Annotated in this window: 104 protein-coding genes, 8 tRNA genes and 2 pseudogenes (2 of these 114 running past the window's edge); 44 read left to right on the top strand and 70 right to left on the bottom strand. The window is 60.9% G+C overall.

The window, feature by feature from the left end; genetic code table 11:
* Positions 1–721 carry the end of a TonB-dependent siderophore receptor gene (locus tag ACZ445_RS09455; RefSeq protein ID WP_179030352.1) on the top strand. It extends 1,712 nt beyond the left edge of the window, so the window shows 721 of its 2,433 coding nt (coding positions 1,713–2,433); its start codon lies off the left edge, out of view; the stop codon is at positions 719–721.
* Between the two features lie 144 nt (positions 722–865).
* On the opposite strand, the gene ACZ445_RS09450 is transcribed toward ACZ445_RS09455, so the two are convergent.
* Positions 866–942: transfer RNA gene (locus tag ACZ445_RS09450), tRNA-Asp, on the bottom strand.
* A 19-nt stretch (positions 943–961) separates the two neighbouring features.
* Positions 962–1,037, bottom strand: a tRNA-Val gene (locus ACZ445_RS09445).
* A gap of 159 nt (positions 1,038–1,196) precedes the next feature.
* On the opposite strand from ACZ445_RS09445, the gene rdgC reads away from it, so the two are divergent.
* The 3 genes from rdgC (at position 1,197) to sugE (ending at position 3,643) form a co-directional block, all read left to right on the top strand.
* Positions 1,197–2,117, top strand: coding sequence for a recombination-associated protein RdgC (gene rdgC, locus ACZ445_RS09440; RefSeq protein WP_310862803.1), 921 nt, complete (start codon positions 1,197–1,199; stop codon positions 2,115–2,117).
* A 140-nt stretch (positions 2,118–2,257) separates the two neighbouring features.
* Entirely contained in the window at positions 2,258–3,223 is a 966-nt protein-coding gene (locus tag ACZ445_RS09435; protein WP_179029820.1) for a bile acid:sodium symporter family protein, read from the top strand.
* Positions 3,224–3,328: 105 nt separating this feature from the next.
* The gene (sugE, locus tag ACZ445_RS09430) at positions 3,329–3,643 is read left to right on the top strand and encodes a quaternary ammonium compound efflux SMR transporter SugE (protein WP_058427198.1); all 315 of its coding nucleotides are present in this window, start codon (positions 3,329–3,331) and stop codon (positions 3,641–3,643) included.
* 109 nt (positions 3,644–3,752) lie between these two features.
* On the opposite strand, the gene ACZ445_RS09425 is transcribed toward sugE, so the two are convergent.
* The 4 genes from ACZ445_RS09425 to ACZ445_RS09410 form a co-directional block, all read right to left on the bottom strand.
* Positions 3,753–5,621, bottom strand: a complete 1,869-nt coding sequence (locus ACZ445_RS09425; protein WP_179040824.1) for an MFS transporter — start codon at positions 5,619–5,621, stop codon at positions 3,753–3,755.
* 57 nt (positions 5,622–5,678) lie between these two features.
* On the bottom strand, positions 5,679–6,827 hold the full coding sequence (locus ACZ445_RS09420; protein WP_058427200.1) for a TDT family transporter: 1,149 nt from the start codon (positions 6,825–6,827) through the stop codon (positions 5,679–5,681).
* Positions 6,828–6,934: 107 nt separating this feature from the next.
* A complete protein-coding gene (locus ACZ445_RS09415) occupies positions 6,935–7,246 on the bottom strand; it encodes a cupin domain-containing protein (protein ID WP_058427201.1) in 312 nt (103 codons plus the stop codon).
* A 44-nt stretch (positions 7,247–7,290) separates the two neighbouring features.
* A complete protein-coding gene (locus ACZ445_RS09410) occupies positions 7,291–8,484 on the bottom strand; it encodes an MFS transporter (protein WP_179029818.1) in 1,194 nt (397 codons plus the stop codon).
* 91 nt (positions 8,485–8,575) lie between these two features.
* Here ACZ445_RS09410 and ACZ445_RS09405 point away from each other — a divergent pair, with 91 nt between their 5' ends.
* On the top strand, positions 8,576–9,115 hold the full coding sequence (locus tag ACZ445_RS09405) for a TetR/AcrR family transcriptional regulator (RefSeq protein ID WP_179029817.1): 540 nt from the start codon (positions 8,576–8,578) through the stop codon (positions 9,113–9,115).
* A 58-nt stretch (positions 9,116–9,173) separates the two neighbouring features.
* On the opposite strand, the gene ACZ445_RS09400 is transcribed toward ACZ445_RS09405, so the two are convergent.
* From ACZ445_RS09400 to ACZ445_RS09385, 4 genes are all read right to left on the bottom strand, one after another.
* On the bottom strand, positions 9,174–9,953 hold the full coding sequence (locus tag ACZ445_RS09400; RefSeq protein ID WP_025858807.1) for an ABC transporter permease: 780 nt from the start codon (positions 9,951–9,953) through the stop codon (positions 9,174–9,176).
* Complete coding sequence (locus tag ACZ445_RS09395) at positions 9,950–10,882, bottom strand: ABC transporter ATP-binding protein (protein ID WP_058427204.1); 933 nt, start codon at positions 10,880–10,882, stop codon at positions 9,950–9,952. The genes ACZ445_RS09400 and ACZ445_RS09395 overlap by 4 nt, the downstream gene beginning before the upstream one ends.
* A 134-nt stretch (positions 10,883–11,016) precedes the next feature.
* On the bottom strand, positions 11,017–11,634 hold the full coding sequence (locus tag ACZ445_RS09390) for a glutathione S-transferase family protein (protein WP_179029816.1): 618 nt from the start codon (positions 11,632–11,634) through the stop codon (positions 11,017–11,019).
* 57 nt (positions 11,635–11,691) lie between these two features.
* Entirely contained in the window at positions 11,692–12,351 is a 660-nt protein-coding gene (locus ACZ445_RS09385; RefSeq protein ID WP_058427205.1) for a transglutaminase-like domain-containing protein, read from the bottom strand.
* Between the two features lie 158 nt (positions 12,352–12,509).
* Here ACZ445_RS09385 and ACZ445_RS09380 point away from each other — a divergent pair, with 158 nt between their 5' ends.
* A complete protein-coding gene (locus ACZ445_RS09380) occupies positions 12,510–14,957 on the top strand; it encodes an acyl-CoA dehydrogenase (protein ID WP_310862802.1) in 2,448 nt (815 codons plus the stop codon).
* Between the two features lie 233 nt (positions 14,958–15,190).
* On the top strand, positions 15,191–15,598 hold the full coding sequence (locus ACZ445_RS09375; protein ID WP_025858812.1) for a PA2817 family protein: 408 nt from the start codon (positions 15,191–15,193) through the stop codon (positions 15,596–15,598).
* Positions 15,599–15,800: 202 nt separating this feature from the next.
* Here the strand turns inward: ACZ445_RS09375 and ACZ445_RS09370 are convergent, their stop codons facing one another.
* Positions 15,801–16,769 carry a LysR family transcriptional regulator gene (locus ACZ445_RS09370; RefSeq protein ID WP_310862801.1) on the bottom strand — a complete coding sequence of 323 codons (969 nt, stop codon included), beginning with the start codon at positions 16,767–16,769 and terminating at the stop codon, positions 15,801–15,803.
* Positions 16,770–16,858: 89 nt separating this feature from the next.
* On the opposite strand from ACZ445_RS09370, the gene ACZ445_RS09365 reads away from it, so the two are divergent.
* A complete protein-coding gene (locus tag ACZ445_RS09365) occupies positions 16,859–17,485 on the top strand; it encodes an alanyl-tRNA editing protein (protein ID WP_179040961.1) in 627 nt (208 codons plus the stop codon).
* Between the two features lie 221 nt (positions 17,486–17,706).
* Here ACZ445_RS09365 and ACZ445_RS09360 read toward each other — a convergent pair whose 3' ends face one another.
* Complete coding sequence (locus ACZ445_RS09360) at positions 17,707–19,281, bottom strand: alkaline phosphatase D family protein (RefSeq protein ID WP_179040722.1); 1,575 nt, start codon at positions 19,279–19,281, stop codon at positions 17,707–17,709.
* Positions 19,278–19,832, bottom strand: coding sequence for a GNAT family N-acetyltransferase (locus ACZ445_RS09355; RefSeq protein ID WP_179040721.1), 555 nt, complete (start codon positions 19,830–19,832; stop codon positions 19,278–19,280). Before ACZ445_RS09355 ends, ACZ445_RS09360 begins: the two co-directional genes overlap by 4 nt.
* Before the next feature lie 190 nt (positions 19,833–20,022).
* Here ACZ445_RS09355 and ACZ445_RS09350 point away from each other — a divergent pair, with 190 nt between their 5' ends.
* The 6 genes from ACZ445_RS09350 to ACZ445_RS09325 all read left to right on the top strand — a co-directional run bounded on the left by ACZ445_RS09350 (position 20,023) and on the right by ACZ445_RS09325 (position 27,237).
* Positions 20,023–20,430 (top strand): ExbD/TolR family protein, encoded by a 408-nt coding sequence (locus ACZ445_RS09350; protein WP_005786670.1) that lies wholly within the window; start codon positions 20,023–20,025, stop codon positions 20,428–20,430.
* Positions 20,431–20,432: 2 nt separating this feature from the next.
* On the top strand, positions 20,433–21,161 hold the full coding sequence (locus tag ACZ445_RS09345) for an energy transducer TonB family protein (protein ID WP_179029658.1): 729 nt from the start codon (positions 20,433–20,435) through the stop codon (positions 21,159–21,161).
* Between the two features lie 24 nt (positions 21,162–21,185).
* Positions 21,186–23,468: a TonB-dependent receptor gene (locus ACZ445_RS09340; RefSeq protein WP_179029657.1), complete on the top strand. Its 2,283-nt coding sequence runs from the start codon at positions 21,186–21,188 to the stop codon at positions 23,466–23,468.
* A 17-nt stretch (positions 23,469–23,485) separates the two neighbouring features.
* Positions 23,486–24,133: a MotA/TolQ/ExbB proton channel family protein gene (locus ACZ445_RS09335; RefSeq protein ID WP_058427539.1), complete on the top strand. Its 648-nt coding sequence runs from the start codon at positions 23,486–23,488 to the stop codon at positions 24,131–24,133.
* Positions 24,134–24,184: 51 nt separating this feature from the next.
* Positions 24,185–25,402: a phospholipase D-like domain-containing protein gene (locus tag ACZ445_RS09330; RefSeq protein WP_464708231.1), complete on the top strand. Its 1,218-nt coding sequence runs from the start codon at positions 24,185–24,187 to the stop codon at positions 25,400–25,402.
* Between the two features lie 95 nt (positions 25,403–25,497).
* Positions 25,498–27,237: a dipeptidase gene (locus ACZ445_RS09325; protein ID WP_464708230.1), complete on the top strand. Its 1,740-nt coding sequence runs from the start codon at positions 25,498–25,500 to the stop codon at positions 27,235–27,237.
* A 31-nt stretch (positions 27,238–27,268) separates the two neighbouring features.
* On the opposite strand, the gene ACZ445_RS09320 is transcribed toward ACZ445_RS09325, so the two are convergent.
* A complete protein-coding gene (locus ACZ445_RS09320) occupies positions 27,269–28,930 on the bottom strand; it encodes a M24 family metallopeptidase (RefSeq protein ID WP_464708229.1) in 1,662 nt (553 codons plus the stop codon).
* A gap of 77 nt (positions 28,931–29,007) precedes the next feature.
* Here ACZ445_RS09320 and pdxR point away from each other — a divergent pair, with 77 nt between their 5' ends.
* The gene (gene pdxR / locus ACZ445_RS09315) at positions 29,008–30,513 is read left to right on the top strand and encodes a MocR-like pyridoxine biosynthesis transcription factor PdxR (RefSeq protein ID WP_464708227.1); all 1,506 of its coding nucleotides are present in this window, start codon (positions 29,008–29,010) and stop codon (positions 30,511–30,513) included.
* An 11-nt stretch (positions 30,514–30,524) separates the two neighbouring features.
* On the opposite strand, the gene ACZ445_RS09310 is transcribed toward pdxR, so the two are convergent.
* Entirely contained in the window at positions 30,525–30,776 is a 252-nt protein-coding gene (locus tag ACZ445_RS09310) for a hypothetical protein (protein ID WP_058427534.1), read from the bottom strand.
* A gap of 59 nt (positions 30,777–30,835) precedes the next feature.
* A complete protein-coding gene (locus ACZ445_RS09305; protein WP_058427533.1) occupies positions 30,836–31,939 on the bottom strand; it encodes a polyamine ABC transporter substrate-binding protein in 1,104 nt (367 codons plus the stop codon).
* 139 nt (positions 31,940–32,078) lie between these two features.
* Here ACZ445_RS09305 and ACZ445_RS09300 point away from each other — a divergent pair, with 139 nt between their 5' ends.
* Positions 32,079–32,870: a response regulator transcription factor gene (locus ACZ445_RS09300; protein WP_058427532.1), complete on the top strand. Its 792-nt coding sequence runs from the start codon at positions 32,079–32,081 to the stop codon at positions 32,868–32,870.
* An 89-nt stretch (positions 32,871–32,959) separates the two neighbouring features.
* On the opposite strand, the gene ACZ445_RS09295 is transcribed toward ACZ445_RS09300, so the two are convergent.
* The 6 genes from ACZ445_RS09295 to ACZ445_RS09270 form a co-directional block, all read right to left on the bottom strand.
* A tRNA-Gly gene (locus ACZ445_RS09295) sits at positions 32,960–33,035 on the bottom strand.
* A 3-nt stretch (positions 33,036–33,038) separates the two neighbouring features.
* Positions 33,039–33,114: transfer RNA gene (locus tag ACZ445_RS09290), tRNA-Glu, on the bottom strand.
* 103 nt (positions 33,115–33,217) lie between these two features.
* Positions 33,218–33,293, bottom strand: a tRNA-Gly gene (locus ACZ445_RS09285).
* A gap of 4 nt (positions 33,294–33,297) precedes the next feature.
* Positions 33,298–33,373: transfer RNA gene (locus tag ACZ445_RS09280), tRNA-Glu, on the bottom strand.
* 104 nt (positions 33,374–33,477) lie between these two features.
* Positions 33,478–33,553 (bottom strand) — tRNA-Gly (locus ACZ445_RS09275).
* 3 nt (positions 33,554–33,556) lie between these two features.
* Positions 33,557–33,632: transfer RNA gene (locus ACZ445_RS09270), tRNA-Glu, on the bottom strand.
* 360 nt (positions 33,633–33,992) lie between these two features.
* Here ACZ445_RS09270 and ACZ445_RS09265 point away from each other — a divergent pair.
* Positions 33,993–34,763 (top strand): hypothetical protein, encoded by a 771-nt coding sequence (locus tag ACZ445_RS09265; protein ID WP_058427172.1) that lies wholly within the window; start codon positions 33,993–33,995, stop codon positions 34,761–34,763.
* 270 nt (positions 34,764–35,033) lie between these two features.
* Positions 35,034–35,846: an alpha/beta fold hydrolase gene (locus ACZ445_RS09260; RefSeq protein WP_058427173.1), complete on the top strand. Its 813-nt coding sequence runs from the start codon at positions 35,034–35,036 to the stop codon at positions 35,844–35,846.
* Between the two features lie 36 nt (positions 35,847–35,882).
* Here ACZ445_RS09260 and ACZ445_RS09255 read toward each other — a convergent pair whose 3' ends face one another.
* From ACZ445_RS09255 to ACZ445_RS09240, 4 genes and pseudogenes are all read right to left on the bottom strand, one after another.
* Positions 35,883–36,725: a methyl-accepting chemotaxis protein gene (locus ACZ445_RS09255; protein ID WP_464708602.1), complete on the bottom strand. Its 843-nt coding sequence runs from the start codon at positions 36,723–36,725 to the stop codon at positions 35,883–35,885.
* A gap of 15 nt (positions 36,726–36,740) precedes the next feature.
* Positions 36,741–36,941, bottom strand: a pseudogene (locus tag ACZ445_RS09250) (HAMP domain-containing protein); the annotation flags it as partial.
* A gap of 1,023 nt (positions 36,942–37,964) precedes the next feature.
* Entirely contained in the window at positions 37,965–39,377 is a 1,413-nt protein-coding gene (locus ACZ445_RS09245) for an aminotransferase-like domain-containing protein (protein ID WP_464705063.1), read from the bottom strand.
* A gap of 203 nt (positions 39,378–39,580) precedes the next feature.
* The gene (locus ACZ445_RS09240; protein WP_179028803.1) at positions 39,581–40,342 is read right to left on the bottom strand and encodes an SDR family oxidoreductase; all 762 of its coding nucleotides are present in this window, start codon (positions 40,340–40,342) and stop codon (positions 39,581–39,583) included.
* A 227-nt stretch (positions 40,343–40,569) separates the two neighbouring features.
* Here ACZ445_RS09240 and ACZ445_RS09235 point away from each other — a divergent pair, with 227 nt between their 5' ends.
* Complete coding sequence (locus ACZ445_RS09235; protein ID WP_058427177.1) at positions 40,570–41,577, top strand: NADP-dependent oxidoreductase; 1,008 nt, start codon at positions 40,570–40,572, stop codon at positions 41,575–41,577.
* A 129-nt stretch (positions 41,578–41,706) separates the two neighbouring features.
* On the opposite strand, the gene pyrF is transcribed toward ACZ445_RS09235, so the two are convergent.
* Entirely contained in the window at positions 41,707–42,405 is a 699-nt protein-coding gene (gene pyrF, locus ACZ445_RS09230; protein ID WP_010211681.1) for an orotidine-5'-phosphate decarboxylase, read from the bottom strand.
* 256 nt (positions 42,406–42,661) lie between these two features.
* Between pyrF and ACZ445_RS09225 the strand changes: the two genes are divergently transcribed.
* Both ACZ445_RS09225 and ACZ445_RS09220 read left to right on the top strand, forming a co-directional pair.
* On the top strand, positions 42,662–43,429 hold the full coding sequence (locus tag ACZ445_RS09225) for a response regulator (RefSeq protein ID WP_445764755.1): 768 nt from the start codon (positions 42,662–42,664) through the stop codon (positions 43,427–43,429).
* Entirely contained in the window at positions 43,429–44,463 is a 1,035-nt protein-coding gene (locus ACZ445_RS09220; RefSeq protein ID WP_058427178.1) for a sensor histidine kinase, read from the top strand. Before ACZ445_RS09225 ends, ACZ445_RS09220 begins: the two co-directional genes overlap by 1 nt.
* Here ACZ445_RS09220 and ACZ445_RS09215 read toward each other — a convergent pair.
* From ACZ445_RS09215 to ACZ445_RS09175, 9 genes are all read right to left on the bottom strand, one after another.
* The gene (locus tag ACZ445_RS09215) at positions 44,460–45,521 is read right to left on the bottom strand and encodes an AI-2E family transporter (RefSeq protein WP_058427179.1); all 1,062 of its coding nucleotides are present in this window, start codon (positions 45,519–45,521) and stop codon (positions 44,460–44,462) included. The two genes, ACZ445_RS09220 and ACZ445_RS09215, sit on opposite strands and share 4 nt — an antisense overlap.
* Positions 45,522–45,593: 72 nt before the next feature.
* The gene (locus ACZ445_RS09210) at positions 45,594–46,412 is read right to left on the bottom strand and encodes a DUF4892 domain-containing protein (RefSeq protein WP_058427180.1); all 819 of its coding nucleotides are present in this window, start codon (positions 46,410–46,412) and stop codon (positions 45,594–45,596) included.
* A 102-nt stretch (positions 46,413–46,514) separates the two neighbouring features.
* Positions 46,515–47,369 carry an alpha/beta hydrolase gene (locus ACZ445_RS09205; RefSeq protein ID WP_058427181.1) on the bottom strand — a complete coding sequence of 285 codons (855 nt, stop codon included), beginning with the start codon at positions 47,367–47,369 and terminating at the stop codon, positions 46,515–46,517.
* Complete coding sequence (locus ACZ445_RS09200) at positions 47,366–48,169, bottom strand: alpha/beta fold hydrolase (RefSeq protein WP_058427182.1); 804 nt, start codon at positions 48,167–48,169, stop codon at positions 47,366–47,368. The genes ACZ445_RS09205 and ACZ445_RS09200 overlap by 4 nt, the downstream gene beginning before the upstream one ends.
* Before the next feature lie 97 nt (positions 48,170–48,266).
* A complete protein-coding gene (locus tag ACZ445_RS09195) occupies positions 48,267–48,710 on the bottom strand; it encodes a hotdog fold thioesterase (RefSeq protein ID WP_058427183.1) in 444 nt (147 codons plus the stop codon).
* 30 nt (positions 48,711–48,740) lie between these two features.
* Complete coding sequence (locus tag ACZ445_RS09190; RefSeq protein ID WP_058427184.1) at positions 48,741–50,390, bottom strand: AMP-binding protein; 1,650 nt, start codon at positions 50,388–50,390, stop codon at positions 48,741–48,743.
* 85 nt (positions 50,391–50,475) lie between these two features.
* On the bottom strand, positions 50,476–50,925 hold the full coding sequence (gene sixA, locus ACZ445_RS09185; protein WP_464708226.1) for a phosphohistidine phosphatase SixA: 450 nt from the start codon (positions 50,923–50,925) through the stop codon (positions 50,476–50,478).
* On the bottom strand, positions 50,922–51,269 hold the full coding sequence (locus tag ACZ445_RS09180; RefSeq protein ID WP_017846785.1) for a DUF4389 domain-containing protein: 348 nt from the start codon (positions 51,267–51,269) through the stop codon (positions 50,922–50,924). The genes sixA and ACZ445_RS09180 overlap by 4 nt, the downstream gene beginning before the upstream one ends.
* 10 nt (positions 51,270–51,279) lie before the next feature.
* Positions 51,280–52,305, bottom strand: a complete 1,026-nt coding sequence (locus ACZ445_RS09175) for an NAD(P)H-dependent glycerol-3-phosphate dehydrogenase (protein ID WP_058427186.1) — start codon at positions 52,303–52,305, stop codon at positions 51,280–51,282.
* Between the two features lie 195 nt (positions 52,306–52,500).
* On the opposite strand from ACZ445_RS09175, the gene ACZ445_RS09170 reads away from it, so the two are divergent.
* From ACZ445_RS09170 to fabB, 5 genes are all read left to right on the top strand, one after another.
* A complete protein-coding gene (locus tag ACZ445_RS09170) occupies positions 52,501–54,621 on the top strand; it encodes a TonB-dependent receptor plug domain-containing protein (RefSeq protein WP_464708225.1) in 2,121 nt (706 codons plus the stop codon).
* A gap of 1 nt (position 54,622) precedes the next feature.
* A complete protein-coding gene (locus ACZ445_RS09165; RefSeq protein ID WP_179028795.1) occupies positions 54,623–55,552 on the top strand; it encodes an ABC transporter substrate-binding protein in 930 nt (309 codons plus the stop codon).
* Positions 55,549–57,450 (top strand): ATP-binding protein, encoded by a 1,902-nt coding sequence (locus ACZ445_RS09160; RefSeq protein WP_058427189.1) that lies wholly within the window; start codon positions 55,549–55,551, stop codon positions 57,448–57,450. Before ACZ445_RS09165 ends, ACZ445_RS09160 begins: the two co-directional genes overlap by 4 nt.
* A 249-nt stretch (positions 57,451–57,699) precedes the next feature.
* Positions 57,700–58,215, top strand: a complete 516-nt coding sequence (gene fabA / locus ACZ445_RS09155; protein WP_010211704.1) for a 3-hydroxyacyl-[acyl-carrier-protein] dehydratase FabA — start codon at positions 57,700–57,702, stop codon at positions 58,213–58,215.
* An 11-nt stretch (positions 58,216–58,226) separates the two neighbouring features.
* A complete protein-coding gene (gene fabB / locus ACZ445_RS09150) occupies positions 58,227–59,447 on the top strand; it encodes a beta-ketoacyl-ACP synthase I (RefSeq protein WP_017134470.1) in 1,221 nt (406 codons plus the stop codon).
* A 178-nt stretch (positions 59,448–59,625) separates the two neighbouring features.
* Here the strand turns inward: fabB and ACZ445_RS09145 are convergent.
* Together ACZ445_RS09145 and ACZ445_RS09140 are read right to left on the bottom strand one after the other, a co-directional pair.
* A pseudogene (locus ACZ445_RS09145) lies at positions 59,626–59,751 on the bottom strand (hypothetical protein); the annotation flags it as partial.
* A gap of 75 nt (positions 59,752–59,826) precedes the next feature.
* Positions 59,827–60,849, bottom strand: coding sequence for an amidohydrolase family protein (locus tag ACZ445_RS09140; protein WP_058427879.1), 1,023 nt, complete (start codon positions 60,847–60,849; stop codon positions 59,827–59,829).
* 140 nt (positions 60,850–60,989) lie between these two features.
* Between ACZ445_RS09140 and ACZ445_RS09135 the strand changes: the two genes are divergently transcribed.
* Both ACZ445_RS09135 and ACZ445_RS09130 read left to right on the top strand, forming a co-directional pair.
* Complete coding sequence (locus tag ACZ445_RS09135; RefSeq protein ID WP_058427880.1) at positions 60,990–61,406, top strand: OsmC family protein; 417 nt, start codon at positions 60,990–60,992, stop codon at positions 61,404–61,406.
* Between the two features lie 64 nt (positions 61,407–61,470).
* Positions 61,471–62,337 carry a pirin family protein gene (locus ACZ445_RS09130; RefSeq protein ID WP_058427881.1) on the top strand — a complete coding sequence of 289 codons (867 nt, stop codon included), beginning with the start codon at positions 61,471–61,473 and terminating at the stop codon, positions 62,335–62,337.
* Positions 62,338–62,434: 97 nt separating this feature from the next.
* Here the strand turns inward: ACZ445_RS09130 and ACZ445_RS09125 are convergent, their stop codons facing one another.
* The 4 genes from ACZ445_RS09125 to ACZ445_RS09110 form a co-directional block, all read right to left on the bottom strand.
* A complete protein-coding gene (locus ACZ445_RS09125) occupies positions 62,435–63,157 on the bottom strand; it encodes a dienelactone hydrolase family protein (RefSeq protein ID WP_464708223.1) in 723 nt (240 codons plus the stop codon).
* A gap of 66 nt (positions 63,158–63,223) precedes the next feature.
* Positions 63,224–65,128: a molecular chaperone HtpG gene (htpG, locus tag ACZ445_RS09120; protein ID WP_464708222.1), complete on the bottom strand. Its 1,905-nt coding sequence runs from the start codon at positions 65,126–65,128 to the stop codon at positions 63,224–63,226.
* Between the two features lie 89 nt (positions 65,129–65,217).
* A complete protein-coding gene (locus tag ACZ445_RS09115; RefSeq protein WP_058427883.1) occupies positions 65,218–65,670 on the bottom strand; it encodes a PaaI family thioesterase in 453 nt (150 codons plus the stop codon).
* Positions 65,667–66,143, bottom strand: coding sequence for a PaaI family thioesterase (locus ACZ445_RS09110; protein WP_464708221.1), 477 nt, complete (start codon positions 66,141–66,143; stop codon positions 65,667–65,669). The genes ACZ445_RS09115 and ACZ445_RS09110 overlap by 4 nt, the downstream gene beginning before the upstream one ends.
* Positions 66,144–66,299: 156 nt before the next feature.
* Between ACZ445_RS09110 and ACZ445_RS09105 the strand changes: the two genes are divergently transcribed.
* Positions 66,300–66,542 carry a hypothetical protein gene (locus ACZ445_RS09105; protein WP_058427885.1) on the top strand — a complete coding sequence of 81 codons (243 nt, stop codon included), beginning with the start codon at positions 66,300–66,302 and terminating at the stop codon, positions 66,540–66,542.
* Positions 66,543–66,633: 91 nt separating this feature from the next.
* On the opposite strand, the gene ACZ445_RS09100 is transcribed toward ACZ445_RS09105, so the two are convergent.
* From ACZ445_RS09100 to sdhC, 11 genes are all read right to left on the bottom strand, one after another.
* A complete protein-coding gene (locus tag ACZ445_RS09100) occupies positions 66,634–67,371 on the bottom strand; it encodes a DUF599 domain-containing protein (protein WP_071489580.1) in 738 nt (245 codons plus the stop codon).
* Positions 67,372–67,513: 142 nt separating this feature from the next.
* Entirely contained in the window at positions 67,514–68,827 is a 1,314-nt protein-coding gene (brnQ, locus tag ACZ445_RS09095) for a branched-chain amino acid transport system II carrier protein (RefSeq protein WP_058427887.1), read from the bottom strand.
* A gap of 418 nt (positions 68,828–69,245) precedes the next feature.
* Positions 69,246–70,127, bottom strand: a complete 882-nt coding sequence (gene sucD / locus ACZ445_RS09090; protein WP_003172813.1) for a succinate--CoA ligase subunit alpha — start codon at positions 70,125–70,127, stop codon at positions 69,246–69,248.
* Positions 70,127–71,293 carry an ADP-forming succinate--CoA ligase subunit beta gene (gene sucC / locus ACZ445_RS09085; RefSeq protein ID WP_003190011.1) on the bottom strand — a complete coding sequence of 389 codons (1,167 nt, stop codon included), beginning with the start codon at positions 71,291–71,293 and terminating at the stop codon, positions 70,127–70,129. The genes sucD and sucC overlap by 1 nt, the downstream gene beginning before the upstream one ends.
* Positions 71,294–71,497: 204 nt before the next feature.
* Positions 71,498–72,934: a dihydrolipoyl dehydrogenase gene (gene lpdA / locus ACZ445_RS09080; protein WP_058427888.1), complete on the bottom strand. Its 1,437-nt coding sequence runs from the start codon at positions 72,932–72,934 to the stop codon at positions 71,498–71,500.
* 99 nt (positions 72,935–73,033) lie between these two features.
* Positions 73,034–74,254, bottom strand: coding sequence for a 2-oxoglutarate dehydrogenase complex dihydrolipoyllysine-residue succinyltransferase (gene odhB, locus ACZ445_RS09075; RefSeq protein ID WP_058427889.1), 1,221 nt, complete (start codon positions 74,252–74,254; stop codon positions 73,034–73,036).
* 44 nt (positions 74,255–74,298) lie between these two features.
* Entirely contained in the window at positions 74,299–77,130 is a 2,832-nt protein-coding gene (locus ACZ445_RS09070) for a 2-oxoglutarate dehydrogenase E1 component (protein ID WP_071496230.1), read from the bottom strand.
* Positions 77,131–77,392: 262 nt separating this feature from the next.
* Complete coding sequence (locus ACZ445_RS09065; protein ID WP_003172807.1) at positions 77,393–78,097, bottom strand: succinate dehydrogenase iron-sulfur subunit; 705 nt, start codon at positions 78,095–78,097, stop codon at positions 77,393–77,395.
* An 11-nt stretch (positions 78,098–78,108) separates the two neighbouring features.
* A complete protein-coding gene (gene sdhA, locus ACZ445_RS09060; RefSeq protein WP_010211741.1) occupies positions 78,109–79,881 on the bottom strand; it encodes a succinate dehydrogenase flavoprotein subunit in 1,773 nt (590 codons plus the stop codon).
* Positions 79,882–79,884: 3 nt separating this feature from the next.
* A complete protein-coding gene (sdhD, locus tag ACZ445_RS09055) occupies positions 79,885–80,253 on the bottom strand; it encodes a succinate dehydrogenase, hydrophobic membrane anchor protein (protein WP_003172805.1) in 369 nt (122 codons plus the stop codon).
* On the bottom strand, positions 80,247–80,621 hold the full coding sequence (gene sdhC, locus ACZ445_RS09050) for a succinate dehydrogenase, cytochrome b556 subunit (RefSeq protein WP_003172804.1): 375 nt from the start codon (positions 80,619–80,621) through the stop codon (positions 80,247–80,249). The genes sdhD and sdhC overlap by 7 nt, the downstream gene beginning before the upstream one ends.
* 365 nt (positions 80,622–80,986) lie before the next feature.
* On the opposite strand from sdhC, the gene gltA reads away from it, so the two are divergent.
* A complete protein-coding gene (gene gltA, locus ACZ445_RS09045; RefSeq protein WP_016979565.1) occupies positions 80,987–82,276 on the top strand; it encodes a citrate synthase in 1,290 nt (429 codons plus the stop codon).
* A 198-nt stretch (positions 82,277–82,474) separates the two neighbouring features.
* Here the strand turns inward: gltA and ACZ445_RS09040 are convergent, their stop codons facing one another.
* From ACZ445_RS09040 to ACZ445_RS09025, 4 genes are all read right to left on the bottom strand, one after another.
* Positions 82,475–83,575 carry an IS5 family transposase gene (locus ACZ445_RS09040; protein WP_464707263.1) on the bottom strand — a complete coding sequence of 367 codons (1,101 nt, stop codon included), beginning with the start codon at positions 83,573–83,575 and terminating at the stop codon, positions 82,475–82,477.
* A gap of 302 nt (positions 83,576–83,877) precedes the next feature.
* Positions 83,878–85,536 (bottom strand): cation acetate symporter, encoded by a 1,659-nt coding sequence (locus ACZ445_RS09035; RefSeq protein WP_058427891.1) that lies wholly within the window; start codon positions 85,534–85,536, stop codon positions 83,878–83,880.
* Entirely contained in the window at positions 85,533–85,844 is a 312-nt protein-coding gene (locus tag ACZ445_RS09030) for a DUF485 domain-containing protein (protein WP_016972153.1), read from the bottom strand. Before ACZ445_RS09030 ends, ACZ445_RS09035 begins: the two co-directional genes overlap by 4 nt.
* 255 nt (positions 85,845–86,099) lie before the next feature.
* Positions 86,100–86,951: a glycine betaine ABC transporter substrate-binding protein gene (locus ACZ445_RS09025; protein WP_025857941.1), complete on the bottom strand. Its 852-nt coding sequence runs from the start codon at positions 86,949–86,951 to the stop codon at positions 86,100–86,102.
* Positions 86,952–87,283: 332 nt separating this feature from the next.
* On the opposite strand from ACZ445_RS09025, the gene ACZ445_RS09020 reads away from it, so the two are divergent.
* Positions 87,284–88,837 carry a glycoside hydrolase family 17 protein gene (locus ACZ445_RS09020; RefSeq protein ID WP_058427892.1) on the top strand — a complete coding sequence of 518 codons (1,554 nt, stop codon included), beginning with the start codon at positions 87,284–87,286 and terminating at the stop codon, positions 88,835–88,837.
* Between the two features lie 81 nt (positions 88,838–88,918).
* On the opposite strand, the gene ACZ445_RS09015 is transcribed toward ACZ445_RS09020, so the two are convergent.
* A complete protein-coding gene (locus ACZ445_RS09015; RefSeq protein ID WP_464705054.1) occupies positions 88,919–89,287 on the bottom strand; it encodes a hypothetical protein in 369 nt (122 codons plus the stop codon).
* Positions 89,288–89,523: 236 nt separating this feature from the next.
* Here ACZ445_RS09015 and ACZ445_RS09010 point away from each other — a divergent pair, with 236 nt between their 5' ends.
* A complete protein-coding gene (locus ACZ445_RS09010) occupies positions 89,524–90,822 on the top strand; it encodes a serine/threonine protein kinase (protein ID WP_058427894.1) in 1,299 nt (432 codons plus the stop codon).
* Entirely contained in the window at positions 90,815–91,603 is a 789-nt protein-coding gene (locus ACZ445_RS09005; protein WP_464705053.1) for an MlaA family lipoprotein, read from the top strand. Before ACZ445_RS09010 ends, ACZ445_RS09005 begins: the two co-directional genes overlap by 8 nt.
* A 64-nt stretch (positions 91,604–91,667) precedes the next feature.
* On the opposite strand, the gene ACZ445_RS09000 is transcribed toward ACZ445_RS09005, so the two are convergent.
* Positions 91,668–92,039, bottom strand: a complete 372-nt coding sequence (locus ACZ445_RS09000) for a DUF805 domain-containing protein (protein WP_081049371.1) — start codon at positions 92,037–92,039, stop codon at positions 91,668–91,670.
* A 138-nt stretch (positions 92,040–92,177) separates the two neighbouring features.
* Entirely contained in the window at positions 92,178–93,092 is a 915-nt protein-coding gene (locus ACZ445_RS08995) for a DUF808 domain-containing protein (protein WP_179030068.1), read from the bottom strand.
* A 134-nt stretch (positions 93,093–93,226) separates the two neighbouring features.
* Here ACZ445_RS08995 and ACZ445_RS08990 point away from each other — a divergent pair, with 134 nt between their 5' ends.
* Positions 93,227–93,832, top strand: a complete 606-nt coding sequence (locus ACZ445_RS08990; protein WP_058427897.1) for a TetR/AcrR family transcriptional regulator — start codon at positions 93,227–93,229, stop codon at positions 93,830–93,832.
* 131 nt (positions 93,833–93,963) lie between these two features.
* Here ACZ445_RS08990 and ACZ445_RS08985 read toward each other — a convergent pair whose 3' ends face one another.
* Positions 93,964–94,404 carry a GlcG/HbpS family heme-binding protein gene (locus ACZ445_RS08985; RefSeq protein WP_179030483.1) on the bottom strand — a complete coding sequence of 147 codons (441 nt, stop codon included), beginning with the start codon at positions 94,402–94,404 and terminating at the stop codon, positions 93,964–93,966.
* Between the two features lie 256 nt (positions 94,405–94,660).
* Between ACZ445_RS08985 and gcl the strand changes: the two genes are divergently transcribed.
* From gcl to ACZ445_RS08945, 8 genes are all read left to right on the top strand, one after another.
* Positions 94,661–96,436: a glyoxylate carboligase gene (gene gcl / locus ACZ445_RS08980; protein ID WP_464705052.1), complete on the top strand. Its 1,776-nt coding sequence runs from the start codon at positions 94,661–94,663 to the stop codon at positions 96,434–96,436.
* Between the two features lie 10 nt (positions 96,437–96,446).
* Positions 96,447–97,229 carry a hydroxypyruvate isomerase gene (gene hyi, locus ACZ445_RS08975; protein ID WP_058427900.1) on the top strand — a complete coding sequence of 261 codons (783 nt, stop codon included), beginning with the start codon at positions 96,447–96,449 and terminating at the stop codon, positions 97,227–97,229.
* A gap of 143 nt (positions 97,230–97,372) precedes the next feature.
* The gene (locus ACZ445_RS08970; protein WP_058427901.1) at positions 97,373–98,263 is read left to right on the top strand and encodes a 2-hydroxy-3-oxopropionate reductase; all 891 of its coding nucleotides are present in this window, start codon (positions 97,373–97,375) and stop codon (positions 98,261–98,263) included.
* Positions 98,264–98,471: 208 nt separating this feature from the next.
* Complete coding sequence (locus tag ACZ445_RS08965; protein WP_179030476.1) at positions 98,472–99,752, top strand: glycerate kinase type-2 family protein; 1,281 nt, start codon at positions 98,472–98,474, stop codon at positions 99,750–99,752.
* Positions 99,742–101,157: a pyruvate kinase gene (gene pyk / locus ACZ445_RS08960; protein ID WP_464708219.1), complete on the top strand. Its 1,416-nt coding sequence runs from the start codon at positions 99,742–99,744 to the stop codon at positions 101,155–101,157. The genes ACZ445_RS08965 and pyk overlap by 11 nt, the downstream gene beginning before the upstream one ends.
* Positions 101,158–101,276: 119 nt before the next feature.
* Complete coding sequence (locus ACZ445_RS08955; protein WP_464708218.1) at positions 101,277–102,152, top strand: urea transporter; 876 nt, start codon at positions 101,277–101,279, stop codon at positions 102,150–102,152.
* 31 nt (positions 102,153–102,183) lie between these two features.
* Positions 102,184–103,008: an ion transporter gene (locus tag ACZ445_RS08950; protein WP_179029633.1), complete on the top strand. Its 825-nt coding sequence runs from the start codon at positions 102,184–102,186 to the stop codon at positions 103,006–103,008.
* Positions 103,009–103,113: 105 nt separating this feature from the next.
* Positions 103,114–104,118: a sulfate ABC transporter substrate-binding protein gene (locus tag ACZ445_RS08945; protein ID WP_058427906.1), complete on the top strand. Its 1,005-nt coding sequence runs from the start codon at positions 103,114–103,116 to the stop codon at positions 104,116–104,118.
* A 118-nt stretch (positions 104,119–104,236) separates the two neighbouring features.
* Here ACZ445_RS08945 and ACZ445_RS08940 read toward each other — a convergent pair whose 3' ends face one another.
* Positions 104,237–104,851, bottom strand: coding sequence for a DUF5666 domain-containing protein (locus ACZ445_RS08940; protein ID WP_058427907.1), 615 nt, complete (start codon positions 104,849–104,851; stop codon positions 104,237–104,239).
* A 175-nt stretch (positions 104,852–105,026) separates the two neighbouring features.
* Here ACZ445_RS08940 and ACZ445_RS08935 point away from each other — a divergent pair, with 175 nt between their 5' ends.
* Positions 105,027–106,232, top strand: a complete 1,206-nt coding sequence (locus tag ACZ445_RS08935; protein ID WP_058427908.1) for an MFS transporter — start codon at positions 105,027–105,029, stop codon at positions 106,230–106,232.
* Between the two features lie 2 nt (positions 106,233–106,234).
* Here ACZ445_RS08935 and ACZ445_RS08930 read toward each other — a convergent pair whose 3' ends face one another.
* The 3 genes from ACZ445_RS08930 to ACZ445_RS08920 all read right to left on the bottom strand — a co-directional run bounded on the left by ACZ445_RS08930 (position 106,235) and on the right by ACZ445_RS08920 (position 108,750).
* Positions 106,235–107,704 (bottom strand): M10 family metallopeptidase C-terminal domain-containing protein, encoded by a 1,470-nt coding sequence (locus ACZ445_RS08930; RefSeq protein WP_240164137.1) that lies wholly within the window; start codon positions 107,702–107,704, stop codon positions 106,235–106,237.
* 442 nt (positions 107,705–108,146) lie between these two features.
* Positions 108,147–108,551 carry a type II toxin-antitoxin system HicB family antitoxin gene (locus tag ACZ445_RS08925; RefSeq protein WP_058427909.1) on the bottom strand — a complete coding sequence of 135 codons (405 nt, stop codon included), beginning with the start codon at positions 108,549–108,551 and terminating at the stop codon, positions 108,147–108,149.
* The gene (locus ACZ445_RS08920) at positions 108,517–108,750 is read right to left on the bottom strand and encodes a type II toxin-antitoxin system HicA family toxin (RefSeq protein ID WP_464708217.1); all 234 of its coding nucleotides are present in this window, start codon (positions 108,748–108,750) and stop codon (positions 108,517–108,519) included. Before ACZ445_RS08920 ends, ACZ445_RS08925 begins: the two co-directional genes overlap by 35 nt.
* Positions 108,751–108,940: 190 nt before the next feature.
* On the opposite strand from ACZ445_RS08920, the gene ACZ445_RS08915 reads away from it, so the two are divergent.
* Complete coding sequence (locus ACZ445_RS08915; RefSeq protein ID WP_058427910.1) at positions 108,941–109,822, top strand: LysR family transcriptional regulator; 882 nt, start codon at positions 108,941–108,943, stop codon at positions 109,820–109,822.
* Positions 109,823–109,844: 22 nt separating this feature from the next.
* On the opposite strand, the gene phnP is transcribed toward ACZ445_RS08915, so the two are convergent.
* The 5 genes in view from phnP to phnK are tightly spaced (each overlapping or abutting the next) and all read right to left on the bottom strand, a layout consistent with a single transcriptional unit that may run on beyond the window.
* Entirely contained in the window at positions 109,845–110,594 is a 750-nt protein-coding gene (gene phnP / locus ACZ445_RS08910; RefSeq protein WP_058427911.1) for a phosphonate metabolism protein PhnP, read from the bottom strand.
* The gene (phnN, locus tag ACZ445_RS08905; protein WP_179030279.1) at positions 110,585–111,157 is read right to left on the bottom strand and encodes a phosphonate metabolism protein/1,5-bisphosphokinase (PRPP-forming) PhnN; all 573 of its coding nucleotides are present in this window, start codon (positions 111,155–111,157) and stop codon (positions 110,585–110,587) included. Before phnN ends, phnP begins: the two co-directional genes overlap by 10 nt.
* On the bottom strand, positions 111,157–112,302 hold the full coding sequence (locus ACZ445_RS08900; RefSeq protein ID WP_058427913.1) for an alpha-D-ribose 1-methylphosphonate 5-triphosphate diphosphatase: 1,146 nt from the start codon (positions 112,300–112,302) through the stop codon (positions 111,157–111,159). Before ACZ445_RS08900 ends, phnN begins: the two co-directional genes overlap by 1 nt.
* Positions 112,292–113,014 carry a phosphonate C-P lyase system protein PhnL gene (gene phnL / locus ACZ445_RS08895; protein WP_058427914.1) on the bottom strand — a complete coding sequence of 241 codons (723 nt, stop codon included), beginning with the start codon at positions 113,012–113,014 and terminating at the stop codon, positions 112,292–112,294. The genes ACZ445_RS08900 and phnL overlap by 11 nt, the downstream gene beginning before the upstream one ends.
* Positions 113,011–113,417, bottom strand: partial view of a phosphonate C-P lyase system protein PhnK gene (gene phnK, locus ACZ445_RS08890; protein WP_179030281.1) — the 3' portion only. Its footprint extends 403 nt past the window's final position; only the last 407 of its 810 coding nucleotides appear in the window; the start codon falls outside the window, past its right edge; it ends in the stop codon at positions 113,011–113,013. Before phnK ends, phnL begins: the two co-directional genes overlap by 4 nt.

The raw sequence follows: 113,417 nt of genomic DNA, 5'->3' as shown, positions 1-113,417 counted from the left end.
CGTTTACGACCTCAACGACACGTACTCGGTCTACGCCAGCTACACCGATATCTTCATGCCGCAGGAAAACTACAACCGCGACCGCGACAACAAGCTGCTGGAACCGGATGAAGGCCAGAACTGGGAACTGGGCGTGAAGGCCGACTTCCTCGACGGTCGGGTGAACGCCAGCGCGGCGTACTTTGAAATCCACGAATCCAACCGCGCGCTCTCGGATGACGCGTACAACAACCAGACGCCAATCCCCAACAACTATGCCTACAAGAGCAGCAAGGCGGTGACCAAAGGGTATGAGCTGGAGATGTCCGGCGAAATCGCCCCCGGCTGGCAACTCCAGGCCGGCTACACCCACAAAGTGGTGCGCGATGACAAGGACGTGAAGATCTCCACCTTTGAACCTGAAGATCAGGTCAAGCTCTACACCACCTACAAACTCAAGGGCAACCTGGACAAGTTGACCGTGGGCGGTGGCGTACGCTGGCAAAGCGTGGGCTGGCAGGACATCTACAACACCCCCCATGGCGGGTATGAGGAATTTTCCCAGGAGGCCTATTGGCTGGTGGACCTGATGACCAAGTATCAGATCAGCAAAAACCTGTCGGCGACGCTGAACGTCAACAACCTGTTCGACAAGTACTACTACACCAACATCGGCTTTTATAACTCCGCCGCTTACGGCGAGCCGCGCAACTTCATGGTCAGCACCCGCTGGGATTTCTGATCGTCCAATAAAAAACGCCGCCGATCATCGGAAATGATCGGCGGCGTTTTTTTTCGGTTTTACAAACCCCAGACAGCAAAAAGCCCGCTCGATGAGCGGGCTTCCTGTGGTGACCTGGCGTTCAGCGTTCCAGATTACCGAATATGGCGCAGCGGACGGGACTCGAACCCGCGACCCCCGGCGTGACAGGCCGGTATTCTAACCGACTGAACTACCGCTGCGCGTAACACATGAAGCGAATGGTGGGTGATGACGGGATCGAACCGCCGACATTCTGCTTGTAAGGCAGACGCTCTCCCAGCTGAGCTAATCACCCTTCGTTTCGGTGTGGCGCGCATTCTACGGAGCGACCTTAAGTCTGGCAAGCACTTTCTTAAATCTTTTTTTTGATAGCTTCCAATGGCTTAGGCAGGGTTGGCCTGGGACGTTATCAAGAGAATAATGCCCCCCTTTGTATAAAGGAGAGACTCACCCCATGTGGTTCAAGAACCTGCTTATCTATCGCCTGACCCAAGATCTGCCTGTTGATGCCGAGGCGTTGGAAGCGGCCATGGCCACCAAGCTGGCGCGCCCTTGTGCCAGCCAGGAGTTGACCACTTACGGTTTCGTCGCGCCGTTTGGTAAAGGTGAAGACGCTCCCCTGGTTCACGTCAGCGGTGACTTCCTGCTGATCGCCGCGCGCAAGGAAGAACGCATCCTGCCGGGCAGCGTGGTGCGTGACGCACTTAAAGAGAAAGTCGAAGAGATCGAGGCCGAGCAAATGCGCAAGGTCTACAAGAAGGAACGCGACCAGATCAAGGATGAAATCATCCAGGCTTTCCTGCCCCGCGCCTTTATCCGTCGCTCGTCGACCTTCGCCGCCATCGCGCCGAAACAGGGGCTGATCCTGGTCAACTCCGCCAGCCCGAAACGCGCCGAAGACCTGCTGTCGACCCTGCGTGAAGTGATCGGCACCCTGCCGGTGCGTCCGCTGACCGTGAAGACGGCACCGACTGCGATCATGACCGACTGGGTCACCACCCAGAAGCCCGCCGATGACTTCTTCGTCCTCGACGAATGCGAACTGCGCGACACCCACGAAGACGGCGGCATCGTGCGCTGCAAGCGCCAGGACCTGACCGGCGAAGAGATCCAGCTGCACCTGACCACCGGCAAAGTCGTGACCCAACTGGCCCTGGCCTGGCAGGACAAGCTGTCCTTCATGCTCGACGACAAGATGACCGTCAAGCGCCTGAAGTTCGAAGACCTGCTGCAAGACCAGGCGGAACAGGACGGCGGCGAAGAAGCCCTGGGCCAACTGGACGCGAGCTTCACCCTGATGATGCTGACGTTCGGCGATTTCATCCCGGCGCTGGTTGAAGCACTCGGCGGCGAAGAAACCCCGCAGGGCATCTAAGCCATGTGACATTCAAAATGTGGGAGGGGGCTTGCTCCCGATAGCGTTCTGTCAGTTAAAACACCTATGACTGACAGACTGCAATCGGGAGCAAGCCCCCTCCCACATTTGATTCAATCCAACAACAAAGGACACCCCCCATGCGCGCACTCGCCGCCTTGAGCCGCTTCGTCGGCAACACCTTCGCCTACTGGGTGTTGATTTTCGCCGTCGTCGCCTTCCTGGAACCGGGCTGGTTCATCGGCCTGAAAAGCGCCATCGTGCCCCTGCTGGGCCTGGTGATGTTCGGCATGGGGCTGACCCTCAAACTCGATGACTTCGCCGAGGTCGCCCGCCATCCCTGGCGCGTGGCCCTGGGCGTGGTCGCGCACTTTGTGATCATGCCGGGTGTGGCGTGGCTGCTGTGCCAGGCTTTCCACCTGCCGCCGGAAATTGCCGTCGGCGTGATCCTGGTTGGCTGCTGCCCGAGCGGCACGTCGTCCAACGTGATGACCTGGCTGGCCCGTGGTGACCTGGCGTTGTCGGTGGCCATCGCCGCCGTCACCACCCTCCTCGCCCCACTGCTCACCCCGGCGCTGATCTGGCTGCTGGCCTCGGCCTGGCTGCCGGTGTCGTTCATGGAGTTGTTCTGGTCGATCCTGCAGGTGGTGCTGTTGCCGATCGTGCTCGGCGTACTGGCGCAACGTGTGCTCGGTGATCGGGTCCGCCATGCGGTGGATGTGCTGCCACTGGTGTCGGTGGTGAGCATCGTGATCATCGTCGCGGCGGTGGTGGCCGCCAGCCAGGCGAAGATCGCCGAGTCGGGCCTGCTGATCATGGCCGTGGTAATGCTGCACAACAGCTTCGGTTATCTGCTGGGTTACTTCACCGGCCGCGTGTTCAAGTTGCCATTGGCACAACGCAAATCGCTGGCGCTGGAAGTGGGCATGCAGAACTCCGGGCTGGGTGCTGCACTGGCCAGTGCGCACTTTTCGCCGTTGGCGGCGGTGCCGAGCGCACTGTTCAGCGTCTGGCACAATATTTCCGGCGCATTGCTGTCGACCTACTTCCGCCGCATGAGCGAGAAGGAAGACCGCCGCGTGCTGGAGAACACCCCGCAAACTTGATCAGCCGGGCACTTTTCGGCACTCTACCGAGCTTCGCGGGGACGACCTCGCGACGCTTCAAGCGCCTAATCCGGGGACGACCCCACCTATCGTTAGGAGGTCATCATGTCCTGGGTCATTCTGTTTTTTGCGGGTCTGTTTGAAGTCGGCTGGGCCGTCGGCCTGAAGTACACCGACGGTTTCAGCAAGCCACTGCCCACCGCCCTGACAATCGCCGCCATGGCCGTCAGCCTGGGTCTGCTGGGGCTGGCCATGAAGGAACTGCCGCTGGGCACCGCCTATGCCATCTGGACCGGTGTGGGTGCCGTGGGCACCGTGATTGCGGGGATTATCCTGTTTGGCGAGTCCATGGCGCTGTTCCGCTTGGCCAGTGTGGCGTTGATCATCTGCGGGCTTATCGGCCTCAAGCTCAGCACCTGAGCCACTACCGCAATCGGGGGCAAGCCGCCTCCCACATTTTGACTGTGTTCACATATCAAAGGTGGGAGGGGGCTTGCCCCCGATAGGGCCGGTACAGCCAAAACCAAAACTACCTGACACTCCCCCGCAACCCACCGACCACCTCTTGCAACCTCGCAGGCGTCGGTCCCTCCACCGGCTCCCCCGCCACCAACACCACCCGCGACCAGATCCGATGGAAAAACCCCTTGTTCGGATCGCGGCTGAAGAAACTCCCCCACAACCCCTGCAACGCCATCGGAATCACCGGCACCGCCGTCTCTTCCAGAATGCGCGTCACGCCACCGCGGAATTCGTTCATCTCGCCATCGGCGGTCAACTTGCCTTCGGGGAAGATGCACACCAATTCCCCTTCCTTCAGGTACTGCGCAATGCGTGTGAAGGCCTTTTCGTAGATCTGGATATCTTCGTGACGCCCCGCAATCGGAATCGCCCCGGCGGTACGGAAGATAAAGTTGAGCACCGGCAAGCGGTAGATCTTGTAGTACATGACAAAGCGAATCGGCCGACGCACCGCGCCGCCGATCAACAGCGCATCGACGAACGACACATGGTTGCACACCAGCAACGCCGCGCCTTCGTCCGGAATCACCTCCAGGTTGCGATGCTCCACGCGGTACATGGAATGGCTGAGCAGCCAGATCATGAAACGCATGGTGAACTCGGGGACGATCTTGAAGATGTAGGCGTTGACCGCGACGTTGAGCAACGACACCACCAGGAACAGCTCGGGAATCGACAGCTTGGCCACGCTCAGCAGCAGGATCGACACGATCGCCGAGACCACCATGAACAGCGCATTGAGAATGTTGTTGGCCGCGATGACGCGCGCGCGTTCGTTCTCGGCGGTGCGCGACTGGATCAACGCGTACAGCGGCACGATATAGAAGCCGCCGAACACGCCCAGGCCAAGGATATCGAACAGCACCCACCAGGCCTGGCCGTAGCTGAGCACGGCGAGCCAGTCATTGGCCTGCACGTTCTGCGGGAAACCGCCGGAGTGCCACCACAGCAACAGGCCGAACACGGTCAGGCCGAATGAACCGAACGGCACCAGGCCGATTTCCACCTTGCGCCCGGAAAGCTTTTCGCAAAGCATCGAGCCCAGGGCAATACCTACCGAGAACACGGTGAGGATCAGCGTCACCACGGTCTCGTCGCCGTACAACCATTCCTTGGCGTAGGCCGGGATTTGCGTCAGGTAGATCGCACCGACAAACCAGAACCACGAGTTACCGACAATGGATCGCGACACGGCCGGCGTCTGCCCCAGGCCCAGGCGCAGGGTGGCCCAGGATTCGCTGAAGATGTTCCAGTTCAGGCGCAGCCCCGGGGTCGACGCGGCGGCACGGGGAATACTGCGACTGGCCAGGTAACCCAACACCGCCACGCCGACAATCGCCACTGCCACCACCGGCGCGTAATGGGTGGACGACATCATGATTCCGGCGCCAATGGTGCCGGCCAGGATCGCCAGGAACGTGCCCATTTCCACCAGGCCGTTGCCGCCCACCAGCTCATCTTCATGCAGGGCCTGGGGCATGATCGAGTACTTCACCGGGCCGAACAGCGCCGAGTGGGTCCCCATGGCAAACAGCGCCAGCAGCATCAATTCCAGATGGTTGGTCAGGAAGCCAGTGGCGCCCACGGCCATGATCACGATCTCGCCGATCTTGATTGCGCGGATCAACGCGTCCTTGTTGAATTTCTCACCAAACTGCCCGGCCAGCGCCGAGAACAGAAAGAACGGCAGGATAAACAGCAAGGCGCAGAGGTTGACCCAGATGGAACGGTCGCCGTCGATGGTGAGCTTGTAGAGAATGGCGAGGATCAGCGATTGCTTGAAGATGTTGTCGTTGAACGCGCCCAGCAACTGAGTGATGAAAAACGGCAGGAAACGCCGTGTGCGCAGCAAGGTGAATTGCGAGGGGTGGCTCATCGTCCGTGTTCCTGCGTGGCCTAATAGTTATCAGGCCACGACTTTACCTAACTCCGCTTACTTATTCCCTAGTCCCGCAATGCACGGTGAAACAAAAAGCTCACCTTTATAGGCGCCCTGCACCGTGCGCTTGGCAACGATCAGCCACATCAGCGCCAACGCCACCACCAACACACTGCCGAAGACGCTGAAGAAACCCAGGTTCAGCAGACTCGCCAACTTCAACGTGGCCAGCGCGTACACCCCCAACGGAAAGGTAAAGCCCCACCAGCCCAGGTTGAACGGGATACCCGCGCGCAAGTAGCGCAAGGTGATCAACACTGCGATGAGCATCCACCACAGGCCGAAGCCCCACAGCGTGATACCGGCCACCAGCCCCAGGCCGTTGGCCATGTCACCCACGCCCGGCAAGCCATTGGCCGCAAAGATCGCCGGCGCATCGCCGCCCAGCAGCAACATGCCCAGTGCACCGGTGCCGATAGGCCCCAGGGCCAGCCAGCTCGACGCGGCCATATTGGCGTGGGGCAGTTTGTGCAACGCCATGCGCAGCATCAGGATGGTCAGGATGCTGAACGCCACCGGCAGCGAAAACGCCCAGAGCACGTAGCTGGTCACCAGCATCACCAGTTGCGAATGCGCGTCTGCCAGGTGCGGCGCCAGCAGGCCACCGCTGGCGGCGGCGACTTCGGCGGCGACCACGGGCAACAGCCACACGGCGGTCATCTGGTCGATGCTGTGTTCCTGGCGGGTAAACATCATGAACGGGATGAGCACGCCACAGGCCAGGGCCATGGCCACGTCCAGCCACCACAAGGCCTCGGCCAGCGGTATCACGTCGCTGCCCCAACGCGGCAGCCCGAACAGCAGCAAGCCATTGAGAATCGTCGCAAGGCCCATGGGAATCGTGCCGAAGAACATCGACACCGTGGAGTGCCCGAAAATCCGCCGCGCCTCGTGGAAAAACATCACCCAACGCGCCGCATACAGCACGCTGAACAACACAAACAGGCCGATGGTAAAAAACCACAGCGCTTCGGCGATGGCGTGCAAACCTGGCAGGTTGACCGGCAGTTGCGCCAGGGCCAGCGCCAGCACGCCGGTGCCCATGGTCGCGGCAAACCAGTTGGGGGTGAACTGGCGAATCACTTCCCGTGGACGGGCCAGGTGACTGAAGGGTTTGTAGCTGAGGGTATTCGAGCAGGGCATGATGACGCTCCTCTTTCTCGTATGAGGTTGAGGCCATCATAGAACCTGATCGAATATCTATATAACGGGTAATATCTCTAACTGTTATCTGTTTTGCCGATATAGCGTCAAACGCTGCCTTCGCATTCGATCACCAGAATGCGCGCCGGGCCTTGGGGATGGGCCACGTGCTCGGTGCCGACACTGGCGTAGAAGATGTCGCCGACTTCCAGCTCCGCCACCTGTTCGAAACCATTGTCGCGGTAGTGCATCTGCACGCGACCATCCAGCACCACAAATACTTCTTCACCGTCATTGATGTGCCAGCGGTACGGCTGGTCGGTCCAGTGCAGGCGCGTGGTGATGCCATTCATGTTGGCAATATCCAGCGCCTCCCAAGCGCGACTGCCGGTGAAGTCCTTGCTGCGGATGATCTTCATACTTGAATCTCGATCAGGCGAATACGGGCACCGATTATTACCCATCAGCCGCCGGTCGTCGCCCTCACCCGCGCCGAATCCTGCAGCAGCAACGCAACCAACGCACCGAGGGCCAGCAGGATGAGGACTGCGCCGTAGCCGTCGGTGGTGGCGATCAGGCCAAAGCTGCGAATCAGATTGCCCGCCAACAACGAAGGCAAGCAGAACGCCAGGTAGCTCAGCACATAGAACGCCGACATCAGCCCCGCTCGCTCATGGGGCAAGGCCAGTGGCACCACACTGCGCAAGGCGCCGAGAAAGCCCGCACCGAAGCCGCTGCCGGCGATCAGGGTGGCGATGAAGAACAGTGGCAGGCTGGCGCTGTGCACGGCGGTGAGGATCAGCGTCACACCGATGGCGAGCAAGCCGGCGCCCAGACGCAGCACCTTGTTGGCCGCACGATTGCGCAGGGTAAAGATCATCAGCGCGCCGCTCAGGGTCAGCACGGCCACCAGGCCGCCACCGATCAGGTTGGAGGTGGAGCCGGTGGCCGCACGCACCAACGATGGCGCAAGGGATAAATAGAACCCGCCCATTGCCCAGACGGCGATATCCACCGGCAACGACAGCCACAACGCCCGGCGCGCCTGGGGCGGTACGTGCAACGTCGGGCGCAGCGACGCCAGTGCACCGGGGATGCGGCTCACTGTCTCCGGCAAACGCCATACGTAGAGGGCCTGCAACAGCATCAAAGCCAGCAGCGCCCAGTAGATCAACTGGGTCGGCAACGGCGCATACTCCACCAGCAGACTGCTGCCCATCGCCCCGCAGGCCATGCCCAGAAGCGGCGCCACGCTGTTGACCAGCGGGCCCTGCTGGCGGTCGGTGTCGAGCAATGCCGCGCCCAGCACGGCGGTGGCCATGCCGGTGGCAAACCCTTGCAGGGTACGGGCGGCAATCAACCAGGCCACGCTGCCTTCATTGATAAACAGCAACATCGCCAACATATTCAGAAGCAGCGCAGCAAAAATCACCGGCTTGCGCCCCAGATGGTCCGACAATGAGCCGACGGTCAGCAGTGCCGCCAGCAGGCTCAGGGCGTAGACCCCGAAGATCAGCGTGAGCATGCCTGCCGAAAAATGCAGGCCCTCCTGATACAGGTGGTACAACGGCGTCGGCGCACTCGAAGCGGCCAGGAAGGTCAGCAAGGTGATCGCGAGGAACACCAGGCTGGAACGATGAGAAACAGGACTGGACATACGCACGCTCCACTAAAGCTAATATTTTGCTTTTGCAGAGTGTGCTACCGGCCAGCGCTTAAAGCAAATTCTTTGTGTTAAGGTCACCAGCATGGCGATTAAAGAAGGCCTTCGCCCGGGGGGCCGCAGTGCCCGGGTCCAAGAATCAGTGCATAACGCTGTGCGCGAACTGCTGGAAGCCCATGAGCGCTCCAGCGTCACCGTGCCGATGATTGCGGCGCGCGCGGGGGTTACGCCCTCCACCATCTACCGACGCTGGGGCGATCTGTCCGTGCTGTTGGCGGACGTGGCACTGGCACGCATGCGCCCCGACAGCGAGCCGGCCAACACCGGCAGCCTGCGCGGCGACCTGCAGGCCTGGGCCGAGCAGTACCTGGATGAAATGAGTTCGGAACCGGGTCGCAACATGATGCGCGACTTGCAGTGCTTGATCACGCCGGGGTACTGCGTGAGCATTCTGAGCGGGCAGTTCCAGGCGATTATCGAGCGCTATCCGGACGAGATGCCACCGAACGTGGACCATCTGATCAACCTGATCGCAGCGCCGACGGTGTTTCGCATTCTGTTCTCGAACGCGCCGCTGACGGTTGAAGAGCTGCACCGTCTGATCGAGCTGGCACTGAAAGCCTGACATTACTCAAATACAAATGTGGGAGGGGGCAAGCCCCCTCCCACATTTTTGACCGCGTTTACGTACGCATCCCGCGCCCACTCACCAGCAACCGTGCACAACCGATATACAGCACCACGGTGGCAATCAACATGAACGTGATCGCCACGCTGATCTTGATATCCGACACACCCAAAATGCCGTAGCGGAAGGCGTTGACCATGTGCAGCACCGGGTTGGCCAGCGACACGGTCTGCCAGAACGGCGGCAGCAAGGTGATGGAGTAGAACACCCCGCCCAGGTAGGTCAGCGGCGTGAGCACGAAGGTCGGGATGATCGAGATATCATCGAAGTTGCGCGCAAACACCGCGTTGATGAAGCCCAGCAGCGAGAAGATCGTCGCCGTCAGTACCACCACCAGGATGGTGACCCCAAGGTGATGCACCTGCAGGTGGGTGAAGAACAGCGACAGCAAAGTCACGATCACGCCGACCATCAGGCCCCGCAGCACGCCGCCCAGGGTGTAGCCGATCAGGATGGTATGGGGCGACACCGGCGACACCATCAGTTCCTCGATGGAACGCTGGAACTTGCTGCCGAAAAAACTCGAGACCACGTTGCCGTAGGAGTTGGTGATCACCGACATCATGATCAGGCCCGGCACGATGTACTCCATGTAGGTGAAGCCACCCATGTCGCCGATCTGCCGGCCGATCAGGTTCCCGAAGATCACGAAGTAAAGGACCATAGTGATCGCCGGCGGCAGCAGGGTCTGCGGCCAGATCCGGGTAAAGCGCTTCACTTCGCGGTAGACGATGGTTTGCAGTGCGACAAGGTTGGGTTGCAGTTCGGAACTCATACCGCCACCTTCGTCAGATTTTTCTCCACCAGGGACACGAACAGCTCCTCAAGGCGATTGGTTTTATTACGCAGGCTCAGTACTTCGATGTTCTGGGTCGCCAACTGCGTGAACAACGCGGTGATGCCCACGGCCTTGTCCACCTGCACTTCCAGGGTGTGGCTGTCCACCAGGCGGCTCGGGTAGCCGAGCAACTGTGGCGCTACCGACAGGTTGTTCTTCAGGTCGAGCAGGAAGGTCTCCACATGCAGCTGGCCCAGCAGGTTGCGCATGCTGGTGTTCTCGACGATGGTGCCGTGGTCGATGATGCCGATGTTGCGGCACAGTTGCTCAGCCTCTTCCAGGTAATGGGTGGTGAGGATGATGGTGATGCCCTTCTCGTTCAGCTCGGTGAGGAAGGTCCACATTGAACGGCGCAGCTCGATGTCCACGCCCGCGGTGGGCTCATCGAGGATCAGCAAGCGCGGTTCATGCACCAGTGCGCGGGCGATCATCAGGCGACGCTTCATGCCACCGGAGAGTGAACGCGAAGGCACATCGCGCTTGTCCCACAGGCCCAGCTGGGTCAGGTACTGCTCGGCGCGTTCCTTGGCGATTTTCGCCGGGATGCCGTAGTAGCCCGCCTGGGTCACCACGATATCGAAGGTCTTTTCGAACTGGTTGAAGTTGAATTCCTGGGGCACCACGCCGATGGAGCGCTTGAGCGCCGCCGGGGATTTGTCCAGGTCGTGGCCGAAGATATTCACCGTGCCGCTGGTCTTGTTGACCAGGGTGGAGAGGATACCGATGGTGGTGGATTTGCCGGCACCGTTGGGGCCGAGCAAGGCGAAGAAGTCACCTTCGGCAACGTCCAGATCGATACCACTCAGGGCCTGGAAACCGTTGCCGTAGGTTTTGGTTAGCTGCCGGATGGACAGAGCGGAACTCATATCGGAATACGCACCAAAGAAGGGAATAGAAAGAGTAGATGGGGGCGCAGCCCAGGTAGTTCAACGGCGGCGCATGACAAGCATGGTGCTTGCCCGCGCCGCACAAGTACAGTCACCCGTATTAATAGTGGGTATTAAGTCAACGCGGTCATGACCGCTTTGCGGTAGGCCGGGCGCTGCTGCAGGCGCTGGTACCAGGCCTCCAGATGGGGCATCGCAGGCCGTTCGATAGGCATTTCAAACCAGGCGTAGATAAAGCTGCCCAACGGAATATCGCCCATGCCGATCTCGCTGCCCGACAGATACGGCTGTGTGGCCAGGGCTTGATCAACGGTTTGGAGTACATCGATGCAGGCCTGGCGACCGGCGTGGATGTTGTCCCAGTTCTGTTTTTCCGCCGGGGTGCGCAACACGCCCCAGAACACGATCTTGAACGGTTCGGCGAAGGTGGAGGTGGTCCAGTCCATCCACTTTTCCGCATTGGCGCGAGCCTTCAGGTCGCTCGGGTACCAGCTGGAGGCCTGCCTGGCGCAGAGGTAGCGCACGATGGTGTTGGACTCCCACAGCACAAAGTCGCCGTCCTCGATCATCGGCACCCGACCGTTGGGGTTCAGCGCGCGGTACTGCGGCGTGTCGACCACGCCAAAAGCCCCGCCCGCATCAATTGCTTCATAGTCCAGGCCGAGTTCCTCGGCGCACCACAGTGCCTTCCTGACGTTTGATGAATTTTTACGACCCCAGATCTTCAGCATGACCGCGCCTTTATTGTTGATGAACATGGCTTGATGAAGGCAGCAGCATACGCCGGTTCACGCGCGGCTCAAATCGCTCTGCATATCACCCAGCAGGGGCGGCATTTCCTCGGCAAACAGGTGGGGGTAACACTGCTGGATATGCGCGAAGAAAAACGCCTCGGGCACGTCGGGAAATTGCCCATGGTCGACCACATACTCCATCGAGCGCAGGCCCTGACGGTTGAACGCATGGAAGACGCTGTCGTGAATGCCATCGAAGTCCAGCGGCGGCACATCGAAGAGATCGCACAGCTGCTGGTTGAATGCGGGCGTGGCCTTGACCCAGCGATGGTTCAGGTAAAGCTCGGTGTAACCGTGCATGGCGAACACATCACTCTTGAGCAAGGCGATCAGGCGCGGCGTCGACAAATGATTGCGTACATCCGCCAAGCCGATGCGCGCCGGGATGCCGCAGTGCCGGGCGCAGGCCGCGAGCAAGGTGGCCTTGGGCACGCAGTAGCTTTCGCCGGTGCTCAACGCAAAGCTGGCACTCAAGGTGTCTGGATCACGGCTGAAGGTGTAGGGGTTGTAGCGAATCGTCTCACGCACGGCGTAATAAAGGCTGACTGCCTGGTCACTTGGAGCCGCGTGGGTTCCGCGATGTTTTTCGGCGAACTCCACCACCGCAGGGTGGTCACTATCGATGAAGCGGCTGGGACTCAGGTACGTATCCATGAGCTTTATCTCCGAAGGAAGCCTGGAGTTTAACGACAGGTCTGCCACGGCGATAACGACGAATCGGCCAAATCTCGTTACACCCTGATCACCCCGCTTGTTCGGATGCCGACTAAGCTCCCTGGTGGTTTCGCCCCTGGTTTCACGGAGGATTGAATATGCTGTTGTTGTGGATACTGGTGCTGGTGGTCGGCATTGCCTACCTCGCACACCGCCGCGTCGCCCCCCTGCCCGCCCTGGGCGTGGTCGCCGTCTACCTGCTGGCGATGGGCGCCTGGAGCCACGCACCGGGTTGGCTGCTGCTGATCTTCTGGGTGTTGATCGCCGTGGTGGCCGCGCCCCTGCTGTTGCCCGACCTGCGCCGCCAATACTTCACCAAGCCACTGTTCAATTGGTTCCAGAAAGTCCTGCCGCCCATGTCCGAAACCGAGCGCGATGCCATCGACGCCGGCACCGTGTGGTGGGACGGCGAGCTGTTCAGCGGTCGCCCCGACTGGGACAAGTTGCTGGCCTACCCCAAGGCCCAACTGACCGAAGAAGAACAGGCCTTTATCGACGGTCCCACCGAAGAACTGTGCGCCATGGTCAGCGACTGGGAAATCGGCCAGGCCATGGACCTGCCGCCCGCCGCCTGGGAACACATCAAGACCCACAGTTTCTTCGCCCTGATCATTCCCAAGGAATACGGCGGCAAGGGCTTCTCCGCCTATGCCCACTCCCAGGTCGCGATGAAGCTCGCCACCCGCAGTGGCGACCTGGCCTCCACCGTGATGGTGCCCAACTCCCTCGGCCCGGCCGAGCTGCTGCTGCACTACGGCACCGAAGAACAACGCAACCATTACTTGCCGCGCCTGGCGCGTGGCGATGATATCCCGTGCTTCGCGTTGACTGGCCCGCTGGCCGGCTCCGATGCTGGCGCGATGCCCGACACCGGCGTGATCTGCAAAGGTGAATGGGAAGGCAAGGAAACCCTCGGCCTGCGCCTGAACTGGGAAAAACGCTACATCACCCTCGGCCCGGTCGCGACCCTGCTCGGGCTGGCCTTCAAGGCCCATGACCCGGATCACCTGCTGGGTGACGAGGAAGACCTGGGCATCAGCCTGGCGCTGATCCCCACTGACACCCCTGGGGTGGAAATCGGCCGGCGCCACCTGCCCCTGGGCGCCGCGTTCATGAACGGTCCCAACTCCGGCAAGGATGTGTTCATTCCTCTGGAATTCCTGATCGGCGGCCAGGAGATGCTCGGCAAGGGTTGGATGATGTTGATGAACTGCCTCTCCGTGGGCCGTTCGATTTCCCTGCCGGCGGTCGGCACCGGCGCGGCCAAGTTCACCAGCCTGGTCACCGGCCAGTACGCCCAGGTGCGCGAACAATTCAACGTGCCACTGTCGGCCTTCGAAGGCATCCAGGAAGCCCTCGCCCGCATCGGCGGCAACGCCTGGCTGATGGACAGCGCACGCATGCTCACCGCGAATGCCGTGGACCTGGGGGAAAAACCCTCGGTGCTCTCGGCGATCCTCAAGTACCACCTCACCGAGCGCGGCCGCGAGTGCATCAGCCACGCCATGGACGTGCACGGCGGCAAGGGCATCATCATGGGCCCCAACAACTACCTGGGGCGCAACTGGCAAGGCGCGCCGATCTTCATCACCGTGGAAGGCGCGAATATCCTGTCGCGCAACCTGATGATCTTCGGCCAGGGTGCGATCCGCTGCCATCCGTTCGTGCTCAAGGAAATGGCCCTGGCCGGTCGCGAAGACCATGACCAGGCGCTGAAGGAATTCGACGGCCTGCTGATGCAACACATCGGTTTTGCCGTGAGCAACGCCGCCAGCACCCTGGTGCTCAACCTCGGCGTAGGCCATTTCGAAAAAGCGCCAGGCAACCGTTTGAGCCAGGGTTATTTCCGGGCACTCAACCGCCAGGCCGCCGCGTTCGCGCTGCTGGCCGACCTGAGCATGATGCTGCTGGGTGGCGAGTTGAAGCGTCGTGAACGCCTGTCGGCGCGCCTGGGTGATGTGTTGAGTCATATGTACCTGGCGTCGGCCGCACTGAAGCGTTACCACGACCTGGATTCGCCGGACCACCTGCAACCGCTGTTCGCCTGGGCCATGGAAGAAAGCCTGGGCGAATCGGAGCGCGCACTGGATGAGCTGCTGAGCAACTTCCCGAACAAGGTGCTGGGCTGCCTGCTGCGGGTGATCGTGTTCCCGTTCGGGCGTCGCCATACCGGCCCGTCCGATGCGCTGGACGCTGAAGTGGCAGCGGTGATCGGCCGTGCCAAAGGCGACCCGACCCTGGAAGAATTGCTGGCCGGCTGCTACCGCCCGCAATCGGCGGAAGATCCAGTGGGCGCCCTGCAACATGCCTACGACCTGCTCGGCGCCAGCCATCCGCTGCAGAAGAAACTGCACACCGCGCTCAAGAGCGGCCAGGTCAAACCTGCGGCCGGCGAGCATGCGATTGATGCGGCACTGCACGCCGGGGTGCTGCAACCGGCTGAAGCGCAGACCCTGCGTGACGCCGAAGCGGCGCGGCGCAAGGTGATCGACGTGGATGACTTCAGCAAGGAAGAGCTGACCCAGGTTGAGGGTAAAGTCCGCTGAGGCGAGCGGTCATATAAATGCGGGCAAAGTGCCCTGCCTCACAAATACTGATCCATTTTGACGGCGTCTGTTGTCGCCACGCTGCGTTGCCGCTCCTCCCCATAGCCGAGCTATGAGTCGTCGCGGCGCCTTGCCTGACAACAACAGCCACTCGTCAAAATGAATCGTATTTGTGAGGCAGGGCACCGAGCTATATACTCTCGCGCCCGTTTTTGCTTTAGAGGACTTATCTCGTGTCCAACGTCGTTGCCGATCATCTCGTCTTGCTCGACCACTTGCGCAGCATCCTGGTTGCCGTCGGCGAAGCCGAACAGGTGCCCGAGGAAAGCCATACGCTGTTCCTGGAGCGTTTCGACGAATTGCGCGCCCTGCTGCCCATCGACCCGATCGAAAGCCAGTACCTGGGCCAGGACCTGATGAGCCAGGTCATCCTGCGCTACCCGCAGATTGCCCACCTGGTGCCACGCGACCTGCTGTGGTTCTTTGGCGGTGACTGCCTGCACTTCATGCCCGATGAAGAACTGGACCTGTACCAGGCCCTGGAAGAGCGCCGCTTCGAAGCCGAACAAAACGACGAACCGTTCGACTGGAACCAGGAAAAACAGCTGCTGGCCATGCCCGACGACCAAAGCAAGCACTGATCAACAGAACATCGCATGGTTGGCTTACTGTGGTGAACGGGCTTACTGTGGCGAGCGGGCTTGCCCCGCGTTGGGCTGCGAAGCAGCCCCAAAACATAGCCCCGGAGCTGTCTGGCACACTGCAGTGCTCTTATTGGGGCTGCTGCGCAGCCCCCCCCATTGCCAGCATCTTGTTCTTCCAGTCAGATCTGGGTTGCCTGTCTCAGGGCCGCTTCGCAACCCAACGCGGGGCAAGCCCGCTCGCCACGCGCAGTGTCGGTTCGCGCGCCATGCACTCCACCAGATAATCAATAAACACCCGCAACTTCGGCGGCAGATAGCGCGTGGGCGAATGCAGCAACCACGCCTCGCCATGGTAGGACGCGATAAAGTCCCACGCCGGCAACACCTGCACCAAACGCCCCTCCTCCAGCGCATGGCGCGCCGTAAAGTACGGCAGGCTGCCAATCCCCACATGCTGCAACACCGCATCAAGCCGCACCCCGGTGTGGTTCGCCGCATACCGCCCGCGCACCGCCACCGTCACTGCCTTGCCCGCCTGGCGGAATTTCCAGCGCGAGTCCCCTGGCGTTTCCCCCAGGTAGATACAACTGTGCTCCAACAAATCATGGGGATGGCCCGGCGTACCGTGCTCGGCCAGGTACTGCGGGGTCGCGCACAACAAATGCTCGATGGGCAATAACTGCCGGCCAACCAACCCGGGCGGTGGGCTGTCGGTGATGCGGATGCTCAGGTCGACATTGTCATCGATCAGGTCCACCTGCCGATCCTCCAGGATCAACTGCACGTCGACCTTGGGATAACGCCGCAGGAACTCCGGCATATGCGGGTGCACCACAAACCGCCCCACCGCCTTGGGCACGCTGACCCGCACCAGCCCTTCGGCCTCGTGGGTGAACTGGCCGCTGATCTCCATCACCGAACGCGCCGCGTTGACCATCTCCTGGCAACGCTTGAACACCTCTTCACCGCCCTCGCTCAGGCGTAACTTGCGTGTAGTGCGTTGCAACAAGCGCGTGGCCAGGGCCTTTTCCAGGCGCGAGATGCTGCGGCTCACCGAGGACGGTGAAGCGCCCAGTTGCCGGGCGGCTTCGGAGAAGCTGCCGGTTTCCACCACTTTGACGAAAATCGCCATCTCGCCCAGCAGCGGCAACGGTAGATTGATGCTCATGGTGCACAGGTCCATTGATAATTGAGCGGATTATCACCCATCTGCGCACTATTTATACTGCCCGCAGAACCCTGATGCGGATGTAGATCATGACCGAACGCCTGTTTTTCACCCACGACCACCTGACTGCCGAACTGGAGGTGCTGAGTTGCACGCCCCATGAGGACCAGTTCGCGGTCATCCTGCAGTCGACGATTTTTCATCCACAGGGCGGCGGGCAACCTTTCGATACCGGTTGGCTCGGCGAGAGCACTGTACTGCGCGTTATCCAAGAGGCCGATCGCGTGGTGCACTACGTCGACCGCCCGCTGGAGCCGGGCCCCGCCACCGCACGGGTCGACGAACAGCGCCGGGCGTTGCACACCCGTTTGCATTCCGCCGGGCATTTGATCGGCAACGTGGGCGAGACCCTGGGCTGGATGCCCATCAAGGCTCATCACTGGCCAGGCGAAGGCAAGATCACCTTTATCCGTGGTGAAGCCGCGCAGAGCATGGACGCCGAGACGATCCAGCAACAGGTCAACCAATGGATCGCCGCGGACTACCCGCGCCATATGAACCTGGAAGACGGCACCCGCGAAGTCGGCTTTGGCGAACTGCCTGCGTATGCCTGTGGCGGTACCCATGTGCAGACCTTGGGTGAACTGGGCCAGGTCACCATCCTGGCGTTGTCGGAGAAAAAGGGCGCGTTGTCGGTGCGCTACGAGATCACCTGAACCAGCCGCATTTACCCTTGTGGCAAGCGGGCCTGTTGTGGCGAGCGGGCTCGCCCCGCGTTGGGCTGCGCAGCAGCCCTGATCGGAACACCGCGGTATGTCAGATAAACCTCACGGCAGGTTTTGGGGCTGCTACGCAGCCCAACGCGGGGCAAGCCCGCTCACCACAATAAGTCCACTGGCCACAACAGCTCATTCGCCACAAAAAATGCGTCTATCCCTTACACCTCTATCGCCCCCGCCCGCCCCGACTCCACTACAAACGACCTCAGCGTCGACACCCTGGCCGCCGGATCATGCGGGTCGGTAATCACGCGCAAGTGCGTGAGCATCCTGCCCTCCTCCACCTCCACCGACACATATCCTCGCTGACGACTGTCAAAGAATTTCACATGGGCGTTAAGCGGCAGGATCTTGCTGAACGCCTCAAACGGCGGCCCGTCGGACGTCACCGAGGTACCGACGAACTCCGTGGCGACCACAGGCGAATCCGGGTTGTTGCCATCGGCATGCAAGTCCGTCACCCAGAACGAATGGATATCACCGCCCCAGAACACCGGATTGTTCACCCGGTTGCGCTCGATGGAAGCCAGCATCCGTGAACGGTTGGCCATGTAGCCATCCCAACCATCGGTCCAGCGCCCCGGCTTGTGGTTGGTCAGGTCGCGCTGGGTCAACGGCGCCACCAGCAAGTCCTGGGCAATGATGTTCCACTGCGCCTTCGACTGGGCAAAGCCCTGGTCCAGCCAGGCCTCCTGCTGCCAACCGAGCATTGTGCGACCGGGGTCGTGCAAGTCATGACAGAGGTTATCGGCGATATGCCCCTGGTGGCTGCCATTGGCCAGAATGCACGGTTGCTCGGAGCGGTACTGTCGGCCGTCCAGCACATGGAAACGCGCCAATCGACCGTAGTCCATGCGTCGATAAATGCGCATGTCCGGCCCTTTCGGCAAGCTGCTGGCACGCAGCGGCATGTGCTCGTAAAAAGCCTGGTAAGCCGCCGCCCGTTGCTGCAAAAACTGCGCCACAGGGATCTTCGGGTCCTGGGACCAGCGGCTGGCATAGTCATTCTGTACTTCGTGATCGTCCCAGGTCGCCACGCTCGGTGCGGCAGCGTGCAGGGCCTGTAGATCCGCATCGGTTTTGTACAAGGCATAGCGGTTGCGGTAGTCGCTCAGGCTCACCGCGTTGCCGCTGCCATGGGGGCGAATGATCTTGCCCGAGTTCGCTGCGTAGGAACTGTCGTAGATGTAGTCCCCGAGAAAAAACACCAGGTCGGGTTGCTCCTGCGCCAGGTGGCGATACGCACTGAAATAGCCACGCTCCCAATGGGAGCACGAGACAAACCCCAAGCGGGCCGACACCATGGCATGCACCGCCGGTGCCGTGCGCGACTGCCCCACCGGGCTTTGCGCGCCGAGCCCTTCGAACTGGTACCAGTACGGCCTGCCCGGCTCCAGCCCCGCCACCTCCACATGCACCGAATGCCCCCAGCGCTCGCTGGCCATGACCTCGCCCTGGCGCACCACGCGGGTCATCGCCGCATCGCTGGCGACTCGCCACCGCACCGGCACCGGGCGGCTCAAGCCACCCCGGCCATCGGCGGCATTGAACAGCGGCGCCAGGCGCGTCCAGATCACAAACCCGTCGGGCAATGGATCGCCGGAGGCCACGCCCAAGGTGAACGGGTAGTCCACCCCGGCACTGCGCGCAAACGGGCTGAGGATCGAAAAGGTGGTGGCAACGGCCAGCCCGGCGAGCACCCGCCGCCGGCCGTGATCAACGTCACCCCTCACAGCCGAAACTCCCAATCCTCACGCAGGGTGGCGAACACCAGCATGTCTTCATGCACCCCATTCTTGAGGAACGCCCCACGCATGCAGCCTTCGTACTGCAGGCCGATTTTCTCCATGACCCGCGCCGACTCCTTGTTGCGACTGAAACACTGGCTGCCCACACGGTGCAGGCCAAGTTTGCCAAAGCCGTAGTCCATCAGCGCGGTCGCCGCCTCGGTCGCATACCCCAGGTTGCGCGCGTCCGCCGCCGTCCAGCCACCAAGGTGCCCATAGTGATGAAGCGCATTGATGCGCAGGCTGGCGATGCCGATCAATTCGCCGGTGTCACGCAGATGCACGCCCAGGCTCAACAGCCCTGCGGTGCGAAATTTCTCCTGCATGCCGTCGATAAAATCCTGCGCCGTTTGCAGGGTATAGGGCGACGGAATACTCGCCGTGTTATCGGCGATCTTCGGCCCGTTGGCGAGGGTGCACAACGTGTCGGCCTGGTGCTTTTCCAGTGCTCTCAATAGAAGCCGCGGGGTGGAAAGACATGGCAATTCGCTACTCATCTCTGGGGGCCCTCGATGTAAAGTTTTTGAGAATGCCCCTGTCGGGTTTCAATTCTGTTACGTCGCAAAAATGACTCGAGAGTCGCCTGTAATACGCGTCCTAGAGCCCTCAAAACGTCAATTAAAGTTAACCAATCGGTCATTTTTGGTTGTTAGCGTGTCGCCCCTAATTCAATAACGGGGTAGCGGAATGAGAACCTGGGACGAACCGAAAAAACGCAAGGCGCACATCGAACTGATCCCCATGATCGACGTGATGATGTTCCTCCTGGTGTTTTTCGTACTCGTGAGCCTGAACGTGATTCCGGCCCTCGGCATGAAGACCCAACTGCCCAGCGCCAGCAGTTCGCAGCAGCTCAAGCCGCAGAACAAATTCATCCTGACCCTGGGTCTGGAAGGCCAGTTGCAACTGGATGGCAAGGACCTCACGGTCGACGCGCTGGTGCCGGCGTTGAAGGCCGCCGAAAAGCCTGACACCAAGTCGACCATCATCGTTAACAGCGACAAAGGCGTCGAGGTTTCGCGCCTGGTGGAGGTGATGGACACCCTGCGTCTGGGTGGCTTTACCTCCGTGTCCATTGCCACGCGTAAGTCCTGATCATGTACGTATTGTTTCGTGTGCGTCAGCTGCTGGGCAGTGTCCCGGCCCTGATCGCCCTGGTGCTGATTGCACTGGGTATCCAGTCCCAGACCTTGAAGGTCGAACCGGTGTATGACGAGTCCGCCGTCGAGTTGGCGCTGGTCGAGCCGGAGCCGGAAGTGGTCCCGGAACCGGTGGTGGAACAAGAGCCGCCACCGCCGGTGATCGAGGATGAAGAGGCCGAGCCGGCCCCACCACCGCCACCGCCCAAGCCGCAGCCAAAACCCAAGCCTGAGCCCAAGCCAAAACCTGTGCCCAAGCCCGTGGTGGCCAAGCCAACGCCCGCACCGACGCCGCCACCGGTCGCTGCCAAACCGGCACCGGCGCCTGTGGCCCAGACCGCGCCGACACCGGCGCCACCCGCCCCTCCCAAGGTCGACGGCCAGGCACTGGAAGGCGGTTACCTCAAGGGGTTGCGCAACGAGTTGGACACCTACAAGCAGTACCCCACCGGGCGCCAGGCCTCCCTCGAACGCCCGAGCGGCGAAGTGGTGGTCTGGTTGCTGGTCGACCGCCAGGGTCGGGTTCTCGACTCCGGCTTGCAAACCCAGGCCTCGAGCATGTTGCTCAACCGGGCCGCCACCAACAGCTTGCGTCGCATCAAGCAAGTCAAGCCGTTCCCCGAGCAAGCCTTCGGGGGCCGCAATGAGCAGCGCTTCACCGCCACCTTCAACTACAGCGTGCAATAAGCACCCGACACCAGGACGACAGAGATGAGGTTCACACGGATTCATCTGGCACTTGTTGCCGCAAGCATGGGCCATGGCATGGTCATGGCCGACACCCGCGACAGCGACGTCGGGACCATTGGGGTTCAGGGCAAGGCCACGGCAGGTGGCGGCTACATGGTGCAGGAAGAAAGCATCAAGGGCCGCTCCACCGTGACCAAGGAAGCGCTGGATAAACAGACCGCCACCGGCAACGCCGTGGACAAGCTCAAGTACACCCCGGGCTTGAACATTTCCAGCGAAGACGCCACTGGCCTGTCGGGCTTTCGCTTCACCATGCGCGGCCTCAACTCCGACCAGGTGGGGATGTCGGTGGACGGCATGCCGATCAACGACTCCGGCAACTACGCGCTGTACTCCAACCTGCTGGGCGACCCGGAAAACATCGACCAGATCTTCGTCACCCAGGGTTCCTCGGAAGCCGACGGCCCGCACATCGGCTCCAGCGGCGGCAACATCGGCATCGTGACCATCCGACCGACCAAGGAAACCGGTGCGTTCGTCAAACAGATAATGGGCAGCAACGCCACCCGCAAGACCTTCGCCCGCCTCAACACCGGCGAGATCAACGGCCTGAGCAACTGGCTGTCGGCCTCCCACACCGAAGGCCAGATGTGGCGCGGTTCGGGCGCCGTGCGTGCGGACAAAGTCGAGTGGAACAGCTTCTTTGACGCGGGCGACGGCAACACCGCCAACCTGATCCTCAAGTACCACGAGCAGGACAACAACAGTTACAGCCAACTGACCAAGGCGCAGTTTCAGCAGAATGGTCGCAAGTACGACCCCTACCCCGCCACCCCCACCGTGGGCAGCAACGGCAAGTACAACAGCTACTACGCCCTGGCGCAGAACCCGTTCCAGACGTTCACTGCCGTGCTCAACACCCAGTTCAAACTGGCCGACAACCTCGCGCTGTCGGTGATCCCGTATTACTACTGGGGTAACGGCAGCGGCGTCGGCTCGTCCAGCTATGCCCTCAACCGCGGCTCGAACCAGGGCGGCGTGTTCGACCTGGGCAACCTGCCCACCGGCGCCCAATACAACGCCGACGGCACCCCGAACAGCGGCGTGTACTACCGCCCTTCACGTACCCAGACCTGGCGTCCGGGCATCACCACCAAACTGAATTGGGACCTGGGCGATCACAGCGTGCAAGTGGGCTACTGGTACGAGCGCGCACGCCAGAGCCAGACCCAGCCGTTCATTCCGCTCAAGGCCAGCGGCAAGCCGGTCGACACCTGGCCGGATTCCAACGAGGCGGTGGTGGATGCCAATGGCAACACCATCCAGGGCCGCGACCGCTTCACCATCACCCCGGCGCAGAAGGTCTGGGCCCAGGACACTTGGTACATCAACTCGGACTGGACCCTGATCGGCGGCCTGGCGTACATGAACGTCAAGCGTGACGGAACCAACCACGGCAGCCTCACCGAGCAAGCGGAAAAACGTAACCAGAGCTACAACAAACTGCTGCCCAACGCCGGCCTCAAATACCAGGTGGATGAACGCGACCAGGTGTTCTACAGCCTGTCGCGCAACATGCGCATCCCGCAGAACTACGTGCTGTACGACAAGGGCGCAGGCTCCATCGACGCCAAGCCGGAAACCAGCTGGAACCACGAACTGGGCTGGCGCTACACCGATGAAGACATGACCGTGGCCGCCACCTTGTTCTATATGCAGTTCAAGGATCGCCAGGTGTCGTCGCGCGATATCAACGGCGACTTCGCCGACATCAACGCCGGCTCCGTCAACAACAGCGGCCTGGAACTGGAGTGGAGCGGCCTTTTGCCCAACCACTTCAACTACTACACCTCCTACACCTACACCAAGGCCGAGCAGCAAGACGACCTGACCGTGTACAACGCCGGCAAAGCGATCGTATTGCCCACCAGCGGCAAGCAGTTCGCCAACGTGCCGAAAAACATGCTGGCCGCCAACATCGGCTACGACGACGGCCGCTTCTACGGCACTTTCGGCGGCAAGTACACCAGCAAGCTCTACGGCGACCTGACCAACGACGAAGCCATCTCCGGGCGCACCGTATTCAACGCCGGCGCCGGTATCTACCTGCCGGTGGACAAGAAAGTGGTCAAGGACGCGACGCTGCGCCTGAACGTCGACAACCTGTTCGACAAGAAGTACCTGGACGGCGTGTACACCACCAAGACCAACGCGGCCACCTACGGCGGCTTCCGCGACGGCGACCCGGCTTACATCGTGGGCCTGGAACGCACCGTGACGGTTTCCCTGGAAGCCAATTTCTAATTGCGAGGTAAGTGAACATGGACATGAACCTGCTCCACGACATCACCTTCTATGTGATGTATGCCGCGATGGCCATCGCGATCTTCATCACCATCGAGCGCGGGATTTACTTCGCGTATGTACGCCGCCAGGCCCGCGCGCTGACCGAAGTGCTCGGCGCCAACGTGCACAGCGAACGCGACCTGCCGGAAAGCCTGACCCGGCGTGACAGCCTGCCGCTGAGCATGGTCTTGCCGGTGCTGGCACAGAAGGCGTCGAACGGATCGCGCAAGGACCTGGATGACGTCATCGAAACCCAGTACCTGACCACCCGCGCGCCGCTGGCCCGCAGCCTGTGGATCATCGAAACCATCACCACCGCCGCGCCGCTGCTGGGCTTGCTGGGTACCATCCTCGGCATCATCGACACCTTCAAGGCGCTGGCGACGGCGGGCGTGTCCGACCCAGGGCAGATCTCCGGCGGCATCGGCACGGCCCTGTTCGCCACCGGGTTGGGGATCGCCATTGCGCTGTTCTGCGTGGTGTTCCACAACTTCTTCCAGGACAGCCTGGAGCGCATCAACGACCAGCTGAAAATCCTGCTGATCCGCGCCGCCACCGGTGCCCGCGTGCAGAGTGAAGTGCCGCACTTGGTACCGACGCCGCTGCACAGCCGCACGGCATAAACCTGTGGTGAGCAGGCTTGCCCTGCTCACCACATCAGTGAAGAGAGTGTTATGTCCGTGTCCTTGAAATTGCGTATCGCCGGCCTTGCCGGCTTGCTCCTCAGTCCGCTGGCCCAGGCGGACTTTTCGATTCCGGGGTTTGAACTGGTACACACCGTACCGGTGGACACCGCCCTCGGCACCGACGACCTGCGCCAGCCCGGGCCGGTCTGGAGCGAGCTGTTCGACGGCGCCAGAAGCCGCATCGATATCGGCCAGTTCTACGCCGCCGACCACCCCGGCTCGGTGATGGACCGTGTGATCGAGCGCCTGGAAGCCGCCGGCAAACGCGGTGTGAAGATTCGTTTTCTGCTCGAAGAAAAAGGCATCAGGCTATCGGAAGCCGCCACCCTGGAACGCCTGCGCGCGATCCCTAACCTGACCTTTCGCGTCTTGCCCTACGCCCGTGTGAGTGGCGGGATCATCCACGCCAAATACCTGGTGGTGGATAGCAAGCAGGCGTTTGTCGGCAGCCAGAATTTCGATTGGCGCTCGCTGGAGCACATCCACGAAACCGGGCTGCGCATCACCGACGCAACAGTCGTGGGCCAAGTGCAGGCCATCTTCGACCAGGACTGGAACGCCCAGCAGGCCTTGACCGACAACCAGCCGGTGCCGCTGCCCGTCGCGGGTAAGGAACCACCGCGCACCGGCAACTACCTGGTGGCCAGCCCGCAGCGCTACAACCCGCCCGGCGTGGGCGACTCACAGCTGGAGCTGCCGCGCCTGTTGAGCGAAGCCAAGCAGGAAGTGCGCGTGCAATTGCTGGACTACGCGCCGTTGTCCTACGGCCCGGACAGAACCCGCCCCTACTACGCGGTGATCGACAATGCCGTGCGCGCTGCCGCGGCGCGTGGGGTGTCGATCAAGCTGATGGTGTCCAACTGGAACACCGACAAGCTGGAACTGCCTTACCTCAAGAGCCTGGCGGTGCTGCCCAACGTGCAGATCAAGATCGTCACCCTGCCCGAGGCCAGGCAGGGATTCATTCCTTATGCGCGGGTGATCCACAGCAAGACCATGGAGATCGACAGCCAGGTCGCGTGGGTCGGCACCAGCAATTGGCTGGGTGGCTACCTGGATAATTCGCGCAACCTGGAAGTGGTGATGCGCAACGAAGCGATGGCCAGGCGCGTCGGGCAATTGCACGAGCAGTTGTGGGATGGACCTTATGCCAGAGCCTTGGACGTGACCGCCGAGTACCCCGAGCCCCACCCTGGCCAGCATTGACCGGAGGCACCTGACTAATGGTAGTGTGTGGAAATGTTTCTGACAGATCGATCAGAAACCTCCTACTCACTACCTGCAAAGGAATGCGTCTCTCCATGCACTTTCCCCTCAAGCAACTGGCGGCTGCCACCCTGTTCGCGGCGAGCCTTTCGGCGGTTACCTGCCCTGCCTTCGCCAACATCACGCCCGAGCAAAGCACGGCGATTCTCAAGAACTTCAACGAAACGTCCGTCACCGATTTTCGCGGTTTCCTCGGTGCCCTGGCTAAAGGCGACCTGGGCAAAACCAGCGACGTCGGCCCGGCAATCAGTGCCTTTCTCGACAACAAAACCCTGAGCGCCGACCAACAGAACGAAATCAATCGCCTGCTGGGCATCTACACCCGGGTGAAGTACGGCAAAGCTGCCCTCGAAACCCTGCGCGAGCTGGTGGAAATCCCGACCTTCAACGTGGATGGCCTGCCGCAGTACAAGAACCCGGAATTCATCAAGATCGCCGGCAAGCTCCAGGACCTGGCCAAGGCCTTTAACCTGAACTTCCGCAACATCGACAACCGCGTGTACGAAATTTCCCTGGAAGGCAGTGGCGACGAAGTCGTCGGTATCCACGCCCACGCCGATGTGGTGCCGGTGACGCCGGAAAATTGGGTGCTCAAAGATGGCACCAAACTCGACCCGTTCAAGGTCACCCTGATCGGCAACCGCATGTATGGCCGTGGCACCGAAGATGACAAGAACGGCATCGTCGTGGCGATGTATGCCATGAAGGTGATCAAGGAAGAAAAGCTGCCACTGGCGCGCAATTTCAAGCTGCTGGTCGACACCACCGAAGAAACCTCCGGCGACGCGATCCCTTACTACTTCGAAAAGAACCCGACACCGCAGTACAACCTGGCGCTGGATGGCGGCTACCCGGTGGTGATTGCCGAGAAAGGCTACGGCACGGTGATGGCGACGTTCCCACGGCGAAAGGGTGAAGGCAAAGGCGCGGAAATCATCGCGATGACCGGCGGCATGGCCACCAACCAGATTCCGTCGGCGTCGGTGGCGACCTTCGTCAGCGACAAGCCAGCCGAATTGGCCGCCAGCCTGCAAAAAGCCGGCACTGAATACGCCAAGCACAACGGCGGCGATTTTGCAGTGGCCGCCAAGGTCGACGGCAAAGACGTCAAGTTGACCGTCACCGGCGTATCCGCTCACTCCTCCGAGCCGGAGTCCGGGGTCAACCCGGTGGCGCGCATGCTGGAGCTGATCCACAGCGTCGACGGCAAGATCGCCCTCAAGCACAACCACATCACTGATGCGGCGCGGTATGCAGCCGACAACTGGGGCCTGGACTACCTGGGCGGCAAGTTGGGCGTGGGCTTCTCCGATGAGTTCATGGGGCCGCTGACCACTTCGCTGACCTTTGTCGGCCTGGATGACAAAGCCTTCAAGCTGGCGGTGAACCTGCGGGTGCCGAAGGGCAAGTCGCCGGAGAAACTCAAGACCGAAATCGCCGACAAGCTGAGCGCCTGGGACAAGAAAACCAAGGTCAAGGTGGGCTTCACCTACTCGGCGGCCGAGCCGATGTACCGCAATCCGGAAGGTGAGTGGGTCAAGGCCTTGCTGGCAGTCGCCACGGAAAACCTCGGCATGGAGCACACGTTCGGCACCTCCGCCGGCGCAACCTCGGTGCATGAACTGCCCAACGGCGTGCAATTCGGCCTGGCGCGCCCGGAAGTCAAGTACACCGGGCACACCGACGGCGAGTTCAAGACCGTCGACCAGTTCCTGCTCGACCTGCAGATCGTCACCGAAATGATGGGCCGTATCGGCCAGTTGCCGAAGCTCTGATGTTAAGGAGCCCGCCGCAATGGCGGGCTCTTCAGGCTTGCAGCATCAACATATCCTCGAAAAAACCACCGACCGGTTCCGTGGGATGGCACAGCTGGATTTCCAGCACCCAGGCCATTTCACTCGGTGGGATGTCCAGATCGGCCAGTTCCTTGTTCTCGAACAGCGCATGGGGGAAGTCCGCCAGGCGATGCCCCGCGAGGTTGCGCGCTAGCCTCCAGCCTTTTGCCACGGCGCTCTGCTCGGCAAAGTCATACAGTTCTCGACCGGTGAGGCCTCGCAACCAGGCGTCGCGGGTCTCGTCGAACACTTCGTGCAGCGCGGTTTTACACGCCAGGTGTAGGGGTGAATCACCAAAGACAAAGGTGTCGCCATAGTCGCCCTCATAACCATCCCACACCGGGCCCAGGTCAACCACGACGATATCGCTGGCGCGTAGCCTGCGCTGGCGGTCGATCCCTTCGCGGGGTGGGCGGACCGTGTCGGCGCCAAAACGGATATAGGTCGGGTGCCAGGTGTGCGAGGCGCCCATGGCCTGCAGTTGTGCGGCGGCCATGTCGAGGGCTTCGCCGGTGGTCATGCCCACCCGCAGCCGGCTGGCAATGGCCGCCAGGGCGCGGATGGATTGGTCACGGGCCGCCAGCATGCCGTCAAACGAATAACGGGGGCCGACTTTTTCCCAGATCGGGTCGAACGTGGGTGAAGGCGTTTGCGCCCCTGCGCCCCCACTGGGCACAAAGGCTTCGGCGACAAACCGGTGAGCCGGCACGCCCGCGTCAAGGCATTGCTCGCGGACCTGGCGGATCATTGCGCCATTGCCGCACGCATACACCTGGGCGGCATCCCAGTGATGCCCGTGGCCCAGCGCAACCTCCTGCACCCGCCCCTGCGACGCCAGCACCGAGTGCCAGTGAAAACGCGGACGGTCGATGACTGACTGGTCCAGGAACACACGGTCGTAAAAGTCCGTCGGCTGCGCGCCTCCCCAGTACAACGTCACCTCGACATTGCGCTTCAAGGCGCTCAGCAGGATCGGCTTGATGCCTGCATAGCCAGTGCCCGTGGCGAACAGGACCACGGGCGCAGCGTCATGGTCCTGCCAGGTGCAGGCTCCAAAAGGCCCTTCCAGTTGTAGCAGATCGCCAGCGTCCAAGTCGTCCAGGACGACCTCGGAAAACAGCCCGCCGCTGACCCGGCGAATGTGGAAGACCAGGCGCCCATCGTCTTCGGCCGGCAGGTTGGCGATCGAGAAACACCGCGAGTCACCGTCGACCAGACGGAACTTGAGGTACTGGCCTGCACGCACCGCCAATGGCAGGTCCGGCATCAGCACCAGCTCAATGATGTCAGGGCTCAATGCGCACTTGCTCAGCACTTGTGACTCGACACTCAGCGCGGGGGTGTCCAGGGACCAGCCGGGGATTTCCAGGCGCATGTCGCCGCAGGCGTGGCTCTGGCACAGCAGCACTTCATTGGCGGCCAATGGATAGCATGGCGCGGGGGCGTTCGGCGCCAACTGCTTGGCCCGGTACTGCCCTTCTGCGACCACCACCTTGCACGATCCACAGGCACCGCGCCGGCAGGAGAACGGCACCGACAGACCGCTGGCGAGCATCGCATCCAGCAACAGTTCGTCACCGGCCTCAAAGGTTTTCCCCGAGGGGGACAGTTCGATGACATGACGTGTATTCATAACAACCTCGGGGTGAGTGAGGCTTGATTGTTGCGCTAGACTAGGCCCATTAAAACCTCCAGTTTTGGATAATTCAGATGGTCCAGATGCGTAAATGGCGGCCGCTGCTCAAGCTGGACGAGAGCGCCAGCCAGGCGTCCTACCGCAAGATCGCCGAAGGCCTGGTAACAGCAATCGTCGAAGGCCGCTTGCCGCCCGGCACCCTGCTGCCGGGCACGCGGGAGATGGCGCAGTTGCTCGACGTCAACCGCAAGACCGTGATCCTGGCCTACGAAGAAGCCATGACCAAAGGCTGGCTGGTCAGCGAGCCGCGGCGTGGGACCTTCGTCAATGCGCAATTGGCGCCCAAGCCGGTGCCGAGTCGCGCGCAACCGTCCTTCGCACCGCCCATCCTGGCGCAGGCGAACGCTCCGTACTTCACTCAGAACGCCCAGGTGAAGGCGCTGCAGCATCGGCATGGCGCACTGTTTTTCGACAACGGCACCAGTGACCACCGCCTGCTACCCCAAGCCGTGCTGCATCGCTATTACCGCAATGCCCTGCGCAACAGCTTTGCCTCCAACACCGTGCGTTATGGCAGTGAAGGCACCGGCTATGAGTTGCGCTGTGCCCTGGCCGAAATGCTGCGCAACAACCGTGGGCTGACGGTCAGCGCCGAGAATATCTGCCTGACCCAGGGCACCCAGATGTCGCTGTACCTGAGCGCCAGCCTGCTGCTCAAGCCTAGCGACGTGGTGCTGGTGGAACGCTTGAGCTACCCCCCGGCGTGGGAGATTTTCCGCAAGCTGGGTGCGCAACTGGTCACGGTGGACGTCGACGACGAAGGCTGCCGCACGGACCAGATCGATCGTCTGTGTCGCGAGCACAAGGTACGGATGATCTATCTGACGCCACACCACCAGTTCCCCACCACCGTGAGCCTGCACGCAGCGCGGCGGCAACAGTTGCTGGCATTGGCGGCGCAGCATGACTTCTGCATCATCGAAGAAGATTACGACCACGAGTATCACTTCAACGGGCGGCCCTACCTGCCCCTGGCCAGCGACCGTTCGCAGCGCCATGTGCTCTATGTCGGCTCGCTGTCCAAGGCGCTCGGCTCGACGTTTCGCTGCAGCTATGTGGTGGCGCCCACACCGGTCATTGAAGCCCTGCACAGCAACGCCGCGTTGATGCTGGGCGATGCCGACGCGGTGGCGCAGAAGATGCTCGCGGACCTGATCAACGCGGGTGAATTGAAGAAACACCTGCGCCGCGTATCCAAGGAATACCGCGCCCGCCGCGAAACCTTGCAGGGCTGCCTGCATGCGGCATTCGGTGATCGGATCAGAGTGCGCGAACCCGAAGGCGGGCTGGCGCTGTGGGTGCGTTTTGACGAAAGGATAAACGTCGAGCAGATGGTGGCAACCGCATTGGAGCATGGGCTGGTCGTACGCAGTGGTCGGCAATTTTCGCCAATGGACCAGCCGGAAAACGCGCTGCGCCTGGGCTTTGCCTCAATCAATCAGGCGGAAATCCGTGAGGCCACGGTGCGCCTGGCCAAAGCGGCAAACCCGCGCACACACAAAAATGCCGATCATCGCTGATCGGCATGCGGTTAGAGCGGCAGCAGGAAGCGGGATTTCTCTTCGGCCCGGGCCAGTTCCGGAAACTCCAGCAGCAGCGCCCGGTTGCCCCGGCCAATGTGCTCCATCACCGCCCGCGTAATGTACTCACGCACCATGCCGGTCGAGACGTAATACATGGCCCAGGCTTGTTCGGGCGTACAGTTGCCGATCTGTTCTTCGATTTCCGTGTACGCCTCGTCATCGTCCGACTTCACGTCGCGCTGATATTCGGCTTGGCCCATGATTGATCTCCTTCAACGGCACGCCTGCAACCGCCCGACGTGCCTGGTCATTCAGCCGGTCACGTGCCGCTCTTCACTTTGGTCCACACACGCGTGCGGATTCGCTCCAACTTCAAGGGCAGCGGTTCAAGGGGAACCAATGTGGCAATCGTCTCTTTGGATGGATAAATCCAGGGGTTGTCGCGCAACTTCTGTTCAACCAGCTCGGTGGCATCCTTGTTGGCGTTGGGGTACAGCGTGTGGTTGGAACTCTTGGCAATCACTTGCGGCTCAAGCATGTAATTGATAAACGCCAGACCTTGCTTGGCATGCGGCGCATCCTTGAGCAGCACGAAGTTCTCCGACCACACCAGCCCGCCCTCGCGCGGCAGGCTGTAGGCAATCTTGCGCCCGGTGTTGTTTTTTTCATTGATGGCCTGCGCCGTCAGCGCCCCGCTCGCCCAGCCCACCACCACGCAGATGTTGCCATCGGCAAAGTCGGCATCCGTTCTGGATGAATCAAAGTAGAGGACGTAAGGGCGGATCTTCAGCAGCAGCGCCTGGGCTTTCTGGTAATCCTCAGGGTTCTGGCTGTTGCTGGGCAGCCCGAGATAATGCAAGGCGATCGAAATGATTTCACTCGGGGAATCGAGCATCGCCACACCACACGACTTGAGCTTGCTGATGTTCTCTTCCTTGAAGATCAGGTCCCAGCTGTCCACCGGGGCATTCTCGCCCAGGGCGGCCTTGACCTTATCCACGTCGTAACCAATGCCGGTGGTGCCCCACAGGTAGGGCACGGCGTAGCGGTTACCCGGGTCATTGGCGGAGAGCAGCGCCAGCATCTCCGGATCGATATGCGAGAAGTTGCTCAGTTGAGAGCGGTCCAGCGGCGCCAGTACGCCGGCCTTGATCAGGCTGGGCAAGACATTCGACGTGGCGACGACCACGTCATAACCGGTACGCCCGGCCATGACCTTGCTCTGCATGATCTCGGCACTGTCGAAGGCATCCATGTGCATGCGGGTGCCGGTTTTCTGCTCGAATTCCTTGGGTGTTTCCGGGGCGATCAGCCCGAACCAGTTGTACAGGTTGACCCGGGGTTCGGCCGCCGAGACCGGCGCGCTCGCGCCCACACAGACCAGCGCCGCCATGAACATGGCGCGCAAACGGGGTTGACTCATATTGCTATCCTTGTCAAAAACGACAGGCCATCATGGCCTTCATCCGCTGAGGGGTGAATATACTCGGCACGTCCGATTAGTAAATACCTAGAAGTACTTAGCCCCGCCCCATGAATGCCTAACCCTAAAGGGGTAGTACATGTCGCTCGACCTTCACAACCTGGCCTGGCATCGGTCGGCCGGGACGCTGATCATGCAGCTGAACCGCCCGGCGTTCTGGAGCTCACTGGTTCGCGTGTTAAAGGAATACGTCCAGATCGACAACTGGGTCGTGCTGATCTTCAGCGACCAGCAGGTACGGGTGGTCAGCGTGACTGAGGTCGCCGATGCGGACGAAGTGGACGCGTTGACCCAGCGCTACGTGAAAGGGCTGTACCTGCTCGACCCGTTCTACATTGCCAACCGCGAAAACCCGCAGAGCGGCTTTTTTCATCTGTCCGACATCGCGCCGGAGCACTTCCTGACCACCGAGTATTACCACCAGTATTTCGCCCAGTACATCAGCGTGGATGAGGTGCAGTACAACGTACAACTCGACACCGACAGAACGCTGTGTATTTCATTTGGCAGCAACGTGCGCTACAGCCCGCAGCAGATCGCAACGCTGGACATTATCAAGCCATGGGTAATGGCGTTGATGCATCAGCGCATGTGCTTTGAGACTGATGCGGAAAAAAGCCAGGACGAACCGCCACCCTGGTCAGAGGCCATCGTGCAACTGGGCACACAAATCACGGCGCGCGAAAAAGATGTGCTCAAGTTGCTGTTGAGCGGTTTTTCCAACAAAGAGATCGCCGGCAAGCTGAACCTGTCGGCAGAGACCATCAAAGTTCACCGTCGCAACCTCTACAACAAATTGAACATCAAGTCTCAATCCGAGTTGTTTGCGCGTTTTTTCATGCCGGCGCAAGAGGCCCTGACGACGCAGTGAACGCTGCCGCAGCGGGCCTGCGGCGGCTCTGCACAAATCGCGCACAAACAAAAACGCCGATCATCGCTGATCGGCGTTTTTGTTGAATATGGAGCGGGAAACGAGACTCGAACTCGCGACCCCGACCTTGGCAAGGTCGTGCTCTACCAACTGAGCTATTCCCGCAAATGGCGTCCCCTAGGGGACTCGAACCCCTGTTACCGCCGTGAAAGGGCGGTGTCCTAGGCCACTAGACGAAGGGGACACACAACTGAAACACACGGTGTGCATTTCAGTGTCCAGGGGTTAGATCCGAAGATCATACCCTGGTTTCACTCAGTGCCGCCCGAGGGCCACACTGCTTAAATTGGAGCGGGAAACGAGACTCGAACTCGCGACCCCGACCTTGGCAAGGTCGTGCTCTACCAACTGAGCTATTCCCGCAAAATGGCGTCCCCTAGGGGACTCGAACCCCTGTTACCGCCGTGAAAGGGCGGTGTCCTAGGCCACTAGACGAAGGGGACACACAACTGAAACACATGGTGTGTATTTCAGTGTCCAGGGGTTAGATCCGAAGATCATGCCCTGGTTTCACTCAGTGCCGCCCGAGAGCCACACTGCTTAAACTTGGAGCGGGAAACGAGACTCGAACTCGCGACCCCGACCTTGGCAAGGTCGTGCTCTACCAACTGAGCTATTCCCGCAAATGGCGTCCCCTAGGGGACTCGAACCCCTGTTACCGCCGTGAAAGGGCGGTGTCCTAGGCCACTAGACGAAGGGGACACACGTACAACATTCACTGCTTAACCGCGTTTTGCTGTGTGCTTTACGCGTTAAGTGGCGCGCATTCTATGGACGGATTGAAAGATCGTCAACCCCCAAGGATAAATTTATTAAAATCAATGACTTCCCCCAGCTTTTCGGGCTCATGGGGGGATTGTGCACGTCCGGGCCTTGACGCCTATATTCTGGCGCCCGACAAGACGCTATAGTTCGCTCCAGCAAATGATGGCAATGTGCATCCATGCAGGGAGCACCTATCCATATAGAAGCAAACTACCCGGGCAACTGGTCGATCAGTCCTATCCGCCAGATGGCCCAGTCACTACACTCCACTGTAAACCCTATAAAGAGGTCACACCGGTGACACCACTCATGATCACCCTGCTGGTAATAGCCGGGATCGCAATACTGATCGCCATTGGCTACATGAACCACGTGGTGGAAAACAACAAGCTGGAAAAGAAGCGCACCGAGATCGAGCTTAACGATCGCCTGCGCCGTTGCGGTGAAATCACCGAGACCTTCCCCGGCCAGTTGATGACCCCGGCGCTCAAGTTGCTGCTGACCCGCCTGGAACTCAACGTCAACCAGCGCCTGCTGAACATGAATAAAGGCAGCGCGCCGCTCAAGGCCCGCATCACCGAGTTGAATACGCTGGTGGCCCAGGGCGAATCGATCCCGGTGAACAACCCGCCCGCGCCGATCCAGACCGAAGCCAAGGCCAAGGATGTGCGTTTCCTGCTCGAAGCCCTGCACGGCCAGGTTACCCGTGCGGCCCAGGATGGTTTCCTGCCGGCCAACGAGGCCAAGCACTGGATCCGCGAGATCCGCCATATCCTGGTGTTGCTGCATATCGAGTTCTTCAACAACCTCGGCCAGCACGCCCTGCAACAAGGGCAGCCGGGCCAGGCGCGACTGGCATTCGAACGTGGCGTGCAGTATCTGCGCAAACAGCCGGAGCCGGTGATCTACAGCGCACAACTGCAACACCTGGAAGCCCAACTGGGGCGCGCCAACTCCACGGTGCTGACCAACAGCAAGCCGGCTGAAGACGAAGTCAACGAACTGACCGAAGGCCTCAAAGTGGTCGACGCCGACGCCGAGTGGAAGAAGAAAGTCATCTACGACTGATTCGCTGGCCTATAGTGAGCGGGCTTGCCCCGCGCTGGGTTGCGAAGCAGCCCCGAAACCAGACACCGCAATCTGCTTGCCAGAACGCGGTGTTTTTATTGGGGCCGCTGCGCAGCCCAACGCGGGGCAAGCCCGCTCACCACTGTAATAACATCCAGGTCAGTACAAACAACCTCGCCGCCTCCCAAGATGCCATCACTTTGCATCTATCCCCCCGCCCCCGACTAGCGTAAAAAAGTGCCCCTCACTCCATGAAGTCAGAGGCCCGTTATGCCTGTCGCCGTCATTGATGGACAACCGCTGCACTACGTCGACCAGGGTTCCGGCCCCGTCGTCCTGCTGGGCTCGAGCTACCTGTGGGACCGCGACATGTGGGCGCCGCAGATCGAAGCCCTGTCGCAACAGTACCGGGTGATCGTGCCCGAACTGTGGGGCCATGGCGAATCCGGCCCGTTGCCCGCGCCAACCCACTCCCTCGACGACCTCGCGCGCCAGGCCCTGGCACTGCTGGACCAGTTGGATATTCCACAGATCAACCTGATCGGCCTCTCGGTCGGCGGTATGTGGGGCGCACGCTTGGCGCTGCTGGCTCCCGAACGGATCAACAGCCTGGTGCTGATGGACACCTACCTGGGTGCCGAGCCCGAGGCCACGCGCCAATACTATTTCTCGCTGTTCAAGATGATCGAAGACGCCGGCGCGATCCCCGAGCCGTTGCTGGACGTGGTCGCGCCGATCTTCTTCCGCCCGGGTATCGACCGCGAATCCGCGCTGTATCTGGATTTCCGCCAGCAATTGCAGGGCTACTCCAAGGAGCGCCTGCTGCAGAGCATCGTGCCCCTGGGTCGCTTGATCTTCAGTCGCGAAGATGTGCTGGAACAGTTGCCGAAGCTGGACGCCGACACCACCCTGGTGATGTGCGGCGAACAGGACAAACCGCGCCCACCTGCCGAGTCCGAGGAAATGGCCGGCCTGATCGGCTGCAGCCTGATCCTGATCCCGCAAGCCGGGCATATCAGCGCCAGGGAAAACCCAGACTTCGTCAACGAAGCCCTGCTGACCTTCCTCGCCAACAACGCCTGACTGCCCTCCCCTGTGATCGCCGCATGAACGCTGCGATCACAGGCGGAAGTGCCCGACCATACCCTTGAGTTCCGCGCCCAACTGCGCCAGCTGAATGCTCGATGCGGCGTTGCCCTGCATGCTCAGCGCCGACTGATCGGCACTGGCGCGGATACTGGTGACGCTGCGGTTGATCTCCTCGGCCACCGAGCTTTGCTCCTCGGCCGCCGCAGCAATTTGCTGGTTCATTTGCTGGATCAGCGACACCGCCACCGCGATGCTGCCCAGGGCGCTCTCGGTTTCCAGGGCATCGCTCACCGCCAGCTTCACCAGTTCGCCGCTTTGCTGGATCTGCTGCACCGAGGACTGGGCCGCGTTGCGCAAGTTACTGACCAGCCGCTCGATTTCTTCGGTCGATTGCTGGGTGCGCTTGGCCAACGCCCGTACCTCATCCGCCACCACCGCGAAACCACGGCCCTGCTCACCAGCGCGGGCCGCTTCGATGGCCGCGTTGAGGGCCAGTAGGTTGGTCTGTTCGGCCACGCTTTTGATCACACTCAACACAGTGCCGATGTTCTGGATCTCGGCGCTCAGGCTCTCGATGCTGGCGCTGGCACTGGTGCTGGAGGTGGCCAGCAATTCAATACGCTGCAAACTCTGGCGCACCACCCGCTGGCCACTGTCGACTTTATCGTCCGCCGTCTGTGCGGCTTGCGCGGCTTCTTCGGCGTTGCGCGCCACATCATGCACGGTGGCGGTCATCTGGTTCATCGCCGTGGCGACCTGTTCGGTTTCTTCTTTCTGGCTACTGACTTCGACATTGGTTTGTTCGGTGACACTGGACAACGAATGCGCCGAGGTGGCCAGTTGCTCGATACCGGCCTGCAGGCCGCTGACCATCTGGCTCAGACCATTACCCATCTGTTGCATCGCCTGCATCAGTTGGCCGATCTCATCGCGGCGACTGACGTCCATGCGCCCGCTCAAATCACCGGCGGCAATCTGCTGGGCGACTGCAATCACGCTGCGCAGCGGCGCGACGATCAAGCGGGTGATCACCCAGGCCGCGATCAACCCCACCAACAGCGCCAGGGCCGAAGAGCCGATGATCAGCATCGCGCTTTTCTTCAACTGTGCCTGCATCGACAGGTCTTCAGTGTCATACGCCTGGTTGACCCGGCCGACCACTTGCTCGGCCCGATCATGCAACTGCTTGTAGACCACCTTCTCCTGGGCCAGCAGGCCGGTGTACTCGCCGAGTTTTTCACTGAACGAAGCAATATGCCCGGAGACCTCATTCAACACCGTCTGGTAACCGGGGTCCTTGACCGCGGTTTTCAGTGTTTCAACCTGGGCCAGCGCCTGGTCGGCCTGCTCGATCTTGCCTTGCTCGGCGTCATCGGCGTCCACCTTCCGGCTCTGGTCCAGACGTACGTGGGCTTCGTTCATGGCTTGCAGCATCAGCCGTGAAACCTGGCTGACCTGCCCCGCCTGCTCGATAAACTCGGCGCCCTCCTTGCCCTGGCTTTCCTTGAGGCCATAGGCACCGTCGTCAGCCAGCCCGGCCTGCAACACGTCGAGGTTATTGGCCACGCTGGACACTGACCAACTGGCCATTTCCAACGCCAGGTCCTTGGTCTGGGTCAGCTCGACAAACTCATCGAACGCCTTGCGGTAGGCGGCCAGGGCCTGTTCGACATCGGTCATGACCGGCACGTTGGCCGCCGACTGAGCCTTGAGGCTCGCCGCGAGGGCGGCCAAGGCGTCGACACTTTCATGCAGGGCGTCGACGGCCTTGGGGTCGGCATGCAACGCGTAGTCCTGCTCGATCAGGCGTACCTTGAGCAAGCCGCTGTTGAGCGACGACATGGCCTTGAGGCCTTCAAAGCGCTGACCAACAGTTTGCAGGGACCACACGCCGATCGCTGCGACCAGGGCGGTCAGCAGCAATACCAGGGTGAAGCCCAAGCCCAGTTTTTTTGCCATACCGAGGTTGGCGAAGCGTCGTTGCACGGCCGAAATCATTGCACTTGCATCCTCTTGCAATGGCAGATGCCATCAAGCCCGGTTTACACAAGCGAGATTGGCAACCACAAGGCACCGAACACAAGTCATTGGCGCCACAATAATGGCAAAAAGCTACACGATCGTCGTTTTCAGAATGGTCGAGGTCGATCTGGCAGGTCCCATGGCGCGGAATAACGCCAGTGCCCGTTGATCATCAGCATAGGCCACATTGATTCGCAGCCACTCACTGGGCTCATCCGTTGGACTGAACAGTGCACCCGGTGACAGCAAAACACCCAGCCGCCGGGCACACGCCTGCAACCGCGACCGGTCCCCAGCCCCCGGCCGCGCCCACAGGAACATCCCGCCGGCAGGGTTGGCGAACACCTCCCATTCCTCATCCTCCAGCACCTGCAAGGTCGCGGCCATTTGCGCACTCAGTCGCTTGCGCAGGCGCTGTACCCACTTGCGATAGGTGCCATTTGCCAGCAGTGTCGCCACCACGGCCTCGGCAAACCGCGAAGTGCCGAAGCCGGTCAAAGTCTTGAGGCTGGCCAATTGCGCGATGATCGCCGTGCTGGCGCTGAGATAGCCCACGCGCAAGGCGCTGCTCAGGGTCTTGGAAAAGCTTGCAACGTAGATCACCCGCTCATCGTGAGGTAACGCCGAGAGCCGTGTGCAACTGGCGTGTTGCAGATCGCCGAACACGTCCTCTTCGATGATCAAAAAGTTCTCGCGGTGCGCCAACTCCAGCACACGCTCCGCCACGGTGCGACTCAGGCTGGAACCGGTGGGGTTGTGATACAGGCTGTGGATGAACAGGCATTTGGGCCGATGACACTGCAGCAAGGCTTCAAGCGTCGCGATGTCTGGCCCGCCACGGGTGCGTGGCACCTGCAGCAATTGCACACCATGGAATGCCAGTTGCCGATAAAGGTTGCCATACCCCGGCGTTTCGACCACCACGCAATCGCCGGCCTTGAGCAAGGTGCGTATCAGCAGGTCCTGTGCATGGCTGACGCCCGCCGTGGTGAGGATGCTGTCAAGGTGGCTGGGGATGTGGGCCTGTGTCAGGCGCTTGAGCAATTGCTCGCGCAATGCCGGAAGCCCCAATGGGGTGCTGTAGTTGAACAGCGCAGCCGTGTCGCAGCGGGTGACTTCACGAATCGCGTAGCTGATGTCATCGCTTTCGCGCCAGGCATCAGGCAGCCAGCCGCAGCCCAGTTTCAGCTCGCCCAACGGGTTATCGGCAAAGGCGCCCCAATCTCGCTCGGCACCTTCATACCACTGGCTTTCGTGTACCGTCGGTGGCTGGGCCACGCAGAAAACCGACCCCTGTTTCGAAACCAGCACGCCCTGGGCGACCAACCGCTCGAATGCCTCGATCACACTGGACTGGCTGAGCAGGTTATCGAGAGCCACCTGGCGAACGGAGGGCAAGCGTGTACCAGGGCTCGCCCCACTCGTGCGAATCCATTGCGCCACCGCGCTGATGATTTGCTGCACCACCGGTACAAGGGCTTGTCGATCGATCCCTAAATCCATGCGCCACTCACTTCAACTGTCTGTAATTCAACCCGGGACAGTTAAGCACAGAAGCCCACGTCGGCCGCTCGCCAAGTTTTATTAAAGTATTGATTTTATTAAGCTATTTACCTACTGATACACATTCTGACAAGGCACTGTGCCAGCTATGGAAAAACCCCACACCCTCCCAGACCTTTTCGAATGGAGGGCGACCTGCGGTCCTAGATAGCCGTCGCGCCACCGTCCACTGCCAAGGCGTGACCGGTAGTAAAGGCCGCACCATCGCTGCACAGGTAAAGCACCGCACTGGCGATTTCCTCGACCGTGCCAATGCGCCCGACCGGGTGCATGGCCGCGGCGAATTCGGCCTTGCGCGGGTCGGCTTCATAGGCACGCCGGAACATATCGGTGTCGATCACGGCCGGGCAGACCGCATTGACGCGGATTTTCTTCTTCGCGTACTCGATGGCCGCTGATTTGGTCAGGCCGATCACTGCGTGCTTGGATGCGGCATAAATGCTCATCTTCGGCGCCGCGCCCAACCCCGCGACCGACGCGGTGTTGACGATCGCCCCGCCGCCCTGGGCCAACAACAGTGGCAACTGATGCTTCATGCATAACCACACGCCTTTGACGTTGACGCCCATGATGGCGTCAAACTCGTCAAGGGTCCCATCCGCCAGCCTGCCCTTCTCGATCTCGATCCCGGCATTATTGAAGGCGTAGTCCAGGCAGCCGTAGGCGGCGAGGGTCTGGGCCATCAATTGCCGCACATCCGCCTCCAGCGTGACGTTGCAGCGCACGAACAGCGCTTCGCCGCCGGTCTGGTGGATCAGTGCGACGGTGCCTTCGCCGCCTGCAACGTCCAGGTCAGCGACCACCACCTTCAAACCTTCGGCGGCGAACGCCAGTGCGGTAGCGCGGCCGATACCGGCGGCGGCACCGGTCACCAGGGCGACCTGGCCGGAAAACGTCATGCTCATGAAAGATGTCCTGTGGGGAGATAACCGTGGGTCGAGTCTAGCCAAGGCTGCGCCGGGCGCGTCAGCACTATCAAAAGGCCGGTTGGGGCTGCATGAGTGCCAGTGATAACAGACGCCACCTGACTATCAGCAATGCCTATCGACCGGCATTCGCACGCTCGGTGAACCTTGCTCCCGGCCCATTCAGGGTCTATCACTTCAGGTTCAATTCCAGAAGAGTCGCTGCCATGACCGCCCAGACCAACCGCCAATTCCTGCTCGCCAAGCGCCCGGTCGGCGCGGCCACCCGGGACACCTTCACCTATCAGGAAGTCCCGGTGGGCACGCCCCAGGACGGCCAGGTGCTGGTGCGCAATGAATACCTGTCCCTCGACCCGGCCATGCGCGGCTGGATGAATGAAGGCAAGTCCTATATCCCGCCGGTCGGCATCGGTGAAGTGATGCGCGCGCTGGGTGTGGGCAAAGTGATTGCCTCGAACAACCCGAAATTTGCGGTCGGGGACTACGTCAACGGCGCCTTGGGCGTGCAGGATTACTTCCTGGGCGAGCCTCGCGGTTTCTATAAAGTCGATCCGAAACTGGCGCCCCTGCCCCGTTATCTCTCGGCCCTCGGCATGACCGGCATGACCGCCTACTTCGCACTGCTGGACACCGGTGCGCCGAAGGCTGGCGAAACCGTAGTGATCTCCGGCGCGGCCGGCGCCGTGGGCAGCATTGCCGGGCAGATCGCCAAGCTCAAAGGCTGCCGTGTGGTGGGCATTGCCGGCGGCGCCGACAAGTGCAGGTTCCTGGTGGATGAACTGGGCTTCGATGCCGCTATCGATTACAAAAGCGAAGACGTGCCTGCCGCACTCAAGCGCGAGTGCCCCAAGGGCGTGGATGTGTATTTCGATAACGTCGGCGGCGATATCCTCGACGCCGTGCTCAGCCGCCTGGCATTGAAGGCGCGCGTAGTGATCTGCGGCGCCATCAGCCAGTACAACAACAAGGAAGCCGTGAAAGGTCCGGCCAACTACTTGTCATTGCTGGTCAATCGCGCGCGCATGGAAGGCTTTGTAGTGATGGATCACGCCGCAGGCTTTGCCGCTGCCGGGCAGGAAATGGCCGGCTGGATGGCCCAGGGCAAGCTCAAGAGCAAGGAAGATATCGTGGAGGGCCTGGAGACGTTCCCGGAAACGCTGATGAAGTTGTTCAACGGTGAGAACTTCGGGAAGTTGGTGCTCAAGGTCAGCTGACCAGCGATAGATCTAAATGTTGGAGATCTGAATGTGGGAGGGGGCTTGCCCCCGATTGCAGTGTGTCAGTCAACTAATCCGTCGCTGACAGAGCGCTATCGGGGGCAAGCCCCCTCCCACATTCGAAAATCAGGCAATCTCAGCGACGACTGCCGCCAATGCCTTGGCCGGATCGGCCGCCTGGCTGATCGGGCGACCGATCACCAGGTAATCGGAACCTGCATCCAACGCCTGACGCGGGGTCAGGATACGACGCTGGTCATCCTGGGCACTGCCCGCCGGACGAATGCCCGGGGTCACCAGTTGCAGCGACGGGTGCGCGGTTTTCAGGGCTTGGGCTTCCAGCGCCGAACACACCAGGCCATCCAGGCCGGCTTTTTGCGCCAGGGCGGCCAGGCGCAGTACCTGCTCCTGGGGCTCGATGTCCAGGCCGATACCGGCCAGGTCCTCGCGCTCCATGCTGGTGAGCACGGTCACACCAATCAGCAGAGGTTTAGGGCCGCTGCGCTGTTCCAGCACTTCACGGCAGGCACTCATCATGCGCAGGCCGCCGGAGCAGTGCACGTTGACCATCCACACGCCCATTTCGGCGGCGGCCTTGACCGCCATCGCGGTGGTGTTTGGAATATCGTGGAATTTCAGGTCGAGGAACACTTCGAAACCTTTGTCACGCAGCGTACCGACGATTTCCGCCGCGCAACTGGTGAACAGTTCCTTGCCGACCTTGACCCGGCACAGCTTCGGGTCCAACTGGTCAGCCAGCTTCAGTGCGGCGTCACGAGTGGGGTAATCCAGGGCGACGATGATAGGAGTCTGGCAGACGGACATTGGAATGGGCTCTCAGGCAAGTCGAAATCGGCGCGGATTGTAGCGCAAGCGGCGGCGTTGCGGGATCCGATGATCGGTAAATACTGACCAAGCGCCATCGGGCGGGCATTTCAGGTAATTATTTCAAAGCTGATACATTCACGACATGCCCCCAACACGCCCCACGGCTAGCCTCGCTCGCACGACCCACCGACCAGCACTTCCAGCCATGGGGCTGGGCGCCTATGCTGACCGCAACAACCAGGCAGATGATCGCATGATGCATACCCCTTCCGTCTCTATGAACGACGAGCAAAAAGGCGCGGTGATCGCCGACGACAAACGCTGGAACACCCGCGCGCTGATCGTTGACGACGACGTGCCGATCCGTGAACTGCTGATCGACTACCTGGCCCGCTTCGGCATTCTCGCCAGCGGCGTCACCGACGGTACGGCGATGCGCCAGGCCATGCAGGCCGAAACCTTCGACGTGGTGGTGCTCGACCTGATGCTGCCGGGCGAAGACGGCTTGTCGCTGTGCCGCTGGTTGCGGGCGGAATCGGATATCCCGATCCTGATGCTCACCGCCCGCTGCGAACCCACCGACCGCATCATCGGCCTGGAGCTGGGCGCCGACGACTATATGTCCAAGCCCTTCGAACCGCGTGAGCTGGTAGCACGCATCCAGACCATTCTGCGCCGTGTGCGTGACGACCGTACCGAACAGCGCGCCAATATCCGCTTCGACAATTGGCGCCTCAACAGCGTGCTGCGCCAACTGGTGGCCGACGATGGCCTGGTGGTGCCGCTGTCCAACGCGGAATTTCGCCTGCTGTGGGTATTCATCGAACGTCCGCGCCGGGTGTTGAGCCGCGAGCAACTGCTGGATGCCGCCCGTGGCCGCTCCATCGAAGCCTTCGATCGCAGCATCGATTTGCTGGTGTCGCGCTTGCGGCAAAAACTCGGGGATGATCCCAAGGCGCCCCAATTGATCAAGACCGTGCGGGGTGAAGGCTACCTGTTCGACGCCCGGGACATCGGCTGATGCGCAACGCCTTCAACACGCTGTTCGGTCGACTGTTTGGCGTGTTGCTGGTGGCAATTGTGCTGGCTCATGTGCTGGCCATTTCCTGGTTTCGCTATTACGGCCCACCTCCGCCGCCGCCTCAAGAGACCTTTGTCGAGCAGCCGGATGGCACGATGAAACACCTGCCCAGGCACAAGCGACCGTGGTTTGGTGGCCCGGTGGTGCCACTGACGTTCCAGTTCATCTCGTTGATCATCGCCGCCTGGTACGGCGCCAAGCTGCTGAGCCGGCCGATCCAGCGCCTGAGTGAAGCCGCCGAGCGCCTGAGCCTGGACCTCGACAGCCCGCCCCTCGACGAGTCTGGCCCGCGTGAGGCGCAGCAAGCGGCGTCGACCTTCAACCTGATGCAGCGACGCATCCGCGAGCAGGTCAGCCAACGCGCGCGCATGCTCGGAGCCGTCTCCCATGACCTGCGCACCCCGTTGTCGCGCCTGAAACTGCGCCTGGAACAGATCGAAGACAGCAAATTGCAAGGCCAGATGCGCCAGGACCTGGACGACATGATCGGCATGCTCGACGCCACCCTGAGCTACCTGCACGAACAACGCACCAGCGAAACCCGGCATTGGCTGGACGTACAGGCGCTGGTCGAGTCCATGAGCGAAAACGCCCAGGACCAGGGTTCCGATGTGCAGTTCGGCGGGACCTGCGCACCGCTGCAAGTGCAGCCGATGGCGTTGCGATCATGCCTCAACAACCTGATCGACAACGCCCTGCGTTACGCCGGTTCGGCGCGCATCGAGCTGGCGGACAGCCGCGAGGCGCTGGTCATCCGTGTGATCGACCATGGCCCTGGGATTGCCGCCGACCAGCGTGAGGCGGTGTTCGAACCGTTCTATCGCCTGGAAGGCTCACGCAACCGCAACTCCGGCGGGGTCGGCCTGGGCATGACGATTTCCAAGGAAGCGGCGGAACGCCTCGGCGGTCGGCTGCACCTGGAAGAAACCCCCGGGGGTGGTTTGACTGCCGTGATGTGGTTGCCACGCGTCTAGAGCGGCTTGTCTTCCCGCCGCTCCTGGGCCTGGGTTGCACTCCAATCCATCAACAGGCTGTAGGCCACCGCCAGCAGGGTCGGGCCGATAAACAGGCCGATGAAACCAAAGGCAATCAAGCCGCCGAACACCCCGAGCAGCACAATGACCAACGGCAGGTTGCCGCCGCGGCTGATCAGGTAAGGCTTGAGCACGTTGTCCACGCCACTGATGATGAACGTGCCCCATACCCCGAGGAACACCGCGTAGGTGTAATCGCCCTTCCAGGCCAGCCAGGCCGTGGCCGGGATCCACACCAGTGGCGGGCCCATGGGAATCAGGCTGAGCAGGAAGGTGACGATGCCCAGCACCAGCGCACCCGGCACGCCGGCGATCAGGAAGCCGATCAGCGCCAACAGGGCCTGGGCGGCGGCGGTGCCGATCACGCCGTTGACCACGCGCTGCACGGTGCCGGCCACCAGTTCGATGTAGTAGCCCGCGCGATCGCCGATCAAGCGCTCAAGCAGGCGGTGAACGAACATCGCCAGGCGCGGCCCGTCCCGGTAGAAAAAGAACACGAAGACCAGGCTCAGGGTCAGTTCTAGAATCCCACCGCCGATTTGCGCACTGCGCGCCAGCAACCAATTGCCGACCTGCCCCAGGTAGGGCTTGATGCTGACCATCAAGGCCGCGCCCTGTTGGTCAATGCTGTCCCACATGGCCACCAGCCGCTCGCCGACCAACGGGATCGAGCCTAGCCAGGCAGGCGCCTCCGGCAAGCCGTCGACCTGGATATCCTTGATCAACGCCGTCGCATCGCGCACGTGGTCCGCGAGGTTGAAGCCCAGCCACACCAGGGGCAGCGCCACCAGCAGCATCCAACCCAGCGTCAGGATGCCAGCGGCCAAGGATTCGCGACCACCCAGCCAGCGGGTGAGCAGGACCATCAACGGCCAACTGGCAAAGGCCAGTACCGCGCCCCAGAACAGCGCCGACCAGAACGGCGCCATCACCCAGAAGCTGGCACCGAACAGCACCAGCAGCAGGATTTGCACCAGTAGGCGATCGTTATTGAGCATGGAGTATCTCTAGAAGAAGGCTGTAGGAAGAGAGCTTAGGCGAACGGCGCGGGTCCGTTCGCCTTGTAACGGTCAGCGTATCAGATGCAGGTGCAGGCCTTTGGTTTCAGCGGAGCCGGTTTCCATGCGCGCGGCGCGCACACCTTTGTCGACCAGGGCCTGGCGCCAGGCCTCGGCGTTCGGGCCGGTAAGGCTGACGCGCAAGGTGGTATCAAGGTTCAACCCACGGGAAATCAGGGTCAACCAAGTGTCGTCAGGCTCGCCGCCCAGTGCGGGAAAGTCCAGCTCGCCGGTGCTTTTCAACTCACGCAGCAGTGTTGCGGAGGTGGGCAGCAGGTCGGCCAGCGGCGCGTTGGCGTCCAGTTGCTCCACATGCAGATAGGCGCGACGGTTGCCACGGGTGATCCCATACAGCGCCACCAGGGAGTTTTCCTGGGGGGCTGCCAGGCGCAGCAGCAGGTATTCCTGCTGGCCGTCGGCACCGACCAACTTGGCGTTGCCGAACACTTCATTGGCCCACAGGCTGCTTTCACCGCAATCCCGGGCCTGGCACCAGAACAGCAACTGCGCGCCCTTCGCCTGCAACGCTACGCGCGTCGCAGTAAATGCGGCACTGGAGCTGTGTTCGGCGGGTAATTCATAGGTGATGGCAGTGGCTTGGCCCCGCGCGGTGGCCTGACCTTCATAACGCAACTGGCCGCTGATCTTGCGGATGGCGCCCATGGGGTAGATGCGTTCTTTTTCTTCGGCGGGACGGTAGTCGACGATTTGCGCGTCGACCTGGCGGGCCACGGTGGGCAGGTCCTGGCTACCCGGTACGTCGGCGGCAAATACCAGTGGGCTCAGAAGGCTCAAGCCCAGGATACGGATACATCCGTTACGCACGCTCATAAGATCAACGAGCCCTGGCCATCGGCGGTCACAGCGGTGTTGAAGTAGTTCATGGTTGACTCCCTTTCAATCCGCCCAGCCTCGGCAGTTGACCGCCCCAAGTCAAGGCGCGGAGAAGAACCGATTGAAACAGTCTGCAACAAGGACCGCGCCGGGCTCGTCATTCAGGTGTAAATGATGGCCGCCTGGCAGCGTGGTGACGGTAAAGGGTAGCTGGGAAAGCAATTCGGAATGTTTCGCCAACATGCCGTCTGCGGCCACCACCAACTGTGTAGGACAACCCACACGCCGCACGAAGGCCATCGCCTGCTCATCGGTCAGACGCATCGGCGAAGCCAGGGTCAGGCGGCTGTCGGTGCGCCAGGTGTAACCGCCCGGCACCGGCATCAGACCGCGCTGGGCCAGCAGTTCGGCAGCTTCGCGACTGACCGCCACCACGCCCTTCATGCGCGCCTCAACCGCTCGGTCCAGGCTGTTGTAGACCGGCTTGCGCTTGTCTTGCAGGTTCAATTGCGCCTGCAACGCCATGCCCAGCCGCTCGGCGGCGTTGTCACCGCCGGCGGTCGGAGGGATCACCCCGTCGATCAATCCCAGGTGCGTCACCCGCTCCGGCAGCGCACCGGCCAGCACCAGGGAAACGATGGCGCCGAGGGAGTGGCCAAGTAATGCAAAACGTTTCCATCCTAGTTGTTCGGCGACTTGCAGCACGTCGTACACGTAATCCCACAAGGCGTAACCGGCGCCGATAGGACGATGCGCCGAATGCCCATGCCCGGCCATGTCCAGTGCAACGATGCGCAACCCCTGAAGTTTCGGCGCCAGCCGCGCGAAGCTGTTGGCGTTGTCCAGCCAGCCATGCAGTGCGATCACCGGCAAACCATCCTCGGGACCAAACAGATGGGCTGCCAATTCGATATGCGGCAGGCTCAGGCGCACTTCTTCGACCGGTGTGCTCATGCGCAACTGCGCTCGCGGGCTTCCCAGCGGGAAAACAGGCTCTTGATCAAGGTCGCGGTGTCCTGGGGGCGTTCAAGGGGGAACATGTGGCCGCCGGGCATGGTGAGCATTTCGCCCAGGGGCAGGCGACCGACGCCGCTGGCGTGGTGACGCATCACCACCCGGCTCTGCCGGCCGCGCACCACCGCCAACGGCACCTTCATCTGGCGCACCTGGCCGGGACTGGTGTGGGGCACGCCTCGGTAGATGCTGATTTCGGTGGCCGGGTCGAAGCGCAGGCGCAAACGATCGCCCACTTGCTGCAGACCATGTTGCAGGTAGGCATCGAAGCATTCGGGATCAAAACCACGAAACAGGGTCTTGCCGGCGAAGTAACGACGTGCCGCCTCCAGGTCGCTGAACTCCTCACGTCGGCCCAGGGTGCGGCCGGCCGGGGTCAGGCGGTCGATAAAACCGAAGCGCTTGGCCGCGCGGATCACCCAGCGGTCGGCGCGGGTCAGCACCGGCGAATCAAGCATGACCACCCCACGGTACAACTGCGGGCAACGCATGGCCGCGTGCAGATGCAACACGCCACCGAGGGAATGCCCCACGCCCCACACCGGTTCCGGCTGCTGCTCCAAGTGGTGGATCAGCTCATCCACCAGGTTCTGCCAGTTATCGTCCACCGGAAACCTGGGGTCGTGACCGTGCTGCGGCAAGTGCGCCACTGCATATTCCGGGGCCATGGCGGCAAACAGCTTGCCGTAGGTGGCCGAGGGGAAACCATTGGCGTGGGCGAAAAACACGTGCTGCGACATACCGGATCCATCGACAAAAACAGAGATTGATTGTCACCAGCCCCGACCACCACAGCAATGACTGTAACTGCCAGGAATGATGACACTCACGCCACGCCTATCGCGCCGGCGGGTTCTCGCCCAGCGGCACCACCGCCATGGTCAGGCGCGACACGCAATTGGCCTTGCCGTCGTCGCTGGTCAGGCGAATGTCCCACACCTGGGTGGTGCGGCCGATATGGATCGCCCTGGCCACCGCCGTCACCCGCCCGCTGCGCACACCGCGCAGGTGGTTGGCATTGATCTCCAGGCCCACGCAATAGAACTTGCTCGCATCGATACACAGGTAGGCGGCCATGGAGCCGACGCTCTCGGCGAGGACCACCGATGCGCCGCCATGCAACAAGCCATAGGGCTGATGGGTGCGATGGTCGACCGCCATGCTGGCGGTCAGCGATTCGTCGTCGAAGCGTTCAAAACGGATATCCAGCACTTCACCGATGGTGTTTTTCTGGATCGCATTGAGTTGGTCGATGTTCGGTTGCGTGCGCCACAGGCTCATGCGCTTGTCCTTATTGGTTTTATGATGGCCCTAATCCTGCCACAGAACGGTTTCGGAACGCTCGCTCCACCTCTGGAAATGTTCACCGTAGGTCGATTCGATCACATTGCGTTTGATCTTGAGCGTCGGGGTCAAGAAGCCGTTTTCCACCGCCCAGTTGTCTTTCACCACCACCAACTGGCGCAAGCGTTCATGTTTGTCCAATGCTTGATTGACCTGCTCCAGCCAGCGCTCAAGGCTGCTGCGCAGCGCATGCGGGTCCTCGCTGATTGCCGACAACACGCACAGCCCCATCGGTGCGGTCAGGCCATCGCCCACCACGCACACCTGTTCGATGCGCGCATGTTCGGCCAGGCGGTTCTCAATCGGCGCCGGGGCCACGTACTTGCCTTTGCTGGTCTTGAAGATCTCCTTGAGGCGCCCGGTCAGGCGCAGCCGGCCGTCGGCAGCCTGCTCGCCCTTGTCGCCGGTGCGCAGGAAGCCGTCGGCGGTGATCGTCTCGGCGGTTTTCTGCGGGTCCTTGTAGTAACCGAGCATGGTTGCACCGCTACGCACCTGAACCTCGCCCGCCGGGTCGATGCGCACTTCAACACCGGGGCACGGCAGGCCGATCCAGCCGAGGGTCTGCTGGCCGGGGCGACACACATGGGAATAACCGCAATTCTCGGTCATGCCATACACCTCAAGCACGTCAAGGCTCAGGCGTTGATACCAGCGCAGCAGCGCCTCGGGCACCGGCGCCGCCCCGGACAGCGCGATGCGCAACGCATCCAGGCCCAGGCCAGCGAGCACCTTGCGGCCCACACGCTTGCCGATGAAGGGCAGGCGCAATAGGGTGTCCAGGCGTTTTTCCGGGATGTTGGCGTAGACGCCCATCTGGAATTTGGTCCATATACGCGGTACGCCAAACAGCGCGGTCGGCCGCGCCCTGCGCAGGTCAGTCAGAAACGTCTCCAGGCTTTCGGCGAAAAACACCGTCTGCCCGGTGTAGATCGCCGCCATTTCCACAAACATGCGCTCGGCCACATGGCACAGCGGCAGGTAGGACAACAGGCGGTCGCCCTCCCCCAACCCGAACAACTCGGTGCCACGGGTGGCGGCAAACCCCAGCGCGCCGAAGCTGTGCATCACGCCCTTGGGCAGACCGGTGGTGCCGGAGGTATAGATAATGGTGGCCAGGTCCGTAGCGCACGGCAGCGGGTCGTCCCGGATCGGCGAACAGGCTTGCAGGTCGGCCCAGCTGAAATCGAACGCGCCTGTTGGGCACAGCGGCAAGCTGATGGTCGGGACATCGGACGGCACACCGGGCGCCATGGCGGGCCAGTCGTCGAGCTTGCCGATAAACGCCAGCGCCGCCTCGGAATGGCTGAGCACATGGGCCACGGAGTCGGCAGTGAGGTTGGGGTACAGCGGCACCGAGACATGCCCGGCCATCCAGATCGCCAGGTCGGCAATGATCCAGTGCGCGCAGTTTTTCGAGATCAGGGCAATGTGCGAGCCTGGGGGCAGCTCACGGGCGCGCAGCCAGTGCGCGGTGCACCGGGCCTGGTGGCCCACATCGCCCCAGGTGAGGCGTTGCACCTCGCCGCCGCCAATGGGCTGCACCAGAAAGGTCTGGCGCGGGTGCCGCGCTTCACGTTCGAAAAACACCTGCAACGGCAATCGAAATGCGACGGGCATGGGACGCGCTCCTTTGTGGTCCGACGATAGCCAACCAAGCACTTGCTTGGTTGACTATATAACACACACAAAGCCGCGATAACGCCTACGGATTCTTCACGCTGACCAGGCTCATCAGCCCCGCCAGCGGGAAATCCCCCTCCAGTTCCGCCAGGCTGGCGGTGTACATCGGCTGCGGCTGGCGCTGGTGGCCGTGCTGCAGGACGCTGATCAGGCTGCCGACCAGGGGCTGATGGCTGACCAGCAGCACATTGTCGTCGGTGTCGAGCTTTTCCAGCACCTGCAACGGGTTGCCATCGGGCGTCAGCCACGCCACGGTGCGGATCTGCGACTCGAAGCCCAACGCATCACGCACCAGATGCGCGGTCTGCTGCGCCCGCACATAGGGGCTGGCGATGATCGCGCTGAGGGGCTGACCGATCAGGTGCGCAGCACTGCGCAACACTTCGCCACGGCCGTGCTCGGTGAGATTGCGTTCGGCATCGGTGCGTGCATGCCCTTCGGCCTCGCCGTGGCGCAGTATCCACAGCTTCACAGTTTCGGCTCTTCATCACGCACAGGGTGCGGCGCCGGCGGCACGCTGTGGGCGGCTTCGCCCTCGGGTGCGCGCGGGGTCGGCCAGTCGGCGAACGGCCACGGCTTTTGCTCGGTGTGGAAGCTGCCGAAACGGCCGATCTGCGCCAGGAACTGGCTGAGGCTGTCGCCGAAGTTCATCAGGCCCAGGTTCGGTGCGCCGTAGACCAGGCGGTAGATCAACTGCACCACCACCAGCGCACCGAGCAGGAACTGCGCCACTTGCCACACCAGGGCAAACACCAGCATCCACAGGATGCGCAGGGCAATGGATTCGTACTTGGGGGCTGCTTTCGGATCGTTCATGACGCGTTCCTCAGTTGAAACCACTGGTGGAAATAAAGTCGACATCGGTCTTGGGCTCGGCGCGCATCAGCAACTCGATGACCTGGTTCAAGGTGCGCCCTTCAAACAGGATCGCGTGCAGCCCGGCGACCAACGGCATATATACGCCAACTTCCTGGGCCTTGGCCTTGAGCACCTTGAGTGTGTTGACGCCCTCGGCCACTTCGCCCAGGCGCGTGACTGCATCTTCCAGGCTCAGGCCCTGGCCCAGGGCGAACCCGACTTGATAGTTGCGACTTTTCGGCGAGGAGCACGTGACGATCAGGTCGCCCACGCCCGCCAGCCCGAGGAAGGTCATCGGGTTGGCGCCCTGGTTCACCGCAAAGCGGGTCATCTCGGCCAGGGCACGGGTGATCAACATGCTTTTGGTGTTTTCGCCCATGCCCAGTGCCACCGCCATGCCGGCGATGATCGCGTAGACGTTTTTCAGCGCACCGCCCAGCTCGACGCCAAAGCGGTCGCTGCTGGCGTAGACCCGGAAGGTGCGGCCATGCAACACGGCCTGGACCCGTTCGCAGAGCTCTTCGTCTTCACTGGCGACTACGGTGGCGGTCAGCGCATGCTCGGCCACTTCCCGCGCCAGGTTCGGCCCGGACAGCACGCCAATACGCGCCTGGGGGGCGATCTCTTCGAGGATTTCGCTCATCAGCTTGAAGGTCTGCGCCTCAATGCCCTTGGTCAGGCTGACCAGCAGCTTGCCCGCCAGGCGTTCGGCGTGGGGCGCCAGCACCGAGCGCAAGGCGCTGGACGGCAGCGCGACGAAGCACAGGTCGCAGGCCGTGAGGGTTTGCAGCAGGTCGGTAACCGGCTCGACCGCCGGATGAATCTTGATGCCTTTGAGGTAACGCGGATTTTCCCGGTGCACCCGAATGGCCTCGGCCTGTTCGGGATCGCGCATCCACTGGCGCACAGCGTGACCGTTCTCGGCCAGCAGGTTAGCCACGGCGGTACCAAAACTTCCGCCTCCCAGGACCGCGATAGGGCGCTGTTCAGTCATATGCAATCCGTTAATCCATACCAGTGGCGATGGCGGCATTATACGGGCCGACCCGTCGGCGGCCAGCCCCCGTATCAATTCGTGCGCTTGTCGGAAAATGCCACACTCACATGAAGTAATTGCAAGTCCTGCGACTGGCAAATGGCCCCACCTCAGTTAACATGGGCGGCTATCCGTAATTATCAAGGCCGTGCCGTGTATTTGGGCCCTCCTCCTCGTTCATCTCTGTGGCTGATGTTGCTGTGCAGTGCGCCTGCCATGGCCGACGACCTGTTCCTCGACAGCCAGCCGCTGCCCCAGGTATTGACCGCCACGCGCCTCAAGCAATCGGCTGCCGCCGTGCCCGGCAGCATGACCGTGATCGACAGCGAGCTGATCAAGGCCAGCGGCGCGCGGGATATCAGCGAGTTGCTGCGCCTGGTGCCGGGGATGATGGTCGGCTACACCTCCGGCAACCAGGCGGCGGTGAACTACCACGGTACCAGCGCCAGCGATGCGCGGCGCATGCAGGTGCTGATCGACGGTCGCTCGGTGTACCGTGCGGGCCTGGCCACCGTGGACTGGAGCGACATTCCGGTGGCCATGGAAGATATCGAGCGCATCGAAGTGTTCCGCGGCCCCAACACCGTCAGCTACGGCGCCAATGCCTTGATGGCGGTGGTCAACATCCTCACGCGCTCGCCGGCCAACAGCCACGGTACGCGGGTCAAGGTGGTGCGTGGCGAACGTGGCATCAACGACTTCTATGCCAGCCAGGGCGTCGGCTGGGAAACCGGCGATTTGCGCCTGTCGCTGTCCGGCCAGCAGGACGATGGCTTCGACAGCGACGCCGCTGGCGCCGACCGCCGCGACGGGCGCCGTCTCAACCGCTTCAGCCTGGCAGTGAGCCAGACGCTGAATGCGCAGCAGAGCATCGATTGGCAACTGGATGCGAAGGAAGGCACCAACCAGCGTCCCTATACCTACAGCCCGGTATTCGCCGGGATTACCGAAGGTGGCAACAACTCCGACGTCACGGCCAAGGACTACGCCGGCTCGCTGCGCTGGAATTTCGATTTCAACCCCGAGCACAGCCTGTACATCCAGGGCTCGGCCCAGCAGTGGGACCGCCGGCAAATCTGGAAGGCCTGCGACGCCAAGGTGTCGTTCAGCCCGGAATTGACCCAGCTGTGGCAGATGAACCCCAACTACGCCGAACTGCTGGCCCGGCACATGGACACCTACAGCCAAGGCACCGCGCCACCGGGTAGCGCCGCCGAGCAAGCGCTGGCCAACCAAGTGCTGGACCAATGGCGTAACGGCGCCAACCAGAGCGTGTGCGGAGACATCGACCAGAGCACCCGCGAAAGCCGCTACGATCTGGAAATCCAGGACACCCTCAGCCTGTCCGACAGCCTGCGCCTGGTCAGCGGCATGAACTACCGCTACGACCGCGCCGACTCCGACACCTACTTCAACGGCACGCTGGACGACACCACCTGGCGCCTGTTCGGCCAGTTGGAATGGCGCGCCAGCGAACATTGGCTGCTGCAAGGCGGCGCCATGTATGAGGACACGCACTTGAGCGGCAACTCGCTCACGCCACGGGTGGCGGTCAACTACCTGATCAACCCGCGCCATGGCTTGCGCGCGGTGTACTCCGAAGCCATTCGCTCGCCGGACATGTTCGAGAACAACGTCAACTGGAGTTATCGCGTCACCAACCTCAGCTCCCCGGCCTACGGTCAGACCACCGGGCAATACTTCGTAAAGACGCGGGGGCCGGGCAACCTCGATAAAGAGATGATGAAGTCGCGGGAATTGGGGTACAACGGCTTCTTTGCCGACATCGGGCTGAACATGGACGTGAAACTGTTCTACGACGAAATCACCGACATGATCAGTTCGCCGCTGCGCAATAACCAGTACATTGCCAGCAACGCCAACAGCGCACGCTTCACCGGCGCCGAATCCCAGTTCGACTGGCGCGTGAGCAACACCGACCGCCTGCGGCTGACCTATGCTTACGTCGATGCCACCAGCAGCAACCCGCGGGACAAAGCACAGACCGCGCGCAACAGTGGCTCTGCCGGTTGGTTGCGCGAATGGGGCCAAGGCTGGTCCAGCGCGTTGTTCTACTATGGCGATGACGCACTCAACCAATATCGCTTCGAACGGGTCGACCTGCGGGTGGCCAAGCGCATTGCCCTGGGCAAAGCCAACGTGGAGCTGGCTGGCATGTTGCAACAACGCCTCGATAACCAGCCCACCACCTGGGCCGATAACAACTATGACCATCGCCACGTACTCTACTTCAGCGCGGAGCTAGAGTTCTGACATGGGCGACTCGTCACGGATGACCTGCTTCTTTATCACCACGCTCTGGCGACGCGTTGTGCTGCTCGCTTGCCTTCTATTCGCCGCGCCGGCCTGGAGTGCCGAGATCCTGCTGACCGCCGCCGAAGACAGCGCCGGTGTGCAGGCCTTCGCCCAGGCCCTGGCCCAGCAACGCCCCGAAGACCGCGTCACCTTCACCCCGCTCAAAAACCTGCCAGCCCCTGGTCGACTCCCGGCCAACACACGCCTGATCCTGCTCGACCTGCCCGGCCTCGACTGGCGCCTGCAGGAAACCCAGGGCCCGCCGACCCTCGTCCTGCGTATCAGTCGGTTACAGGCCCATCAACGCCTGGGCAGCACACCTCACCCGCACATCAGCCTACTGTGGAGCGACCCACCGCTGGAGCGCCAACTGCGCCTGACCGCCGCCATCCTGCCCCAGGCGCGGCGCATCGGCGTGCTGTATGGCGCCGACAGTGAGTTCCTGCTGCCCGAACTGCGCCAGCACGCCACCCCCCTCGGCCTGGAAATCGTGCCACAGCTCTGGGACAACATTAATGACAGCCGCCCGCTGCAAAACCTGTTCAGGAACAGTGACGTGCTGCTCGGCCTCGATGATCCGCAGTTGTACAACCCGAAAACCGCGAAGAACCTGTTGCTGAGCAGCTATGCCCAGCAATTGCCGCTGGTGGGCCCGAATGCAGGCTTTGTGCGGGCCGGCAGCCTGGCCAGTACCTACAGCGACCAGGCCGACTGGCTGGCCGTGCTAGACCGTTTGCTCGACCACCCGCCGGCCAACTGGCCGCGCTCGCTGTACCCGGAACACTTCAAAGTCGTGGGCAACCCGCAAGTCGCGCGCTCACTGGGGATCGAACAGGTGGACGAAGCCGGCGTCGCGATCCGCTTGGCCGAAGGAGAAAAACGCCCATGACCTTGCGCCGTCGTTGGGACATCAACACCCGCACCCAGCTCATCACCCTGGGCCCGGCGCTGTTGCTGACGTTGCTGTTGATCAGCTTTTTCACCTTCGTGCGGATCCAGGACCTGCGCCAGGAACTGGACCACACCGGCCAGTTGATCGCCAACCAACTGGCGCCCGCCACCGAGTACGGGGTGATCTCCGGCAATAACGAAGTGCTCGACAGCCTGCTGCGCGCCACGCTTGCTACGCCCCATGTGCGGTTCCTGGAGATCCAGGACAGCAGTGAGAACATTCTGGTGTATGTCGAGCAACCGTCGGAAAAACACGACCGTTCGTTGTCGGTCAAAGTGTTCCAGGCACCGATTCGCCTGCAACACATCCAGTTGGGCAATGATTTTTTCCAGGACAACCTCAACGAACCCAAGGCACCACGGGCCGACTACCTGGGCCGGGTGATCGTCGGCATGTCCAACGACGCATTCAGCCAGCGCCAGCAGGAGATCCTGTTCAAGGCCGGCATCCTGGCGCTGTTCGCCCTGCTGTTTACCTTCCTGCTTGCGCGGCGCCTGGCCGCCAGCCTGTCGCAGCCGATCAGCGCCATGGGCCACGCCGTAAAAGCCATCCAGCAAGGTGACTACAAGACGCCGTTGCCGATCGTGGACGACTCGGAACTGGGCGACCTGTCGCGACACATCAATAACCTGGCCGAAGGCCTCAACCAGGCCAGCCGCGAACAGCAGCAGGCCATGGCCCAGTTGATCCAGACCCGCGAAGAGGCCGAGCGCGCCAACAACGCCAAGTCGGACTTCCTGGCGATGATGAGCCATGAGCTGCGCACGCCCATGAACGGCGTGCTGGGCATGTTGCAGCTACTGGAAACCACCGAGATGACCGAGGAGCAGACCGAGTACGCGGCGCTGGCCTCCGAGTCCACCGAGCACTTGCTCAAGGTCATCAACGACATCCTCGACTTCTCGCGCATCGAACGCGCGGCCCTGGAGCTGGAGCATATTCCGTTCAACCTGGCGGACCTGATCAACAGCTGCGCCCAGGCATTCCAGCACAGCGCACAGCAGCGCGGGCTGGCATTGAAACTGTCGATTCCACCAGGGTTGGACGCCTTGCGCGTGCAGGGCGATCCGACGAGAATCCGCCAGATCCTGGTGAACCTGATCGGCAACGCGCTGAAGTTCACCGAGCAGGGCAGCGTCAGTGTCGAACCCCATTGGCAGACCCTCGACCATGAACTGGTGTGGTTCACCTGCACCGTGCGCGACAGCGGCATCGGGATTTCCACCGAACGCCTGGAGTTGATGTTCGACGCGTTCCAGCAGGCCGACAGTTCCATTTCAAGACGTTACGGCGGCACCGGCCTGGGCCTGCCCATCGCCCGTACCCTGGCCGAACGCATGGGCGGCACCCTGCGCGCGCAAAGTGAAGAAGGCCGCGGCTCGGTGTTTACCCTGGAAATCCCCCTGGCCATCGACCAGCAGAGCGTGCCGGCCATCGCGCAAGGCGCCGACGGCAAAGCCAACGCCGGCGATGGCCGCCATGTATTGCTGGTAGAGGACAACCCGGTCAACCGCACCGTGGTCGAAGCCATGTTGCGCAGCCTGGGCTTTGAAGTGAGCCTGGCGACCGACGGTGCCGAGGCGATCCGCAGTGCCGAGAGCCTGATTTTCACCGCGATCCTGATGGATTGCCGGCTGCCGTTGATCGACGGCTACGAGGCCACCCGGCAGATCCGCCAACTGCCGGGCTGCGCCGACCTGCCGATCATCGCCCTGACTGCCAACGCGTTGCAGGGCGACCGTGAAGCCTGCCTGGCAGCCGGAATGAACGATTACCTGGCCAAGCCGTTCAAACGCACGGATTTGCAGCAAATCCTGCAGCGCTGGGTGCAATAGCGCCGCGCCATCAGCCAACTCCGACTGGCGTGAAAGACGAAAGTGCGGCAGTCTTAGGCACCCGAACGGGCCTATAAACAGGCCCGGTTTAAAATTTCAGTGAACAAGTGTACATTCAGTGCCTTGCCGCTGTGACTTTCACTACAACGCAATAGTCTACGTGTAGGCTGCCGACATGAGGCATGAACGCTTCATTCGGTTCGGGAAGATTTGCCCTACCCTGCCGCATGGGATTATTGAGGAGCTCGCATGACCAAACAAAACGCCTTTACTCGGGAAGACCTGCTGCGCTGCAGTCGCGGTGAGCTGTTCGGCCCAGGTAACGCGCAACTGCCCGCCCCGAACATGCTGATGGTGGATCGCATCACCCATATCAGCGAAGAGGGTGGCAAGTACGGCAAAGGTGAATTGGTCGCCGAGCTGGATATCACCCCGGACCTGTGGTTCTTCGCCTGCCATTTCGAAGGCGACCCTGTGATGCCGGGCTGCCTGGGCCTTGACGCGATGTGGCAGCTGGTCGGTTTCTTCCTGGGCTGGCAAGGCCTGCCGGGTCGCGGTCGCGCCCTGGGTTCGGGCGAAGTGAAGTTCTTTGGCCAGGTCCTGCCGACCGCCAAGAAAGTCACCTACAACATTCAGATCAAGCGCGTCCTCAAGGGCAAGCTGAACCTGGCCATCGCCGATGGTTCGGTGAGCGTCGACGGTCGCGAGATCTATACTGCCGAAGGCCTTCGGGTCGGCGTATTCACTTCCACTGACAACTTTTAAGGGTTATCCGCATGCGCCGCGTCGTTATCACTGGTCTGGGCATTGTTTCTTGCCTGGGCAATGACAAAGAGACCGTCACCGCTAACCTGCGTGCAAGTCGCCCTGGCATCCGCTTCAACCCGGAATATGCCGAAATGGGTCTGCGTAGCCAGGTTTCCGGCTCCATCGACCTGCCCCTCGAAGAGCTGATCGATCGCAAGATCTATCGCTTCGTCGGCCACGCTGCCGCCTACGCCTACCTGGCGATGAAAGACGCGATCGCCGACTCCGGCCTGAGCGAAGACCAGGTATCGAATGTACGCACCGGCCTGATCGCCGGCTCCGGCGGCGCATCGACCCTCAACCAGATGGAAGCGCTGGACATCCTGCGCGAAAAAGGCGTGAAGCGCGTTGGCCCGTACCGTGTCACACGGACCATGGGCAGCACCGTTTCGGCCTGCCTGGCCACGCCGTTCCAGATCAAGGGCGTGAACTACTCGATCTCCTCCGCATGCGCCACCAGTGCTCACTGCATCGGGACTGCCGTTGAGCAGATCCAGCTGGGCAAGCAAGACATCGTGTTCGCCGGCGGCGGTGAAGAAGAACATTGGAGCCAGTCGTTCCTGTTCGACGCCATGGGTGCACTGTCCACCCAGTACAACGAAACCCCGGAAAAGGCCTCCCGCGCCTACGACGCCAAGCGTGACGGTTTCGTCATTGCCGGCGGTGGCGGCATGGTGGTGGTCGAGGAGCTGGAGCACGCCCTGGCCCGTGGCGCCAAGATCTACGCGGAAATCGTCGGCTACGGCGCGACCTCCGACGGCTACGACATGGTTGCCCCAAGCGGTGAAGGCGCCATCCGTTGCATGCAGATGGCCATGTCCACCGTGGACACCCCAATCGACTACCTGAACACCCACGGCACCTCGACTCCGGTCGGCGATGCCAAGGAAATGGAAGGCGTGCGTGCGGTATTCGGCGACAAGGCTCCGGCCATCAGCTCCACCAAGAGCCTGTCCGGTCACTCCCTGGGCGCCGCCGGCGTTCACGAAGCGATCTACTGCCTGCTGATGATGGAAGGCAACTTCATGGCCGGCTCAGCCAACATCGACGAGATTGATCCGGTTGTGGCGGATATGCCAATCCTGACCAAGACCGTCGAGAATGCAAAAATCGACACCGTGATGAGCAACAGCTTCGGCTTCGGTGGCACCAACGCCACCCTGGTGCTGAAACGCTGGCAGGGTAAGTAAGACCTGTAGCTTGAGCGCATGAAAAAGCCCCGACTGGTTCGGGGCTTTTTTATGGGCTGAATTTTTAGTGGCTGGGAGGGCCTCATCGGGGGCAAGCCCCCTCCCACATTTTGAATGCATTCACAAATCAAAGGTGGGACGGGGTTTGCCCCCGAAAGCGCCGCCTTGGCGCCCGGCCCTACACCGAAAACCGCGCCACCATGGTGTTCAGGTCCACCGCCAACCGCGACAACTCCTGGCTCGCCGCACTGGTCTGGTTCGCCCCTGTCGACGTCTGCTGCTCCGATGCGCTGGCAATCACCAGCGCTGCATCCAATTGCAGCTGGCTCTTGAAAGGTATTGGCGCAATCTGGGGTTTGCGTAAGATCAAAACGCGATATCAGCGTGGCGCCCCAACGCGATGGGCTTTAGGCAGGATGGCCAGGAAATTGTCGCGTGCCACTTTGTGTGCAACGTCCTCAGGCAGTGCATCGAGGAAAGGCTCGAAGCGACGCATTTCCTTACCTAGCTTGTTGAAACGCCCGACGACGTCCGAGCCCAGCATGAACCGCTCCGGGAAGCGCTCCACCAGCTTTACCCACTCAGGACGTGGCCGTCCCGAGTCATCCAGCAAATACGGCGTAAGCATGCTCCAGGACAGGTCAATGTACAGGTTGGGGTACGCCTCCAGCATGCGGCTCAAGGTGGGCAGCAAAAAGTCCATCTGCACCTGGTGACGGTGGATTTCCTTGCTGGTGCCGGCATGGGCCCAGATAAAGCGGGTGTGCGGATGGTTGCGCAGTGGCTCTTCGACTTCAGCCAGGTACAGCGGGTTGCGCTCGCGTTTGGAGGTAATATTGGAGTGCAGCATCACCGGCAGATCATTTTCCGCCGCCAGGTGATAAATGCGGGTCATGGCTTCGTTATTGGCCCGTGGTGTATCGCCGGCGGTGATGGCCGTGAGGTCGTCATGACGGGTAAAGACCTCACCGATGCCCTGCCACAGCCCTGGATTGAGATCGAGCATACGTTGGATATGGGCGTCCGAGTTCTTGTCGTTGGGGTTGAAGCCGGACAGAAACGGATGAAAGTGCTCGCGCTGCTCAGGGGTCAGTTTGTTGACCGCTGCGGCCACGATCACATCGGTCGCGCTGTACCAATAGGCGTCGGCGTCGTCACCGGCGTAGTAGCGCGGGCGCTTGGGTTCGTCCTCGTGCCATTTCTTCGCGACCGGAATGCCGGAAATCATTACATGTTCGATGCGGTTGTCGGCCATGGCCTTGAGCAGCTTGTCCATGCCTGCAGTTTCCTGGAAGAAATCCACGTAATGCAGGTGCGCATCGCTGTAGGCATAGTCGCGGGCTTGCACGGCAAGGCTGCTGGCGGCGAGCAACAGGGCAAGGGTCAGGCGAGTCCAGGGCACGGTAACACCTCGATAGGGGCTGATACGGGTAGACCTTGGACGCCTTGCCAGGGTTCATCCGGCAAAAAACGCGGAACATCGAAGTGCCAGCATGCTCTATAACTGCATGACCTTCATCCCGCCACCCTGTGAGGTTTGCCATGCCTGTTACCGTAAACACCCTGAACCAGGACAACTTTCGCCATAGCCTCAACATCAACAACCATGAGTTGTTCACCGACCTGCCCAAGAGCCTGGGCGGCGACGATTCGGCGCCCTCCCCCCATGACTATTTCGACGCGGCCCTGGCCTCGTGCAAAGCCCTGACCCTCAAGCTCTACGCCCAGAAAAAAGGCATCCCACTCACCGGCGTTACCGTGGAGGTCACGCATGACGCCGCCGAAGAGCAAAAGGGCAAATACACGCTCAACGTCAAGCTGACGCTCAAGGGCGTGCTCACCGACGAACAGCGCGATGAACTGCACCGCGTAGCGGATCGCTGCCCGGTGCACAAGCTGATGACCACCGCCGAGATCAGCATCGACACCAAATTGTCGGAAGGCGCCTTCAGCCAATAGCGGCAACCTCCCGTGGAGCGGGTTATGCTCAGCAGCATCCAACCCGCTCAGACTGGGACGCACCATGACCACCCTCACCGTGATCCGCCCTCGCCCCGAAGACGTCGAAGGCCAACCGATCCTGCGCCCGCTGCCGTCGCGGGAATGCCGCAGCGTCGGGCCTTTTGTGTTTTTCGACCATATGCTGCTGACACGCTACGCGCCGGGTCACGGCATGAATATCCGTCAACACCCGCATATCGGGCTGTCGACCCTCACGTATCTGTTTGAGGGCGCATTGCAGCACAAGGACAGCCTGGGCTCGGACCAGGTGGTGCAGGCGGGTGATGTGAGCTGGATGACCGCCGGCAGCGCGATTGCCCACGTCGAACGCACACCCGAGCCGCTCAAGGCCAGTGGTTTCAGCCTGCATGGGCTGCAAGTATGGTTGGCTTCACCCAAAGACCACGAGACGGGGCCGGGGCATTACAGCCATCACCCGGCGGCGAGTCTGCCGGTCAGTGACAACCTGGGTGTAGAGATACGACTGATCGCAGGTGACGGGTTCTGCCTCAAGTCGCCGGTGCCGGTACTGTCGCCTACCTTGTATGCCGAGGTGCAGATGCAAACGGCCACAACCCTGCTGATTCCGGATGAGCATGAGGAACGCGCGGTGTATGTACTGGAGGGTGACGCTCAGTTGGACGGCGAGACGCTTGAAGTCCACAGCCTGGTGGTCTTGCCCGCCGGACAGGAGATGACGCTGTTCGCCGAGAGCGATTGCCACTTGGTGGTATTTGGCGGCGCGCCGCTGGATGGGCCGCGGCGGATCAACTGGAATTTTGTCGCGAGTGACCCGGCGGTGATCGAGCAGGCCAGGCAGCGCTGGGCGGCAGGGGATTGGCCGAGGGTGCCGGGGGAGTCTGAAAGGATTGAGTTGCCAGTGAGATAGCCATCGAGGGCCAGCCCCCTCCCACATTTGATCAGTGATTGCATCCAAGTGTGGGAGGGGGCTTGCCCCCGATTAGGCCCGGACAGGCGCTGAAGAATCAGCCCTTGAACACTTCATCCAGCAAGTTGTACATCGACTGGAACGCGCGCTTGGCGGTCTTGGCGTCGTACATCATCTTGCCCGGCACATTCGCATGGGGGTCGGTGAAGGAATGTACCGCGCCGCCATAGCTCAGCAATTGCCAATCCACGCCGGCCGCGTTCATTTCATCTTCGAATGCCGGCAGTTGCGCCTTCGGCACCAATGGGTCGGAAGCACCGTGCAGGACCAATACTGAACCCTTGATGTGCTTGGCGCCGTCCGGGTTCTGGGTGTCGATGGTGCCGTGGAACGAGACGGCCGCCTTCAACGGTGCACCGGTACGTGCCAGCTCCAGCGAGCAGAAACCGCCAAAACAGAAGCCGAAGGTCGCAAGCTTCGAGGTATCCACCTCGGCCTGACCCTGCAGTTGCTCAAACGCCGCTTGCATGAGTTTGAGCAGCTTCGGGTTGTCGTTCTTCAACGGCATCATCGCAGCGCCGGCTTCATCGCCATTCGACGGGCGTACGGTCTGCCCGTACAGGTCGGCGATCAGTACCACGTAGCCCTTGCCGGCCACACTTTTGGCGATCTCTTCGGCACCCGCACTCACCCCCATCCAGTTCGGCGCCATCAACAACCCCGGCAACGGGCCCTTATGATTGGCGTCGAACGCGAGGCGGCTTTCATAAGACTGGCCATCAATCTGATAGACCACGGAACGTACAGTGACTTGGCTCATCATTTACTCCAGTTGAGGTGCGTTAGAACGAAAAAACCCGCCGAAGCGGGTTTTTCTACAGCAGGGTCAAACCGACAGTTCAACCAACAGCTTGTTCAGGCGGCGCACATAGGCGGCCGGGTCTTTCAGGCTGTCACCAGCGGCCAGGGCCGCCTGGTCGAAGAGGATGTGCGACAGGTCACCAAACCGCTCTTCGCTCTGCTCACCATCGAGTTTCTCGATCAGCGGGTGAGCCGGGTTGAATTCGAAGATCGGCTTGGAGTCCGGAACCTTCTGCCCGCTGGCTTCGAGGATCTGGCGCATCTGCATGCCCAGGTCCTGCTCGCCGATGGCCAGGATCGCCGGGGAGTCGGTCAGGCGGTGCGACACGCGCACTTCGCTGACAGCATCGCCCAGGGACGCCTTGATCCGCTCAACCAGGCCTTCTTTGGACTTGGCGACTTCTTCGGCTTCTTTCTTCTCTTCTTCGGAATCCAGGTTACCCAGGTCCAGGTCACCACGGGCCACGTCGACGAAGGACTTGCCGTCGAACTCGTTGAGGTAGCTCATCAGCCACTCATCGATTCGGTCGGTCAGCAGCAGCACTTCGATGCCTTTCTTGCGGAAGACTTCCAGGTGCGGGCTGTTCTTGACCTGCGCGTAGGTTTCGCCGGTGAGGTAGTAGATCTTGTCCTGACCTTCCTTGGCACGCGCCAGGTACTCGGCCAGGGAAACGACCTGCTCGCCGTCTTCACCCTGGGTGGAAGCAAATCGCAGCAGACCGGCGATTTTCTCCTTGTTGGCGAAATCTTCTGCCGGGCCTTCTTTCATGACTTGGCCGAAGTTTTTCCAGAAGCCTTTGTATTGCTCAGGCTCGTTCTTCGCCAGTTTTTCCAGCATGTCGAGTACACGCTTGGTCAGCGCCGACTTCATGGAGTCGATGATCGGGTCTTTCTGCAGGATTTCCCGCGACACGTTCAGAGACAAATCGTTGGAGTCGACCACACCCTTGATGAAGCGCAGGTACAACGGCAGGAAGGATTCCGCCTGATCCATCACGAAAACGCGCTGTACGTACAGCTTCAGGCCTTTCGGCGCTTCACGCTGGTACAGGTCAAACGGAGCACGGGCCGGCACGTAGAGCAGCGAGCTGTATTCCAGTTTGCCTTCGACCTTATTGTGGCTCCAGCTCAGCGGGTTTTCGTAGTCATGACCGATGTGCTTGTAGAACTCCTGGTATTCCTCGTCCTTGATCTCGGTACGCGGACGGGTCCACAGCGCGCTGGCGCGGTTGACCACTTCCCATCCCTGGGCAGGCGCTTCTTCGCCTTCGACGGCCGCTTGTTCTTTCGGCAGCTCGATCGGCAGGGCGATGTGGTCGGAGTATTTCTTGACGATGTTGCGCAGGCGCCAGCCATCGGCGAATTCGTCTTCACCGGATTTCAGGTGCAGCACGATACGGGTGCCACGGTCAGCCTTGTCGACGGTGGCGATTTCGAATTCGCCCTCGCCTTTGGAGGACCAGTGCACGCCTTCGCTGGCGTCGAGGCCGGCACGGCGGCTGAACACTTCAACCTGGTCGGCAACGATAAAGGCCGAATAGAAGCCCACGCCGAATTGACCGATCAGGTGCGAATCTTTCTTCTGGTCGCCCGAGAGGTTTTTCATGAAATCGGCGGTGCCAGACTTGGCGATGGTGCCCAGGTGGGCGATCGCATCGTCACGGCTCATGCCGATACCGTTGTCTTCGATCGTGACGGTCTTGGCGTCCTTGTCGAAGCTCACGCGGATTTTCAGTTCGGCGCCACCTTCCAGCAACTCAGGCTTGGACAGGGCTTCGAAACGTAATTTGTCGACAGCGTCAGAGGCGTTCGAGATCAATTCGCGAAGGAAGATTTCCTTGTTGGAATACAGCGAATGGATCATGAGGTGCAGCAGTTGCTTCACCTCGGTCTGGAAGCCCAGGGTTTCCTTTTGAGTTTCCACACTCATGGTCATCAAACTCCAATTGGATGGCAGTGGCCGCGCCCTAGAGGGTTGGCGGCGGGTTGTCATCAAAGTTGGGGGCTAAGAGCAGGATTTCAAGGGTGGCCTGGTTCCTCGATCTTAAAATGCGCGCGGGCCGTGGCCATGGGCTCTGCCGCCGTACTCTGCCAGGCGGTGATCGCCACGTTCGCCACCCGCCGGCCCTGGCGCCATACCTGGCATTTGGCGTAGGTGTCGCGAAATTGACCGGCGCGCAGGTAATCCAGGGAAAAGTCGATGATTTTCGGGATGCCCGGCGAACCCGTGAACACCAGCAGGTGCAGCGCCGCCGACAGCTCCATGAAACCTGCGATCACCCCGCCGTGCAGCGCCGGCAATATCGGGTTACCAATATTGTCCTTGTTGGCCGGCAGGCGAAACAGCAGCTCATCCCCCAGCCGGGTGCATTCGATGCCGATCAGCTTGGCGTAGGGGATCAGGTTGAGCAGCGCTGCGTAATCACCGCGCCCGTGGGCCTGCTCCAGGCGGGTCTTGAATCGGTGCGTCATGCCTGCTCTCCCTTGATCGTGCTGCCCAGTCCTTGTGTGCCCTTGAGCCGTTTGCCCATGCGCATGAATGTACCGACGACATGGGCGATGGGTTGCTGCGGGTCATCCTGGTAGGCGAAGCCACGGGCGAAGATCACGTCGGTGGTCACCCGGTAGCATTGGGCGAAGCCGTACACCGGTTTGTGTGGGGTAGCGGGATGCATGTAGTCGACACGCAGGTCGAGGGTCGGACAAACCTCGAATTCCGGCAATACGCACAGGGTGGCCATGCCGCAGGCGGTGTCCATCAGGGAGGTCAGCGCGCCACCGTGAATCACACCCGTTTGGGGATCGCCGACCAGATGGCGCGCATAAGGCATGATCAGCGTGATGCCCTCCTCGCTGGCCTGATGAGCGGTAATGCCCAGCACCTGACAGTGGCGCAGGGCCGATACAAAGCGCGTCGCACGCTCTAACAGGGGATTTTCGGTCATTCGTTCCAGACTCTTATTAGTGTTGATCCGCAGAAGCTGCGGCAGGGCAAAAGTTCCTGTAAGTCAGCGATTTATATATCTACCAAATAGAAGGAACTAATGCCGAAGCGCCATGCTCGAAAGGCCAGTAGATATCTTCAATAAGGAGAAACACCCATGCGCAAGACTTTAGCTATTTCCATGATGCTGGCCGCTGCCCTCGGTCTGGCTGCCTGCGACAAGAAATCCGAAGACAAAGCCCAAGACGCCGCAGCCCATTCTGAGCAAGCTCAGAAAGATATGGCCAAGGCTCAGGATAAAGTGAACGACGCTGCGAAAGAAAACGCCGAAGCTGCCAAAGCTCAGGCTGAATCGAACCAGGCCGCCGCAAAAGAAGCAGCACCAGCTACCGGTTCTTGAGACCGCGGTTTGAAGTAGCTTCGCTGCAAAAAGAAAGCCCGCTTAGATAGCGGGCTTTACTTTGTCTGGTGTTTTTTACTTGAGGGGTTGATCAAACCGCTTCTTTAACCGGTTCCGACGGCGGTGTGTCCGTCTGGGTAAACACCATCACTTGCAGCACGTCGGAATGAAACTCCCGCCGATACAGCACCAACACCACCCCAGCGCTCATCAACATGAATAGCCAGGGACTGACAAACCACGCCAGCATGGTCATGCCGAAGTAATAAGAACGCAGGCCAAAGTTGAACTGGTTGGCCGCCATGGAGATGACTCGCGCCGCACGTAGAGCAAATGCCTTGCGCTCCTGCTCCGACACATCCCGCTCGCCGATCATCGGCGCCGAGCCGACCAGCACCGCCGCGAAGTTGTACTGGCGCATGCACCAGCTGAACGTAAAGAACGCATAGACGAACACCAGTGCCAGGCACAGCAGTTTGATCTCCGACATACCTTGGGAAGCCTGTTGCACCATCGGTATGTCCGCCAGCAACGACACTGCCCGCTCTGAAGCACCCAACACTGTGAGAATGCCGGCGAGGATGATCAGCGTGCTGGAGGCGAAGAACGAAGCGTTGCGCTCCAGGTTGCCGATCACACTGGCGTCGGCGATGCGGTTGTCGCGCAGCAGCATGCGGCGCATCCAGTCTTCGCGGTACAGGTGCAGCACGCTGGCAAGGCAGGCCGTGTCGCGGGCCTTCCAAATGGCGTATCGGGTGTAGCCACCCCAGCAAAGGGCGAACCACAGGGCGGCAAGCAGGTGGATCTGATTGGTTTCGATGAACGACATGCGGGTCCTTTGCAGAAAGAGGGCTGAAACGCTTTTGCGTCAGTTCGACGTTAGTGCACAGAAAAAGACACTGCCGTTCACCCATAAAAAAAGCCCCATATCGATTGATACGGGGCATTTCAGTACAGCGGGAAACATGGGTTTATGCGATAGCTTCGCTGCGCTTGCCGAGCATCCGATCAACCCCGAACGCCACGACCAGCGTCATCACCGACGGCACCAGCCAGGCCAGGCCCTGGTCGCTCAACGGCAGGTTCGCCAGGGGCGAAGGCATCCAACCCGCCAAGCCAGCGCCCTTGAGCGCATCGATGCAGCCAAAGATGAACGACACCAGCATCACCGGACCAACGATGCGGCCCTGCTCCTGCCAGAAGTCTTTGCAGAAGCTCAGCGCCACCAGCACGATGCACGGCGGGTAGATCGCGGTCAGCACCGGGATCGAGAAGGCAATCAGCTTGGTCAGGCCCAGGTTCGACACGAACAACGAGAACAGCGCCAGGATCACCACCAGGGTCTTGTAGGACAGCGGCAGGATTTTGCTGAAGTACTCGGCGCAGGCACAGGTCAGGCCCACCGCAGTCACCAGGCACGCCAGGGAAATCAGCACGGCCAGGAAGCCGCTGCCCAGGGAGCCAAAGGTGTGTTGCACATAGGCGTGCAGCACCGCAGCACCGTTTGTGGCACCGGCAGCCACGGCATGGCTGCCCGAACCCAGGCGGAACAGGCTGAAGTACACCAGGGCCAGGCCCACGCCGGCAATCAGGCCCGCAATGATGGCGTAACGGGTGATCAGCTTCGGCGACTCGACGCCACGGGAGCGAATCGCGTTGACGATCACGATGCCGAACACCAGCGCGCCCAGGGTATCCATGGTCAGGTAACCCTGGATAAAGCCTTGGGAAAACGGTGCGGCCACATATTCCGGGGTAGCGACGCCCACGTCACCGGCCGGCAAGGCAAACGCGGCGATGCCGAGGATGGCCAGGGCGATGATCTTCAGCGGCGCCAGGAAGCGACCCACGGTGTCCAGCAGCCGACCTGGGTACAGGGAGACAAAGAACACCACCAGGAAGTACACCGAGCTGTAGAGGAACAGCGCCAGCGGGCTCTCGCCGGTCAGCGGCGCCAGGCCCACTTCGAAGGACACCGTCGCGGTACGCGGGGTAGCGAACAGCGGCCCTACCGCCAGATACGCCGCCGCCGCCAGCAGGCCACCGGCGATCTTGCCGATCGGGCTGCTCAACGCGTCCATGCCGCCACCGACCTTGGCCAGCGCGATCACGGTGACCACCGGCAAGCCCACGGCGGTGATCAGAAAGCCCAGCGCCGCCATCCAGACGTGAGGCCCGGACTGCAAACCAACGATAGGCGGGAAGATGATGTTGCCGGCGCCCACGAACAGGGCAAAGGTCATAAAGCCCAGCGCCAGGATGTCCTGGCTTTTCAACACTTTCATTTGAGGAAATACCACACTACTGAATCGGAATTTAGAGAGGGATTCCCTATGGATGAGGGAAATACTGCCGGCCCTTATGGGAGCCGACCGGTCTAGCGCGGGGCTTCCTTTTGGGATGCGCACGCATAAAGAGGCGGCTAGGGTACAGAAATTGGCTGACGAACGCACTGTTGCGGGGCGGACTGTCCGATAAGCGACATCTGCATGTCGCATTTTCATACCTAATTTGGCAATACAGGCAAATGTGGGAGGGGGCTTGCTCCCGATGGCGGCGTGTCAGTCACTGTATTTATTGACGGACCCACTGCAATCGGGGGCAAGCCCCCTCCCACATTTTGATCTTTATTAAACCCCGGAAAGCACAAAGGCCACCCGAAGGTGACCTTTGTGTGGGGGAAGCGTCAGCTAAGCGCGAGGCTTACTTGACAGCCCAACCGGTCAGCTCGGCCAGGGCCTTGCCGATGTCTGCCAGCGAACGCACGGTTTTAACGCCTGCGTCTTGCAGCGCAGCGAATTTCTCGTCTGCAGTGCCTTTGCCGCCAGAGATGATTGCGCCAGCATGGCCCATGCGCTTGCCCGCAGGGGCAGTCACACCAGCGATGTAGGAAACAACCGGCTTGGTTACGTGGGCCTTGATGTAGGCAGCCGCTTCTTCTTCAGCCGAACCGCCGATCTCACCGATCATCACGATCGCTTCGGTCTTCGGGTCTTCCTGGAACAGCTTCAGGATGTCGATGAAGTTGGAGCCTGGGATCGGGTCACCGCCGATGCCGACGCAAGTCGACTGACCGAAACCGGCGTCAGTAGTTTGCTTAACAGCTTCGTAGGTCAGGGTGCCGGAACGGGAAACGATACCGACTTTACCTGGCAAGTGAATGTGACCTGGCATGATGCCGATCTTGCATTCGCCTGGAGTGATCACGCCTGGGCAGTTAGGGCCGATCAGGACTACGCCCAGCTCGTCGCACTTAACTTTAGCGTCCAGCATGTCCAGGGTAGGAATGCCTTCGGTGATGCAGACGATCAGCTTGATGCCGCCGAATGCCGCTTCCAGGATGGAGTCCTTGCAGAAAGGAGCTGGAACGTAGATCACGCTGGCGGTGGCGCCAGTGGCAGCTACAGCGTCTTTCACGGTGTTGAACACTGGCAGGCCCAGGTGCTCGGTGCCGCCTTTGCCCGGAGTTACGCCGCCAACCATCTTGGTGCCGTATTCGATGGCTTGCTGGGTGTGGAAACTACCTTGCGAACCGGTAATACCCTGGCAGATAACTTTGGTGTCTTTATTGATCAGGACGCTCATTATTTGCCCTCCGCAGCTTTGACAACTTGTTGAGCAGCGTCGGTCAGGCTGGTAGCCGCGATGATGTTCAAACCGCTTTCTGCCAGTACTTTAGCGCCCAGTTCAGCGTTGTTACCTTCAAGGCGAACAACAACCGGGATTTTAACGCCGACTTCTTTCACTGCACCGATGATGCCTTCGGCAATCATGTCGCAACGAACGATGCCGCCGAAGATGTTGACCAGTACTGCTGCGACGTTGGAGTCGGACAGGATGATCTTGAAGGCTTCGGTCACGCGTTCTTTGGTAGCACCACCGCCCACGTCGAGGAAGTTGGCTGGTTTGCCGCCATGCAGGTTGACGATGTCCATGGTACCCATGGCCAGGCCCGCACCGTTGACCATGCAGCCGATGTTGCCTTCCAGCGCTACGTAGTTCAGTTCGAACTTGGCAGCGTGCGCTTCGCGCGGATCGTCTTGCGACGGATCGTGGAAAGTCTTCAGCTTAGGCTGACGGTACATGGCGTTGGCGTCGATGTTGATCTTGGCGTCCAGGCAGTGCAGATCGCCGTCAGCCTTGATCACCAGCGGGTTCACTTCCAGCAGGGCCAGATCGTGATCCTGGAACAGTTTGGCCAGACCCACGAAGATCTTGGCGAACTGGGCAACTTGCTTGCCTTCCAGGCCCAGCTGGAAAGCCAGCTCACGACCCTGGAATGGCTGAGCGCCAACCAGTGGGTCGATAGTAGCTTTCAGAATTTTTTCTGGGGTTTCGTGAGCGATCTTCTCGATGTCCACGCCACCTTCGGTGGAAGCCATGAACACGATGCGACGGCTCGAACGGTCAACGACAGCGCCCAGGTACAGCTCTTTAGCGATATCAGTGCACGATTCAACCAGGATCTTGGTGACTGGCTGGCCATTGGCATCAGTCTGGTAAGTCACCAGACGCTTGCCCAGCCACTGCTGTGCGAAGGCCTTGGCGTCTTCTTTGCTGCGAACCAGCTTAACGCCGCCCGCTTTACCGCGACCACCGGCGTGGACCTGGGCTTTGACAACCCACTCGCTGCCGCCGATTTTGTCGCAAGCTTCTGCTGCTGCTTCCGGGGTGTCTACTGCGTAGCCCTTGGAAACTGGCAGGCCGTATTCAGCGAACAGCTGCTTACCCTGATACTCGTGAAGATTCATGCTTTTTACCGTCTTCGTTAGGTACTGCGCATTCGGCGCTGCGCTCATTATGAGTGCCGCGCCACCTGTGACTGCTGCTTGCGCAACTTGCGGGGCTCAAGGCCCGTAAAGCTGCGCAAGGCTGCGTCCAGCGGATATTCCGCGGTGAGTCTTGCGCGCAAGGCTCACGACGGGCAACTCCGCCGTGGTTTCTTATTATCTCGCTTAGCGCTTCTTGCGGTTGGCGATGTGGATGGCGCCGCCATTCACTGCCAACGCAGCTTCGTGCAACGCTTCGGACAGGGTCGGATGGGAGAAGACCATCATGCCCAGGTCCTCGGCACTCGTGCCGAATTCCATACCGATCGCGCCTTGCTGAACCAGTTCTGCAGCGCTCGGGCCAATCACGTGGACGCCCAATACGCGGTCAGTCTTGGCATCAGCGATGACTTTGACAAAACCACCGGTGTCGTTGGCTGCCATGGCACGGCCAGAAGCGGCAAACGGGAAGGTGCCGACGTTAACTTCAACGCCTTCAGCTTTCAACTGCTGTTCGTTCTTGCCGACCCATGCAATTTCCGGGTGGGTGTAGATAACCGATGGAATCAGGTCGTAGTTCATCTGGGTTTTGTGACCCTTGATGCGCTCGACAACCATGATGCCTTCTTCGGAAGCCTTGTGCGCCAGCATCATGCCGCGAACCACGTCACCGATGGCGTACACGCCAGGCACGGTGGTCGCGCAGTGATCGTCAACGTGCACGTAGCCGCGCTCGTCGAGGGTCACGCCACTGTCAGCGGCCAGCAGGTCGGTGGTCACTGGACGGCGACCAACGGCTACGATCAGCTTGTCGAAAGTGATGGTTTTTTCGCCATCCTTGTCGGTGTAGTTGACGACAACTTCTTCGCCGTTGACTTTCGAGCCGGTGACGCGAGCGCCCAGCTTGATGTCCAGACCTTGTTTGGTCAGGGTTTTCAGCGCTTCCTTGGAAACGGCAGTGTCAGCAGCCAGCAGGAACGTGTCCAGGGCTTCCAGCACGGTCACTTCAGCACCCAGGCGAGACCAGACCGAACCCAGTTCCAGGCCGATCACGCCAGCGCCGATCACGCCCAGGCGCTTAGGCACAGCCTGGAATTCCAGGGCGCCGGTCGAATCAACGATCACGTTGTTGTCGACTGGAGCCGGTGGAATGTCGATTGGGCGCGAACCTGGGGCCAGGATCACGTTTTCGGCTTCGATGACTTCAACCGAGCCGTCTGGCTTGGTGATTTCAACTTTCTTGCCGGCCAGCAGTTTGCCGTGGCCTTGCAGGGAAGTCACGCCGTTGGCCTTGAACAAGGTGGCAACGCCGGAAGTCAGGCCCTTAACGATGTTGGCTTTACGGCCGACCATCGCAGGTACGTCCATGGTCACGCCAGCGTGGTTGATACCGTGGATCGCAAAGCCGTCCTGGGCTTCGTGGAATTTCCAGGAGCTGTCCAGCAGCGCCTTGGAAGGAATGCAACCGACGTTCAGGCAAGTACCGCCCAGTGCCAGTTTGCCTTCCTTGTCGGTGTATTTTTCGATGCAAGCAGTCGAGAGGCCCAGTTGTGCGGCCTTGATAGCGGCTACGTAGCCGCCAGGACCTGCACCAATCACTACGACGTCAAATTTCTGTGTCATGAAAATAGATCCTCTATTTGCGACAAGCTTTTAGCCGCAAGCTGCAAGCCAAGCTGCTTTTTCTTACAGCTTGTAGCCCGCAACTTGCAGCTGCTTCAATCAGATATCCAGCAACAGACGAGCTGGGTCTTCCAGCAGGTTCTTGATGGTCACCAGGAAAGTCACGGCTTCTTTACCATCGATCAGGCGGTGATCGTAAGACAGCGCCAGGTACATCATCGGGCGGATCACGACCTGGCCGTTGATGGCCATAGGACGCTGGATGATGTTGTGCATGCCCAGGATCGCGGCTTGTGGCGGGTTGACGATCGGGGTCGACATCATCGAACCGAAGGTACCACCGTTGGTGATGGTGAAGGTACCGCCGGTCATCTCGTCGATGGTCAGCTTGCCGTCACGGGCTTTCTTGCCGAAAGTGGCGATGCCGCCTTCGATTTCAGCCAGGCTCATCAGCTCGGCGTTACGCAGTACAGGAACCACCAGGCCACGGTCGCTGGACACGGCAACGCCGACGTCTGCGTAGCCATGGTAAACGATGTCGTTGCCGTCGATGGAAGCGTTGACTGCCGGGAAGCGTTTCAGCGCTTCGGTGGCCGCTTTCACGAAGAAGGACATGAAGCCCAGGCGCACGCCGTTGTGGGACTTCTCGAACAGATCCTTGTACTTCGAACGCAGGGCCATGACTTCGGTCATGTCGACTTCGTTGAAGGTGGTCAGCATCGCCATGTTCGACTGGGCTTCAACCAGACGCTTGGCCACGGTGGCACGTACGCGGGTCATCGGTACGCGCTTCTCGGTGCGGTCGCCGGCGGCGAACACAGGCGCAGCGGCAGCCGGGGCAGCAGCCTTGGCAGGTGCGGCAGCCGGAGCGTTTTTCTTGGCTTCAACCGCAGCAACCACGTCTTCCTTGGTCACGCGGCCGTCTTTGCCGGTGCCTTTGATGGAAGCCAGGTTGATACCGTTCTCTTCAGCCAGCTGACGGGCAGCCGGAGCAGCGATCGGGTCTTCAGCACCAGCGGCCGGAGCGGCAGCAGGAGCAGCGGCGGCGGCCGGTGCAGCAGCAGGCGCCGCGGCAGCAGCACTGCCCTCTTCAATCGAGCCCAGTACCTGGTTCGAAAGAACGGTAGCGCCTTCTTCGGCAACGATTGCGCCCAGCACGCCGTCAGCTTCGGCCAACACTTCCAGCACGACTTTGTCGGTTTCGATGTCGACGATCAGGTCGTCACGCTTTACAGCGTCGCCTGGTTTCTTGTGCCAGGTGGCAACGGTGCCATCGGCAACCGATTCCGGGAATGACGGGGCTTTGATTTCGATAGCCATTATCTGTGGGTCCTTAAAATTCGGTTTCAGTCAGCGCGAAGGCGTTAAACAGTGAAAGCATCTTGCAGCAGTTTTTCCTGCTGCTCGGCGTGCATCGACGCATAACCACACGCAGGTGCAGCGGAAGCATCACGGCCGGCATATTCCAGGCCCAGGGCCTTGTTGTGGTTGCCGATGCTGCGACGCAGGTGATGCTGGCTGCTGTACCACGCGCCCTGGTTCATCGGTTCTTCCTGGCACCACACCACGTTGGTGAGGTTGGTGTAAGGCGCGATGGCCTCCATCAGGTCGTCTTCCGGGAACGGGTAAAGCTGCTCGATACGCACGATGGCGATGTCTTCGCGGCCTTCGGCACGACGTTTTTCCAGCAGGTCGTAGTAGACCTTGCCGCTGCACAGGACCAGGCGAGTCACCTTGGCCGCGTCCAGCGTGTCGATTTCTGGAATAACGGTCTGGAACGAACCATCAGCCAGATCTTCCAGGGTCGAGATGGCCAATTTATGACGCAGCAGCGACTTCGGTGTCAGCACTACCAGCGGCTTGCGCAGTGGGCGGATCACCTGGCGACGCAGCAAGTGGTAGATCTGGGCCGGAGTCGTCGGCACGCACACCTGGATGTTGTGCTCGGCGCACAACTGCAGGTAACGCTCCAGACGGGCCGAGGAGTGCTCAGGACCCTGGCCTTCATAACCGTGTGGCAGCAGCATGGTCAGACCGCACAGGCGACCCCACTTGTGCTCGCCGCTGGTGATGAACTGGTCGATAACCACTTGGGCACCGTTGGCGAAGTCGCCGAACTGGGCTTCCCAGATCACCAGCGCGTTCGGCGTGGTGGTCGAGTAACCGTATTCGAACGCCAGTACGGCCTCTTCGGACAGGAACGAGTCGTACAGGTCGAAACGTGGCTGGCCTTCGTACAGGTGCTTGAGCGGCACATAGGTGCCAGCGTCTTTCTGGTTGTGCAGAACTGCGTGACGGTGCGAGAACGTACCACGGCCGATGTCCTGGCCGGTCATGCGGATCGGGTGACCTTCGAACGCCAGGGTCGCGTACGCCATGGTTTCGGCGTAACCCCAGTTGATTGGCAGGCCGCCGGCTTGCATCTTCTGACGGTCTTCGTAGATCTTCGCCACCTGGCGCTGAACCACGAAGCCTTCCGGGATTTCCAGCAGCTTGGCCGACAGTTCCTGCAGGGTTTTCAGATCGAACGAGGTGTCGTGACGCGCGGTCCAGGTGTGACCCAGGTACGGACGCCAGTCGACGAACAGCTCTTTGTTCGGCTCTTTGACCAGGCTTTTCACTACGTGCAGACCGTTGTCCAGCGCGTTGCGGTATTCATCGATCTTCGCCTGAACACGTGCATCGTCAACCACGCCGGCCTTGGTCAGGCTTTCGGCGTACAGCTCACGGGTGGTGCGCTGCTTGGTGATCTGCTGGTACATCAACGGCTGGGTGCCGCTTGGTTCGTCGGCTTCGTTGTGACCGCGACGGCGGTAGCAGACCAGGTCGATCACCACGTCACGCTTGAACTGCATGCGATAGTCGACAGCCAGCTGGGTCACGAACAGCACGGCTTCCGGATCATCGCCATTCACATGGAGGATCGGTGCCTGGATCATCTTGGCAACGTCGGTGGCGTACTCGGTAGAGCGTGCATCCAGCGGGTTGCTGATGGTGAAGCCAACCTGGTTGTTGATGACGATGTGAACGGTGCCGCCGGTCTTGAAGCCGCGGGTCTGCGACATCTGGAAGGTTTCCAGGACCACGCCTTGACCGGCGAATGCCGCGTCACCGTGGATGGAAATCGGCAGGACCTTTTCACCGGTGGTGTCGTTACGACGATCCTGGCGAGCACGCACCGAACCCTCGACCACTGGAGAAACGATTTCCAGGTGGGATGGGTTGAAGGCCATGGCCAGGTGAACTTCACCGCCGGTGGTCATCACGTTGGACGAGAAGCCCTGGTGGTATTTAACGTCACCGGAACCCAGTTCAACTTTCTTCTTGCCTTCGAACTCGTCGAACAGCTCACGCGGGTTCTTGCCGAAAGTGTTGACCAACACGTTCAGGCGACCACGGTGGGCCATGCCGATCACGATTTCCTTGGTGCCGTAGGAACCGGAACGCTGGATCAGCTCGTCGAGCATCGGGATCAGGCTTTCGCCGCCTTCCAGGCCGAAACGCTTGGTGCCCGGGTATTTGGTACCCAGGTATTTTTCCAGGCCTTCGGCAGCGGTGACGCGCTCGAGCAGGTGGCTGCGTACGTCGGCGGACAGCACCGGACGGCCACGCACACCTTCCAGGCGATGCTGGAACCAGTGGCGTTGCTCGGAATCGGTGATGTGCGTGAACTCAGCGCCAATGGTGCGGCAATATGTCTGCTGCAACGCTTCGTGAATTTCGCGTAGGCTCGCTTCCTCTTTGCCGATGAACAGGTCGCCGGCACGGAAGGTCGTATCAAGATCGGCATTGGTCAAGCCGTAATGATTGATCGACAGGTCAGCAGGTGCAGGACGCTGCCAGAGCCCCAGCGGGTCAAGCTGGGCCGCCTGGTGGCCGCGCATCCGGTAGGCCTGGATCAGTCGCAATACTTCAACTTGCTTCTTCTCGTGCTCACTGCTCACGCTGCCGGCGGAAACCGGTTGGGCGCGGCGCTGGTTCTTTGCCAGCAGCACAAACTGATCGCGAATTGTTGCGTGCGATACATCGGTGGCAGCGTTGCCGTCTGAAGACAACGTCTGAAATTTGGTGCGCCATTCTTCTGGCACAGCGTTAGGGTCGTGCAGGTAGAGCTCATAAAGCTCTTCCACATAGGCAGCGTTACCACCTGAAAGATAGCCGCTGTTCCACATGCGCTGCATCACGCTTTCTTGCATGCTTGGTCACCCTCGATTTGGGGACACCACCGGCGAAAACACCGAGTTTGCTTGCAAAAGGCCAAGTGCAGCGACCAAAACAAGCCACTTAGGATCACGCTGATAGTTCGGGTACCAACCCGAATGCCCCTGCTTGTCTCATTTCTTCAAAATAAGAGCCGCGGCTTTGTAAGTCGCTGCTCAAGTTAAAACTACGGCGCCGGTTGAAGCCTGCGCCGTAGCATTTACGGGCACAACGGTCCTGCTTTTACTACAACGTCAGTTACACGCCGCTCTGCAGCAGCATGTTACGGATGTGACCAATGGCCTTAGTCGGGTTCAGGCCTTTGGGACATACGTTGACGCAGTTCATGATCCCGCGGCAGCGGAATACGCTGAACGGGTCATCCAGCGAAGCCAGACGCTCGGACGTCTTGGTGTCACGGCTGTCTGCCAGGAAGCGGTACGCTTGCAGCAGGGCAGCTGGACCCAGGAACTTGTCCGGGTTCCACCAGAAGGACGGGCACGACGTCGAGCAGCAAGCGCACAGGATGCACTCGTACAGACCGTCGAGCTTCTCACGCTCTTCCGGGGACTGCAGACGCTCGATGGCCGGAGCCGGCGTGTCGTTCTGCAGGAACGGCTTAACTTTCTCGTATTGCTTGTAGAAGATGCTCATATCGACGACCAGGTCACGGATAACCGGCAAACCTGGCAGAGGACGAACGATCAGCTTGTTGCCTTTGACCACGGCGGACAGCGGCGTGATGCACGCCAGGCCGTTTTTGCCGTTGATGTTCATGCCGTCGGAACCGCATACACCTTCACGGCAAGAGCGACGATAGGAGAAACCTTCGTCCTGCTCTTTGATCAGTGCCAGTACATCCAGCACCATCAGGTCTTTACCACCGGTATCGACCTGGAATTCCTGCATGAACGGCGCGGCGTCCTGATCAGGGTTGTAGCGATAAACACTGACTTTCAACATGGCAGCCACCCTTAGTAAGTCCGAATCTTCGGTTCAAACGTCGGAACCGTCTTCGGCGAGAAGTTCACGGCACGCTTGGTTACGCGCTTGTCACCCGGGAAGTACAGGGTGTGGCACAACCAGTTTTCGTCGTCGCGATCTTCAAAGTCTTCACGGGCGTGGGCACCACGGGATTCCTTGCGAACCTCGGCAGCGATGGCAGTCGCTTCGGCCACTTCCAGCAGGTTCTGCAGTTCAAGGGCTTCGATACGAGCAGTGTTGAACGCCTGGCTCTTATCGTTGATCTTGACGTTGGCGATGCGCTTGCGCAGATCGGCCAGCTGGGCAATACCCTTCTGCATGTATTCGCCGGTACGGAATACACCGAAGTAGTTCTGCATGCAGCTTTGCAGCTCACGACGCAGGGTTGCCACGTCTTCGCCATCGGTACGCTCGTTCAGCGCGTTCAGGCGTGCCAGGGCAGCCTCGATGTTGGCGTCGGTCGCGTCATCGTATTCGATGCCGTCGGTCAGCGCTTTTTCCAGGTGCAGGCCGGCAGCACGGCCGAAGACCACCAGGTCGAGCAGCGAGTTGCCACCCAGGCGGTTGGCACCGTGCACCGATACGCACGCCACTTCGCCTACGGCGAACAGACCGTGGATGATCTCGTCCTCGCCTTCGGCATTCTGGGTGATCGCCTGGCCATGGATGTTGGTCGGCACGCCGCCCATCATATAGTGGCAAGTCGGAACAACCGGAACCGGAGCAACCACCGGGTCAACGTGAGCAAAGGTCTTGGACAGCTCGCAGATACCTGGCAGGCGGCTGTGCAGTACTTCTTCGCCCAGGTGATCGAGTTTCAGCAGTACGTGGTCGCCATTCGGGCCACAGCCGTTGCCGGCGATGATCTCTTTAACCATCGAACGGGCCACAACGTCACGACCAGCAAGGTCTTTCGCGTTCGGCGCATAACGCTCCATGAAACGCTCGCCGTGCTTGTTGATCAGGTAGCCACCTTCACCACGGCAACCTTCGGTCACCAGTACGCCGGCGCCGGCGATACCGGTCGGGTGGAACTGCCACATTTCGATGTCTTGTACCGGCACGCCCGCACGCAGTGCCATGCCGACGCCGTCACCGGTGTTGATCAGGGCATTGGTGGTGGACGCGTAGATACGACCTGCACCGCCGGTCGCCAGCACGGTAGCCTTGGCGCGGATGTAGGTGGTTTCACCGGTTTCGATGCAGATCGCGATCACACCGACGAACTCGCCTTGTGCGTTCTTGACCAGATCAACGGCGTAGTACTCGTTCAGGAACGTGGTACCGGCTTTCAGGTTGCCCTGGTAAAGGGTGTGCAGCAGCGCGTGACCGGTACGGTCGGACGCGGCGCAGGTACGGGCAGCCTGCCCGCCTTTGCCGTAATCCTTCGACTGGCCGCCGAACGGACGCTGGTAGATACGGCCTTGCTCGGTACGGGAGAACGGCAGACCCATGTGGTCCAGCTCGAACACTGCAGCCGGGCCTTCCTGACACATGTATTCGATCGCGTCCTGGTCACCGATGTAGTCGGAACCCTTGACGGTATCGTACATGTGCCAGCGCCAGTCATCGTTCGGGTCGGCGGAGGCGATGGCGCAGGTGATGCCACCCTGGGCCGATACAGTGTGGGAACGGGTCGGGAACACCTTGGTGATCACGGCAGTCTTGTGACCGCCCTGGGCCAGCTGCAGCGCAGCGCGCATGCCAGCGCCGCCGCCACCAATAATGATGGCGTCGAATGAAATAGTTGGAATGTTAGCCATGAATCAGATACCCCAAAGAATCTGCACACCCCAGACGAAGTAAGCGAACATCGCGACGCCGCAGACTGCCTGGAAGAGGAAACGTACTGCAGTCGCGGACTTGCCCAGCGCCATCGGCGTCAGGTAGTCGGTCGCGATGGTCCACATGCCTACCCAGGCGTGTGCGCCCAGGGCAACAAGGGCCAGCAGACTGAAGATTCGCATCGCATTGTGGGAAAACAGGCCGTGCCATTGCTCATAGCCAATGCCCGGATTTGCGACGAGGTATCCGATCAGGAAAATGAAATAAGCCGCGAGAACGACCGCAGACACACGCTGTGCCATCCAGTCATAGAGGCCCGAACGCGACAGATTCGTAACGCTGGTTACCATATCCAAACTCCTGCCAGAACGATCAGCACCACGGAAATGGCGATGATGATTTTCGAGCCCAGGCGGCCGCCTTCCAGCGTCTCACCGATGCCCATGTCCATGATCAAGTGGCGCACACCGGCTACCAGGTGATACAGCAGAGCGGACAGGAGGCCCCATGCTACGAACTTGGCCAGCGGGCTGGTCAAGCATGCCTTCACCTCGGCGTATCCTTCCTCGGAACCCAGGGATTTGCTCAATGCATAAAGCATGATGCCCAAGCCCAGGAACAGGATGATGCCGGAAACACGGTGCAGGAACGACGTAACGCCGGTGATGGGGAGTTTGATGGTCCTTAGGTCTAGGTTTACAGGTCGTTGGCTATTCACGGCTTTTTTTCACACTGAAGAGCCCCTAACAATCAGGGCAAAGTTGTTGGGGAGTGCGACTGGTCAGGTAAGCACCACCCAGGGAGTGCGACCCCCAATGAAAGCAAGCCCAAAAGCCCTTGGCGGTCGGTGGCCGAGTATAGACAGTTAGGTTACTAATGACAACGCGCACTCCTCACCCTAATAGCGGATTGCGCTGGGGGAATAAAAGGCGTAAATGGCAGGCAATTTCGAGGAAAAAGTACGGTTAAAGCCTTCTGGTGCAAGACTTTAGGCAAATTGACATCTGGATTTATATCAATATAGTGGTGCGGGCCCTGCGTGGGGGGTCTGTCTGATGATTTGAAGCATAAATAGGAGGCCACATGGCTGACAAAAAAGCGCAGTTGATCATCGAGGGCGCAGCCCCCGTCGAGCTGCCCATTTTAACCGGCACCGTTGGTCCCGATGTTATCGACGTACGGGGCCTGACGGCCACGGGCCGTTTCACATTCGACCCAGGCTTCATGTCGACCGCCTCTTGCGAGTCGAAGATCACCTATATCGATGGCGATAATGGCATTTTGCTGCATCGCGGCTACCCGATCGAGCAACTGGCCGAGAAGTCGGACTACCTGGAAACCTGCTACCTGCTGCTAAATGGCGAACTGCCAACAGCCGAGCAGAAAGCCCAGTTCGTCAGTACCGTGAAGAACCACACCATGGTTCACGAGCAGTTGAAAACCTTCTTCAACGGCTTCCGTCGCGACGCCCACCCGATGGCCGTCATGTGCGGCGTGGTCGGCGCCCTGTCGGCCTTCTATCACGACTCCCTCGACATCAATAACCCGCAGCATCGCGAAATCTCCGCGATCCGCCTGGTTGCCAAGATGCCGACCCTGGCCGCGATGGTGTACAAGTACTCCATGGGCCAACCCATGATGTACCCGCGCAACGACCTGACGTATGCGGAAAACTTCCTGCACATGATGTTCAACACGCCGTGCGAGATCAAACCGATCAGCCCGACACTCGCCAAGGCCATGGACCGGATCTTCATCCTCCACGCCGACCACGAGCAGAACGCCTCCACCTCGACCGTACGTCTGGCCGGCTCTTCGGGTGCCAACCCGTTTGCCTGTATCGCCGCCGGCATCGCCGCACTGTGGGGCCCTGCCCACGGCGGTGCGAACGAAGCCGTATTGACCATGCTCGATGAAATCGGCGATGTCTCGAACATCGACAAATTCATCGCCAAGGCCAAGGACAAGAACGATCCGTTCAAGTTGATGGGCTTTGGTCACCGGGTCTACAAGAACCGCGACCCGCGTGCCACCGTGATGAAGCAGACCTGCGACGAAGTGTTGAAGGAACTGGGCATCAAGAACGATCCGCAACTCGAACTGGCCATGCGCCTGGAAGAGATCGCCCTGACCGACCCGTACTTCATTGAACGCTCGCTGTACCCGAACGTCGACTTCTACTCGGGGATCATCCTCAAGGCGATCGGCATTCCAACCAGCATGTTCACCGTGATCTTCGCCCTGGCGCGGACCGTCGGCTGGATCTCCCACTGGAAAGAAATGCTCTCCAGCCCGTACAAGATTGGCCGCCCGCGCCAGCTGTACACCGGCTACGAGTCGCGTGACATCACCAAGCTGGAAGATCGCAAGTAAGCATCGCTTAGTTGCACTGAAAACGGCCTCCCCTAGCAGGCCGTTGAAAAATTCAGTCCTATCTCCCCCAACCCGCCAAGCTTGAGATTTTTCAGCCTCTCAAGCCTGGCGTCGACCTTTATCCCGCCTCAATCAGCGGGTGTTTTGCCAATTCCAGCGCAAATATTTGCCTGTGGACGATTTCTGGGCGTACCTCGCCTAAACATGCGACCCACGCCACCAGCCCGACAAGCTCCCCAAACGGATCAAGTTGTACACCGAAAAGCCCAGCAGCAACTGGGCGCTGAGCTTTTCGCGGCCGATCAGCTTGGTCTTGCGCAGACCACCCACGGTCTTTAGCCAGCCAAATCCTTCCTCGATTCTTTTTCGTATTTTCATGCTGATGCCGTAACCCGGATGACGGGTCGTACGGCCATCGATTGCGCTCTTGATGGCCTTCCTCGAGACATGCGGCGTCACCTTCAAATCACGCACCATTTGGACAAAAAATTTCTGGTCGTAGCTTTTGTCCGCGCCCACGGTGCTGCCAGGTTTGGCCGTGCGTTCAAGCATCTTCAAGGCTGCACCCACTTCGGCGTGTCCATTGAACTCGGTGCATTCCACATCCACGATCAACCCGTTACGGTTTTCCATCAGAGTGTGGGCCATATGGGCCAGGCGACTGCCATCGGCCGGACTCTTGCGGGCCAGCCGCGCTTGGGGATCGGTAGTCGATTGGTGAGTCTTGTTGCCGCGTTTCTCACCCTTGAAATCGAGATAGTTGTTGCGAGGGCCGTCCTCTGGAGGCTCATCGCCCGGCTTCTCGCCATCGTCTTTTTTGACGAAGGACTTATGCGAAGCCCAGGCATCGATCAGTGTGCCATCCACACTGAAATGCTCATCGCTGGCGTACTGCGACCATTGGGCCAGCGACTTGATGCGCTGGAAGAACAGGCGCGCAATATCCTGGTTAAACAGGCGGTCACGGTTTTGACTGAAGGTCGAGTGATCCCACACCCGTTCGTCCATCGACAGGCCGACGAACCAGCGAAAAAGCAGATTAAAATCGATCTGCTCGACCAATTGCCGCTCGGAACGCACGGTGTAGATCACCTGCAGCAATGAAGCCCGCAGTAGCCGCTCTGGTGGAATCGAGGCGCGTCCCAGCGAGGAATACAAAACCTCGAAATCAGAGTCCATCGACACCAGGATCGCATCAACCAGCTCGCGCAGCGGGCGTAGCGGGTGATCCTTGGGGATACGCTGCTCCAGCGTCGTGTAGCTGAACAGGTCGTTTTGCTTGAGATCGGGTCCACGCATCGGCTCGGTCTTCCGCTGACATTGAGGAACATGACTGGGAGTTTGCCAGAATCTAATTCAGTCCGGCCTTTTTCAACGGCCTGCTAGTGGAGGCCGTTTTTGTTTGTGACAACTGGTCGACCGCAATCGGGGGCAAGCCCCCCCCCTCCCACACCGGGCGCGGTTCAAACATGTCTATTTGTGAATACAGTCAAATGTGGGAGGGGGCTTGCCCCCGATGACGCGAGTACCCATAACGCAGAACCCAGACAAAAAAATACCCCGGCCTTTCGACCGGGGCATTTCCCTATCCAGCTACGACCTTAGTGAGACACCGCCCCACTCGCCCCCAGGCCAGTCTGAGAACGCACAAACTGCGGGAAGTACAGCGCACGCTCCTTCTCTGCCGCCGCCGACTTGTCGGTGATGGAGAAGAACCAGATGCCGACGAAGGCAATGATCATCGAGAACAGCGCCGGGTATTCGTACGGGAAGATCGCTTTCTCATGGTGCAGGATCGAGACCCAGATGGTCGGGCCAAGGATCATCAGGCCAACCGCACTGACCAGGCCCAGCCAGCCGCCGATCATCGCGCCACGGGTGGTGAGGTTTTTCCAGTACATGGAAAGCAGCAACACAGGGAAGTTACAGCTGGCAGCAATGGAGAACGCCAGGCCGACCATGAACGCGATGTTCTGGCTTTCGAACAGGATACCCAGGCCGATCGCCAATACGCCCAACGCGATGGTGGTGATCTTCGAGACGCGAATCTCATCCTTGTCGTTGGCCTTGCCTTTCTTGATCACACTGGCGTAGAGGTCATGGGACACCGCCGACGCACCGGCCAGGGTCAGGCCGGCAACCACCGCGAGGATAGTGGCGAAGGCCACGGCCGAGATGAAGCCCAGGAAGATACTGCCGCCCACCGCGTTGGCCAGGTGCACCGCCGCCATGTTGTTACCGCCGAGCAAGGCGCCAGCCGCATCCTTGAACGCCGGGTTGGTGCTCACCAGCAGGATCGCGCCGAAACCGATGATGAAGGTCAGGATGTAGAAGTAGCCGATAAAGCCAGTTGCATACAGCACGCTCTTGCGCGCTTCCTTGGCGTCGCTCACGGTGAAGAAGCGCATCAGGATGTGCGGTAGGCCAGCGGTACCGAACATCAGTGCCAGGCCTAGGGAGAATGCCGAGATCGGGTCTTTCACCAGGCCGCCGGGGCTCATGATCGCTTCACCTTTAGGGTGAACCTTGATCGCCTCGGAGAACAACATATTGAAGTCGAAGTTGACGTGCTTCATCACCATCAGCGCCATGAACGAGGCACCGGACAGCAACAGCACCGCCTTGATGATCTGCACCCAGGTGGTCGCCAGCATGCCGCCGAACAGCACGTACATGCACATCAGGATCCCCACCAGGATCACCGCTACATGATAGTCCAAGCCGAACAGCAGCTGGATCAACTTGCCCGCGCCCACCATCTGCGCGATCAGGTAGAACGCCACCACCACCAGCGAGCCACAGGCCGAGAGGCTGCGGATCTGGGTCTGGCCCAGGCGATAGGACGCCACGTCGGCAAAAGTGTACTTGCCCAGGTTACGCAGGCGCTCGGCGATCAGGAACAGAATGATCGGCCAGCCCACCAGGAACCCGATCGAGTAGATAAGGCCGTCATAACCGGAGGTGTAGACCAGTGCGGAAATCCCCAGGAAGGACGCCGCCGACATGTAGTCGCCAGCAATTGCGAGGCCGTTCTGGAAACCGGTGATCTTGCCGCCGGCCGCATAGTAGTCAGCTGCCGATTTGTTGCGCTTGGAAGCCCAGTAGGTGATGCACAGGGTCGCACCGACAAACGCGATAAACATCACGATGGCCGATATGTTCAGGGGTTGCTTGTGCACTTCACCGGTCAATGCGTCTGCCGCCCAAACGGCCGGAGCAAAGAGCGAAGCGCCGAATATTGCCAGTAGACGACCGATCATTGCGCAGCCTCCTTGAGAATCGCATTGTTCAAGTCGTCAAACTCGCCGTTGGCCCGGCGCACGTAGATGCCGGTCAGGATGAAGGCGGACACAATCAGCCCGACGCCCAGGGGAATGCCCCAGGTAATCGACGAGCCGGGGCTGAGCTTGGCCCCCAGCACTTGTGGCCCGTAGGCGATCAACAGGATGAAAGCGGAGTAAAGCCCTAGCATGATCGCCGAGAGAATCCAGGCGAATCTTTCCCTTTTTCTCACCAGCTCCTTGAAACGCGGGCTGTTTTGAATCGAGAGGTAAATGCTGTCGTTCATTGTTTTTATCCTCGCAGCACAGCTTTTTTATTATTGGAACGTATCCACTGTATGCGGCTGCCGTAGAGGTTCCAGACGACCTTAGTCTTAGATCGAGTGTAGCGAGGGTTTGCGGGGGCGCAGGAAGATTTGCGGGAGGCAAAATTAATGTGGGAGGGGGCTTGCCCCCGATAGCAGTGTGTCAGCCAGTACATCGATAGCTGACAGATCGCTATCGGGGGCAAGCCCCCTCCCACAAGGGTATATCAGGGGCTGTTACTTACCGGTCCACTCGGCTACGCGCTCAGGGTGCTTGGCAACCCAATCCTTGGCCGCTGCATCAGGCTTGGCGCCTTCCTGGATAGCCAGCATGACTTCGCCGATTTCGTCCTTGGAGGCCCACTGGAATTTCTTCAGGAAGGCCGCGACTTCCGGCGCTTTCTTCTCCAGGCCCTTGCTGCCGATGCTGTTGACGGTTTCAGCAGCACCATAAATCCCTTTTGGATCGTCCAGGAAACGCAGTTTCCACTTGGCGAACATCCAGTGTGGCACCCAACCGGTGACCGCAATGGATTCCTGTTTGTCTTCGGCACGGGTCAGCTCGGCGATCATTGCCGCACCCGAGCTGGCTTGCAGTTTGTAGTCGAGGCCGTACTGCTTGATGGCTTCGTCGGTCTTGAGCATCACGCCTGAGCCGGCGTCGATACCGACGATCTTGTTTTTGAAGGTGGTGTCGGTCTTGAGGTCTTCGATGGACTTGGCCTTGACGTACTCCGGCACGATCAGGCCGATCTTCGCATCCTTGAAGTTGGGGCCGTAGTCGACCACCTTGTCCTTGTTCTTGGCCCAGTACTCACCGTGGGTCACCGGCAACCAGGCGGACAGCATGGCGTCGAGCTTGCCAGTGGCCACGCCCTGCCACATGATCCCGGTAGCCACCGCTTGCAGTTTCACGTCATAACCGAGCTTGGCCTTGATCACCTCTGCCGCCACGTGCGTGGTGGCAACGCTGTCGGACCAGCCGTCCACATAGCCGATGCTCAGGGTTTTGCTGTCGGCGCTGGCCAGTGTGGAGCTCATCGCAACTACCAGAGTGGCAGCTGCGCCCAAGAGTCGTCGCATCTTCATCGTACTTCCCCGAAAGTGCTGCGCCCGACGGATGCCGAGCGACGTCAACCTGTTGTTATGTGGTGCACCGCGCCCCCGTCACGCGCATCGATCCGGTGTCTGCGGCATCAGTGGAGTGCTGACACTTCGATCATCAACCTGCCGCGTCCTTCGACCTGCTCTGTCAGCGACCTCATACAAGCAAGAAACGACATCACATGGCCAGCAGGGCATTTTGTAGGACGTGACGTCAAAATCCCGCCCGAACTTTGCATGTCAAAATTATGCTGCCCCACTGGGACGGCCCAAATCCGGGTAAGATGCGCGCCTTTGCTCCCCCAGATAAGCCGACCATGCCTGCGACTGCCCGCTTCCCTGCCCTGCCCTATTTTTGCGCCTTGCTCCTCGGCCTGCTGGCCCTGATCGGTTACTGGTATGGCCTCGGCCGCCCCGTAGTGCTGCCCGATGTCGCCAGTGCCACGCACAAGATGCAATGCGCGTCCTACACACCGTTCGATAAAGACCAATCCCCGTTTGACCAGCCGTTCACACTGCGCCCGGAACGCATGGACGCCGACCTGGCCCTGCTGGCCACCCGCTTCGAATGCATTCGCACCTACTCCATGACCGGCCTGGAAGCCTTGCCGGAGATGGCACGCAAGCATGGACTGAAGGTGATGGCCGGCGCCTGGGTCAGCAGCGACCCGGCGGCGACCGAGAAAGAAATCGAAGAGTTGATCGCCGCAGCAAACGCCAACCCTGACGTAGTGACCTCGGTGATCGTCGGCAACGAAGCGCTGCTGCGTAAAGAAGTCACCGCCAAACAGTTGGTGACGCTGATCCAGACGGTCAAAAGCCGCATCAAGCAGCCGGTGACCTATGCGGACGTGTGGGAGTTCTGGCTGCAACACCCGGAAATCGCGCCGGCGGTGGACTTCCTGACCATCCACCTGCTGCCGTACTGGGAAGATGACCCTTCCGGTATCGACCAGGCACTCAAGCACGTGGGTGATGTGCGCCAGACCTTCGGCAACAAATTCGCGCCCAAGGACATCCTCATCGGTGAAACCGGCTGGCCCAGCGAAGGCCGCCAGCGCGAAACCGCCGTACCGAGCCGGGTCAACGAAGCCAAGTTCATGCGGGGTTTCGTGGCCATGGCGGAAGCCAATGGCTGGCGCTACAACCTGATCGAAGCCTTTGACCAGCCATGGAAGCGCGCAAGCGAAGGCGCCGTGGGCGGTTACTGGGGCCTGTTCGATGCAGATCGCCAGGACAAGGGCATCCTCGCCGGGCCGGTTTCCAATGTGCCGTACTGGCCGCTATGGCTGGGTGTAGGCGGAATCATCCTGCTAGGCACTCTAGTGCTGGGTGGTCGCGTGCGCAGTGTGCAGGCAGCCATCGCCCTGCCACTGCTGGGTGCCGTGGCAGCCTGCTCCATCGGCACCTGGGCCGAGCTGACGCGCGTAACCGCGCGGTTCAACGATGAATGGGTGTGGGCAGGCTTGCTGGTGGCATTGAACCTGCTGGTGCTGGCCCATGCCGCCTTGAGCCTCAGCTCACGGGAAGATTGGCGCGCACGCGCATTCAACTGGCTGGAGCAACGCGCAGGCTGGCTGGTGGCGATTGCCGGGTTTGCGGGGGCGGTGATGATGCTGGCACTGGTGTTTGACCCGCGCTACCGCAGTTTCCCGAGCGCCGCGCTGGTGTTGCCAGCCCTGGTGTACCTGGTGCGCCCGGTAACCGGGCCGCGTCGGGAGATTGCGTTGCTGGCCTTCATCATCGGCGCAGGTATTGCGCCGCAGTTGTACCGTGAAGGGTTGCTGAACCAGCAGGCTTGGGGTTGGGCGGTAGTGAGCCTGCTCATGACGGCAGCCTTGTGGCGCTGCTTGCGAGTGCGCAAGGTCTAAAACCGCTATCGGGGGCAAGCCCCCTCCCACAGGTGAATGCATTACCAATGTGGGAGGGGGTTTGCCCCCGATGAGGCCCTATCAGGCAGCGCTGGGCTTCCTGACCAACCGCAACCCCGCGATCACCACCGCAAACACCGCAAACGTGGTGTTGTACAACGCCAATGCTGGCAACCCGAATACCATACCCAGCACCGCCAACCCCCACCCTGCACGCCCCGGCACAAAAAAAGCCAGTACCGACGTGATCAACGCTGCCCAACCCAGCACCTTGAAGTGGATCATCAGGCCCAGGTTCGAACGCAATTGGCATTCCCAGCGGCTGGCCTCATCGACGCAGATGCCGACCCACTGGCCATCTTCCATAAAGCCATAGCGCGCGCCGTAACTGGCAGCCAGCCATACCGGCAGGGCAATAAGCAGCAAAATCAGCGGTAAACGACGGGACATGGGCCACTCCGATAGGCAAAAACGGCGCCCAGCTTAATGCCCCGGTGGCCGTTGGCAAGGCGCATACACACAATTAGTGTTCACCAATGCGTGGCAAAGTGTATCGTCTGGCTACTATTACCCCGATTCCGACGTTATTTTCCGACTTTTCGTGCCGAGTGCTGGCACTTCGGTGACAACGCGGTGGTCATAGCCTGCGAACTTCATTAAGCACGTTTCCTCCTAGGGATTAAGTCATGCTCCGTTCCTTGCGCTGTGCTGCCTTGCTGGGCAGCCTTTTTCTGAGTGCGTCAGCACTGGCCGTCGACATTGACCAAGCCAGCTATGGCTACCCTTTGACCAACCCGTTTGAAGCGACCATCGCCACGACACCGCCCGACCTTCGGCCCAAATTGCCGAGCGATGACGAGATCAACCAATCCGACTACACCCTGAACATGCGCCCCGAGCGCGAGTTCAGCCTGCCGGACAACTTCTGGGCGGTGAAGAAACTCACCTACCGCATCGCCAAGCAGGACCGCGCCGCGCCGCTGATCTTCCTGATCGCCGGCACCGGTGCGCGATTCGACAGCAGCATCAACGAATACCTGAAGAAGCTGTATTACCAGGCCGGCTACCACGTGGTGCAACTGTCGTCGCCCACCAGCTTCGACTTCATCAGCGCCGCCTCGCGCTTCGCCACCCCTGGAATCACCCAGGAAGACGCCGAAGACATGTACCGCGTGATGCAAGCCGTGCGTGCACAGAACGCCTCGCTGCCGGTGACCGACTTCTACCTCACCGGCTACAGCCTGGGCGGCCTGGATGCGGCATTCGTGGCCAAGCTGGACGAGACCCGCCGCAGCTTCAACTTCAAGAAAGTCTTGCTGCTGAATCCACCCGTCAATCTCTACACCTCGATCACCAACCTCGACAAGCTGGTACAGACCGAGGTCAAGGGCATCAACAACACCACCACCTTCTATGAGCTGGTGCTGAACAAGCTGACCCGCTACTTCCAGCAAAAGGGCTATATCGACCTCAACGACGCCCTGCTCTACGACTTCCAGCAATCCAAGCAGCACCTGACCAACGAACAGATGGCCATGCTGATCGGCACCTCGTTCCGCTTCTCGGCGGCCGACATCGCCTTTACCTCGGACCTGATCAACCGCCGTGGCCTGATCATCCCGCCGAAGTACCCGATCACCGAAGGCACCAGCCTCACGCCGTTCCTCAAGCGTGCGCTGCAATGCGACTTCGATTGCTACCTCACCGAGCAAGTCATCCCGATGTGGCGCGCGCGCTCCGATGGCGGCAGCCTGTTGCAACTGGTCGACCAAGTGAGCCTGTACGCCCTCAAGGACTACCTGCACGCCAGCCCTAAAATCGCCGTCATGCATAACGCCGACGACGTGATCCTCGGCCCAGGCGACCTTGGTTTCCTGCGTAAAACCTTCGGCGATCGCTTGACCGTCTACCCGCTGGGCGGCCACTGCGGCAACCTCAATTACCGCGTCAACGCCGACGCCATGCTGGAGTTCTTCCGTGGCTAAATATCTTCTGCTGCTTGCCGCCTTGATGTGTGCAGGCGCGGCCAATGCCGACAACAGCAAGGCCCATGAGCCGGTCAACGTGGACGCCGACGGTTTCAAGGAACCGCTGAGCAAGCTCAAGTTCAACCCAGGCCTGGATCAGCGTGAGTTCGAGCGCTCGTCGCTCACCGCACTCAACGTGTATGACCCGCTGGAGTCGTGGAACCGCCGCGTCTACCACTTCAACTACCGCTTCGACCAATGGGTGTTCCTGCCGGTGGTCAACGGCTACACCTATGTGACACCCAGTTTCCTGCGCACCGGCGTGAGCAACTTCTTCAACAACCTGGGCGACGTGCCCAACCTGTTGAACAGCCTGCTGCAACTCAAAGGCCACCGCTCCCTGGAAACCACCGGGCGCCTGCTGGTCAATACCACCATCGGCATCGCCGGCCTGTGGGACCCGGCCACCGCCATGGGCCTGCCGCGCCAGAGCGAAGACTTCGGCCAGACCCTGGGCTTCTACGGTGTGCCCGGCGGCGCGTACCTGGTGCTGCCGATCTTCGGCCCGTCCAACCTGCGCGACACCACCGGCCTGATCGTCGACTACGGCGCGGAAACCCAGATCAACTTCCTCAACGTGTCGGAAGTCAGCTCCAACCACCCGGAAATCTGGGCGTTGCGTGCGGTGGACAAGCGCTATCAGACCAGCTTCCGGTATGGCCAGATGAACTCGCCGTTTGAGTACGAGAAGGTGCGCTACATCTATACGGAATCGCGAAAGCTACAGATTGCCGAGTAAACGCCCACAAAAAAGGCCATTCGACTGAATGGCCTTTTTATTGGGTTACGGTAAGCCCGGTCTGTTAAGCATGTTCGACATCACGGCAAGGCAATCCGTAGTTATTCTCCAACTTGTCGCCTTTTCTAAGCAGTCGAATGGTCACAATTAATAAACCCACGAAGGGTAGCGCATACCACAGGATATAAGCGCCCGTCGTGTTCACATCGTGAAGCCGCCTAAATGTTACAGATAGCCGGGGGATGATCATAAGTACAACGTAAACACCTAGCGGGATATAAAACCACCTACTGTAGGCAACCCCGGCCCAGCCCGCTACTACAATTGAGCCGTACATCAGCAGCCAGTCTAAAACTGCAAACGCCCAATACTCCCTTCTACAAGCGCGCCCGCTGAAGTTGGCATAGTTTTTTATTGCCTGAAAACACCAGTGCATCCTTAACTCCCTACTCGATCCGTTTTCTTAGTGTGTATGCTCACGGGAAGGCACGCGATGCATCCTATAAATGCCTTGAAAACCGAACTGTAGGATTAAGCTTAAATAACTTTTCAGTCTGTATTCGATGCGAACTAATCAGCGCTTAACGGCTCGCCAGACTCTGCCAAATACTCGCACGACGACCAACACCACCGCCCCTGCAACAACCCCCGCCACCCCATTCAGCAGCGTCGGCACCAACCACGCCACCCCGCCTGCGCCCTGGCTGACCGTCTCGATCCAGTGATGCACCACCGGCACGCCGTGGGTGAGAATCCCGCCGCCCACCAGGAACATCGCCGCCGTACCGATCACCGACAGGCTCTTCATCATGTACGGCGCCGCGCGCAGGATGGCGCCGCCGACGCTGCGTGCCGCCTGGCCAGGCTTCTGAGTGAGCCACAGGCCCAGGTCATCCAGCTTGACGATGCCGGCCACCAGCCCGTAGACACCCACGGTCATAACGATGGCAATGCCGGACAGCACGATCACCTGCTGCATCAAGGGCGCATCGGCCACGGTGCCGAGGGTGATGGCGATGATTTCGGCGGAGAGGATGAAGTCGGTACGGATAGCGCCTTTGATCTTGTCCTTTTCGAAGGCCACCAAGTCGGTTGCCGGGTCCGAGACCGCCTCGACCAATTGCACATGTTGCGCATGGTCTTCGTCCTGGCTGTGCAGGAATTTATGCGCCAGCTTCTCGAACCCTTCGAAACACAGGTAGGCACCGCCGAGCATCAACAACGGCGTCACCGCCCACGGTGCAAACGCGCTGATCAATAAAGCCGCTGGCACCAGGATCAACTTGTTGACGAAGGAGCCCTTGGCCACCGCCCACACCACGGGAATTTCCCGCTCCGCACGCACCCCCGAGACCTGCTGGGCATTGAGTGCAAGGTCATCGCCCAGCACCCCGGCGGTCTTCTTCGCCGCCATTTTGGTCATCAGGGCAACGTCATCGAGTACCGCGGCGATATCGTCGATCAATACCAACAAGCTGCTTCCTGCCATGAATCGGGCTTCCGTAAGAGTGAGATGGCGCGAGCATAGCGCGGCGCAAGGCCCGACGGGCAGATTGTTGAGGCTCGCGGATGGCCGGTGCTACCATGCGCAACCGCCAGTCTTGGCAAGGAACCCTCTGGTTTATGAGCACCATTCGCGAGCGCAACAAAGAAAAGATCCTGCGGGCGGCGAGCGAGGAGTTTGCCGACAAGGGCTTCGCCGCGACCAAAACCAGCGACATCGCCGCCAAGGCCGGGCTGCCCAAGCCCAACGTCTACTACTACTTCAAGTCCAAGGACAACCTCTACCGCGAGGTGCTCGAGAGCATCATCGAGCCGATCCTGGCGGCGTCCACGCCATTCAATCCGCAGGGCGACCCCAAGGAAGTGCTGAGCAACTACATCCGTTCGAAAATCCGCATCTCCCGTGACCTGCCGTTTGCCTCCAAGGTGTTCGCCAGCGAAATCATGCACGGCGCCCCGCACCTGAGCGCTGATCAGGTCGAGCAGTTGAACGCCCAGGCCAAGCACAACATTACGTGCATCCAGGATTGGGTGGATCGCGGCCTGATCGCGGCGATTGACCCCAATCACTTGATGTTCAGCATCTGGGCGGCCACGCAGACCTACGCGGACTTTGACTGGCAGATCTCGGCAGTGACCGGGAAGGCCAAGTTGGATGAGGCCGATTACGAAGCCGCGGCACAGACGATCATCCGGTTGGTACTCAAGGGCTGTGAGCCGGACTGACAGGCTGTGGTGTCTGTGCCAATCGGGGGCAAGCCCCCTCCCACATTTAATGCTGTTCACAATTCAAGTGTGGGAGGGGCGGTGCGACGATTCGACTTGCCCCCGATGAGGCCCGAACAGTCAACGAAGCATCAAGCAGACACCCCGGCATCCGCCATCAACCCCACCCCTTCGATCGCCGTGATCGCACACTGCTCATCAATATCCGACGTATCCCCACTGATGCCGATCGCCCCCAGCACCACGCCTTCCTGATTCCGAATCAACACCCCACCCGGCGCCGGCACTACGCTGCCCTGCCCCAGGCTGTTCAACGCAGCGATAAACGCCGGCCGTTGCTGCGCGTCCAGCGCCAGCAGGCGTGACCCCTTGCCCAGGGCAATCGCGCCCCAGGCCTTGCCGATGGCGATCTGCGGGCGCAGCAGGCTGGCACCATCCTCCCGTTGCAGGGTAATCAGGTGGCCACCGCTGTCGAGTACCGCGATGGTCAGTGGCGCAGCCGCGTTGGTGCGCCCTGCAGCAAGGGCCTGACTGGCCAGTTGGGTGGCAATTTTCAAGGTTAAAGCGCTCATGGTGCCGTCCTTCTTTTGTTATTGGGAAAGCGGTGGAGGTCTGAATGATCAGATGCTCGATCCAACAAATAGAACACAATGACTTTATTTTTTGTATACAATATTTTCGCACAAAGGCTCCACACGTCGAAAAAAGCCGTTCCGACGAACGCAAAGGCCAGTTTATAAAATGCATTGACCTGCGCAGCCCGCCGTGAATACACTTTGGACAGACACCACTTGTATACAATTACAAAACGCAAGAGGCACCAAAATCATGAGCAAAATGAGAGCAATCGAAGCCGCCGTCCTCGTCATGCGCCGTGAAGGCGTAGACACCGCCTTCGGTATCCCAGGCGCCGCGATCAACCCGCTGTATTCGGCCTTGCAGAAGGTGGGTGGCATCGATCACGTCCTTGCTCGCCACGTTGAAGGCGCCTCCCACATGGCCGAGGGCTACACCCGCACCAAGGCCGGCAATATCGGCGTGTGCATCGGCACGTCGGGCCCGGCGGGCACCGACATGGTCACTGGTCTCTACAGCGCCTCGGCGGACTCCATCCCGATCCTGTGCATCACCGGGCAAGCGCCCCGCGCCCGCATGCACAAGGAAGATTTCCAGGCCGTGGACATCACCAGCATCGTCAAGCCGGTGACCAAGTGGGCGACCACTGTCCTGGAGCCCGGCCAAGTGCCGTATGCCTTCCAGAAAGCTTTCTATGAAATGCGCTCCGGCCGCCCCGGCCCGGTGCTGATCGACCTGCCCTTCGATGTGCAGATGGCCGAGATCGAATTCGACATCGACGCCTACCAGCCGCTGCCCCTGGCCAAGCCTTTGGCCACCCGCGTGCAGGTGGAAAAAGCCCTGGCCCTGCTGGACCAGGCCGAGCGCCCGCTGATGGTGAGTGGCGGTGGCGTGATCAACGCCGATGCCAGCGAGCTGCTGGTGGAGTTCGCTGAGTTGACCGGCATCCCAGTCATCCCGACCCTGATGGGCTGGGGCACCATCCCGGACGATCACCCGCAAATGGTCGGCATGGTCGGCCTGCAAACCTCCCACCGCTATGGGAACGCGACGATGCTCAAATCGGACGTGGTGCTGGGCATCGGTAACCGCTGGGCCAACCGCCACACCGGTTCGGTGGAGGTGTACACCGAGGGTCGCAAGTTCATTCACGTCGACATCGAGCCGACGCAGATTGGCCGCGTGTTCACCCCGGACCTGGGCATCGTTTCCGACGCCGGTTCCGCCCTGACGATGTTCATTGAAGTGGCCCGCGAATGGAAAGCTGCCGGCAAACTCAAGGATCGCAGTGCCTGGCTGCACGACTGCCAGCAGCGCAAGGCCACCCTGCACCGCAAGACTCACTTCGACAACGTGCCGGTCAAGCCACAGCGCGTCTATGAAGAAATGAACCAGGTGTTCGGCAAAGACACCTGCTACGTCAGCACCATCGGCCTGTCGCAGATTGCCGGCGCGCAGTTCCTGCACGTGTACAAACCACGCCACTGGATCAACTGCGGCCAGGCCGGCCCGTTGGGCTGGACCATCCCCGCCGCCCTCGGCGTGGTCAAGGCCGACCCGAGCCGCAAGGTGGTGGCGCTGTCCGGTGACTACGACTTCCAGTTCATGATCGAGGAGCTGGCCGTGGGCGCGCAGTTCAAGCTGCCGTACATCCATGTGGTGGTGAACAACTCCTACCTGGGCTTGATCCGCCAGGCCCAGCGCGGGTTTGAAATGGACTACTGCGTGCAACTGTCCTTCGATAATCTCAACGCGCCGGAACTCAACGGTTACGGCGTAGACCACGTGGCCGTCGCCGAAGGCCTGGGTTGCAAGGCCCTGCGTGTGTTCGAGCCAGGCCAGATCGCGCCGGCCCTGCGCCGTGCCGAGGCAATGATCGAAGAATTCAAGGTGCCGGTGATCGTTGAGATTATTCTGGAGCGCGTGACCAATATTTCGATGGGCACCGAGATCAACTCCGTCAACGAATTCGAAGATCTGGCCCTGGTCGGCAACGACGCGCCGACTGCCATTTCCCTGCTCGATTAAGGAGAACCCTATGCCGCGTTTCGCCGCCAACCTGTCCATGCTGTTTACCGAACAGGACTTTCTTGCCCGGTTCAAAGCCGCCGCCGATGCCGGGTTCCAAGGGGTCGAGTACCTGTTCCCTTACGAATTCAGCTCGGCTGAAATCAAGGCACAACTCGACGCCAATGGCCTGACCCAGGTGCTGTTCAACCTGCCGGCCGGTGACTGGGCCAAGGGCGAGCGCGGCCTGGCGTGCCACCCGGACCGGGTCGAGGAATTCCGCGCCGGGGTCAAGCTGGCCATCGCCTATGCCCAAGTGCTGGGTAATACCCAGATCAACTGCCTGGCAGGCATCCGGCCACAAGGCGTTGATGACGAAACCCTGGAAAAAACTTTCGTCGCCAACCTCAAGTACGCCGCTGAAAAACTGCAAGCGGTGGGCATCAAACTGGTGATGGAAGCGATCAATACCCGCGACATTCCAGGCTTCTACTTGAACAACACGGCACAGGCCCTGTCGATTCGCGAACAGGTGGGCAGTGACAACCTTTTTCTGCAGTACGACATCTACCACATGCAAATCATGGAAGGCGACCTGGCCCGCACCATGGCTGCGCACCTGGGCGAGATCAACCACATCCAGCTGGCGGACAACCCGGGGCGCAACGAGCCAGGCACCGGTGAGATCAACTACCGCTTCCTGTTCGAACATCTGGACCGCATCGGCTACACGGGCTGGGTCGGCTGTGAATACAAGCCGTTGACCACTACCGAAGCGGGTTTGGGTTGGTTGAAGACCCACAACGCGATCTAACAAACACCACGCAAACTCCATGTGGGAGGGGGCTTGCTCCCGATCGCGATGGGTCTGTCAGCACTGTTTATCTGACACACCGTCATCGGGGGCAAGCCCCCTCCCACAGTGGACTTGCGGTGTAATAAAAAGAGGATTTTTTCATGGCTAAAATCGGATTCATCGGCACCGGCATCATGGGCCAACCCATGGCCGCGAACCTGCAGAAAGCGGGTCACCAACTGTTCCTGTCCGAACACCATGGCAAGGCGCCGCAAGCGCTGGTCGACGATGGCGCCGTCGCCCTGGCCAACCCCCAACAGGTGGCTCAGGAAGCCGAGTTCATCATCGTGATGGTGCCGGACACCCCGCAGGTCGACGACGTGCTGTTCCGCAAAGATGGCGTGGCTGCGGGCCTGTCGCCAAACAAGGTAGTGATCGACATGAGCTCGATCTCCCCCACCGCCACTAAGGCGTTTGCCGCGAAGATCAACGAAACCGGCGCGCAGTACCTGGACGCGCCCGTGTCCGGTGGTGAAGTTGGCGCCAAGGCCGGCACCCTGAGCATCATGATCGGTGGCGAGCCGCAGACCTTTGAGCGCGCCTTGCCGCTGTTCCAGGCCATGGGCAAGAACATCACGTTGGTGGGCGGCAATGGCGACGGCCAGACCGCCAAGGTGGCCAACCAGATCATCGTCGCGCTGAATATCCAGGCGGTGGCCGAAGCCCTGCTGTTCGCCTCCAAGAACGGTGCCGACCCGGCCAAGGTGCGTGAAGCGCTGATGGGCGGTTTTGCCTCGTCGAAGATCCTCGAAGTGCATGGCGAACGCATGATCAAGGGCACCTTTGATCCGGGCTTTCGCATCAACCTGCACCAGAAGGACCTCAACCTGGCACTGGCCGGGGCCAAGGAGCTGGGGATCAACCTGCCGAACACCGCCGGCACCCAGCAAGTGTTCAGCACCTGCACCGCGATTGGCGGCGGCAACTGGGACCACTCGGCGCTGATCAAGGGCCTGGAGCACATGGCGAATTTCTCGATTCGCGATAAATAACCCCTGATGAGCTGCAGTCAAATGTGGGAGGGGCGGTGCGACGATTCGACTTGCCCCCGATAGCGGTGTATCAACCGACAAAAATGTTGAATGAAAGAATGCCATCGGGGGCAAGTCGAATCGTCGCACCGCCCCTCCCGCAATTTGACGCCATTCCAAACCTGAAATTGAAACACCTCTAATAACAAAAATCCCCGGGAGCCCGCTTATGTCGGTCGATCCGCAACACCTGCTTCGCGAGCTGTTTGCCACAGCCATCGACGCCGCACACCCCCGGCAAGTGCTTGAACCCTACCTGCCCGCCGACCGCAGCGGCCGCGTGATCGTGATCGGCGCCGGCAAGGCCGCCGCCGCCATGGCACTGGTCGTGGAGAACTGCTGGCAAGGCGAAGTCAGCGGCCTGGTGGTCACCCGTTACGGCCATGGCGCCCCCTGCAAAAAAATCGAAGTGGTCGAAGCCGCTCACCCGGTGCCCGATGCCGCCGGCCTGGCCGTGGCCCAGCGGGTGCTGGCACTGATCAGCAACCTCGGCGAAGACGACCGCGTGATCTTCCTGCTTTCGGGCGGCGGCTCCGCTTTGCTGGCCCTGCCCGCCGAAGGCATCACCCTGGCCGACAAACAGGCCATCAACAAAGCCCTGCTCAAATCCGGCGCGACCATTGGCGAGATGAATTGCGTGCGCAAGCACCTCTCGGCGATCAAGGGCGGCCGACTGGCGAAAGCGGCATGGCCGGCGACGGTCTACACCTATGCGATTTCCGATGTGCCGGGCGACCAGGCCACGGTGATAGCCTCCGGCCCGACGGTCGGCGACCCGAGCACCTCGCAACAGGCCCTGGCAATCCTCAAGCGCTACCACATCGACGCTCCCGCCTCGGTGCGCAATTGGCTGCAAAACCCGGCCTCGGAAACCGTCAAGCCCGGCGACCCGGTGCTCTCGCGCAGCCACTTCCAATTGGTCGCCCGCCCGCAGCAATCCCTCGAAGCCGTGGCGGTGAAAGTGCGCCAGGCCGGGTTCAGCCCGTTGATCCTTGGCGACCTGGAAGGCGAAGCGCGGGACGTGGCCAAGGTGCACGCCGGTATCGCCCGACAGATCGTGCAACACGGCCAGCCGCTGGCGGCGCCATGCGTGATCCTCTCCGGTGGCGAAACCACCGTCACCGTGCGCGGCACTGGCCGTGGCGGGCGTAACGCGGAGTTCCTGCTGAGCCTCACCGACAGCCTCAAGGGCCTGCCCGGCGTGTATGCCCTGGCCGGTGACACCGACGGCATCGACGGTTCGGAAGACAACGCCGGCGCCCTCATGACCCCGTGCAGCTACCGCCGCGCCGAAGCCCTCGGCCTGTCGGCCAGCGATGAGCTGGATAACAACAACGGCTACGGCTATTTCGCTGCCCTCGACGGGTTGATCGTCACCGAGCCGACGCGCACCAACGTCAACGATTTCCGCGCCATCCTGATCCTTGAGACTGCCCACCATGACGCCTGACAAGAAGGTCAAAATCCTCGCTACCCTGGGCCCGGCCACCGACGGTATCGACGACATCCGCGAACTGGTGGAAGCCGGGGTGAATATCTTCCGGCTCAATTTCAGCCACGGCGATCATGCCGACCATGCCCAGCGCTACCAGTGGATCCGCCAGGTGGAGCGCCAGCTGAACTACCCGTTGGGCATCCTCATGGACCTGCAAGGGCCGAAGCTGCGCGTTGGGCGCTTTGCCGAGGGCAAGGTGCAACTGGTGCGCGGCCAGGCCCTGCGCCTGGACCTGGACCCGACGCCGGGCGACCAGCGCCGGGTCAACCTGCCCCACCCGGAAATCATCGCGGCGCTGGAGCCGGGGATGGACCTGCTGCTGGATGACGGCAAGCTGCGCCTGCGGGTCATCACCAAGCATGCCGACGCCATCGACACCACCGTGCTCAATGGCGGCGAATTATCGGACCGCAAAGGCGTGAACGTCCCACAGGCTTTGTTGGAACTCAGCCCGTTGACCGCCAAGGATCGGCGCGACCTGACCTTCGGCCTGGAACTGGGCGTGGACTGGGTGGCGCTGTCGTTCGTGCAGCGCCCGGAAGACATTCGCGAAGCCCGCGAGCTGATCGGCGACAAGGCCTTCCTGATGGCCAAGATCGAGAAACCTTCGGCCGTGCAGCGCCTGCGGGAAATCGCTGAACTGAGCGATGCAATCATGGTGGCACGGGGCGACTTGGGCGTGGAAGTGCCGGCCGAGAGCGTGCCGCAGATCCAGAAAGACATCATCCGTATCTGCCGCCAACTGGGTAAACCGGTGGTGGTGGCCACGCAGATGCTGGAGTCGATGCGCTTCTCGCCGGCGCCGACCCGTGCCGAAGTCACCGATGTCGCCAACGCCGTGGCCGAAGGCACGGACGCGGTGATGCTGTCGGCGGAAACGGCGTCCGGCGAGTACCCGCTGGAAGCCGTGCAGATGATGAGCAAGATCATCCGTCAGGTGGAGAACGGCCCGGACTACCAGACCCAACTCGACGTCAACCGACCCAAGGCGGATGCCACGGTGTCGGACGCCATCAGCTGCGCGATCCGCCGCATCAGCAGCATCCTGCCGGTGGCGGTGCTGGTGAACTATAGCGAGTCGGGCAGTTCCAGCCTGCGCGCAGCCAGGGAGCGGCCGGTGGCACCGATCCTCAACCTCACGCCGAACCTGTCCACGGCGCGGCGCTTGAGCGTGGCATGGGGCGTACATTCGGTGGTCAATGACCGCCTGCGCCAGGTGGATGAGGTGTGTTCCACGGCGCTGGAGATTGCCCAGGCACAGGGCATGGCGGAGCGCGGGGATACGTTGGTGATTACCGCGGGAGTGCCGTTCGGGCAGCCGGGGTCGACCAACTCGCTGCGTATCGAGACGTTGATTTAGCGTCTGCAAGGCCCTCATCGGGGGCAAGCCCCCTCCCACATTTGAATCTGTGAACCCAATCAAGTGTGGGAGGGGGCTTGCCCCCGATGGGAACGACTCGGTCCCACTGACTAACCACCATGCACAACCCATCCTGCCCCGACTGGGCCGAAGCCCTGCTCAACGGTTTCAGCCAGATCTTCCTGCAGCGCCAGCCGCTGTGCGGCCTGCTGTGCCTGCTGGCCATCCTGATCGGCGCCCCGGCCTGGTTCGGCGGAGCGTTGCTGGGTGGCGTGGCGGGATTGCTCACGGCCCAGCGTCGCGGTTATCCCAAGGCCGAACGCCAGGCCGGCCTTTACAGCTACAACGGCGTGCTGCTGGGCTTATTGATCAGCCAGCACTTCGCCTGGTCGGCGTTGCTGCCGCCGCTGATCCTTGCGTGCGGCGGACTGGCGGCGATGTTGACACGGCAATGGTTGAAACACGCCGACCAGCCCAATGACTTGCCCGCTTACACCGTGCCTTTTGTCGGCCTGGGCTGGTTGTTGCTGGGCACGGTGCCGGAGAACACGTTTGCCCTGAGCGAACCCGACACCTTGGCTATCCTCACCGCGCCTTTTACCGGGCTCGCGCAGGTCATGCTGCTGGATCAACCGTTGGCGGGTGCGCTGATTGCACTCGGCCTGTGGCTGGCCAACCGCCGTGCCGCGGTATGGGCGCTGATCGGCGCCAGCGTCGGTGTGCTGCTCGCGCTGTGGCTGGACGAACCCGCCAGTGCCCTCCTCGGCCTGCACAGCTACAACCCGGCGTTGGCGGCTGTGGCATTGAGCCAGGTGCGTCGCCAACCCTGGCTGCCGCTGCTCGGCATCCTGCTGGCGATCCTCCTTACACCGGGCTTTGCCGCCCTGCACCTGCCCGCGTTGACCGCGCCGTTCATCCTCGCCTGCTGGCTGGTGCGCGCCGCTGCTCGAGTGCTGCAGAAACCTCGCATGGACAGCCCCTTCGAATCACCCTAGGCTTGCTCGATATTCGATTCAGGCGGGCTTTATGGACAGCAACAACGACTGGCGCCAGCGGCTCTACGTCATGGTTTTTCAAAGTGACACGGTCGCCGGGCGGCGCTTTGACGGCATCCTGCTGCTGATCATCCTCGCCAGCCTGGTGATCGTGATGCTCGACAGCATCGACCAGATCCACCAGAACTACGCTGACGTGCTGGCGTATATCGAGTGGGGCTTCACCCTTATCTTCCTGATCGAGTACGGGCTGCGGCTGTACTGTTCGCCCAAACCCCTGCGCTACGCCTTCAGCTTTTATGGGCTGGTGGATCTGCTCGCCATCGTGCCCGGCATCCTCGCGCTGTACTACAGCGATGCACAGTACCTGTTGATCATCCGCATCATCCGCATGCTGCGGATTTTCCGCGTGCTCAAGCTCAGCCCCTACCTCAAGCAGGCCAACTACCTGATGGCGGCGCTGCGCGGCAGCAAGCAGAAGATCGTGGTGTTCCTGGTCAGCGTGTGCACCCTGGTGACGGTGTTCGGCACCTTGATGTACGTGATCGAAGGCCCGGAGCACGGTTTTACCAGTATTCCCAAGGGCATCTACTGGGCCATCGTGACCCTGACGACGGTGGGCTTTGGCGATATCGTGCCCAAGACCCCGCTGGGCCAGGTGATTTCGTCCCTGGTGATGATCACCGGTTATTCGATCATCGCCGTGCCCACCGGTATTTTCACCGCCGAACTGGCCAGTGCCATGCGCGGTGAGCAATTGCACCATGACTGCCCGGTGTGCAAGAAAGACAGCCATGAGCCGAACGCTGCATTCTGTTCACGCTGCGGCAGTAATCTTTTCAAGAAAGTGGAATAAGCAAAGTTCGTTTTAATCTTTAAGCGTCTATGCGACGCCAGCTATAGTCGCTGGCAAATTGCCCCCACTCAATCAGCAACCTTCTCGAACAACAAGGAATGAGCAGTGAAAAAACTCGTTAGCGCCTCCCTTCTGGCCGCCGGCCTTGCCCTGGCGGGCGCCGTCCAGGCTGCCCCCGTCACACTGCTCAACGTCTCCTACGACGTGATGCGCGACTTCTACAAGGACTACAACGCGGCGTTCCAGAAGCACTGGGAAGCCGAGCACCCGAACGACAAGCTGACCCTGCAGATGTCCTTCGGTGGCTCGAGCAAGCAAGCGCGTTCGGTCATCGACGGCCTGCCCGCCGACGTGATCACCATGAACATGGCCACCGACATCAACGCCCTGGTCGACAACGGCAAACTGGTGCCGGACAACTGGGTCACCCGCCTGCCGAACAACAGCGCGCCGTTCACCTCGGCCACCGTTTTCATCGTGCGCAAGGGCAACCCGAAAGCCCTGAAAGACTGGCCAGACCTGTTGAAAGATGGCGTGCAGGTGATCGTGCCCAACCCGAAAACCTCGGGTAACGGGCGCTACACCTACCTGTCGGCCTGGGGCTATGTGCTGAAGAACGGCGGCGACGAAAACAAAGCCAAAGCCTTTGTCGGCAAGCTGTTCAAACAAGCCCCGGTACTGGACACCGGTGGCCGTGCCGCCACCACCACGTTCATGACCAACCAGATCGGCGACGTGCTGGTGACCTTCGAGAACGAAGCCGAGATGATCGCCCGTGAATTCGGCCGTGATCAATTCGAAGTGATCTACCCAAGCGTCTCCGCCGAAGCCGAGCCACCGGTGTCGGTGGTCGACAAAGTGGTCGAGAAGAAAGGCACCCGCGTGGCCGCCGAAGACTACCTGAAGTACCTGTGGTCGCCGGAAGGCCAGGAAATCGCGGCCAACAATTACCTGCGCCCGCGTGATCCGGCAGTGTTGGCCAAGTACACCGACCGCTTCCCGAAAGTCGACTTCCTGTCGGTGGAGAAGACCTTTGGTGACTGGCGCACCGTGCAGAAGACCCACTTCAATGACGGTGGGGTATTCGACCAGATCTACAGCGGCCAGTAATTGATAAATGTGGAGAGGGGCTTGCCCCCGATGGCGGTGTATCAGCCGGTTTATCCGCTGGCTGACACACTGCTATCGGGGGCAAGCCCCCTCCCACATTTGGCTCTGTATTTGGCCGTTACATCGGTGGTGTCACGCCATCCTTACCGGCGGAGATCGCCTGGGCCGTGATCGTCCCATCCGCGCCCTGCGCGGCAAACAGCACCACCTTTACCCCCGGCTTGAGCAAGCTGCGGTCACCCGGCTCCAGGTTCACGATCGGCACATCTTCCGGCACCACGATCTTCTGCTCGCCGCCTTTGTATTTCACCGTCAGCGTGCGCCCGTTGCTCACCACCAGGTCGCCGACGGTGCCGTTGGTCATGCTGCTGCCTTCTTTCAAATCAAATGCACGATGCCCGTCGCCCGTGCCGGCCATGGCCGGCGGGAACACGTGCACTTCCAGCGCGGTCAGGCTGCCGTCGTCGTTGGGCATGGCGGCCGAGCCGATGTAGCTGCCCGGTTTGATTTCATCAATTTTGGCCAGGGTGACCGCACGCACCTGGGTGTCTTGGGTCAAGTGCACGACAACCTCCTCGCCGCTGTTGACCTTGACGTGCATCGCATCGCCGTCCATCGCCGTAATGGCGCCGCGCACGCCCACTCGCGGGGCTTCGGCAGCCTGGGCCAGGCCCACGGCCATGGCGGCGGCGAGCGTGGAAGCCAGGAGCATCTTGTTCAACGTGATCTTCATTGCAATGGATTTCCTGTTTCGGCAGTGGTGCCTGAATGTATCATCAGCCTTCGCGCAGAAAGTTAACGATTCACTCATCATTACCGGGCATGAGTGTTATCACTGCCAGCGGCCTACCCGGGCTACGGTGTTGTCTTTAGGCTCGCCCCACTTCCTTCGCTTTTATGAGAACACCATGAACGCTACTTCCCACGCTACAAGCACCATGACCCGGAGCATGGTGATGCTGTTTGCGTTTTGCTGCGGCGCCATCGTTGCCAACATCTACTACGCGCAACCCATCATCGAGCTGATCGCGCCGGACATCGGCCTTACGCCGGCCATGGCCAGCCTGATCGTCTCGCTGACGCAAATCGGCTACGCCCTGGGGCTGTTTTTCCTGGTGCCCCTGGGCGACTTGCTGGAAAACCGCAAACTGATGATCGCCACCACCGTCATCGCTATCGCCAGCCTGCTGGGCGCAGCGGTCACCGAGCAGCCGAACCTGTTCCTGCTGGTGTCGCTGCTGATCGGCTTCAGTTCGGTGTCGGTGCAGATCCTGATTCCGTTGGCTGCGCACCTGGCGCCCGCCGAATCACGGGGCCGTGTGGTCGGCAGCATCATGGGTGGCCTGCTGCTCGGCATCCTGCTGGCACGGCCGGTGTCCAGCGTGGTCGCGGACCACTTCGGCTGGCGTGCGATGTTCATGGCGGCGGCGGCGTTGATGGCGTTTATCAGTGTGGTGTTGATGCTGACCATTCCCAAGCGTCAGCCGGATCACTCTGCCAGCTATGGCCAACTGCTGCGCTCCCTCGGCACCTTGCTGCGTGAACAACCGGTGCTGCGTCAACGGGCGTTCTACCAGGGCTGCATGTTCGCCACCTTCAGCCTGTTCTGGACCGCCGCTCCACTGGAACTGGCGCGTAACCACGGCCTGAGCCAAAGCGAGATCGCCCTGTTTGCCCTGGTCGGTGCGCTGGGTGCCATTGCCGCACCCATCGCCGGTCGCCTGGCCGATGCCGGTCACACCCATCGCGCTTCGCTGCTGGCCATGTTATTCGCCGCGTTGAGCTTCCTGCCGGCCTTCGTGCATCCGTTATACAGCGTGATCGGCCTGGCCGTGACCGGCGTGGTCCTGGACTTCTGCGTGCAGATGAACATGGTGCTCGGCCAGCGCGCGATCTACGCCCTCGACGCCAACAGCCGCAGCCGCCTGAACGCGCTGTACATGACCAGCATCTTCATCGGCGGCGCATTCGGCTCGGCGATTGCCAGCAGCGTGTATGAACACGGCGGCTGGCTGGGTGTGATGCTGGTGGGTAGTGCATTCCCGTTGGTGGCATTGCTGCGTTTTCTGAGTGTTTCCCGTGAGGATTCGGTGGGCTTATTGGATAAATCTTGAACTCACCTGAACCATCCGGATAACCAGTTCGCGAAAAGCGAGATTCCTGAAGCTATCTGTTTGCCCACCCGCTCACCAAACCAAGACGCAGGCCCAGGCGTCGTATTCGGATCCGGCTGTGAAGTTGAGTCAGGCGCAGGATCCGGGTCCGGCTCCGGCTCCGGCGTGAGCTCAGCCGTCTGATCGGGCATCACGGCTGCGGGCTCCCCGTTACCGCTCCAGATCACATCCTCCTGTTTGATTTGACCATGGCTGCTGATCAGCAGGTCAGCCGTGCCGTTGCCCGTGGTATCCACGGCCAGTGTGGACCGCCCGGTTGTGGTGCCATGACTGAGCACCGCGTCGCCGGCACGCCCGCTGAAGCTATCCATGAAGTTCAGCGACGTGAGCCCTGCCTCGCGCAGTACGCCGGCCACATCGATTTTGTCGCTACCGCTGGTGAAGTCCTGAATAAAATCGGGAGCCTGGGGTGTTGAGTCGCTGACGCGGGCGTACACGAATGTGTCGGCGCCGGCACCGCCGCGCAACGTGTCGCTGCCGCCAGCCCCTTTCAAGCGGTTATTGGCGCCGTTACCCGTCAACACATCGCTGTTGGAACCGCCAATGGCGTTCTCCACGATCACCCCCTTGGCGATCGACACATTCCCCCGCAGCCCACCCACATCCGAAAACGCTTCGGCATTGAGGTTGATGTTTTGTTTATCGGCAAAGCCGGAGAAATCCAGGGTGTCCTCACCACCGCCATCCCAGACGCTGAACACGGGCTTGTCGCGGGCGCTCCTGAGGCTGTAGTGCTCACGCTCGGTGTTGGAATTGAACCCATAGACGGTGTCGGTGGCACGGGTGCGCGTATTCGCTCCGTACAAGCGCTGGAGCGCGGCGATGTCGTCCATCATGGGGGCAGCGGGTTGCTGTTCGTTGAAGTCATGCCCCGGTTGTTTGCGCTCCGACCAATAGCTCATGACACTGCGGGCCTTGGTGTCCTGCGCATAATCGGCATTGGCCTCGTATGTGCCGCCACCGTTGTAATTGCCCGGATGTTCCAGGCCCAAGGTATGCCCCAACTCATGGACCAACAAAGACAAGAAATGACTGCCCATTTCAGGGTTGGCAGCTGCGCCTCCCGTCCCCACATTCGCCGTTACGTTTGACTGGTACTGATTGGGATAGGCCGCCCAGCCTGACCAGGAACCCGGCACGCCCCTGATGACTATGCCGCCATCCGTAGGGGCACTGTTTTCGACAAAGGAGATGTTGGCGACATCGGCATAGGCCTTCAATGCCTGCCTGGCGCGCTCTTTCTGGGCCGAGGTAAAGCTCCCGGAAAAACTAAAGCCCACCACGACTTTATTATCCCGGTCCCGATCATGAAACTTGAAGTTACCTCGAGTGATATGTTTGGCCGCCTGCGCGGTGTCGAACGACTGCTTATTGCTTGTCCAGTACAAGGCGTCGTTATCAGAAGCTGACAAGAGTGAATGCAGCGGGTGCGCAGTGAATGGTTGTGACGTTTGCCTGACAGGAAAGTGCATGACGATGAATACTCTGAACAGTGAAGAGCCATTCGTCCATGTATGAAAAACACCAACGCTGACCAGTCCATTGGCAGGCCGTTGAAATTCTCAAATCAATGGCCCACTCGCCAGCGCTAATTCTTTTCAACAATACTTGATAAACACGCCTGTAAAGAAAACACACTAAACCCCATAACAATCTAACTACCCCGACACATCAACAACATTATTAAGTTGATTTTTCGAGGAAAAAATCTTGTAAAACACACCTATAACTCAATCAAAATCTTAATTTCAAACATCAAGAAACTGACTCAAACATGCCTGGAAAAAAGCGCGCAAAAAAAACCGCGCTCATCCGACAACGTACACGGCCAACCCCTGACACCGCCTGATCGCCCTAGGACCGCACCAATTTTTCCAACGCCGCGTCCGCGAGGAATGACGAGCGGCTTTTGACCTTGTGCTCCCGTACATAGCGGTCGATGCGCTGGATGACATAACCGGGCAAGGTCACATTGACCTTCTCGGTTTTGCCCAGGTAGGGCGTGACGTCCAACTCCAACATGCCCCAGCCCATCCCGGCGTAGTCCTCATGGGCATGATAGTGGGCGACCGACGTTGGCATCGGAATGGTCCCGCCCTCTGCGGCGATCTCTTGCAGCATGATGTGCGCAACTTCCACTGCCGCGTTGTAGGCCTCTTCAAAACTGTCCCCGGCGGTGACTGCGCCTGGAATATCGGGGATCTGGATACCGGTGGCGGTGAAGTCATCGCCCCATTCGATACAGATTGGGTATTGCATGAATGCTCTCCTTAAAAATCAAACAGCCGGCGCGTTTCCTGATGCTTCTGACAGTACCCAACGGCAGGTCCTTCTTGGGATGCGGTACCGGGATTGTGTACGAGCTATAGCGATGGGTAAAAATGTGATGACTGCCCGTGACCCGATCCAACATCCAACCCGCCTCTTGCAGTTCCTTGATCAATAGCTTGCTGTGCACCCTCGCCTCCTTGGCTTGGCTTGAATAAAAGTAACCCTAGAGTTATCTTTACTCAAGCACAAAATACGTATGCCTGACTGACGGCTGTTTTACCGAATATTGAAAACTCACCGGCGCAACACGGGAAACGCATGACACCGCTAGCCCAGCGCCTTAGGCTTGAGCGCCGCCCAGCCAACAGGAACGCCCGATGGACCGTCTCACTGCCATGGAAACCTTCGTTCACGTCGTCGAGACCGGCTCCTTCTCGGCTGCTGCCAAACGCCTGGGCATCGGCCAACCCGCCGTTTCCAAAAGCATCGCGCAATTGGAAGCCCGCCTGGCGGTGCGATTGCTGCTGCGCTCGACCAGGGGCCTGACCCCCACCGAGGCAGGCCTGGCGTTTTTCGAGAAAGCCAAGAGCGCCATTTTCGAAGCCGATGAAGCTGACGAAGCGGCCCGTGGCGCAGGCGCCGGGTTGACGGGCAACCTGCGCGTCAGCGCCGGCGTGACATTTTCCCGCATGCGGATCATTCCTAACCTGGGACCGTTCCTGGACCAACACCCCGACCTGAACATCGACGTGTTGCTCGACGACCGCCTCCTCAACCTGGTTGAAGACGGCATCGACGTCGCCCTGCGTATCGGCAACCTGAGTGACTCCGGCCTCACTGCCCGCCGGCTTGGCCAAAGCCCGAGCCGGGTGTTTGGTACACCGGCCTACTTCGAACGTTTCGGCGAGCCACAAAGCCCGGCGGATATCCTCAACCACCAGGCGGTGATCTACAGCCTCGGGGAAAGCCCGCTCTGGTCGTTCAAACAAGGCCCGCACGAACATGCGATAGCCGCCCGTGGGCGCTTGCGGGTCACCTCTTCCGAAGGCTTGCGCGCAGGCGTGCTCGCCCACCATGGCCTGGCGATGACGTCCGAGTGGATGTTCTCGCCGGAATTGGCCAGGGGTGAGGTGAAAGCCGTGTTGACCGACTGGGAACTGCCGCCCAAGGATCTGTGGGCGGTATTGCCGACGGGTCGAATGCCAAGTGCCAAAGCCAAGGCATTTATCGAATATGTTGAAGGGTTACTGACGAAGTAGTGTTCTGTGGAACCGTAGGCGTTCAGATGACCCGGCCATCCCAGCCGACCGTGACATGCCGTGGCAACTCGCGGCGATGCTCCAGCAGCCAGGCATCCAATGTGTGCCCGACATGGGTCAGCACGCCCAACTGCGCCCCCGTTTCCTCGATGCTCTGCAACGCCAGCGTCAGGTCATTGTGATTGCGCGGTGCCTGCGGCTGTGGCGGCATGGAGCAATCCAGCACCAACACATCCAGGGGTTCGCGTTGCAGCCAGGCCAGGGTCGCAGGCGGCAGGCCGACGGTGTCGGTGAGGTAGGCGATGCGTCGCCCCTCGCCTTCCAGCAGGTAGCCCAGGGTTGGTTTGGAATGCTGCAACGGCAACGCGGTGACGCTCAGTTCGCCAAACTCCCGGGTTTCAAATTCGCTGAATGGCTGGCTGAAATCCAGGATGCCCGGATGTTTGTACAGATCGGACAAACCTTCGGCATCCACCGGCCCGTGCACCGGAATCACCAGCCCTTGCCCCCAGCGCAGGTGCAACAGACCCTGGGCATGATCAGCGTGGTAGTGGGTCTGGAAAATCCCGTTGAAACTACGCGGCGGGAAGCGTTCGGTAAGGTCGGGCAAACCGCTGTCGATCAACCAGCGCTGGTCGCCACATTCGATCAACGCGCTGCACGGGCGTCGGCGCAGTCTGGTATCGCTGCGCGCCAGACCACACGCGGCGCACTCACAGCCATACACCGGGACTTGCCGCGCGTCACCGGTGCCGAGCAAGGTCAGGCGCATGCCGAGTGCCCGTGATCGAGGCAGCACAGCAGGCGCTCGACCGTATGCTCCAGCGGCCCGGAGTTATCCAGTACGAACAACCCCGCACCGTTGCCGGCGATCAGCTCGGCGGTGAACCGCGCATTACGCGCCAGGCGCGCCTCGATATCCGCCAGCGTCTCACGTCCTCGTGCAATCAAGCGCTCGCGTAGCACCGCCTGATCCACGGTCAACAGCAACACCAGCGAGGTCGGGTAGCGTTCGCGGGTCTGCGCCAGGTGTGCACGGGAGCCGTTGACCAGTACGTCGTCCCCCGCCGCCAGCCAATCGTCGATCTCCCTGGGAATGCCATAGGACAAACCATTGGCCTGCCAACTGAGGGCAAACGCGCCCTCGGCCCGCATCGTCGCAAATTGCTCGGGGCTGACGCCCTGCGCCGCTTCGCCCACCGCTTCCGCCGAGCGGGTGATAACGCGGCGCACAATGCGGCAACCGCGCTCGGCCAAGCGTGGGCGTGCGGCATCCAGCAGGCTGTCCTTGCCCGAGCCGGACGGCCCGATGAGATAGATCAACCTGCCTGCCATCAAAATACCCTCTTCGCTTGTCGCCATACTTGTTGCACTACAGGCAGCCCTTCGCGGCTGCGCGCCTGGACCAGGTCGGCGCGCAGGCCGAGGGCAATCTCGCCACGGTCCTTCAGCCCTGCCGCTTGCGCAGGCGCCAGGCTGATCATCTTGACCGCCCGCGACAGGTCGCCGCCGTCTTGCTGGTCAGCCAGCACAAAGGCCGCCTGCAACAGGCTGGCCGGGTAGTAGTCACTGGAAAGTATATCCAGCAAGCCCTTGGCCGCCAGGCCGGCGGCGGCCACATTACCCGAGTGCGACCCGCCGCGCACCACGTTCGGCGCGCCCATCAACACTTTCATGTTCAACGCCTGGCAGCCCTTCGCCGCCTCAAGCGTCGTGGGGAATTCAGCGATGGTCATGCCATAGCGTGCCGACTCCTGCACATGGGCCAGCGTCGCGTCGTCGTGACTGGCCACCGACAAACCACGCGCCAGGCAATGCTCGACGATAGCCGCACGGTAGCGGTCGCTGTAGGCCAGGGAATTGGCCTTTTGCAGCACGATGAAGGCGTCCATGGTTTCGTCGTTCAGGTGGTACTTGCCCATGTAGTACTCACGGTACTTGGCTTCAAGCACAAACTGGCGCTGGCCCGGCGAATGGTCCATCACCGACACCAGTTGCACCAGCGGGTTTTCCACCAGGTCGCGGAACACACTGAGGGTGTCCGGGTGGCACAGCTCGCAGCGCAGGTGCAGGTGGTGCTCGGCGCGCGTCAGCCCGGCACCTTCTGCCTGGGCGATGGCATCGAGCATCGCCGGCAGTTTTTTCATGCGGTTGCCCTTGGGGTTCACGTCGCCGATGGACACCGCATCGAAGACGGTGGTGATGCCCGCCGCGATAATCTGCGCATCGTGGCTGAGCACCGCCGAGGTCGACGGCCAGTCCACGCCGGGGCGCGGGGTCATGTGTTTTTCCAGGTTGTCGGTATGCAGCTCCACCAGGCCCGGCAGCAGGAAATCACCGCCCAGGTCCTGGGCCTGGGGCAATTGGCTGCGGCCTTCGGCGAGGTCGACGATCTTGCCGTCACGCAGCACCACCGAGCCCAGGAACATGCGATCAGCCGTGACGACCTGGGCATTACTGAGGATCTGTTCAGCGGGCATGGGCGTATTCCTCTTGGACAACAGGCGTGGGGGTCATGTCGAAATGGCGGTCGGCTACCGCTTCACGGGCGGCGCGGTCGTGGAAGATGCCGATCAATGCAGCGCCGGCAGCCTTGGCTTCGTTCATCAGTTCCAGCACCACCTGGCGGTTGTGGTCGTCCAGGGAGGCGGTGGGTTCGTCCAGCAGCAGCACCGGCCAGGCCACCATGAAACCGCGGGCGATGTTGACGCGCTGTTGCTCGCCCCCGGAGAAGGTGCCGGGCGCCAGTGGCCACAGGCGCTGGGGGATGTTCAGACGGGTCAGCAGGTGTTCGGCGCGCTGTTGTGCATCGGCTTTCGACCCGCCTCGGGCCAACGCGGGCTCCATCACCACATCCAGGCACGCCACGCGGGGGATCACTCGCAGGAATTGGCTGACGTAGCCCAGGGTCTGTTGGCGCACCTGCAGAATGTCGCGGGGCTCGGCGCCCACCAGCTCCAGCCACTCGCCGGCATGGCGCACCCGAATGCTGCCACCGGCCGGTAGATAGTTGCCGTACAGGGTGCGCAGCAAGGTGCTTTTGCCCGCGCCGGATTGACCGTGCAGCACCAGGCATTCGCCGCCCTGCACGCTGAATGCCACGCCGCGCAGCACATTGAGTACTACACCGTTCTGCTGATGCAGGGTGAAGGTTTTCGAGAGGTCACGGACCTCGATCAAGGCATTTGTCATGGCTGCAATACCGAAGACACCAGCAGTTGAGAGTAAGGGTGCTGTGGATCGTCGAGGATCTGGTCGGTGAGCCCGGTTTCCACCACCCGCGAGCGACGCATCACCATCAAGCGGTCGGCCAGCAGACGCGCCACGGCCAGGTCGTGGGTGACGATCACCACCGCCAAGTCCAGTTCACGCACCAGGCCGCGCAGCAAGTCGAGCAGGCGCGCTTGCACCGACACGTCCAGGCCGCCGGTGGGCTCGTCCATGAACACCAGGCGTGGGCTGGAGACGAGATTGCGGGCAATTTGCAGGCGTTGCTGCATGCCGCCGGAAAAGGTGCGTGGCAGGTCGTCGATGCGCTGTGGGTCGATCTCCACCTGCGCCAGCCAGTCCAGACCGGCGCCACGCAGTTGCGCGT

It is taken from the genome of Pseudomonas allii (assembly GCF_055380095.1).
The sequence above is the reverse complement of the archived record's forward strand: the minus strand, read 5'-3'. Positions and strand labels throughout refer to the sequence as shown.

Excerpts from the sequence above, each read along its gene's own strand:
- rdgC (WP_310862803.1), top strand. The coding sequence starts at position 1,197 with ATGTGGTTCAAGAACCTGCTTATCTATCGCCTGACCCAAGATCTGCCT.
- ACZ445_RS09435 (WP_179029820.1), top strand. The coding sequence starts at position 2,258 with ATGCGCGCACTCGCCGCCTTGAGCCGCTTCGTCGGCAACACCTTCGCC.
- sugE (WP_058427198.1), top strand. The coding sequence starts at position 3,329 with ATGTCCTGGGTCATTCTGTTTTTTGCGGGTCTGTTTGAAGTCGGCTGG.
- ACZ445_RS09425 (WP_179040824.1), bottom strand. The coding sequence starts at position 5,621 with ATGAGCCACCCCTCGCAATTCACCTTGCTGCGCACACGGCGTTTCCTG.
- ACZ445_RS09420 (WP_058427200.1), bottom strand. The coding sequence starts at position 6,827 with ATGCCCTGCTCGAATACCCTCAGCTACAAACCCTTCAGTCACCTGGCC.
- ACZ445_RS09415 (WP_058427201.1), bottom strand. The coding sequence starts at position 7,246 with ATGAAGATCATCCGCAGCAAGGACTTCACCGGCAGTCGCGCTTGGGAG.
- ACZ445_RS09410 (WP_179029818.1), bottom strand. The coding sequence starts at position 8,484 with ATGTCCAGTCCTGTTTCTCATCGTTCCAGCCTGGTGTTCCTCGCGATC.
- ACZ445_RS09405 (WP_179029817.1), top strand. The coding sequence starts at position 8,576 with ATGGCGATTAAAGAAGGCCTTCGCCCGGGGGGCCGCAGTGCCCGGGTC.
- ACZ445_RS09400 (WP_025858807.1), bottom strand. The coding sequence starts at position 9,953 with ATGAGTTCCGAACTGCAACCCAACCTTGTCGCACTGCAAACCATCGTC.
- ACZ445_RS09395 (WP_058427204.1), bottom strand. The coding sequence starts at position 10,882 with ATGAGTTCCGCTCTGTCCATCCGGCAGCTAACCAAAACCTACGGCAAC.
- ACZ445_RS09390 (WP_179029816.1), bottom strand. The coding sequence starts at position 11,634 with ATGCTGAAGATCTGGGGTCGTAAAAATTCATCAAACGTCAGGAAGGCA.
- ACZ445_RS09385 (WP_058427205.1), bottom strand. The coding sequence starts at position 12,351 with ATGGATACGTACCTGAGTCCCAGCCGCTTCATCGATAGTGACCACCCT.
- ACZ445_RS09380 (WP_310862802.1), top strand. The coding sequence starts at position 12,510 with ATGCTGTTGTTGTGGATACTGGTGCTGGTGGTCGGCATTGCCTACCTC.
- ACZ445_RS09370 (WP_310862801.1), bottom strand. The coding sequence starts at position 16,769 with ATGAGCATCAATCTACCGTTGCCGCTGCTGGGCGAGATGGCGATTTTC.
- ACZ445_RS09365 (WP_179040961.1), top strand. The coding sequence starts at position 16,859 with ATGACCGAACGCCTGTTTTTCACCCACGACCACCTGACTGCCGAACTG.
- ACZ445_RS09355 (WP_179040721.1), bottom strand. The coding sequence starts at position 19,832 with ATGAGTAGCGAATTGCCATGTCTTTCCACCCCGCGGCTTCTATTGAGA.
- ACZ445_RS09350 (WP_005786670.1), top strand. The coding sequence starts at position 20,023 with ATGAGAACCTGGGACGAACCGAAAAAACGCAAGGCGCACATCGAACTG.
- ACZ445_RS09345 (WP_179029658.1), top strand. The coding sequence starts at position 20,433 with ATGTACGTATTGTTTCGTGTGCGTCAGCTGCTGGGCAGTGTCCCGGCC.
- ACZ445_RS09340 (WP_179029657.1), top strand. The coding sequence starts at position 21,186 with ATGAGGTTCACACGGATTCATCTGGCACTTGTTGCCGCAAGCATGGGC.
- ACZ445_RS09335 (WP_058427539.1), top strand. The coding sequence starts at position 23,486 with ATGGACATGAACCTGCTCCACGACATCACCTTCTATGTGATGTATGCC.
- ACZ445_RS09330 (WP_464708231.1), top strand. The coding sequence starts at position 24,185 with ATGTCCGTGTCCTTGAAATTGCGTATCGCCGGCCTTGCCGGCTTGCTC.
- ACZ445_RS09325 (WP_464708230.1), top strand. The coding sequence starts at position 25,498 with ATGCACTTTCCCCTCAAGCAACTGGCGGCTGCCACCCTGTTCGCGGCG.
- ACZ445_RS09320 (WP_464708229.1), bottom strand. The coding sequence starts at position 28,930 with ATGAATACACGTCATGTCATCGAACTGTCCCCCTCGGGGAAAACCTTT.
- pdxR (WP_464708227.1), top strand. The coding sequence starts at position 29,008 with ATGGTCCAGATGCGTAAATGGCGGCCGCTGCTCAAGCTGGACGAGAGC.
- ACZ445_RS09310 (WP_058427534.1), bottom strand. The coding sequence starts at position 30,776 with ATGGGCCAAGCCGAATATCAGCGCGACGTGAAGTCGGACGATGACGAG.
- ACZ445_RS09305 (WP_058427533.1), bottom strand. The coding sequence starts at position 31,939 with ATGAGTCAACCCCGTTTGCGCGCCATGTTCATGGCGGCGCTGGTCTGT.
- ACZ445_RS09300 (WP_058427532.1), top strand. The coding sequence starts at position 32,079 with ATGTCGCTCGACCTTCACAACCTGGCCTGGCATCGGTCGGCCGGGACG.
- ACZ445_RS09260 (WP_058427173.1), top strand. The coding sequence starts at position 35,034 with ATGCCTGTCGCCGTCATTGATGGACAACCGCTGCACTACGTCGACCAG.
- ACZ445_RS09255 (WP_464708602.1), bottom strand. The coding sequence starts at position 36,725 with ATGGTCAGCGGCCTGCAGGCCGGTATCGAGCAACTGGCCACCTCGGCG.
- ACZ445_RS09245 (WP_464705063.1), bottom strand. The coding sequence starts at position 39,377 with ATGGATTTAGGGATCGATCGACAAGCCCTTGTACCGGTGGTGCAGCAA.
- ACZ445_RS09240 (WP_179028803.1), bottom strand. The coding sequence starts at position 40,342 with ATGAGCATGACGTTTTCCGGCCAGGTCGCCCTGGTGACCGGTGCCGCC.
- ACZ445_RS09235 (WP_058427177.1), top strand. The coding sequence starts at position 40,570 with ATGACCGCCCAGACCAACCGCCAATTCCTGCTCGCCAAGCGCCCGGTC.
- pyrF (WP_010211681.1), bottom strand. The coding sequence starts at position 42,405 with ATGTCCGTCTGCCAGACTCCTATCATCGTCGCCCTGGATTACCCCACT.
- ACZ445_RS09225 (WP_445764755.1), top strand. The coding sequence starts at position 42,662 with ATGATGCATACCCCTTCCGTCTCTATGAACGACGAGCAAAAAGGCGCG.
- ACZ445_RS09220 (WP_058427178.1), top strand. The coding sequence starts at position 43,429 with ATGCGCAACGCCTTCAACACGCTGTTCGGTCGACTGTTTGGCGTGTTG.
- ACZ445_RS09215 (WP_058427179.1), bottom strand. The coding sequence starts at position 45,521 with ATGCTCAATAACGATCGCCTACTGGTGCAAATCCTGCTGCTGGTGCTG.
- ACZ445_RS09210 (WP_058427180.1), bottom strand. The coding sequence starts at position 46,412 with ATGAGCGTGCGTAACGGATGTATCCGTATCCTGGGCTTGAGCCTTCTG.
- ACZ445_RS09205 (WP_058427181.1), bottom strand. The coding sequence starts at position 47,369 with ATGAGCACACCGGTCGAAGAAGTGCGCCTGAGCCTGCCGCATATCGAA.
- ACZ445_RS09200 (WP_058427182.1), bottom strand. The coding sequence starts at position 48,169 with ATGTCGCAGCACGTGTTTTTCGCCCACGCCAATGGTTTCCCCTCGGCC.
- ACZ445_RS09195 (WP_058427183.1), bottom strand. The coding sequence starts at position 48,710 with ATGAGCCTGTGGCGCACGCAACCGAACATCGACCAACTCAATGCGATC.
- ACZ445_RS09190 (WP_058427184.1), bottom strand. The coding sequence starts at position 50,390 with ATGCCCGTCGCATTTCGATTGCCGTTGCAGGTGTTTTTCGAACGTGAA.
- ACZ445_RS09180 (WP_017846785.1), bottom strand. The coding sequence starts at position 51,269 with ATGAACGATCCGAAAGCAGCCCCCAAGTACGAATCCATTGCCCTGCGC.
- ACZ445_RS09175 (WP_058427186.1), bottom strand. The coding sequence starts at position 52,305 with ATGACTGAACAGCGCCCTATCGCGGTCCTGGGAGGCGGAAGTTTTGGT.
- ACZ445_RS09165 (WP_179028795.1), top strand. The coding sequence starts at position 54,623 with ATGGGCGACTCGTCACGGATGACCTGCTTCTTTATCACCACGCTCTGG.
- ACZ445_RS09160 (WP_058427189.1), top strand. The coding sequence starts at position 55,549 with ATGACCTTGCGCCGTCGTTGGGACATCAACACCCGCACCCAGCTCATC.
- fabA (WP_010211704.1), top strand. The coding sequence starts at position 57,700 with ATGACCAAACAAAACGCCTTTACTCGGGAAGACCTGCTGCGCTGCAGT.
- fabB (WP_017134470.1), top strand. The coding sequence starts at position 58,227 with ATGCGCCGCGTCGTTATCACTGGTCTGGGCATTGTTTCTTGCCTGGGC.
- ACZ445_RS09135 (WP_058427880.1), top strand. The coding sequence starts at position 60,990 with ATGCCTGTTACCGTAAACACCCTGAACCAGGACAACTTTCGCCATAGC.
- ACZ445_RS09130 (WP_058427881.1), top strand. The coding sequence starts at position 61,471 with ATGACCACCCTCACCGTGATCCGCCCTCGCCCCGAAGACGTCGAAGGC.
- ACZ445_RS09125 (WP_464708223.1), bottom strand. The coding sequence starts at position 63,157 with ATGAGCCAAGTCACTGTACGTTCCGTGGTCTATCAGATTGATGGCCAG.
- htpG (WP_464708222.1), bottom strand. The coding sequence starts at position 65,128 with ATGAGTGTGGAAACTCAAAAGGAAACCCTGGGCTTCCAGACCGAGGTG.
- ACZ445_RS09115 (WP_058427883.1), bottom strand. The coding sequence starts at position 65,670 with ATGACGCACCGATTCAAGACCCGCCTGGAGCAGGCCCACGGGCGCGGT.
- ACZ445_RS09110 (WP_464708221.1), bottom strand. The coding sequence starts at position 66,143 with ATGACCGAAAATCCCCTGTTAGAGCGTGCGACGCGCTTTGTATCGGCC.
- ACZ445_RS09105 (WP_058427885.1), top strand. The coding sequence starts at position 66,300 with ATGCGCAAGACTTTAGCTATTTCCATGATGCTGGCCGCTGCCCTCGGT.
- ACZ445_RS09100 (WP_071489580.1), bottom strand. The coding sequence starts at position 67,371 with ATGTCGTTCATCGAAACCAATCAGATCCACCTGCTTGCCGCCCTGTGG.
- brnQ (WP_058427887.1), bottom strand. The coding sequence starts at position 68,827 with ATGAAAGTGTTGAAAAGCCAGGACATCCTGGCGCTGGGCTTTATGACC.
- sucD (WP_003172813.1), bottom strand. The coding sequence starts at position 70,127 with ATGAGCGTCCTGATCAATAAAGACACCAAAGTTATCTGCCAGGGTATT.
- sucC (WP_003190011.1), bottom strand. The coding sequence starts at position 71,293 with ATGAATCTTCACGAGTATCAGGGTAAGCAGCTGTTCGCTGAATACGGC.
- lpdA (WP_058427888.1), bottom strand. The coding sequence starts at position 72,934 with ATGACACAGAAATTTGACGTCGTAGTGATTGGTGCAGGTCCTGGCGGC.
- odhB (WP_058427889.1), bottom strand. The coding sequence starts at position 74,254 with ATGGCTATCGAAATCAAAGCCCCGTCATTCCCGGAATCGGTTGCCGAT.
- ACZ445_RS09070 (WP_071496230.1), bottom strand. The coding sequence starts at position 77,130 with ATGCAAGAAAGCGTGATGCAGCGCATGTGGAACAGCGGCTATCTTTCA.
- ACZ445_RS09065 (WP_003172807.1), bottom strand. The coding sequence starts at position 78,097 with ATGTTGAAAGTCAGTGTTTATCGCTACAACCCTGATCAGGACGCCGCG.
- sdhA (WP_010211741.1), bottom strand. The coding sequence starts at position 79,881 with ATGGCTAACATTCCAACTATTTCATTCGACGCCATCATTATTGGTGGC.
- sdhD (WP_003172805.1), bottom strand. The coding sequence starts at position 80,253 with ATGGTAACCAGCGTTACGAATCTGTCGCGTTCGGGCCTCTATGACTGG.
- gltA (WP_016979565.1), top strand. The coding sequence starts at position 80,987 with ATGGCTGACAAAAAAGCGCAGTTGATCATCGAGGGCGCAGCCCCCGTC.
- ACZ445_RS09040 (WP_464707263.1), bottom strand. The coding sequence starts at position 83,575 with ATGCGTGGACCCGATCTCAAGCAAAACGACCTGTTCAGCTACACGACG.
- ACZ445_RS09035 (WP_058427891.1), bottom strand. The coding sequence starts at position 85,536 with ATGATCGGTCGTCTACTGGCAATATTCGGCGCTTCGCTCTTTGCTCCG.
- ACZ445_RS09030 (WP_016972153.1), bottom strand. The coding sequence starts at position 85,844 with ATGAACGACAGCATTTACCTCTCGATTCAAAACAGCCCGCGTTTCAAG.
- ACZ445_RS09025 (WP_025857941.1), bottom strand. The coding sequence starts at position 86,951 with ATGAAGATGCGACGACTCTTGGGCGCAGCTGCCACTCTGGTAGTTGCG.
- ACZ445_RS09020 (WP_058427892.1), top strand. The coding sequence starts at position 87,284 with ATGCCTGCGACTGCCCGCTTCCCTGCCCTGCCCTATTTTTGCGCCTTG.
- ACZ445_RS09015 (WP_464705054.1), bottom strand. The coding sequence starts at position 89,287 with ATGTCCCGTCGTTTACCGCTGATTTTGCTGCTTATTGCCCTGCCGGTA.
- ACZ445_RS09010 (WP_058427894.1), top strand. The coding sequence starts at position 89,524 with ATGCTCCGTTCCTTGCGCTGTGCTGCCTTGCTGGGCAGCCTTTTTCTG.
- ACZ445_RS09000 (WP_081049371.1), bottom strand. The coding sequence starts at position 92,039 with ATGCACTGGTGTTTTCAGGCAATAAAAAACTATGCCAACTTCAGCGGG.
- ACZ445_RS08995 (WP_179030068.1), bottom strand. The coding sequence starts at position 93,092 with ATGGCAGGAAGCAGCTTGTTGGTATTGATCGACGATATCGCCGCGGTA.
- ACZ445_RS08990 (WP_058427897.1), top strand. The coding sequence starts at position 93,227 with ATGAGCACCATTCGCGAGCGCAACAAAGAAAAGATCCTGCGGGCGGCG.
- ACZ445_RS08985 (WP_179030483.1), bottom strand. The coding sequence starts at position 94,404 with ATGAGCGCTTTAACCTTGAAAATTGCCACCCAACTGGCCAGTCAGGCC.
- gcl (WP_464705052.1), top strand. The coding sequence starts at position 94,661 with ATGAGCAAAATGAGAGCAATCGAAGCCGCCGTCCTCGTCATGCGCCGT.
- hyi (WP_058427900.1), top strand. The coding sequence starts at position 96,447 with ATGCCGCGTTTCGCCGCCAACCTGTCCATGCTGTTTACCGAACAGGAC.
- ACZ445_RS08970 (WP_058427901.1), top strand. The coding sequence starts at position 97,373 with ATGGCTAAAATCGGATTCATCGGCACCGGCATCATGGGCCAACCCATG.
- ACZ445_RS08965 (WP_179030476.1), top strand. The coding sequence starts at position 98,472 with ATGTCGGTCGATCCGCAACACCTGCTTCGCGAGCTGTTTGCCACAGCC.
- pyk (WP_464708219.1), top strand. The coding sequence starts at position 99,742 with ATGACGCCTGACAAGAAGGTCAAAATCCTCGCTACCCTGGGCCCGGCC.
- ACZ445_RS08955 (WP_464708218.1), top strand. The coding sequence starts at position 101,277 with ATGCACAACCCATCCTGCCCCGACTGGGCCGAAGCCCTGCTCAACGGT.
- ACZ445_RS08950 (WP_179029633.1), top strand. The coding sequence starts at position 102,184 with ATGGACAGCAACAACGACTGGCGCCAGCGGCTCTACGTCATGGTTTTT.
- ACZ445_RS08940 (WP_058427907.1), bottom strand. The coding sequence starts at position 104,851 with ATGAAGATCACGTTGAACAAGATGCTCCTGGCTTCCACGCTCGCCGCC.
- ACZ445_RS08935 (WP_058427908.1), top strand. The coding sequence starts at position 105,027 with ATGAACGCTACTTCCCACGCTACAAGCACCATGACCCGGAGCATGGTG.
- ACZ445_RS08925 (WP_058427909.1), bottom strand. The coding sequence starts at position 108,551 with ATGCAATACCCAATCTGTATCGAATGGGGCGATGACTTCACCGCCACC.
- ACZ445_RS08915 (WP_058427910.1), top strand. The coding sequence starts at position 108,941 with ATGGACCGTCTCACTGCCATGGAAACCTTCGTTCACGTCGTCGAGACC.
- phnP (WP_058427911.1), bottom strand. The coding sequence starts at position 110,594 with ATGCGCCTGACCTTGCTCGGCACCGGTGACGCGCGGCAAGTCCCGGTG.
- phnN (WP_179030279.1), bottom strand. The coding sequence starts at position 111,157 with ATGGCAGGCAGGTTGATCTATCTCATCGGGCCGTCCGGCTCGGGCAAG.
- ACZ445_RS08900 (WP_058427913.1), bottom strand. The coding sequence starts at position 112,302 with ATGCCCGCTGAACAGATCCTCAGTAATGCCCAGGTCGTCACGGCTGAT.
- phnL (WP_058427914.1), bottom strand. The coding sequence starts at position 113,014 with ATGACAAATGCCTTGATCGAGGTCCGTGACCTCTCGAAAACCTTCACC.